At 69.8% G+C, this 115,343-nt stretch carries 99 protein-coding genes, 1 tRNA gene and 1 pseudogene (2 of these 101 only partly in view); 52 read left to right on the forward strand and 49 right to left on the reverse strand.

Annotation, left to right across the window (positions count from 1 at the left end):
• Positions 1–213, forward strand: partial view of an AbrB/MazE/SpoVT family DNA-binding domain-containing protein gene (locus tag OIE13_RS19815; RefSeq protein ID WP_326637681.1) — the 3' portion only. 39 nt of this gene lie to the left of the window's left edge; only the last 213 of its 252 coding nucleotides appear in the window; the start codon falls outside the window, past its left edge; it ends in the stop codon at positions 211–213.
• Positions 214–216: 3 nt separating this feature from the next.
• Positions 217–627, forward strand: a complete 411-nt coding sequence (locus tag OIE13_RS19820) for a type II toxin-antitoxin system VapC family toxin (protein ID WP_326828528.1) — start codon at positions 217–219, stop codon at positions 625–627.
• A gap of 242 nt (positions 628–869) precedes the next feature.
• Here OIE13_RS19820 and OIE13_RS36750 read toward each other — a convergent pair.
• Positions 870–1,334 (reverse strand): annotated as a pseudogene (locus OIE13_RS36750) (hypothetical protein); the annotation flags it as partial.
• Positions 1,335–1,637: 303 nt separating this feature from the next.
• On the opposite strand from OIE13_RS36750, the gene OIE13_RS19830 reads away from it, so the two are divergent.
• The 9 genes from OIE13_RS19830 to OIE13_RS19865 all read left to right on the forward strand — a co-directional run bounded on the left by OIE13_RS19830 (position 1,638) and on the right by OIE13_RS19865 (position 10,805).
• Positions 1,638–2,039, forward strand: a complete 402-nt coding sequence (locus tag OIE13_RS19830; protein WP_326637676.1) for a hypothetical protein — start codon at positions 1,638–1,640, stop codon at positions 2,037–2,039.
• Positions 2,040–2,203: 164 nt separating this feature from the next.
• Positions 2,204–2,953: a TetR/AcrR family transcriptional regulator gene (locus tag OIE13_RS19835; RefSeq protein WP_326828529.1), complete on the forward strand. Its 750-nt coding sequence runs from the start codon at positions 2,204–2,206 to the stop codon at positions 2,951–2,953.
• Entirely contained in the window at positions 2,950–5,067 is a 2,118-nt protein-coding gene (locus tag OIE13_RS19840; RefSeq protein WP_326828530.1) for a PEP/pyruvate-binding domain-containing protein, read from the forward strand. The genes OIE13_RS19835 and OIE13_RS19840 overlap by 4 nt, the downstream gene beginning before the upstream one ends.
• A 42-nt stretch (positions 5,068–5,109) precedes the next feature.
• The gene (locus tag OIE13_RS19845; protein ID WP_326828531.1) at positions 5,110–5,847 is read left to right on the forward strand and encodes a serine hydrolase; all 738 of its coding nucleotides are present in this window, start codon (positions 5,110–5,112) and stop codon (positions 5,845–5,847) included.
• Positions 5,848–5,998: 151 nt separating this feature from the next.
• Complete coding sequence (locus OIE13_RS36755; protein WP_442816072.1) at positions 5,999–6,349, forward strand: DUF4189 domain-containing protein; 351 nt, start codon at positions 5,999–6,001, stop codon at positions 6,347–6,349.
• A 200-nt stretch (positions 6,350–6,549) separates the two neighbouring features.
• Positions 6,550–7,062: an O-acetyl-ADP-ribose deacetylase gene (locus OIE13_RS19850; RefSeq protein WP_326647012.1), complete on the forward strand. Its 513-nt coding sequence runs from the start codon at positions 6,550–6,552 to the stop codon at positions 7,060–7,062.
• A 388-nt stretch (positions 7,063–7,450) separates the two neighbouring features.
• A complete protein-coding gene (locus OIE13_RS19855; RefSeq protein ID WP_326828532.1) occupies positions 7,451–9,427 on the forward strand; it encodes an NACHT domain-containing protein in 1,977 nt (658 codons plus the stop codon).
• A 175-nt stretch (positions 9,428–9,602) separates the two neighbouring features.
• The gene (locus OIE13_RS19860; RefSeq protein ID WP_326637668.1) at positions 9,603–9,956 is read left to right on the forward strand and encodes a helix-turn-helix transcriptional regulator; all 354 of its coding nucleotides are present in this window, start codon (positions 9,603–9,605) and stop codon (positions 9,954–9,956) included.
• Positions 9,957–10,082: 126 nt separating this feature from the next.
• Complete coding sequence (locus tag OIE13_RS19865; RefSeq protein WP_326637665.1) at positions 10,083–10,805, forward strand: neutral zinc metallopeptidase; 723 nt, start codon at positions 10,083–10,085, stop codon at positions 10,803–10,805.
• A gap of 31 nt (positions 10,806–10,836) precedes the next feature.
• On the opposite strand, the gene OIE13_RS19870 is transcribed toward OIE13_RS19865, so the two are convergent.
• Both OIE13_RS19870 and OIE13_RS19875 read right to left on the reverse strand, forming a co-directional pair.
• On the reverse strand, positions 10,837–11,883 hold the full coding sequence (locus OIE13_RS19870) for a class I SAM-dependent methyltransferase (protein ID WP_326637664.1): 1,047 nt from the start codon (positions 11,881–11,883) through the stop codon (positions 10,837–10,839).
• 220 nt (positions 11,884–12,103) lie between these two features.
• Positions 12,104–13,009 (reverse strand): phosphatase PAP2 family protein, encoded by a 906-nt coding sequence (locus OIE13_RS19875; protein WP_326828533.1) that lies wholly within the window; start codon positions 13,007–13,009, stop codon positions 12,104–12,106.
• Positions 13,010–13,368: 359 nt separating this feature from the next.
• Here OIE13_RS19875 and OIE13_RS19880 point away from each other — a divergent pair, with 359 nt between their 5' ends.
• From OIE13_RS19880 to OIE13_RS19900, 5 genes are all read left to right on the forward strand, one after another.
• Positions 13,369–13,878, forward strand: a complete 510-nt coding sequence (locus OIE13_RS19880; RefSeq protein ID WP_326828534.1) for a PadR family transcriptional regulator — start codon at positions 13,369–13,371, stop codon at positions 13,876–13,878.
• Positions 13,879–14,005: 127 nt separating this feature from the next.
• On the forward strand, positions 14,006–14,161 hold the full coding sequence (locus OIE13_RS19885; RefSeq protein WP_326830301.1) for a hypothetical protein: 156 nt from the start codon (positions 14,006–14,008) through the stop codon (positions 14,159–14,161).
• On the forward strand, positions 14,089–14,331 hold the full coding sequence (locus OIE13_RS19890; protein ID WP_326647117.1) for a hypothetical protein: 243 nt from the start codon (positions 14,089–14,091) through the stop codon (positions 14,329–14,331). The genes OIE13_RS19885 and OIE13_RS19890 overlap by 73 nt, the downstream gene beginning before the upstream one ends.
• A 232-nt stretch (positions 14,332–14,563) precedes the next feature.
• On the forward strand, positions 14,564–15,256 hold the full coding sequence (locus tag OIE13_RS19895; protein ID WP_326637659.1) for a response regulator transcription factor: 693 nt from the start codon (positions 14,564–14,566) through the stop codon (positions 15,254–15,256).
• Positions 15,250–16,494, forward strand: coding sequence for a sensor histidine kinase (locus OIE13_RS19900; RefSeq protein ID WP_326637657.1), 1,245 nt, complete (start codon positions 15,250–15,252; stop codon positions 16,492–16,494). Before OIE13_RS19895 ends, OIE13_RS19900 begins: the two co-directional genes overlap by 7 nt.
• Here OIE13_RS19900 and OIE13_RS19905 read toward each other — a convergent pair.
• The 15 genes from OIE13_RS19905 to OIE13_RS19975 all read right to left on the reverse strand — a co-directional run bounded on the left by OIE13_RS19905 (position 16,443) and on the right by OIE13_RS19975 (position 33,671).
• Complete coding sequence (locus OIE13_RS19905) at positions 16,443–17,144, reverse strand: hypothetical protein (RefSeq protein ID WP_326637656.1); 702 nt, start codon at positions 17,142–17,144, stop codon at positions 16,443–16,445. The two genes, OIE13_RS19900 and OIE13_RS19905, sit on opposite strands and share 52 nt — an antisense overlap.
• Before the next feature lie 347 nt (positions 17,145–17,491).
• Complete coding sequence (hydA, locus tag OIE13_RS19910) at positions 17,492–18,901, reverse strand: dihydropyrimidinase (protein WP_326637654.1); 1,410 nt, start codon at positions 18,899–18,901, stop codon at positions 17,492–17,494.
• Positions 18,898–19,323: an allophanate hydrolase-related protein gene (locus OIE13_RS19915; protein WP_326637652.1), complete on the reverse strand. Its 426-nt coding sequence runs from the start codon at positions 19,321–19,323 to the stop codon at positions 18,898–18,900. The genes hydA and OIE13_RS19915 overlap by 4 nt, the downstream gene beginning before the upstream one ends.
• Before the next feature lie 10 nt (positions 19,324–19,333).
• Positions 19,334–20,137: an ATP-binding cassette domain-containing protein gene (locus OIE13_RS19920; protein WP_326637650.1), complete on the reverse strand. Its 804-nt coding sequence runs from the start codon at positions 20,135–20,137 to the stop codon at positions 19,334–19,336.
• The gene (locus OIE13_RS19925) at positions 20,134–21,021 is read right to left on the reverse strand and encodes an ABC transporter ATP-binding protein (protein WP_326637649.1); all 888 of its coding nucleotides are present in this window, start codon (positions 21,019–21,021) and stop codon (positions 20,134–20,136) included. The genes OIE13_RS19920 and OIE13_RS19925 overlap by 4 nt, the downstream gene beginning before the upstream one ends.
• Positions 21,018–21,887, reverse strand: coding sequence for an ABC transporter permease (locus OIE13_RS19930; RefSeq protein WP_326637647.1), 870 nt, complete (start codon positions 21,885–21,887; stop codon positions 21,018–21,020). The genes OIE13_RS19925 and OIE13_RS19930 overlap by 4 nt, the downstream gene beginning before the upstream one ends.
• Positions 21,884–22,939: an ABC transporter permease gene (locus OIE13_RS19935; protein ID WP_326637645.1), complete on the reverse strand. Its 1,056-nt coding sequence runs from the start codon at positions 22,937–22,939 to the stop codon at positions 21,884–21,886. Before OIE13_RS19935 ends, OIE13_RS19930 begins: the two co-directional genes overlap by 4 nt.
• Positions 22,940–23,013: 74 nt before the next feature.
• Positions 23,014–24,621, reverse strand: a complete 1,608-nt coding sequence (locus tag OIE13_RS19940) for an ABC transporter substrate-binding protein (protein ID WP_326637643.1) — start codon at positions 24,619–24,621, stop codon at positions 23,014–23,016.
• Positions 24,622–24,627: 6 nt separating this feature from the next.
• Positions 24,628–26,355 (reverse strand): hydantoinase B/oxoprolinase family protein, encoded by a 1,728-nt coding sequence (locus tag OIE13_RS19945; RefSeq protein ID WP_326828535.1) that lies wholly within the window; start codon positions 26,353–26,355, stop codon positions 24,628–24,630.
• A complete protein-coding gene (locus OIE13_RS19950; RefSeq protein WP_326637641.1) occupies positions 26,352–28,418 on the reverse strand; it encodes a hydantoinase/oxoprolinase family protein in 2,067 nt (688 codons plus the stop codon). Before OIE13_RS19950 ends, OIE13_RS19945 begins: the two co-directional genes overlap by 4 nt.
• Entirely contained in the window at positions 28,415–29,713 is a 1,299-nt protein-coding gene (locus OIE13_RS19955; protein WP_326828536.1) for an amidohydrolase family protein, read from the reverse strand. Before OIE13_RS19955 ends, OIE13_RS19950 begins: the two co-directional genes overlap by 4 nt.
• Entirely contained in the window at positions 29,707–30,927 is a 1,221-nt protein-coding gene (locus OIE13_RS19960; RefSeq protein ID WP_326637637.1) for an NAD(P)/FAD-dependent oxidoreductase, read from the reverse strand. Before OIE13_RS19960 ends, OIE13_RS19955 begins: the two co-directional genes overlap by 7 nt.
• Positions 30,924–32,387, reverse strand: a complete 1,464-nt coding sequence (locus tag OIE13_RS19965; protein ID WP_326828537.1) for an FAD/NAD(P)-dependent oxidoreductase — start codon at positions 32,385–32,387, stop codon at positions 30,924–30,926. Before OIE13_RS19965 ends, OIE13_RS19960 begins: the two co-directional genes overlap by 4 nt.
• Positions 32,377–32,697 (reverse strand): (2Fe-2S)-binding protein, encoded by a 321-nt coding sequence (locus OIE13_RS19970; RefSeq protein WP_326637635.1) that lies wholly within the window; start codon positions 32,695–32,697, stop codon positions 32,377–32,379. The genes OIE13_RS19965 and OIE13_RS19970 overlap by 11 nt, the downstream gene beginning before the upstream one ends.
• Positions 32,694–33,671: a dihydrodipicolinate synthase family protein gene (locus OIE13_RS19975; RefSeq protein WP_326637633.1), complete on the reverse strand. Its 978-nt coding sequence runs from the start codon at positions 33,669–33,671 to the stop codon at positions 32,694–32,696. Before OIE13_RS19975 ends, OIE13_RS19970 begins: the two co-directional genes overlap by 4 nt.
• Before the next feature lie 189 nt (positions 33,672–33,860).
• Here OIE13_RS19975 and OIE13_RS19980 point away from each other — a divergent pair, with 189 nt between their 5' ends.
• From OIE13_RS19980 to OIE13_RS19990, 3 genes are all read left to right on the forward strand, one after another.
• Complete coding sequence (locus OIE13_RS19980) at positions 33,861–34,904, forward strand: LacI family DNA-binding transcriptional regulator (protein WP_326637632.1); 1,044 nt, start codon at positions 33,861–33,863, stop codon at positions 34,902–34,904.
• 282 nt (positions 34,905–35,186) lie between these two features.
• Positions 35,187–36,494 (forward strand): DUF6271 family protein, encoded by a 1,308-nt coding sequence (locus tag OIE13_RS19985; RefSeq protein WP_326637630.1) that lies wholly within the window; start codon positions 35,187–35,189, stop codon positions 36,492–36,494.
• A complete protein-coding gene (locus OIE13_RS19990) occupies positions 36,491–37,168 on the forward strand; it encodes a class I SAM-dependent methyltransferase (protein ID WP_326637629.1) in 678 nt (225 codons plus the stop codon). The genes OIE13_RS19985 and OIE13_RS19990 overlap by 4 nt, the downstream gene beginning before the upstream one ends.
• Here the strand turns inward: OIE13_RS19990 and OIE13_RS19995 are convergent.
• A complete protein-coding gene (locus tag OIE13_RS19995; RefSeq protein ID WP_326828538.1) occupies positions 37,157–39,484 on the reverse strand; it encodes an ATP-binding protein in 2,328 nt (775 codons plus the stop codon). The two genes, OIE13_RS19990 and OIE13_RS19995, sit on opposite strands and share 12 nt — an antisense overlap.
• Positions 39,485–39,546: 62 nt before the next feature.
• On the opposite strand from OIE13_RS19995, the gene OIE13_RS20000 reads away from it, so the two are divergent.
• Positions 39,547–39,939 carry a hypothetical protein gene (locus tag OIE13_RS20000; protein ID WP_326637626.1) on the forward strand — a complete coding sequence of 131 codons (393 nt, stop codon included), beginning with the start codon at positions 39,547–39,549 and terminating at the stop codon, positions 39,937–39,939.
• A 51-nt stretch (positions 39,940–39,990) separates the two neighbouring features.
• Here OIE13_RS20000 and OIE13_RS20005 read toward each other — a convergent pair whose 3' ends face one another.
• Genes OIE13_RS20005 through OIE13_RS20015 form a run of 3 tightly spaced genes read right to left on the reverse strand, consistent with a single transcriptional unit; the run spans position 39,991 to position 43,620 of the window.
• Positions 39,991–41,583 carry a carbamoyltransferase C-terminal domain-containing protein gene (locus OIE13_RS20005; RefSeq protein ID WP_326828539.1) on the reverse strand — a complete coding sequence of 531 codons (1,593 nt, stop codon included), beginning with the start codon at positions 41,581–41,583 and terminating at the stop codon, positions 39,991–39,993.
• Between the two features lie 13 nt (positions 41,584–41,596).
• Complete coding sequence (locus OIE13_RS20010; RefSeq protein WP_326637623.1) at positions 41,597–42,487, reverse strand: hypothetical protein; 891 nt, start codon at positions 42,485–42,487, stop codon at positions 41,597–41,599.
• A complete protein-coding gene (locus tag OIE13_RS20015; RefSeq protein ID WP_326828540.1) occupies positions 42,484–43,620 on the reverse strand; it encodes a Gfo/Idh/MocA family protein in 1,137 nt (378 codons plus the stop codon). Before OIE13_RS20015 ends, OIE13_RS20010 begins: the two co-directional genes overlap by 4 nt.
• Before the next feature lie 131 nt (positions 43,621–43,751).
• Between OIE13_RS20015 and OIE13_RS20020 the strand changes: the two genes are divergently transcribed.
• Both OIE13_RS20020 and OIE13_RS20025 read left to right on the forward strand, forming a co-directional pair.
• Positions 43,752–44,684, forward strand: coding sequence for a TIGR03621 family F420-dependent LLM class oxidoreductase (locus OIE13_RS20020; RefSeq protein WP_326828541.1), 933 nt, complete (start codon positions 43,752–43,754; stop codon positions 44,682–44,684).
• A gap of 88 nt (positions 44,685–44,772) precedes the next feature.
• Complete coding sequence (locus tag OIE13_RS20025) at positions 44,773–45,147, forward strand: hypothetical protein (RefSeq protein WP_326828542.1); 375 nt, start codon at positions 44,773–44,775, stop codon at positions 45,145–45,147.
• A gap of 355 nt (positions 45,148–45,502) precedes the next feature.
• Here the strand turns inward: OIE13_RS20025 and OIE13_RS20030 are convergent, their stop codons facing one another.
• From OIE13_RS20030 to OIE13_RS20040, 3 genes are all read right to left on the reverse strand, one after another.
• A complete protein-coding gene (locus tag OIE13_RS20030; protein ID WP_326828543.1) occupies positions 45,503–45,916 on the reverse strand; it encodes a class II glutamine amidotransferase in 414 nt (137 codons plus the stop codon).
• A 141-nt stretch (positions 45,917–46,057) separates the two neighbouring features.
• The gene (locus tag OIE13_RS20035) at positions 46,058–47,074 is read right to left on the reverse strand and encodes a phosphotransferase (RefSeq protein ID WP_326828544.1); all 1,017 of its coding nucleotides are present in this window, start codon (positions 47,072–47,074) and stop codon (positions 46,058–46,060) included.
• On the reverse strand, positions 47,071–48,441 hold the full coding sequence (locus tag OIE13_RS20040) for a helix-turn-helix domain-containing protein (RefSeq protein ID WP_326637611.1): 1,371 nt from the start codon (positions 48,439–48,441) through the stop codon (positions 47,071–47,073). The genes OIE13_RS20035 and OIE13_RS20040 overlap by 4 nt, the downstream gene beginning before the upstream one ends.
• A 178-nt stretch (positions 48,442–48,619) precedes the next feature.
• On the opposite strand from OIE13_RS20040, the gene OIE13_RS20045 reads away from it, so the two are divergent.
• The 3 genes from OIE13_RS20045 (at position 48,620) to OIE13_RS20055 (ending at position 52,489) form a co-directional block, all read left to right on the forward strand.
• Positions 48,620–49,180, forward strand: coding sequence for an ATP-binding protein (locus OIE13_RS20045; protein WP_326637610.1), 561 nt, complete (start codon positions 48,620–48,622; stop codon positions 49,178–49,180).
• Positions 49,181–49,415: 235 nt separating this feature from the next.
• Positions 49,416–50,999 (forward strand): PucR family transcriptional regulator, encoded by a 1,584-nt coding sequence (locus OIE13_RS20050; protein WP_326637608.1) that lies wholly within the window; start codon positions 49,416–49,418, stop codon positions 50,997–50,999.
• Between the two features lie 239 nt (positions 51,000–51,238).
• Entirely contained in the window at positions 51,239–52,489 is a 1,251-nt protein-coding gene (locus tag OIE13_RS20055; RefSeq protein ID WP_326637606.1) for an NAD(P)/FAD-dependent oxidoreductase, read from the forward strand.
• Here the strand turns inward: OIE13_RS20055 and OIE13_RS20060 are convergent.
• Genes OIE13_RS20060 through OIE13_RS20090 form a run of 7 tightly spaced genes read right to left on the reverse strand, consistent with a single transcriptional unit; the run spans position 52,463 to position 63,806 of the window.
• The gene (locus OIE13_RS20060) at positions 52,463–53,311 is read right to left on the reverse strand and encodes a methyltransferase domain-containing protein (RefSeq protein WP_326637604.1); all 849 of its coding nucleotides are present in this window, start codon (positions 53,309–53,311) and stop codon (positions 52,463–52,465) included. The two genes, OIE13_RS20055 and OIE13_RS20060, sit on opposite strands and share 27 nt — an antisense overlap.
• Positions 53,312–53,342: 31 nt before the next feature.
• The gene (locus OIE13_RS20065) at positions 53,343–54,593 is read right to left on the reverse strand and encodes a cytochrome P450 (RefSeq protein ID WP_326637603.1); all 1,251 of its coding nucleotides are present in this window, start codon (positions 54,591–54,593) and stop codon (positions 53,343–53,345) included.
• Positions 54,590–55,354, reverse strand: a complete 765-nt coding sequence (locus tag OIE13_RS20070) for a thioesterase II family protein (protein WP_326637601.1) — start codon at positions 55,352–55,354, stop codon at positions 54,590–54,592. Before OIE13_RS20070 ends, OIE13_RS20065 begins: the two co-directional genes overlap by 4 nt.
• On the reverse strand, positions 55,351–60,057 hold the full coding sequence (locus tag OIE13_RS20075) for a type I polyketide synthase (protein WP_326828545.1): 4,707 nt from the start codon (positions 60,055–60,057) through the stop codon (positions 55,351–55,353). Before OIE13_RS20075 ends, OIE13_RS20070 begins: the two co-directional genes overlap by 4 nt.
• The gene (locus tag OIE13_RS20080) at positions 60,054–62,090 is read right to left on the reverse strand and encodes a non-ribosomal peptide synthetase (protein ID WP_326637598.1); all 2,037 of its coding nucleotides are present in this window, start codon (positions 62,088–62,090) and stop codon (positions 60,054–60,056) included. Before OIE13_RS20080 ends, OIE13_RS20075 begins: the two co-directional genes overlap by 4 nt.
• 8 nt (positions 62,091–62,098) lie before the next feature.
• Complete coding sequence (locus OIE13_RS20085) at positions 62,099–62,983, reverse strand: NAD(P)-dependent oxidoreductase (protein ID WP_326637596.1); 885 nt, start codon at positions 62,981–62,983, stop codon at positions 62,099–62,101.
• Between the two features lies 1 nt (position 62,984).
• Positions 62,985–63,806, reverse strand: a complete 822-nt coding sequence (locus tag OIE13_RS20090; protein WP_326637594.1) for an SAM-dependent methyltransferase — start codon at positions 63,804–63,806, stop codon at positions 62,985–62,987.
• Positions 63,807–64,285: 479 nt separating this feature from the next.
• Between OIE13_RS20090 and OIE13_RS20095 the strand changes: the two genes are divergently transcribed.
• Positions 64,286–65,539 carry a cytochrome P450 gene (locus OIE13_RS20095; RefSeq protein ID WP_326637593.1) on the forward strand — a complete coding sequence of 418 codons (1,254 nt, stop codon included), beginning with the start codon at positions 64,286–64,288 and terminating at the stop codon, positions 65,537–65,539.
• Positions 65,540–65,696: 157 nt separating this feature from the next.
• Here OIE13_RS20095 and OIE13_RS20100 read toward each other — a convergent pair whose 3' ends face one another.
• Positions 65,697–66,239: an EF-hand domain-containing protein gene (locus OIE13_RS20100; protein WP_326637591.1), complete on the reverse strand. Its 543-nt coding sequence runs from the start codon at positions 66,237–66,239 to the stop codon at positions 65,697–65,699.
• Between the two features lie 490 nt (positions 66,240–66,729).
• Here OIE13_RS20100 and OIE13_RS20105 point away from each other — a divergent pair, with 490 nt between their 5' ends.
• Genes OIE13_RS20105 through OIE13_RS20125 form a run of 5 tightly spaced genes read left to right on the forward strand, consistent with a single transcriptional unit; the run spans position 66,730 to position 75,140 of the window.
• Entirely contained in the window at positions 66,730–68,280 is a 1,551-nt protein-coding gene (locus OIE13_RS20105) for a TIGR02677 family protein (protein ID WP_326828546.1), read from the forward strand.
• The gene (locus OIE13_RS20110; RefSeq protein WP_326637587.1) at positions 68,277–69,443 is read left to right on the forward strand and encodes a TIGR02678 family protein; all 1,167 of its coding nucleotides are present in this window, start codon (positions 68,277–68,279) and stop codon (positions 69,441–69,443) included. The genes OIE13_RS20105 and OIE13_RS20110 overlap by 4 nt, the downstream gene beginning before the upstream one ends.
• Positions 69,440–73,519 (forward strand): TIGR02680 family protein, encoded by a 4,080-nt coding sequence (locus tag OIE13_RS20115; RefSeq protein ID WP_326637585.1) that lies wholly within the window; start codon positions 69,440–69,442, stop codon positions 73,517–73,519. Before OIE13_RS20110 ends, OIE13_RS20115 begins: the two co-directional genes overlap by 4 nt.
• Positions 73,516–74,778, forward strand: coding sequence for a TIGR02679 family protein (locus OIE13_RS20120; protein WP_326828547.1), 1,263 nt, complete (start codon positions 73,516–73,518; stop codon positions 74,776–74,778). Before OIE13_RS20115 ends, OIE13_RS20120 begins: the two co-directional genes overlap by 4 nt.
• On the forward strand, positions 74,775–75,140 hold the full coding sequence (locus OIE13_RS20125) for a hypothetical protein (protein ID WP_326828548.1): 366 nt from the start codon (positions 74,775–74,777) through the stop codon (positions 75,138–75,140). The genes OIE13_RS20120 and OIE13_RS20125 overlap by 4 nt, the downstream gene beginning before the upstream one ends.
• A 95-nt stretch (positions 75,141–75,235) precedes the next feature.
• Here the strand turns inward: OIE13_RS20125 and OIE13_RS20130 are convergent, their stop codons facing one another.
• On the reverse strand, positions 75,236–75,607 hold the full coding sequence (locus OIE13_RS20130; RefSeq protein ID WP_326637579.1) for a hypothetical protein: 372 nt from the start codon (positions 75,605–75,607) through the stop codon (positions 75,236–75,238).
• 303 nt (positions 75,608–75,910) lie between these two features.
• On the opposite strand from OIE13_RS20130, the gene OIE13_RS20135 reads away from it, so the two are divergent.
• The gene (locus tag OIE13_RS20135) at positions 75,911–76,834 is read left to right on the forward strand and encodes a TIGR03620 family F420-dependent LLM class oxidoreductase (RefSeq protein WP_326637577.1); all 924 of its coding nucleotides are present in this window, start codon (positions 75,911–75,913) and stop codon (positions 76,832–76,834) included.
• A 72-nt stretch (positions 76,835–76,906) separates the two neighbouring features.
• Here the strand turns inward: OIE13_RS20135 and OIE13_RS20140 are convergent, their stop codons facing one another.
• Positions 76,907–77,281 carry an MmcQ/YjbR family DNA-binding protein gene (locus OIE13_RS20140; RefSeq protein ID WP_326637576.1) on the reverse strand — a complete coding sequence of 125 codons (375 nt, stop codon included), beginning with the start codon at positions 77,279–77,281 and terminating at the stop codon, positions 76,907–76,909.
• A gap of 19 nt (positions 77,282–77,300) precedes the next feature.
• Between OIE13_RS20140 and OIE13_RS20145 the strand changes: the two genes are divergently transcribed.
• From OIE13_RS20145 to OIE13_RS20155, 3 genes are all read left to right on the forward strand, one after another.
• Positions 77,301–77,804, forward strand: a complete 504-nt coding sequence (locus tag OIE13_RS20145; protein WP_326828549.1) for a DinB family protein — start codon at positions 77,301–77,303, stop codon at positions 77,802–77,804.
• 128 nt (positions 77,805–77,932) lie between these two features.
• Positions 77,933–78,772 (forward strand): DUF72 domain-containing protein, encoded by an 840-nt coding sequence (locus OIE13_RS20150; protein ID WP_326637572.1) that lies wholly within the window; start codon positions 77,933–77,935, stop codon positions 78,770–78,772.
• Positions 78,773–78,850: 78 nt separating this feature from the next.
• Positions 78,851–79,045, forward strand: a complete 195-nt coding sequence (locus tag OIE13_RS20155) for a hypothetical protein (RefSeq protein ID WP_326637570.1) — start codon at positions 78,851–78,853, stop codon at positions 79,043–79,045.
• On the opposite strand, the gene OIE13_RS36760 is transcribed toward OIE13_RS20155, so the two are convergent.
• From OIE13_RS36760 to OIE13_RS20185, 7 genes are all read right to left on the reverse strand, one after another.
• Complete coding sequence (locus tag OIE13_RS36760; protein ID WP_442811535.1) at positions 79,008–79,247, reverse strand: AAA family ATPase; 240 nt, start codon at positions 79,245–79,247, stop codon at positions 79,008–79,010. The genes OIE13_RS20155 and OIE13_RS36760 overlap by 38 nt on opposite strands.
• Positions 79,228–80,406: a hypothetical protein gene (locus OIE13_RS20160; protein ID WP_326637569.1), complete on the reverse strand. Its 1,179-nt coding sequence runs from the start codon at positions 80,404–80,406 to the stop codon at positions 79,228–79,230. Before OIE13_RS20160 ends, OIE13_RS36760 begins: the two co-directional genes overlap by 20 nt.
• 2 nt (positions 80,407–80,408) lie before the next feature.
• A complete protein-coding gene (locus OIE13_RS20165) occupies positions 80,409–80,720 on the reverse strand; it encodes a hypothetical protein (RefSeq protein WP_326637566.1) in 312 nt (103 codons plus the stop codon).
• Positions 80,721–81,061: 341 nt separating this feature from the next.
• Positions 81,062–81,853, reverse strand: coding sequence for a DISARM system phospholipase D-like protein DrmC (drmC, locus tag OIE13_RS20170; RefSeq protein WP_326828550.1), 792 nt, complete (start codon positions 81,851–81,853; stop codon positions 81,062–81,064).
• Positions 81,850–83,691 carry a DUF1998 domain-containing protein gene (locus tag OIE13_RS20175; RefSeq protein ID WP_326828551.1) on the reverse strand — a complete coding sequence of 614 codons (1,842 nt, stop codon included), beginning with the start codon at positions 83,689–83,691 and terminating at the stop codon, positions 81,850–81,852. The genes drmC and OIE13_RS20175 overlap by 4 nt, the downstream gene beginning before the upstream one ends.
• The gene (gene drmA, locus OIE13_RS20180; RefSeq protein ID WP_326828552.1) at positions 83,688–87,218 is read right to left on the reverse strand and encodes a DISARM system helicase DrmA; all 3,531 of its coding nucleotides are present in this window, start codon (positions 87,216–87,218) and stop codon (positions 83,688–83,690) included. The genes OIE13_RS20175 and drmA overlap by 4 nt, the downstream gene beginning before the upstream one ends.
• Positions 87,219–87,283: 65 nt before the next feature.
• Positions 87,284–87,595, reverse strand: a complete 312-nt coding sequence (locus OIE13_RS20185; protein WP_326828553.1) for a hypothetical protein — start codon at positions 87,593–87,595, stop codon at positions 87,284–87,286.
• A 211-nt stretch (positions 87,596–87,806) separates the two neighbouring features.
• On the opposite strand from OIE13_RS20185, the gene OIE13_RS20190 reads away from it, so the two are divergent.
• Both OIE13_RS20190 and OIE13_RS20195 read left to right on the forward strand, forming a co-directional pair.
• Positions 87,807–88,115, forward strand: a complete 309-nt coding sequence (locus OIE13_RS20190; RefSeq protein WP_326637558.1) for a hypothetical protein — start codon at positions 87,807–87,809, stop codon at positions 88,113–88,115.
• A 28-nt stretch (positions 88,116–88,143) separates the two neighbouring features.
• Positions 88,144–90,162, forward strand: a complete 2,019-nt coding sequence (locus OIE13_RS20195; protein WP_326828554.1) for a hypothetical protein — start codon at positions 88,144–88,146, stop codon at positions 90,160–90,162.
• Between the two features lie 218 nt (positions 90,163–90,380).
• Here the strand turns inward: OIE13_RS20195 and OIE13_RS20200 are convergent, their stop codons facing one another.
• Together OIE13_RS20200 and OIE13_RS20205 are read right to left on the reverse strand one after the other, a co-directional pair.
• Positions 90,381–91,787, reverse strand: coding sequence for an IS1380 family transposase (locus tag OIE13_RS20200; protein WP_326828555.1), 1,407 nt, complete (start codon positions 91,785–91,787; stop codon positions 90,381–90,383).
• Between the two features lie 134 nt (positions 91,788–91,921).
• On the reverse strand, positions 91,922–92,398 hold the full coding sequence (locus OIE13_RS20205) for a hypothetical protein (protein ID WP_326637556.1): 477 nt from the start codon (positions 92,396–92,398) through the stop codon (positions 91,922–91,924).
• Between the two features lie 530 nt (positions 92,399–92,928).
• Between OIE13_RS20205 and OIE13_RS20210 the strand changes: the two genes are divergently transcribed.
• The 5 genes from OIE13_RS20210 to OIE13_RS20230 all read left to right on the forward strand — a co-directional run bounded on the left by OIE13_RS20210 (position 92,929) and on the right by OIE13_RS20230 (position 94,754).
• Complete coding sequence (locus OIE13_RS20210) at positions 92,929–93,717, forward strand: helix-turn-helix domain-containing protein (protein ID WP_326828556.1); 789 nt, start codon at positions 92,929–92,931, stop codon at positions 93,715–93,717.
• The gene (locus tag OIE13_RS20215; RefSeq protein ID WP_326637552.1) at positions 93,708–93,908 is read left to right on the forward strand and encodes a DUF397 domain-containing protein; all 201 of its coding nucleotides are present in this window, start codon (positions 93,708–93,710) and stop codon (positions 93,906–93,908) included. Before OIE13_RS20210 ends, OIE13_RS20215 begins: the two co-directional genes overlap by 10 nt.
• Positions 93,909–94,025: 117 nt before the next feature.
• On the forward strand, positions 94,026–94,226 hold the full coding sequence (locus tag OIE13_RS20220; protein WP_326637550.1) for a DUF397 domain-containing protein: 201 nt from the start codon (positions 94,026–94,028) through the stop codon (positions 94,224–94,226).
• Positions 94,227–94,289: 63 nt separating this feature from the next.
• On the forward strand, positions 94,290–94,490 hold the full coding sequence (locus OIE13_RS20225) for a DUF397 domain-containing protein (protein ID WP_326637548.1): 201 nt from the start codon (positions 94,290–94,292) through the stop codon (positions 94,488–94,490).
• 63 nt (positions 94,491–94,553) lie between these two features.
• Positions 94,554–94,754, forward strand: a complete 201-nt coding sequence (locus OIE13_RS20230) for a DUF397 domain-containing protein (protein WP_326637546.1) — start codon at positions 94,554–94,556, stop codon at positions 94,752–94,754.
• Between the two features lie 95 nt (positions 94,755–94,849).
• On the opposite strand, the gene OIE13_RS20235 is transcribed toward OIE13_RS20230, so the two are convergent.
• The 3 genes from OIE13_RS20235 to OIE13_RS20245 all read right to left on the reverse strand — a co-directional run bounded on the left by OIE13_RS20235 (position 94,850) and on the right by OIE13_RS20245 (position 102,959).
• The gene (locus OIE13_RS20235; protein WP_326828557.1) at positions 94,850–99,154 is read right to left on the reverse strand and encodes an Eco57I restriction-modification methylase domain-containing protein; all 4,305 of its coding nucleotides are present in this window, start codon (positions 99,152–99,154) and stop codon (positions 94,850–94,852) included.
• Positions 99,154–102,336 (reverse strand): DISARM system SNF2-like helicase DrmD, encoded by a 3,183-nt coding sequence (gene drmD, locus OIE13_RS20240; RefSeq protein WP_326828558.1) that lies wholly within the window; start codon positions 102,334–102,336, stop codon positions 99,154–99,156. The genes OIE13_RS20235 and drmD overlap by 1 nt, the downstream gene beginning before the upstream one ends.
• Before the next feature lie 161 nt (positions 102,337–102,497).
• Positions 102,498–102,959 (reverse strand): hypothetical protein, encoded by a 462-nt coding sequence (locus OIE13_RS20245; protein WP_326637540.1) that lies wholly within the window; start codon positions 102,957–102,959, stop codon positions 102,498–102,500.
• Between the two features lie 485 nt (positions 102,960–103,444).
• Here OIE13_RS20245 and OIE13_RS20250 point away from each other — a divergent pair, with 485 nt between their 5' ends.
• The 6 genes from OIE13_RS20250 to OIE13_RS20275 all read left to right on the forward strand — a co-directional run bounded on the left by OIE13_RS20250 (position 103,445) and on the right by OIE13_RS20275 (position 112,674).
• Positions 103,445–104,734: a helix-turn-helix transcriptional regulator gene (locus tag OIE13_RS20250; RefSeq protein ID WP_326637538.1), complete on the forward strand. Its 1,290-nt coding sequence runs from the start codon at positions 103,445–103,447 to the stop codon at positions 104,732–104,734.
• Positions 104,735–104,748: 14 nt separating this feature from the next.
• Complete coding sequence (locus OIE13_RS20255) at positions 104,749–105,486, forward strand: toll/interleukin-1 receptor domain-containing protein (protein ID WP_326637536.1); 738 nt, start codon at positions 104,749–104,751, stop codon at positions 105,484–105,486.
• Positions 105,483–107,435 (forward strand): hypothetical protein, encoded by a 1,953-nt coding sequence (locus OIE13_RS20260; protein WP_326637534.1) that lies wholly within the window; start codon positions 105,483–105,485, stop codon positions 107,433–107,435. Before OIE13_RS20255 ends, OIE13_RS20260 begins: the two co-directional genes overlap by 4 nt.
• A 36-nt stretch (positions 107,436–107,471) precedes the next feature.
• Positions 107,472–108,551, forward strand: a complete 1,080-nt coding sequence (locus OIE13_RS20265) for a hypothetical protein (protein ID WP_326828559.1) — start codon at positions 107,472–107,474, stop codon at positions 108,549–108,551.
• A 179-nt stretch (positions 108,552–108,730) separates the two neighbouring features.
• Positions 108,731–111,784, forward strand: a complete 3,054-nt coding sequence (locus OIE13_RS20270) for an AAA domain-containing protein (RefSeq protein WP_326828560.1) — start codon at positions 108,731–108,733, stop codon at positions 111,782–111,784.
• 140 nt (positions 111,785–111,924) lie between these two features.
• Positions 111,925–112,674, forward strand: coding sequence for a hypothetical protein (locus OIE13_RS20275; RefSeq protein WP_326637528.1), 750 nt, complete (start codon positions 111,925–111,927; stop codon positions 112,672–112,674).
• An 89-nt stretch (positions 112,675–112,763) separates the two neighbouring features.
• Here OIE13_RS20275 and OIE13_RS20280 read toward each other — a convergent pair whose 3' ends face one another.
• Positions 112,764–113,267: a cellulose binding domain-containing protein gene (locus tag OIE13_RS20280; protein WP_326637526.1), complete on the reverse strand. Its 504-nt coding sequence runs from the start codon at positions 113,265–113,267 to the stop codon at positions 112,764–112,766.
• Between the two features lie 614 nt (positions 113,268–113,881).
• Between OIE13_RS20280 and OIE13_RS20285 the strand changes: the two genes are divergently transcribed.
• From OIE13_RS20285 to OIE13_RS20295, 3 genes are all read left to right on the forward strand, one after another.
• Entirely contained in the window at positions 113,882–114,160 is a 279-nt protein-coding gene (locus OIE13_RS20285; protein WP_326637524.1) for a hypothetical protein, read from the forward strand.
• 32 nt (positions 114,161–114,192) lie between these two features.
• Positions 114,193–114,435 (forward strand): GntR family transcriptional regulator, encoded by a 243-nt coding sequence (locus OIE13_RS20290; RefSeq protein ID WP_326637522.1) that lies wholly within the window; start codon positions 114,193–114,195, stop codon positions 114,433–114,435.
• Positions 114,436–114,671: 236 nt separating this feature from the next.
• Positions 114,672–114,923 (forward strand): hypothetical protein, encoded by a 252-nt coding sequence (locus OIE13_RS20295; protein WP_326830302.1) that lies wholly within the window; start codon positions 114,672–114,674, stop codon positions 114,921–114,923.
• A 46-nt stretch (positions 114,924–114,969) separates the two neighbouring features.
• Here OIE13_RS20295 and OIE13_RS20300 read toward each other — a convergent pair.
• A tRNA-Ile gene (locus tag OIE13_RS20300) sits at positions 114,970–115,043 on the reverse strand.
• Positions 115,044–115,192: 149 nt separating this feature from the next.
• Here OIE13_RS20300 and galK point away from each other — a divergent pair.
• On the forward strand, positions 115,193–115,343 hold the 5' portion of the coding sequence (gene galK, locus OIE13_RS20305) for a galactokinase (RefSeq protein ID WP_326828561.1). The gene runs 998 nt beyond the window's last position; the window shows 151 of its 1,149 coding nt (coding positions 1–151); the start codon lies at positions 115,193–115,195; its stop codon lies beyond the right edge, outside the window.

The following is a 115,343-nucleotide window of genomic DNA, read 5'->3' on the forward strand; positions in this document are numbered from 1 at the left end:
CCGGCACGTATCTCCAGCAAGAACCAGGTGACCTTGCCGGCGGCGGTCCTGCGCACGCTCGGTCTTCACCCGGGAGACCTGGTTGACATCGCCGAAGAGGGCGGCCAGATCGTCATCCGGCGACACCGCAGCCGTCTCGACCGGGTGATCGGCACCATCCCCGGCTTCACCGAGGCCGTGGACGTCGAGGCGAGCCGCGAGAGCTGGAGATGACGGGTGCCGACCGTGATGCTCGACACCAACGTCATCGCCGGCCTGCTCAATCCCGACGACGCGCTGCACAGCCATGCCTGTGACACCGTTCGCCGCCGGGAGGACAAGGCGGCCTCGTTCGCCATCTCCGTGATCACCTGGAGCGAACTGCGGGTGGGCGCGGTCCGCAAGGGTGTCGCGGCCGAGAAGATGCTTGAGGCATTCCGTGCCGCCGTCATCGACCGGATCGTCGAGGTGGACGAGACGACGGCCGAGAGCGCGGCCCTGCTCAGGGCCGCGGACCTGACAATCCGAGTACCGGACGCCCTCATCATCGCGACCGCCCGTGCGGTAGGGGCCGACGCGCTGCTCACCGCGGACCGGAAATTCCCGGGCATCGCCCCGGAACTCGTCGAACTGCTACGGCCGGGCTGATCCGATAGACCGTCCGCCATCGCCCGATGTCGGTCGTACGACCCCACTCTGGTCCTTGAGCAAGCCGGGAGAGCGGTGGCCGCCGGCATCAGCCCAGAGCCGAGGTCGGGCAGGGGCGATCCTCCGGCAAGGTCAAGCCGCACCTCATGCCTGTGCTGCTTGACGGCCTCCCGCACCGGAGACGTCTGACAAGTGAGATCGCGCAACTGTCCTGCCGACCATTGTCCGTAGTCGGCCAGGACCGCGTTCACGATCTCCGCGAACTCGGCATCGATGTCCGTCTGAGGAGCATCCACAAGATGGATGAGGCATTCCCGGTGACCGGCGAAAGGATCGGTTGTCTCTTCCACCCGGATGATGCCCGCCTCGCGAAGATCTCGCTCGATCTCGGCGAGGCGCAGACTATGCGGGCCATGGTGGCGCCATCTCCACTCGACGCCCGAGCCGGGAGGAAGTCCGCGCTCGACAGCACGTAGATCAGCAAGGTAGAGAAGTTTTGTGAGCTTGGTGCGGTTGATTCGCACACCACGAGAACGGGCCATCGCCAGAAGATAGGCAACGGCCGCGGCCGGACCACGAAGGGTCACAGTGGTCGTCACACTGCTCAGTGTAGGTGCGGTGTTGTCTATGACAAGCACTCTCACAAGCCCATCTGATCGAATACATGTCCCCTGTTGCCGGGATCGCGCAATGAGGCTAGACGACATCGCCGCAGCTCGACAGCCAGATGGCTTGATTCGATGGCTATAACGATTACTCAGATGACCTCAGATTCCTCAATATCCGGTCATTCCTTCAAGCTCGCCGCAGAGTAAATTGCCGTATCGGCCCTAAAATGTCCGCGAAACCAAGAATCATCCTTGATGAGGCTGTTCACGTCGTCGTTGGGTTCACCAGGTGATGCGGTCCGAGGGCGACGGCCGGTGGAAGGGGGGGCAGGCGGGTCGGCCGGGCGGGCGCGGAGGGACTGGAGCAGCAGGGCCACCAGCCGGCGAGCGATCCGGCGCCCAATGCCGAAGAGGGCCCGGCCGTCGGCCGTCGCGTGCGTTTCCACCGTCACCCGAGACGCGCTGCCCACCTGGACGAGGCCAGGGTTCAGCGATGACGGCTCGGGCGTGCCCCACGTGTTCAGCGAGCACGGCGACATCATCGCCGTGCTGTTCGGCTATCCGCTGGCGGCCTCCACCGATCCTGACGTCACGAACAAGATTCTCTGGGTCTCGCGGCTGCCGCAGCAGCCGATGCGGCCGCTGACCATCAAAGCGATGCTGGACGGGACGACGACGGCGGTGGTCCGCGAGATCGACGGAGGCCCGGGGCCTTCATCGGTCAACCTGCCCAGGACGGGATGCTGGCGTCTGACGTTGAACTGGTCCGGACACAGCGACGCCATCACGCTCAGGTTCACCTGACCGACGAAGGGTCGCCGCACTGCGCGTATTCCCGATCTGACCCCGGCTTCAGCCGGGCCACCCCGAGGGAAGGGCATGCTCGCCCACCCCTTCCCGGCGATGTACCATCAATTAAATGACCAGATAAGCTCATACGGTCAAATTTTTGGGAAATGGTGGGGATCGTGGAGTCACGGACCAGAAGGGTGGGGCGGCCGCCGCAGGACGCCTCGCAGCGGCTCGCCCGAGCGCACCACATCCTGGACATCGCCGGCGACCTCGTCCTGCGCTGGGGGTACGACAAGACCACCGTCGAGGACATCGCCCGGCAGGCCGGGGTCGCCAAGGGCACGATCTACCTGCACTGGAAGACCCGCGAGGAGCTGTTCACCGCGCTGCTGCGCCGCGAGCGGGTCGAGATGATCACCGAGGTGCGCAGGCGGATCGGAGAAGGCCCCGCCACTCTCCGAGAGCTGCTCAGGCTGCTCGCCTCCGAGATCCTGGGCAGGCCCCTGATTCGGGCGAGTGTCCTGGGCGACTCGGAGGTGCTGGGCAGGCTCACCCGCCAGAAGCGGGACCGTCCGGCGGGCGCCGAGCTGGGCGGCGGCTTCCCGGGCTACTTCGGCACGCTGCTGGAACACGGCGCCCTGCGGAGCGACCTGTCGCCCGCCGAGCACGTGACCACGCTCGTCTCCGTCCTGTACGGGTTCCTGAGCGTCTCGCCGATGATGCCGGCCGGATATCGGCCGGCCGACGAGCGCCTGGCGGAGCTGATCGCCGACGCCGGCGGCAGGGCGCTGGAGCCCGGCGGCCCGGTCCCGGCCGCCGACGCCCGCGCGGTGGCGCGGGCCACCCTGGAGTACGTCGACGCCGCCGTGGAGACCGCGCAGCGGAAACTGCGCGTCTCCCTTGGCACTGAGGAGAGTACGCCTTGAAGACCCTCCCCCTTGACGACGAAGCCGCCGACCTCGCCCTGGCGGGCGGCAAGGGGGCCTCGCTGGCCCGGCTGGCCCGCGCGGGCCTGCCGGTTCCCGGGAGCTTCCACGTCACCACCGACGCCTACCTCGACTTCGTCTCGCGCGACGGCCTGAACGACCAGATCATGGCGGCCGTATCGGGGATGCCCCCCGAGGAGGCGTCCCGGCACATCGCCGCGCTGTTCGCCGCCCGGCAGATGCCCGCGGAGACCGCCGCCGAGATCCGCGCGGCCCACGCGAGGCTCGGCGCGAACGTACCGGTCGCCGTGCGCTCGTCGGCCACCTCCGAGGATCTTCCCGACATGTCGTTCGCCGGTCAGCAGGACACCTACCTCAACGTCCGCGCCGACGCCCTGCCGGACGCGGTCAGTCGCTGCTGGGCCTCGCTGTGGACCGCGCGTGCCATCGCCTACCGGGCGGCGAACGGCGTACCGCACGACGGCGTGGCGCTGGCCGTGGTGGTGCAGGAGCTGGTGGAGGCCGACGCGGCGGGCGTCCTGTTCACCGCGAACCCGCTCACCGGCGCGCGCGACCAGGTCGTGATCAATGCCTCCTGGGGGCTGGGCGAGGCCCTCGTGGGCGGGCAGGTGACGCCCGACACCGTCGTCGTCGGCAAAGCGGCCGGAGCCGACGGGGAGATAGCCGAGGAGCACATCGGCGACAAGACCGTCATGACGGTCCGCACGCCCGGCGGCACGCGTGCGGAACCCGTGCCCGAGGAACTGCGCCGCCGTCGCGTGCTCGACCGCGAGCAGGCCCTGCTGCTCGCCCGGCTCGCGACGGAGATCGAGAAGCTGTACGGGACGGCCATGGACGTGGAGTGGGCCAGGCGCGACGGGGCGTTCCTCGTCCTGCAGGCCCGCCCGATCACCCGGCTCAGGCAGCGGGTCGAGGAGTGGAACGACAGCCTGACCGGTGACTACCTGTGGACCGGCACCAACCTCCGCGAGGCCATCCCTGACGTGATGACGCCGTGTACCTGGTCGCTGGTGCAGATCTTCATCGGCGAGGCGATGTCGGCGTCGAAGATGCCCGGTTTCAGCGTGGTCGGCAACATCGGCGGCCGCTTCTACATGAACCTGAGCATCGCGTTCTCGGTGGCGCGGGCCATGGGCATGCAGAGCAGGCTCGGCGCGATCGAGCAGGTCTTCGGCAAGCTGCCGCCCGGCCTGGACGTGCCGCTGCTGCCGATCTCGCGCTGGCAGATCGTCAAGGGCGTGCTGCCGCTCGCCTTCACCCTGCGCAGGCGGGTGGCGGTCAACACCGGGAGGATGCGCCCCTTCCTGGCCACGGCGCGGGAGCGCTGCACGGCCCTGCGCGAGCGGACCGCCGCCACCGCGACCACCGACGAGCTGGTCCGGCTCTGGGAGGCCGAGCTGCTGCCGTACTTCGTGGAGGCCTGCCAGGTCCTGGAGGCCGCCGGGCGCCAGGGCGGCAACGCCCTGGTCATGACCCGCGACAGGCTGCGCGAGCTCGTGGGTGAGCGTGACGCCCAGGCCATGCTCACCGGCGCCAACACCGACGGGGCACTGGCCAGTCTCGAAACGATCATCGGCCTGGAGAGGCTCGCCGCGAAGGAGATCGACCGGGAGACGTTCGCCGGGGTCTACGGGCACCGGGGCGCGCACGAGTTCGAGGTCTCGATCGCCCGTCCCGGCGAGGACCCGAGGTGGATCGACGCGCAGCTCGCGGCCATGCCCGAAACCCGGGGACACGCCGGCACGCTGCTCGACCGGCAGCGGGAGGCGCGCGAGGCGGCCTGGAGGCGCTTCGGAGAGCGCCATCCCGGCAAGGTGGCGAAGACGCGAGAGCGGGTGGCGCGGTGGAACGCGATCGTCCGCGACCGGGAGACGGCCCGCTCGGAGGTGATGCGCGCCTTCTGGGCGTTGCGCGCCTTCGTCCTGCGGGCCGGGAAGCTCACCGGCCACGGTGACGACCTGTTCTTCCTGCGGATCGAGGAGATCCCGGCCGTGGTCGGCACCGGCAACGCGACCATGCGCCTGCGCGACGGCGACCGGATCCGGGTCGACGGCGAGCGCGGCACGGTCGAACTGCTGGCGCCGCATCCGTGATCTCCGGGGTCACCGCTTTCGGGCACCGGCGCCGTCCGCTCCGTGGCCGAGCAGGTGTTCCAGCCGTACCGCGTACCGACCGCGGGTGAGGCGCCCGGCGGATCATCGCCTCACGGGTCGGCGGTCGACGCTCATCATCAGGCAGCGACCGCGGCCACTACCCGTCAGCCCCAAAAGTGGAACGCCTACCACCTGCCCGGCACCGATGGTGGCGCCCACGAAGCGGCGCTCAAACGGCTCAAGCCCGGTGCGACCGTCACGCTCGACCAGGTCGTCTCCGCCATGATCGAGGAGAGTGACAACGCCGCCGCCGACCTGCTGCGCGACCGCCTCGGCCCCGGCGCACTGCGCAAGATCGCGCAGACTGGCGTCGGTACCGTCAACGGCGAGATGCTACGCGCCTTCGGCGGCTGCGCGTTGCCCGCCGACGTCTGCCTGAAGAACTACGTCAAGGCCGGTACGCAGGTGCGGCCCACGCTCCCCGGCTTTGCCCGGCAGGCCGCCTGGGCCGAAACCGTGACCCGCGTCGAACCTGGCGTGCTGCGCGAAGTGCTCACCGGACTCAGGAAGGACAAGACGGCGAGCAAGCACCTGGAGTGGCCGATGCGCCAGCCCGGCGCCGACCCCCGCACACTCCTCATCGGCACCAAGGGGGGCGCGCTGCCCGGCGTCATCAGCGAGGCCATGTACACCGTCCGGCCAGGTGAGAAGCCGCGCGATTTAGCTCGCCAGAAGTGCGATAATCAAAGAGTTAACTATCAGTTCCAGCCGGCCGGCTGATTAACCGAGTGGCGACTCACCGTCACTATAGGAGTTCCGGGCCACGGTGGTGGGGCCAGGAGTCACCCCTGGAATCATACGAAGAGGAAACACCATGCAGTTAGGCAAGAAACTCACTGCCATCGCCGCTTGCGCCTTCATGGCGAGCGGGATGCTGGCCACGGCGTCCCCCGCAGCTACTGCGGCTACCGCGGCCACCACGGGGGAAAGTGCGGCACGTTACTATTACGGCGCCATTGCCGTGGCACGGGACGGCCGTATCGGCAGGTCCTGGGACTACAGAACAGCGGCTGCCGCCAGACAGCGGGCACTGAGGACGTGCGGCCGCTCCAGCTGCAAAGTCCTTACCACCTTCGTCAACGGTTGTGGCGCTGTCGCCTACAATTCCAAGAGAAACGTCTACTGGGGCGGCAGGGGGAGCACACCCGCCAGGGCGAAAAGGAACGCTATCGCCAATGCGGGCGGCGGCCGCTGGGTCGTCTATCAATGCACCTCGCGATAGCACTGACCTCAAGGAGTCAGCCGTGGCCATCAGTGAGTGCCTGAGCTGGGCTTTTATGGTCGGGACTGTTTGATCGGAGAACCGCCTTCTACCGTGGGTACAAGCGTGTGAGGCGGTGGTGACAGTGGGTTCGTTGCTGGAGGAGTACGCCGAGAAGTTCCTCGATGCAAAGGCCAACTATCGCGAAAGGTCACAACCTCATGCAGGTCACGCTGGTCCAGGGGGACATCACCGCGCAGCAGGTCGACGCCGTCGTCAACGCCGCCAACTCCTCGCTGCTGGGAGGCGGCGGGGTCGACGGAGCCATCCACCGGCGCGGCGGCCCCGCGATCCTGGCCGCCTGCCGCGACCTGCGCGCCTCGCACTACGGCAAGGGGCTCCCGACCGGCCAGGCCGTGGCCACCACCGCGGGCGACCTACCGGCCCGCTGGGTCATCCACACCGTCGGCCCCGTCTTCTCCGCCACCGAGGACCGCTCGCACCTGCTGGCCTCCTGCTACCGGGAGTCGCTCCGGGTCGCCGACGAGCTGGGCGCGACCAGTGTCGCGTTCCCCGCGATATCCACCGGGGTCTACAGCTGGCCCGTCGGCGACGCCGCCCGCATCGCGCTCGGCACCGTACGCACCGCACCGACACAGGTCACGGACCTGCGGTTCGTGCTGTTCACTCCGGACGCCTACCGCGTCTTCGAACGGGCACTCGGCGCCGCGTGAGGGCCGATCACACTCGCGATCTTGTCCGCCCTGTCCAGGCCAACGGAGAGGAAGTAAACGCCAAGTCCCACGAGAACGGCGAATGCCACGATCGCGCCACACCAGACCTGCGCCTTTTCCGACATACCGCTATCTTCATTCAGATCCGGAATTTCCGGAAGCCGGACGGCACAGAGCGTACCCTCAACCCATGAGCGGTTCCGGGTCCGAAGGCGTGCACAACAAGATCGGCAGCGCCGCGCACAGCAACGTTGTCCAGGCTCGCGATGTTTATGGAAACATCATTTTTTACGCTGGCGACGAGGCGCGGACAGCCCGGGCCCGGGAGTTCGAAGCTCAATTCCGCCGTGGTGTCCTCCACCTCCTGGACCGCATTGAACTCTGGGGCGTGGACGAGCTGCCCTGGGAACTGCGCAATTACCGGCTGAGCTCCGCCTATATGAATCTTTCGCTCCAGAAAACGAGAGAGGGCCCCGCCCTCAACGGGAGCGGTCTACGCGTTGAGGACGTCGTCACCGGCAGGCGCCGCCTGCTGCTGGAGGGCCACGCCGGCTCCGGGAAAACCACCGCGCTGCGCCATCTGGCCATTCGCGGCCTTCATGGAGAACTACTCCGGGAAGGGGACGAATCCCCGGCGCTGGTGCCATTCTTGATCAAGATGCGCGGCTGCCACGACGGGGAAAAACGCCTGCGCCTTCCCCAGGTGGAGGAGTTCGTGGCGGCCGTCGCCGACACCATCGCCGGCAGCAAGCCTGACCGTTGGGTAGCCGACCTCCTGGAGCACGGCCGGGGAATGGTCTTTCTGGATGGTATCGACGAGATATCCGACAAGGATCGTCCAGCGGTCCTTGAATGGCTGAAACAACTCCTCGCCTATTACCCCACGGCGTCCTATGTCCTGACCTCGAGGCCCGCCGCCATCAACGAAGCCTGGCGCGAGCAGTTACGAGCCAACGACTTCGTGACTGCGAGACTGGAGCCGATGACGCCTACTCAGGTGGACGGCTTCATCGATCGCTGGCACCTTGCCGTGGCCGAAGGGGCCCATACCTACTCCCCCGGCCAGGTGTGGGAGTCAGGACAACGCCTGAAGGGCGAGCTGGCGGCGCGCCGTGATCTCGCACGGCTGGCCAGGTCACCGCTGATGTGCGCGATCCTCAGCGCGCAGCATCTCAGGGGGAACGAGCTGTGCGACTCGCGTTCAAAGATCTTCCGCAGGAGCGCTCTCGTCGACTTCCTGGTCGAGCGCCGGGACGTAGGGCGGTCCATCCGCAAAAGGTCGGACTGGCACCGGCTGCTCGCGCCGCTTGCCCACTGGCTGGTCGTAGAGGGCGAGGACACGCTCCCGCGACGGACAGCGGTCAGACTGATCGACCGGGTGACGCATGAGGGGGCTCTCTCCGCAGGGCACACGCTCCAGCTCATGATGGAGCAGACCGGCCTGTTGGAACTCGTCGACGGAGAACGTGTTGGATTCCGGTTCCCCGGGTTCCAGGATTATCTGGCCGCCCAGGAGTTCCTGGACCAGATGCACCACGGGCACCTCGTCAGCCACGCTCACCTGCCCGCCTACCAGGAAGTAGTGATCATGGCGGTCGAGCAGGAGGCGGAGCGCGATTCCTGGCGGGTGCTGTCGAGGCTGGTCGACCGGGCCAGGAGAAGTCGCAGTAACCATCGTCGGCTGTGGCTGCTGGCGGCCGCGTGCATCGCGGACCTTCCCCCCGATGGGTGCCCGGAACTCGCCGACCAGATCCGTTCCACGGTCCGGGAGTTCCTGCCACCTCGCGACCTCGGCGAAGCCGACGAACTCGCCGAGGCCGGGGACTTCGTTCTCGACCTTCTCACGGACGTGGCGTGGTCGGGCTCCGTCACGAACGCCATGGCACCGGCCGTCATCCGCACCGCGGCACTGATCGATGCCGACCAGGCGGTCCCTCTCCTCAGCCGGTTCCGTTACGTCGACGACCCCGGGATCCAGCGGGAACTGGCCGCGGGCTGGTGCCGGGTCCGTGGCTACGAACGCTACGCCCGCGAGGTGCTGGGTGACGCGGCCCTCGACACGACCTGGCTCGACCTTCCCCACGTCTCCGCGCTGCCCACACTCCGCCTGATCACCGGCCTTCGGAACCTGCGGCTGCCCCGCGAAGCCGACTCCGACACGCTGAAGGCGCTGGTAGAACTCGACGGCCTCCCGGACCGGCTCGAAGCGATCAGCCTTGCCGACACCGCCGTCACCGACCTGACCCCGTTGGCCAGGCTGCCGCGCCTGCGCTGGCTCGACCTCTCCAACACACCGGTCGCCGACCTGAGCCCGCTGACGAAGCTTCCCGGCGTGAAAGTTCGTCCGGCCAGGCTCGCCCCGTAGCAGGCCGTCGTTCCCCGGCACGATCTCGTCGATCCGTCCCGCGTATGTCACAGGCGGTGGCGAGACCGTCATCACCCGGCTCGCCGACATCCTCGTCATCCAGGCGATCCGTTCCTGGCTCGACTCGGCGCCCGAGGCGAACCAGGGCTGGCTGGCCGCCCTGCGCGACGAGCAGGTGGGGCGGGCGCTCGCGTTGATCCACCGCGCGCCCGAACGGCAGTGGAGCGTCGCCTCGCTCGCGCAGGAGGTCGGCATGTCGCGCTCGGCCTTCTCAGCGCGCTTCACCGACCTGGTCGGCGAGTCCGCCATGCGCTATCTCGCCCACTGGCGCATGCAACTGGCCCGTACGCACCTTCGGCGGACAGCGGAGCCGCTCTCGGCGGTCGCCCGCCGCTTCGGCTACCAGTCCGAGGCGGCGTTCTGCCGGGCGTTCAAACGGACCTTCGGCGTGCCGCCGGGGAACGTCCGCCAGGCTGCGGACGAGGTGAGTTTGACGGCGCGAGGGTGGGACAGCGCCTCAACGCGCTGATCGCTGCTCTCGCGAGCCGCGTGCACAGCGAAGGCACCGGGAGTTCTAAGCTGTCCGATCATGCGCTTCGTCCCCCCAAGCACCGCTTCCCGGCGATCTCTCCGGCGGTGGGCTCTCCTGGCCGCCGTGTGTCTTGCCATCCTGCCCGCCGGAATCGCGCAGGCCTCCGCGCCCAAGCCCTCGTTGCTGAAGTCCGGCAGGCTGGCGGTCACCTCGTGCCCGGAGCCGCCGCTCATCGACCGAGGTATTCCACAGCCGGGCGAGTATCTCCTCGCGGTCATGAGATGTCTGAACACCTCGTGGTCCGCCCACTTCGCTCGGGCCGGGCTGCGGTTCCGCACGCCCACGGTCCGCCTCTACTCCGAACCCGCGCGACGTGTCTGCGGAATACCCTGGCCCCAAGGCGCGGACGCCTTCTACTGCACGGAACGGGCCACGCTGGTGTTCCCACTCACCGATGCCTGGATCGAGGACCGCACCGACCTGTACCCCTTCAAGGTGGCGGCCCACGAGTACGGCCACCACCTGCAGAACCTCACCGGCGTCAGGGACCACTTCGAGAGGCGCGCCCGCGCCGACCTCCCCCACCAGTTCGAACTCCGCCGCCGCTACGAGCTCCAGGCCGACTGCCTGTCGGGGGTGTTCCTGGGCAGCGTACGGGACTCCCTGCCGCGTACCGAGCAGGACTGGAAGGCACTGTCCGAGAAGCTCCGCGCCAGCGGTGACGAGGGTGAGCGCCGCACCCACGGCAGCGGCGCCAACCGGGTCCGCTGGTTCGAACGCGGCTACCGCGCGCTCTCCCCCGCCGCCTGCGACACCTGGACCGCCGGACCGTCCCGGGTGTCCTGACCCACGGGGGCCGGCGAAGACCGGACAGCCGCTACGGCTTCAGTTCCAGTACCAGGTTGAACGGGGTGGCGGTGGCCTGGCAGGTCCGGGTGAAACCCGCCTGCCGGGCCACCTCGAAGAGCCGGTCCCGCCCGGCCTGCGCGCCCAGGGCCTCGGTGCCGCCCTGGGCAAGCGCGTTGGGTACGCAGATGGTGGCCGAGGCGTTGAAGAAGAGCCGGCCCACCGGGTTGAGGTCGTCCGGCAGCCGCCCGTGCGCGAACGGCTCGACCAGCAGCACGGTGCCGTCGGGTGCCAGGGTGAAGTGCACGTGCCGTAGCGCGGCAACGGGGTCGCCCATGTCGTGCAGGCAGTCGAACAGGCAGACCAGGTCGTAGCCGGCCCCTGAGTAGTCGGCGGCGTAGGCCGCCTCGAAACTCACCCGGTCCGTGACCCCGGCCTGCAGTGCCAGCTCGCGGGCCCGCACGATCGAGGGCACGTGCGCGTCGAAGCCGGTGAAACGCGAGTTCGGGTACGCCTCCGCCAGCACGATGGTCGAGGCGCCGTGCCCGCAGCCGACGTCGGCCACCAGGGCCCCGGCGGTCAGCTTCTCCTCGACGCCCGAGAGTGCGGGAATCCAGCTGTCTCGCAGGTGGGCGGCGTATCCGGGGCGGAAGAACCGCTCGGTGCCGTTGAACAGCGCCCGGTCGTGGTCGGACCAGGCCAGGTCCCTGGCACCTCGGTAGGCCTCCGCGATCCCGGCCTCGTCGCGGTAGACGGAGGAGATCAGTTCGGCGAGCCCGGTCATGAACACCGGGCTGGTCTCGTCGGCGAACACCGTCGCCTGCTCGTCGGTCAGCGTGTAGGCGCCGTCCCGGTAGCGAACGTATCCGGCGCATGCCTGGGCCGCGAGCCATTCGGCGACGAGCCGCTCGTTGGTGCCGGTGCGCCAGGCCAGGTCACCGGGGCTGAGCGGGCCCGCCCCCACCATCGCCTTCCACAGGCCCAGCCGGTCTCCGAGCACGACCGTCGCCGCTCCGAACGCGGCCCCCATGTCGAGCACGACCTGGTCCACGAGCCTCTGCAGCCCGGCCTCGTCCATCGGAGCCTTCCCCGTCGGTCCGTGTGATCGCCCGCAGTGCTCAGGGCGAACTCCGTACGGGCTCTTCGAGTCCGCCCACCGCGCGGAAGAGCGCGGAAGAGGTCGGCGAATCCCCGTGCGGCCACCGTTCTCATCGTAGTGCCGGCCTTTCGCGCCTCCCGGAAACGGATGTTCAACGTCGTGCAACGGCTCCTTCGGCCCCGGACCAAAAGGTCCGGGATCAAAAGCGTCCGCTGTGGTGGCCGTTGTCCGACGCCTGCGGGAGGTCGGCCCGGAAAGGACGGAAGTGATCCGGCCCAGCAGGCGGAGCCCCCGTCGGCCGCCCGTACTGGAGGGAACGGCCGAAGTCCGGGCCGGCTCGGTGCCTGCCCGCGTGGGCGGCCGGACGGCGCCCGTACCGGCCCTCGGGGGCGGAATCGTTCCGGCCCAGGCGTTCGATCAGCGGCGACACCAGCCGCACCGCCGGTGGCGTGAGCGCGAGCAGCACCGCCGCCACCACGCCTGCGGCGAGGATCACACCGGCGAGCACGTCGTGCGGGTAGTGAACTCCCACCATCACCCGCAGCAGCGCCGCCACCGCGGCCAGCGGCAGGGTCACCGCGGCGAGGCGGGGACGGAACAGGGCCAGCCCGACCGCGAGTCCGGCGGCCAGGGTGGCGTGGTTGCTCGGAAACGACCAGTCCCCCACCTCGGGGCACTCCGCGATCGCCGCCGCGGCTCCCCGTACCACCCGGCAGGGGCGTTCCTCGATCACCGTCAGCTTCACCGTCTCGCTGATCGCATAGGCGGCGACGGTGCCCACGCCGATCATGACGGTTCCGGCGACACCGCGCGCGTCCCCGCGGCGCAGAGCGGTCCACCACACCAGGACGAGCAGCAGCCCGAGGAGCACGAGGGTGCCGTCGGTGGCTATCTCCATCGCGGTACTCGCCCACGAGGGCGCGTTCGCCACCGCCTTGGTCACCAACCTGTACCCGGAGGCCGAAACGCCTTCCACGACCTTCGCCGGACCGGCCCCGCCCGTGCCCTCCGGCGAAAGCCAGGCAACGGCTCCGGCCCCCACGCCCAGCGACACGGTCGCGCCAAGCAGCCGGCTGCGGAGATTGTTCCCAGCGTCAGTCTTCATAGCGGTCGATCATAAGAAGGACCGTGGCATAACGCCTAAATGAACAGTAATCAAACCTGAGATGAATCTCAGTTCGACCGGTACCGCCGCTGTCACCTCACCGGATCGGCGATCGCCGTGAGCAGCGGCACCGGCTCCTCGGCCCCGGCCGGGCTCGGCGACTCACCGAGCGGCGGACACCCTGGGCGGTGTCGGCAACCGACTGCGGGTTCACTCCGCCCGGCAGTGAAGATCATATTTCGGGCGCTTGATCGAAACGCGAGTGCGACGGCGGTTGGTGACGTGAAACGCCGCGGCTTGTGCAGAAATGCGGCAGATCCCCTTGAGAAGCGCATACTGCGTATGCATACTTAGTATCCATGTCGATCAGGCACGGGCTGCTCGCCCTGCTCAGCAGGGGGCCCCGGCATGGCTACCAATTGCGGGTGGAATTCGAGGCGTCGACCGGGGCGACCTGGCCGCTCAACATCGGCCAGGTCTACACGACGCTGTCCCGCATGGAGCGCGACGGTCTGGTCAAGCCAGGGGAGTCGGACGAGCAGGGCCGGGTCGTCTACACGATCACCGCGGCCGGCCGGGCGGAAATGATGCGATGGTTCAGCACCCCCGTCGTCCAGTCCGACCGGCCGCGGGACGAGCTGGTCATCAAGCTGGCCATGGCCGTCGCCGCCAAGGAGGTGAACGTCGCCGAGGTCGTCCGCAAGCAGCGTACTGCGACCATGCGCGCCCTCCAGCAGCTGACCAGGGCCAAGCCATCCGCCACGGAAGGCACGGCCCAGCGGCTCGTGCTCGATTCCATGATCTTCCAGACCGAGGCCGAGCAACGGTGGCTGGATCACTGCGAGGCCGTTCTCAAGGAGGAAAGATGACGGTCGTACAGCTGGTTGAGGTGGCCAGAGTCCACGGCGAAGGGGAGACGGCCGTACACGCCGTCAACTTGACCCGGCCCTGAAGGGCGTGAGCCTCGCGGTCGACGCGGGGGAGCTGGTCGCGGTCATGGGCCCGTCCGGGTCCGGCAAGCCGACCCTGCTCAACCTCGCGGGCGGGCTCGACCGGCCCACGTCGGGGGGACGTTGCGCGTGGTCGTGGCCGGCCAGGCCCTCTACATCTCCGGGCTCGGCGCGCTGGTGGGGCTGGCCGCGGGGATGGTGACGGGCGTGGCCCTGAGCCGGCCGATGACGACGCACGCCGCCGGAGATCCCGCCACGATCGCCATACCGTGGCCATTCGTGATCGCCGTGGTGGTGGGGCTGCCCGTTCTGGCATCTGTGGGGGCGCTGATCACTCGGACCAGGCTGCCCCTCGCCCGCCGACTCCTGTGACGCGGATCCTGGACTGCTCTCGTCCGCCGCGGTGGTCGGCGAAACCCCTCTCCGACGCGGCAGCCGCACACCACAGCCGGCGCGACACGTCCGGTGAATCTCGAACACCCACCCCGCGCTCCGTCCGCCACACGGCGGAGCCCGGGTCCGCCACACGGCGGAGCCCGGGTCGGCCCGCGTCTCTTCCGGGGAGGGTCGCCGCTAGGCGATCGACCTCTGTAGTCTGCTGCGCATGCCTGGTAGGACAAACGGTCTCGCGAGGATCAAACTGGTCATCGCGGACGACCAGGCCATGATCCGCACCGGACTGCGGTTCGTCGCGGAGACCGCCGCGGACATCGAGGTCGTCGGGGAGGCCACCGACGGGCTGGAGGCCCTCTCCGTGACCCGGCGACTGCGACCGGACGTGCTGCTGATGGACATCGCGATGCCCCGGCTGGACGGCCTGGGCGCCGCCCGGCGGCTGCTCGCGGACCCGCATCCACCCAGGATCGTCATACTGACCACCTTCGACACCGACGAGAATTTGCACGCCTCGCTCCGTATCGGAGTGAACGGTTTCCTGCTCAAGACCTCGCCCCCCGAGCAGCTCATCGAGGCGGTACGGGTGGTGGCGGCCGGCGACGCGCTCATCGACCCGGCGGCCACCACGCGGGTGATCGCCTCGTTCACCGCGCACCACGAGCCGGTCGCGCCGCCCGAGCTGGCCACGCTCACCCCGCGTGAGCTGGAGGTGCTGCGCCTGCTCGCCAGAGGGCTCTCCAACCTCGAAATCGCGCGCGAGTTCCAGGTGGGCGACGCGACCATCAGGACCCACGTCGCCCGGCTGCTGCACAAGCTCGGCCTGCGCGACCGGACCCAGGCCGTCGTGTTCGCCTACGAGGCCGGGGTCGTGCGGCCCGGGCAGCGGAACCTGCCGTGCTGAGAAGACTGCTCGGCGACTGGCGGCCGACCTGGCTGGATCTCCTTCTCTCCCTCGCCGTGGGGATCACCGGCCTCGTCGAGTCCTTCGGCCGCCAGGGTTCCCAGCCCGGCCAGATCAGCGATCCGGTGCCGCTGGCGGTGGGGGCGGTCGTCGCCGGGACGCTGCTGCTGCTCCGGCGCAGGTTCCCCACGGCCCTGCTCCTCGCGCTGATCTCGAACGGCCTGGCCGTGCGGGTGGTGGCGGGCGACGAATACTACGCCGCCTGGCACTTCTACTCGACGCTCATCCTCGTCCACACCGTGGCCAGCGCCGCGGAGCTGCGGAGCCGCCGCGGGATCGCGGGGCTGGCGTGCGTGCTGGCGACGTACGCCGGCCTGCAGATGCAGACGTTCCAGAGCAACGACATCGCCGAAGTCATGATCACAGCCGTCTTCATCGGCGTGGCGTACGGAAGCGGCATCCTGCTGCGTCGCCAGATAGACCGGACGTTGCGGCTGGCGGAACACGCCATCCGCCTTGAGATGGAACGCGAGGAGCGAGCCCGGCTGGCGGTGGCTGAGGAACGGACCCGGATCGCCAGGGAGCTCCACGACATCGTCTCGCACAATGTGAGCGTGATGACCCTGCACACCGGCGGGGTGCGGATGCGGCTCGGTGAGGAGCACAAGCGGGAGCGCGACATGCTGCTCGGGGTCGAGCGGGCCGGCCGCGAGGCGGTCGAGGAGCTCCAGCTCATGCTGGGAGTGCTCCGCGGGACCGGCGATCCGGACCCCGGCGCCTCCCAGCCGGGCCTGGAGCGGCTGGACGAGCTGGTCGCGCAGGTCAGGGAGGCCGGGTTGGACGTCCGTCTCCAGATCATCGGCGAGCCGCGCCCCCTGCCGCCGGGACTCGCGCTCTCCGCCTACCGGGTGATCCAGGAGGCTCTGACGAACGTGCTGAAGCACTCCCCCGCCACCGGTGCCGACGTCGTCATCGCCCACGGCCCGACCGGACTGGATGTGGAGATCACCGACGACGGCACGGGCGTCGGCCCTCCCCCGGCCGGCGGGCACGGCCCAGACGGATACCGCTTGGACGGGCAGCGCTTGGACGGGCAGCCCTCGGGTGGACATGGCCTGGTCGGGATGCGCGAGCGGACCGAGATGCACGGTGGCGAGCTGTCCACCGGTCCCGTCCCGGGCGGCGGTTACCGGGTGGCCGCCCGGTTCCCGCTGGACATCTCGGCGGCGACCGGCTGAGCCGCCTCCCGCCCGGCCCACTCCGCGTCGCTCATCCGCAGCATCCGCAGCCCGATCACCCCGGAACCGGCCAGGTAGAGCAGGCCGCCCACGGCCGTGCCGATCGGGAAGATCAGGGTGCCGAAGACGCCCGCGATGATCGCGAAGGGTGCCCACCACGGCCCGTGGCCGGCGTAGGCCAGGGCCAGCCCGAGCAGGAACAGGCCGAGCAGCCCGAGGAAGCCCGGGATCTGGAACCCGAAGGTGGCGCCGGGATCGGAGAGCGCCTGCTCGGCGAGCATCTCGCCCTGCCGCCCGCCCAGGGCGCGTTCGAGCCGGGAGTAGAAGAAGTCCACCAGCATCAGCCCGGAGAAGTTCACCACGCCGAGCAGCGCGAGACCGCCGGCGAGGTGGCCGAAGACGACTCCCCGGTGCCGGATGAGGTGGATCATCCCGATGATTCCCGGGATCATCAGCACCCAGCTCCAGTGCAGCAGCGAGGCGCTGACCGAGACCTGCTCCGGATACCTGCCGTAGACGCCGGTGGTGTCACCGCCCTGCCGCAGGGCCGGGTCGACGATGGCGCCCGCGATGTAGAGGAGCGGCGCGACGATGAGGCACACCCCTGCGGCCCATCTGCGGAAACCGAGTGGATTGGAGAGCGATGGCATGAGATCTTCCCTTGCGTTCCGGCCCGCACCTGGGCGGGCGGGGCGAGGACGGGAACGTTAGGCGACGACGCGGCGCGCGTCGTCCTCCTCATGGCTATCGTCGCTCCGCTGTCCGGCGGACCGCCTACCCCGCCAATCGCGACACGAGCCCGGCGCCCTACGCGCTGGGCTCACCGCGCTGGGCGCGACGCGCGGATCCGGACCGTGAACGCGCCCGGAAGGCGGGGGCATATATCGCCCCGGCCGGCAGGTGCCGACCGGGGCGCCGTCGTCACGGAGCCGTGCGCCCCAGTGCCGGGGTGAGCGTCGTCACGGAGCCGTGCGCCCCAGTGCCGGAGTGAGCGTCGTCACGGAGCCGTGCGCCCCAGTGCCGGGGTGAGCGAGATCGGTCCGGCGGACAGGTGCCGGCCGCGGGGGACGGGGTCGACCAGGATGCCGTCGTGGACCACGACCCGGCCGCCGACCAGGACGGTCCGCGGCCTGCCGGTCAGGGTCATGCCCTCGTACGGCGTGTAGTCCGTCGCCATGTGCAGGTCGCCGGCGCTCACCCGCCACCGGGCGGCCGGATCCCAGATCGCGATGTCGGCGTCCGAGCCCGGCATCAGCGTGCCCTTGCGCGGGTACAGGCCGTTGGTCCTGGCCGGGTTGGCGGCGGTCAGCTCGACGAACCGGGTGGCGGGCAGCCCTGCCCCGGCGACGTACTCGGAGAAGATCACCGGTAGCCGGGTCTCCACCCCGGGCAGGCCGTTGGGCATGGCCCGCACGTCGGTGCGCCGCGACTCCTTCTGCGCCAGGTCGTAGCAGCAGTGGTCGCTGCCGATCGTGGTGATCTCCCCGGTGAACAGGTGGCGTCCCAGCGCGTCGACGGCCTGGCGGGAGCGGAGCGGCGGGCAGCAGACGAACCGCTCCGGGGCGGGGCCGTCATAGTTGCCGTCGTCCAGCACCAGGTGGTGGGCGACCGACTCGGTGAACGCCGGCACGCCGCGCCGCCTGGCCGCCGCCACCAGCTCGACCGCCTCGGCGGTGGACTGGTGCACGAAGTAGACCGGTGCCCGCAGCGACTCGGCGATGGCCAGCACCTCGGCCACCGAGGCGGTCTCGGCCAGTTCGGGGCGGGTCGCGGCCATGTGCCCGGCGCCGATCCTGCCGCTCGCCGCGCACCGCTCCTGGGTGTCCTCGATGATGTGGTTGGCCTCGCAGTGGATCACCACCATGCCGCCCAGGTCGCGCAGCGTCCTCATGGTCCGCAGGATGGTGTCCTCGCCCGCCATGGTCTCGCCGCGGTATGTGGTGAACATCTTCACCGTGGGCATGCCGTCCGCGACCAGCGCGCCGAGCTGGTCGGGCACGGTCTCGTCCCACTCCACGACGCAGGCGTGCAGGGCACTGTCGCACAGCCCCTGGGCGGCCTTGGCCCGCTGGGCGTACGCCGCGTCGGCAGGTGCCTGGCCGGGCCGCGGGATGGCGAAGTCCACGATCGTGGTGGTGCCGCCGAACACCGCGGCCGTCGTGCACCTGGTGTAGTCGTCGAGCGAGGTGAAGTCGCCGGAGGTGAAGCCGACGTGGCAGTGCGGGTCCACCCCGCCCGGCATGACCAGCCGCCCGGTCGCGTCGACCTCGGCCGCGCTGCCCGGCGCGGGCGTGCCCGGCTCGGCCAGGGCGACGACGACACCACCGGCCACGAACACGTCGGCGGGGGCGGACCAGCCCGCCTCGACCACCGTGCCGCCCCGCACCACCAGCTCGGCGTCTCTCATCCGACCGCGCCCTGCGTCCGGCCGATCTCGCCCTGCGTCCGGCCGGACGCGAGGTAGGCGCGCCAGCCGCCGGCCGTGCTGATGTCGGTGACCCCCGGCAGGGTCAGCGACTCGTCGCGCATCCGCATGGACAGCGATCCGCTGCCGTCGGCGAGCTCGATCACGCTCAGCTCCAGCTCCTCGGGCTCGTTCGGCAGCAGGTGCTCGCGCAGGATCTGGTAGCTCACCTCGTACAGCTCGCCGGGCACGGCGTACCCGTCGGAGGTCACCGGGTACAGGCCGGGGAACTCGTCGCGCACCGAGTAGAACCGGTAGCGGGGGGCGGTCTCGACGGGTCCGACAAACCGGGCGCCGCTCAGCGCGGTGTTCAGGCTGCCGCCCGACATCGCCTGGCCGTTGACGAACATCCGCAGATTCTCCACGGGTCCTCCTTCAGTACTGAGGTTCGGCCGCGCGGCGGGCACGCTCGGCGGCGGGGTCGGGGATCGGGACGGCCGCCAGCAGCGACCGGGTGTAGGGGTGCTCCGGCGCCCCGTACACCTGCTCCCGGGTGCCGATCTCAGCGAGCCGTCCCTGCTCCATGACCGCGATCCGGTCGCAGAGGTAGTAGACGACCGCCAGATCGTGCGCGATGAACAGGATCGACAGGTTCAGCCGCAGCCGCAGGTCCCGGAGCAGGTTGAGCACCTGGGCCTGGACCGAGACGTCCAGGGAGGAGATCGGCTCGTCGCAGATGAGCAGCCGGGGCTCGACCGCCAGGGCCCTGGCGATGGCGATGCGCTGGCGCTGCCCGCCGGAGAACGACCTGGGGTAGCGGTCCAGGTGCTCGGCGGACATGCTCACCGTCTCCAGCAGGGCCGCCGCGCGCTCCCTGCGCCGGCGCCGGTCCGGCTCAAGACCGTGCACGACGAGCGGCTCCTCAAGCAGCTCGGCCACGGTCATCCGGGGGTTCAGCGACGAGTACGGGTCCTGGAACACCATCTGCATCTCGCGACGGAGGGAGCGCAGCTCCCCGCGGCCGGCCGCCAGCACGTCGCGCCCGCCGAGTTCCACCCGGCCGGAGTCCGGTTCGGTCAGCCGCGCCACGCACCGCGCGGTGGTGGACTTGCCGGAGCCCGACTCCCCGACCAGGCCGAGCACCTCGCCCGGCATCATGTCGAAGGAGACGTCGTCCAGCACGCGCCTGCCCTCGAACGTCTTGACCAGGTTCCGCACCCGCAGCAGGGGCTCGCTCATGCCCGGCTCACCGTTCCTTCCTGTGCCGCTTCCCCGGCCGCTTCCCCGGCCACTTCCCCGGTCGCGGAGCCGATGGTGGCCAGCGGCCGGGACAGGTCGCCCCCGATCCGGGGCACGGCCGCGAGCAGCGCCCTGGTGTAGGGGTGGCGGGGCCGGGCGTAGACCTCATCGACCGGGCCGCTCTCCACCGCCAGGCCGTGGCGCATCACCACCAGCCGCTCGGCGAACCCGGCCACGATGCCCAGGTCGTGGGTGATCAGCAGGACCGCCATGTCCCGCTCGTCGGCCAGTTCGTGCAGCAGCCGCAGCACCTGCGCCTGGACCCGCACGTCGAGTGCGGTGGTCGGCTCGTCGGCGATGAGCAGCGCGGGTTCCGCGATGATCGCGATGGCGATCACCACCCGCTGCCGCATCCCGCCGGAGAACTGGTGGGGGTAGTCGTCGAAGCGCTGCTCGGCGTCGCGCACGCCCAGCCGGGAGAGCAGCTCGACGCCGCGCCGCCTGGCGACCTTCTTGGACACCCCTCGGATGACCAGCGGCTGCATGATCTGCCAGCCGATCGTCATCACCGGGTTGAGCGAGGCGAGCGGGTCCTGGAAGACCAGGCCGACCCCCGAACCGCGGATCTCGCGCATCCGGCGCGGCGGCAGCGTCAGCAGGTCGGTGCCGTCCAGCGCGATCCGCCCGGTCAGCGTGGCGCCGGCGTCCAGCCGCAGTACGGCTCGCGCGGTGACCGACTTGCCGGATCCGGACTCGCCGACCAGCGCGACCTTCTCGCCGCGTGCCAGCTCCAGGTCGACGCCGTGCACGACCTCGACCGGCCCCTCGGGCCCGGGGAAGCTCGCCCGCAGATCTCGTACGGCGAGCAGTGGTGTGTCCGTCATCGGCCGGCCCCCTCGCGGATCGTCGGGTCGTTGCGCACCCGCAGCCAGTCGCCCAGCAGGTTGAAGGAGATCGCGGTCAGCATGATGGCCAGGCCGGGGAAGGCCACCGCCCACCAGCCGTTGGTGAGGTTGTTGGCCGCCGCGGCGATCATCGCCCCCCATTCGGCGGACGGCACCTGCGCGCCGACGCCGACGAAGGACAGGCCGGAGATGACCAGCATCACCGCGGCGACGTCCAGCGTGGTCTGCACGTACAGGGTGTTCAGCGCGTTGGGCAGGATGTGCCGGAAGACGAGACGGGTCCTGGAGACGCCGAGCATCCTGGCCGCGTCGACGTACTCGGCGTCCTTGACGTCGCGGACCAGCGTGCGCACCAGCCGCGCGTAGCCGGGCCACCAGGTGAGGGAGAGGGCGATCACCGCGGACTGCAGGCCGGAGCCGAGTGCGGCGGCCAGGCCGAGGGCCAGGATGATCGACGGAAGCGAGAGGCCGATGTCGGTGATCCGCATCAGCACCTCGTCGACGACCTTCCCGCCGAGGGCCGCGACCGTGCCGACCACGGTCCCGATCAGCGCCGCGGCGACGATCACTATCATCGTGGCGGGCAGGGTGACCCGCGCGCCGGACAGGACCCGGCTGAGCACGTCACGGCCGCTGGCGTCGGTGCCGAACCAGTGGTCGCCCGAGGGGGACAGCAGGGCCTTGGACAGGTCGACCGCGTAGGGGTCGTGCGGCGCGATCAGCGGCCCGATGACGGCGAGGAGCACCATCGCCACGGCCACCGTCACCGCGGCGCGCTCGACGATCGGGACGCGGGGCAGGATACGGCGGCGCGCGCCGGTGACCGCCGTGGCGCCGGCGCTCACGCGTTCACCTCCGCGAGAGCGGGTACGGCCGGCTCGCCCGTGCGGCGCTTCGTCCTGCGCAGTCGCGGGTTGAGCCAGAGCTGGATCAGGTCCACGGCGATGTTCGCCACCACGAAGACCACTCCGATCACGAGAACCGTGCCGATCACGGTGTAGAGGTCGCTCTGCAGGACGGCGGCGACCGCGTGGGCGCCGATTCCCGTCCTGCCGAAGATGGATTCCACCAGGACCGTGGAGCCGAGCATCCAGCCGAGTTGCATGCCGAGAATCGTGCTGGCCGGGACCATGGCGTTGCGCAGGCCGTGCCGTACCACCACGCGGAACTCCGAGGCGCCGGTCGCCCGGGCCAGCGTGATGTAGTCGGAGTCCAGCGCGGTGATCATTGAGGAGCGCACCGTGCGGGCCACCACCGCGACGAACGAGGCGGCCAGCGTGAGGGCGGGAAGTATCAGGTGTCGCAGGGCGTCGCCGAAGGCGGGCAGGTTCCCGCCGAGCAGCGCGTCCAGTGAGGTCATTCCGGTGATCCTCGGCACGTCCTGGCCGAAGGCGAGCTGGCCGGTCAGCGGCAGCAGCCTGAGTTCCGCGGCGAAGACGAGTTGGAGCATGAGGCCCAGCCAGAAGACCGGGACCGCCGCGCCCAGCAGGGCGATGAGCCGGGCCGCGATGTCGGCCGGCCGGCCTCGCCGGTAGGCGGCGTACACGCCCAGCGGTACCGCCACCACGATATTGATCGCCATCGCGGCGAGCACGAGTTCCACCGAGGAGGGCAGCATGGCCGCGATGTCGTCGAGCACCGGCCGCTGGGTGAACACCGAGACGCCCAGGTCGCCGTGGAGCAGCCGGTCCAGATACCCTGTGAACTGCTGCCACAGAGGCCGGTCAAGGCCGAGCTGGATCCGTACCTGTGCCACCTGTTCGGCGGTCGCGTTACGCCCCGCGGCGGTCCTGGCCGGGTCGCCGGGCAGTACCTGGGTCATCAGAAAGGTGACGACGGCCAGGCCTGCCAGCACGATGACGCTGGTCACGAGCCGCCGTAGCAGAAAACGAGCCATGGGGTACCTCCCCTCAGTGGTGATCTCCGATGATGGGCGGGCTCGGCGCGGAGGGCCGCGCCGAGCCCGGCGGGTCAGCCGACCTGCACCTGGTAGACGTCCACGGTCTGGTGGTGCGCGGGGTCATAGGCGTAGCCGGTGAGCCCCTTGCGGTGAACCGTCACGTACTGCGGGTTGGACATGTTGATCGAGGGGTGGTCGGCCGCGATGGTCTGCTGGGCCTCCTTGTAGAGGGCGCAGCGGGCCTCCTCATCCGTCAGCTTCTGAGCGTCCTCGACCAGCTTGTCGACCTTCGGGTTGTGGTAGCCGCCGCTGTTCTGCCCGTTGTTGATGAACTTCGAGTTGAACTGCAGGTGCAGCACGGAGTCCGGGTCCGGGTAGGGCGGAAAGCCGTAGATCATGCCGAGGTCGGGCGTGGTCTCGTTGCTCTTGAGCATCTCGACGTACTGCGGGTAGGTGACCGCCGACAGTTCGACCTTCACCCCGATCTTGGCGAGGTCGGACTGGAGCAGCGTGGCCGCCTGCTCCATCTCGGCGGTGGCCTTGAGGTAGCTCATCGTCAGCGTGACGTTCTTCAGCCCGGCGGCGTCCAGGATGCTCTTGGCCTTGTCCAGGTCGTAGCCCGCCTGCGCGACCGTGGGGTCGGCGCAGGCCATCGTGCTCGCCAGCACTCCGGCGGCCTTCTTGCCCGCACCCTTGAGGATGGCCGACTGGTGCTGGTCGTAGTCGTAGGCGTAGGTGATGGCCTCGCGCAGCGCCTTGTCGGCCGCCGGCGAGTCCTTCATCTTGAAGAAGACGTAGAGCTGCACGTTGGTGTCGGCCTTGTCCACCACATGGCCGCCGCTTTCGAGACCGGCCCAGTCGTTGGGGTCGATGTCCATCGCGATGTCCACGTCACCGTTGCTCAGCGCGGTCTTCTGGGTCGCCGCCTGCGGCAGGTAGCGGATCACCACGTCCTTGGCCTGCTTGGTGAAACCGCCCCAGTAACCGTCGTGCCGGGTGAACTTGGCCTCCTGGTTGGGGGTGTACCCGGTCAGCTTGTACGGCCCGGACCCCGCGCCGTTGGCCGCCAGCCACTGACGGCCGTCGTCGGAGCCGGCGTTGGCCTGGACGAGCTTGGAGTTGAGCAGGTAGACCCGCGACAGCGCACCCAGGAACGGCGCGTAGGGCTGCTTCAGACTGATCTTCAGATGGGTGTCGTCGACGGCCTCGGCGGAGTCGTAGGCGGTCATCAGCGACGCGACGCCCATCTGCAGCCTGCCGATCCGGTCCAGCGTGTACTTCACGTCGGTGGCCGTCAGCCTGGTGCCGTCGTGGAAGGTCACGTCGTCGCGGAGCGTCAGGTCGAGGGTCTTGCCGTCCTTGGAGAACGTCCACTCGGTGGCCACCGCGGGGGCGATCACGCCGCCCTTGGCGTACTTGACCAGGGTGTCGTAGGCGGGGATGGACACCTCGTCAACGGTCGAGTTGTCGGCCTGGACCGGGTCGAAGGTGGCCGGCGGCTCGTTCTCCGCGATGATCAGCGTCTGCTTGCGGACGTCGGAGCCGCCGGAGCCGCCGGGGGCGCCCGAGGTGCTCTGGCCGCAGGCCGCGAGGGCCAGCGCGCCGACGAGCACGACGGAGGTCAGGCCCAGCGTGCTCCTGCGGCCACGTGCCACCGGGGTGGCGGGGGGTCGGTGCACTGTCGTCTACCCTTCACTCTTGATTCGGGCGGCCCTGGCCGGCGTGGGCCGCCAGCCGTCGCCGTCCACGATCACGCCATAGGACTGCTCCGCGGCCTCGGCGCTGACGTAGCCGTCGAGCACATCGGCCACCACCGCGGCCGGGTCGCGGTCGAGGGGGTCGCCGTAGCCGCCGCCTCCGGCGGTCCGGTTCACGAACCGGTCGCCGGCCTTCATCGCGGCCCGGTACATGCCGACCCGCTTGGCCTGGTCGGTTTCCGGCCACAGCACCATCTCGCTGGGCTCGGGCTCCTGGCCGCCGTCCAGCGCCCAGGGCCGGGTCTTGCTCTTCTTCTTCATCGAGAGCACCTCGCCGTCGGCGAGGTAGCGGACCTGCCTGAGCACGCCGACGCCGCCACGGAACCGGCCGGCGCCGCCGGAGTCGGGAATCAGCTCCAGCCGCTCGTGGAACACGGTGGACTTGTGCTCCAGCACCTCGACCGGGGTGTTGCGGACGACGCTCTGGGAGGGGTGCTGCTGGGCGTTCGCGCCGTCACGGTCCTTGCGCGCGCCCCAGCCGATGCCCTCGTTGTTGCTGATCACGAAGTCCGCGCCGGTGCGCGGGTCGTGGCCGAGCGCCATGAAGCCCGGCTCGTCACCGCCGGAGGAGGCCGGGATCGAGTCCATCACCTGGGCCAGCGCCTTGTGGATCAGCTCGAACGCGACGATGGCGCTCCACTGGGTGAAGGTCGCGGCCGGGTAGACGGCGTGGAAGAAGTTGCCGGGATCGGCCTTGACCTCCAGCGCCCGGTAGTGCCCGGCGTTGGAGGGCTCCCTGGGCGTGGTCAGTTCCTTGAAGATGGCCTTGCCCAGGCTCTCGGTGGAGCCGATCGGCAGGTTGACCGGGCCCACCACCGCGCCGTCGGAGCCGTTGAAGTCGACCTCCATCCGGTCGCCGTCGATGGTGACCTTGACCTCCATCCGGATCAGGTCCTCGGTGATGCCGTCGTCGTCGCAGTAGTCGAAGGCAGTCCAGGTGCCGTTGGGCAGCGCGGCCAGGGCCTTTCTGGCGACCCGCTCGCCGTGCTCGATGACCTGCCTGATGGCCTGGTCGACGGTCGCACCGCCGAACTTCTCCCAGACCTGCGCCAGCCGGTTCTCGCCGGTACGCAGGGCGGCGAGCTGGGCGTGGAAGTCGCCGATGGTCAGGTCGGGCAGCCGGGAGTTGAACCGGATGAGCTCGACGATGTCGCGGACCACCTCGCCACGACTCACGATCTTGGTGCCGGGGAAGATGAGACCTTCCTGGTGCATGTCCGTGGAGTCCAGGACGTAGCCGGGGGACTTGGCGCCGAGGTCCATCCAGTGCGCGCGCACCGCGAGGTAGGCCGCGGGACCCTCGTGCCCGTCACGGAAGACCGGCGCGAAGAGCATCGCGTCGTAGGAGTGCGCGCCGCTCCAGTACGGGTAGTTCAGCAGGTAGACGTCGCCCGGTGCGAAGTTCTCCCGGCCGACGTACTCCACGCCCTTGACGATGGCGTGGTCGTTGGCACCGAGGAACGAGGTGATCCCCGCGGCCTCGGCGGTCAGCTCCAGGTCGGCGTTGTAGATCGAGATACCGAAGTCGAGCACCTCGTAGATCACCGGGTTGAAGGCCGCCCGCACCAGGGTGCGGCGCATCTGCTCGCCCACCGAGACCAGGTAGTTGCGGATCACCTCGACGGTCGCGCCGTCCAGACGCTCAGGGCTGTTCACAGGGTTCCTCCGGTACCGGTCACCAGCAGCTGTCCATAGGTGTCGACGGTGAGCCGCTGATCACCGAAGATCACCGTCGTCGAGGTGCCCTCCTCGACGATCGCCGGGCCGCTCACCTCGTGACCGGGCGCCAGGGTGGTCCGGTCGTAGACCGGGAACACGGCGATCTCGCCGTCCGCGACGTCGAAGGCGGGCCGTTCGCCGACCGCCGCGGGGGCGCCGGGCCCGGCGGGCGCCGGCTCGCGCAGCGCCGGCTTGGCCAGCCGTCCCACCGCCCGCACCCGCAGGGTGAGGATCTGCCCGGTGTCGGCCATCGCGTGGCCGTAGCGCGCCTCGTGCTGGGCGTTGAAACGGGCCAGCACGGTGGCTGCGGTGTCGCCGGGCTGCAGGTCGATGCCGAGGCTGTGCTCCTGGCCGTGGTAGCGGATGTCCAGCCTGCGGATCAGGGTGCGGTCCTCCGGCTTGATGCCCTGCGCGGACAGCACCTCGTCGCCCTGCGCCTCCAGGTCGGCGAACTCGCTCTCCAGGGCGGCCAGGCTGTCGTCGCCGAGGGAGCGCAGCACGGTGGCGGCGAACTCGTACTCCAGGTCGGACATCAGCATGCCGAAGGCGGAGAACGCGGCGGGCACCTGCGGGACGATCGTGGTGGCGATGCCCATCTCCCTGGCGAGCATCGGGCCGAGCAGCGGTCCGGCGCCGCCGATGGCCAGCAGCGCGAACTCGCGCGGATCCAGCGCCCGCTCCACGGTGATCTCACGCAGCGCGCCGACCATGCGGGCCAGCAGCACCCGGAGGACGCTCGCGGCGGCCTGGTTCACGCTCACCCCGAGGGGAACGGCCAGCTTGGCCTCGATCGCGGCGCGGGCCGCGTCCGCGTCGATGGACATGTCGCCGCCGAGGAACGCGGCGGGGTCCAGGTAGCCGAGCACCAGCGCGGCGTCGGTGACGGTCGGCTCGGTGCCGCCCGCGCCGTACGCCACCGGCCCCGGCACGGCACCGGCGCTGTGCGGACCGACCTTGAGCAGCCCCTCGTCGATCCAGGCGATCGAGCCGCCGCCCGCGCCCACGGTACGGATGTCGAAGATCGGGATGAGCAGCGGGAAGCCGTCGATGCCCGCCTCGTGCACCTCGCCGGGCTCGCCGTCCTCGATGACGCAGCAGTCCACGCTGGTGCCGCCGACGTCGAAGGAGATCAACTTGGGCAGCCGCTGCTCGCGGGCCAGGAAGGAGGCGCCCACCACTCCCCCGGCGGGGCCGGACAGCACGGTCATCAGCGGGGCGCGGCGGGCCAGTTCCGCGGTCATCGCGCCGCCGCCCGAGCGCATGATGTGCAGCGGGTGGGTGAGCCCCGCCTCGGTCAGCCTGGCCTCCAGGGTGCCGATGTAGTCGCTCAGCACCGGCCTGATGTAGGCGTCCAGGGTGACGGTGCTGGTCCGCTCGTACTCGCGGTACTCGCGGGTGATGTCGGTGGAGACCGAGATCGACACGTCCGGGTAGAGCTCGCGCAGGATGCGCGCGGCCCGCCGCTCGTGCTCGGGGTTGGCGTAGGAGTGCAGGAAGCAGATGGCCAGTGAGGCCAGTCCCTGCTCCTCGACCAGGATCCGGCCGGCCTCGCGCACGGCGTCCTCGTCCAGGTCCTGCAGCACGTCGCCCTGCGCGTCGATCCGGCAGGGTACGCCGATCCGCCGGCGGCGCGGCACCAACGGCGGCGGCGGGGCGTAGGAGAAGTCGTACATGTGCTGGCCGGGGACGTTGGCGCGGGCGATCTCCAGCAGGTCCCTGAAGCCCTCGTTGGTGATGATGCCGAGGTTCGCGCCGCGGCGCTGCAGGATCGCGTTCAGGCCGAGCGTGGTGCCGTGCACGAACGCCTCCACCCCGTCCAGCCGGGTGGCGAGACCGCCCACCGCGTCCAGGACGCCCTGCTCGGGGGCACCGGGGGTGGTCGAGGCCTTGTGCAGCCGGATCTGCCCGGTCTCCTCGTCGTAGGCGATCGCGTCGACGAACGTGCCGCCGATGTCCACGGCGAACCGGGTACGTCCGGCCGGAGTGTCGGGGGAATTCACAGGGCACCTCCAGGGACCTGCTGCGGGGCGGGGACGACCGGCAGGTCGTCGCGGACGATCCGGCCGGCCTGCATGACGAAGGGGATCCGGCGCAGCGCGGAGACGTCGCTCAGCGGGTCGCGCTCGGTGACGATCAGGTCGGCGAGGTAGCCCTCCTCGACGGCACCGGCCTGGCCGGCCAGCCCGACCAGGCGCGCGGCCTCGGAGGTGCCGGCCCGTACCGCCTGGATGGGGCTGAGGCCCGCGTCGGTGAGGAACTCCATCTCGCGGACCGCCACGACGGTGTCCTCGATGGGCTCGCCCGGCGGGTAGTCGGTGCCGGCGAGCATGGTGATGCCCGGCGCGCCGGGGTCGTCCGGGTCGGCGATGCCGGCCGCGACCGCCCGCCGGATGCTGGCCAGGTGGCCGGGGCCGACCTCCACCGCCCGCTCGATCTGCCAGGGCGTGAAGCTGTGCTCGGCCATCCAGTCGGGGCAGCGGGTGACGCACAGGGTCGGGGTGAGGAACACCCTCCGGTCCGCCATCTGCCTGGCCGTGTCGTCGTCCAGGTCGTAGGCGTGCTCGTAGCCGCGGACTCCGGCGGCGAGCGCCTCGCGGATCGCCGAGCCGGCGCCGGCGTGCGCGGTCACGTAACTGCCGTGCTCCTCGGCGGCGCGGACCACGGCCCGCATCTCCTCTGCGGTCATCTGCGCGCCGGTGAACGACTCTCCCTGGTGGGCGATGCCGCCGGTGATGAAGATCTTGAGCAGGTCGGCGCCCGCGTCCAGCTCCTGCCTGGCCGCGCGCAGGAAGCCGTCGTGCCCGTCGGCGTAGGAGCAGTCGGCGCCCTTGCCGTGGCCGCCGGTGGTGGAGATGGCCCGGCCCGCTCCGACGATCCGTGGCGCGGCCACCCAGCCCTGGTCCGCGGCGGTGCGCACCAGCAGGTCGGCGCGGTTCTGCTCGTGCACGCAGCGGATCGTGGTGACCCCCGCGACCAGGGCGTCCTGCGCCCGGGACAGCGCGCGCAGCGCGGTCAGCCCGGGGTTCTCCGACTCGTCGGTGGCGGAGAAGGGGTAGAGCACCGACAGGTGGGTGTGCACCGAGATCAGGCCGGGCATCAGGTACCTGCCGCCCAGCTCGACGATCCGAGCTCCCGGGGGCGGGGCGTCCGCCGTGATCTTCTCGATCCGGCCGGCCGCGACGAGCACGTTGACGTTCCTGCGGATCCGTCCTGATCGGACGTCCACGACGTGCCCACCGGTCAGCCAGAGGGTCTCGGGCTCCGACGTGGGCCGCAGCCGAGGTGATGTCAGCACCGCTTGCTCCTTCTGTCCTGGTGGTTTTCCTGTTCGGGGCCGTTGTCTTCCTGGCTCCACTGCTCCATCAGCCGGCCGGGGCCGAGGTCGGAGACGTCGACCGGCGGCGGCTTCCCCTCGATCAGGCAGCGCAGCGTCTCCCCCCACAGCGGGGCGAAGGTGAAGGCGTAGGTGCCTCCGGCCACGTAGAACCCGGGGGCGCCGGGCACCTCGCCGATCACCGGCATCTCGTCGGGCGTGGCCGCGAGCGGCCCGGCCCACATCCGCAGCAGCCGCAGGTCCCGGATGAACGGCAGCACCCGGACCGCCAGCGCGACGTTGCCCACCAGGCTGTCCAGGCTGGCGTCGCTCCGGCCGGCCAGGTCCATGCTCAGGGCCGGCCAGCCGCCGCCGATCAGCAGGTTGCCCGCGGTGACCTGCTTCACCGACAGTCCCTCGCCGATGTGCTGGACCAGGTGGGACATGGTGGCCGACGAGCGCACGGTGGCGTGCATCTGGATCGCCACCGGTGTCATCCGCAGCGTGATCCCGGCCATGGCCGCGATCTCCCCCAGCCAGGGCCCCGCGACGTCGACCACCACGGGGGTGTCCACCACCCGCTCGGCGGCGCCGCGCCCGGCGACCACCCGCCAGCCGTCGCCGTTGCGGGTGATCCGCCGGACCGGCGCGAACGCCACGGTCCGGCCGCCGTGCCTGGTCGCCGAGTCCAGGTAGGCGGGGGTGACCTTCAGCGGGTTGGCGTAGCCGTCCAGGTCACACCAGGTGGCGGCGGCCACCGTCGGTCCGAGCAGGGGCAGCGCGGCCCGCGCGGCGTCCCCGTCGAGGATCTCGGTGTGGATCCCGGCGGCGGCCTCCCAGCCGTGCTTGTCGCGCAGCTCCTGGTACTGCTCCTCGGTCTCGGCGATGGTGAAGCCACCGGTGCGGCGGACCTCCACCGAGGTTTCCAGCTCCTCCTCCAGCGTCTCCCACCGGTCGCTCGCGGCGCGCTGCAGCGGCAGGAACCGCGCGCTGTCCAGCGGCACCGCCTGACCGGGGCGCTTGGTGTGCACGGCCTGCATGTGCAGGTTGCCGGCGGTGGTGCCGGAGCCCTCCCTGCCGGGGGCGCCGCGTTCGAGTACGAGCACCCGATGGCCGCTGCGGGCCAGGTGGCTGGCCACCGAGGCGCCGAGCACCCCGGCTCCCACGATCACCGCGTCCGCGGTCCGCGTGCTCATGCGTCGCCTTTCTGCGATTCCGGTCCGGCCAGCTCCAGCAGCGTGGCGAGGGGGACGGGGCGCACCGGCAGCCGGGAGGGGAAGATCTCCACCCGGGACTCGCCGTCGCCCACGCCCCGGCCGGGCATGACGGACCGGACCAGTCCGGCGACCGCGAACCCGCACTCCCGGCCCTGGCAGGGGCCCATTCCCGCGCGGGTCCAGGCTTTGGTCGCGTTGAGGTCGCAGTCGGCGCTTCCCGCGGCGGTGGTGCGGATCTCCTCCGCGCGGACCGCCTCACACCGGCAGACCACGGTGTCGGCGGGCAGCGCGGGCGCCAGCGTGGCGAGCAGCGCCGCCGGGCCGGGGTAGAGGGAGTCGGTCAGTGCGGTGAAACGTGCCAAACGGCGTCTGGCCGACATCATCCGCCGGGCCTCGGACACCGGTACGGCCGAGCGGCCCTCACGGGTCAGGATGTCGTGCGCGGCGGCGAGCCCTCTGGCCTTCGCCGCGTGCACCCCGCCGATTCCCGCCGCCTCGCCCACCACGTACACATCGGCCCGGGAGGCGCGTCCCGCCGCGCCGGTCACCGGCACCGCGTCCCCGCTCGCCACGTCGACCCGTACCTGGCAGCCCAGCATGCGGGCCAGGTCGGTCTGGGGACGGAAGCCGTACCCGACGCAGAGCGCGTCCACCTCGACGGTACGGACCGGACGCGCGGGCCTGGCCGCGGCGGCGAGGGTCACCGAGGAGACCCGGTCGCGGCCGTCGGCGCGGAGCACGACGGTCTCCTGCCAGATCGGCACCCGGGCGCGGGCCAGCCGCGCGGCGTAGGAGGCCAGCTCGCGCAGTCGCGCGGGGTGGCCGAGCGTGCCCAGCGCCCGCAGGCTCGGCCGGTACGGCCTGCCCGCCTCGGCGATTCCCGCCACGCTCACGCCGAGTTCGATCAGCGAGCAGGCGACCGGCAGCAGGAACGGCCCTGAACCGGCCAGGACCACCCGGTCTCCGACGGTGGTGTGGTCGCTCGCGGCCAGGTGCTGGGCGAAGCCCGGGGTGGTCACTCCGGGAAGCTGCCAGCCGGGGAAGGGAAACACCCGCTCGAAGGCGCCGGTCGCCAGCACGAGGTAGCGGGCGCGCAACCGCACCGGATGCTCGGCGTCGTCGGAGGCGAGCAGCGTGCGCCCGTCGTCCTCCACGCCCCAGACCAGATGGCCGGTGCGGCACTCGGCGCCGGCCGCGCGCACCTGGGCGATCAGCCGGCCGCCCTCGGGCCGGTGGTCGCCCCACTGCCTCGCCACCGCAGGCGCGGGCCGCCGGTAGTACTGCCCGCCCAGTTCCGGCTGCTCGTCGAGGATCGTCACGGCCAGACCGGCGGAGGCAAGCCGGGCCGCGGCGCTGAGCCCCGCGGGACCGCCGCCGACGATCACGACATCCCGTTCGACGACCTCGCCGTACGTGGCCGCGCTGTGCTCAGCGGTCATGCGGAGCCTCCCCCTCTGTGGCCGTCTCGACCCGCATGCCGGCATAGATCTTGGTGATGCAGGCGCGGACCCCCGGACGACCGTCCACGGTCACCTCGCACTCGAAGCACACGCCCATCCCGCAGAACGGGCCGCGAAGGTCGCCGCCCACCGGATTGCGCCGCAGGCTCCACCGCCGCTCGCCGACGAGAACCGCGGCGAGGCTGATGCCGTCGACGGCCTGCACGGAGTCGCCGTCGACGACGATCTCCGTTTGCGGAGCCCGGCCCGGCCCGGCACGCCGGCCGGTGCGGCCCTGCGCCGTTGTCATCGCCCGGCCCGCCCCGAGACGGTGTCCGCGTTGTCCCCGGAAAGGGCTTCGACCAGGCCGGACTCCTTCAGCACGGCGCCGATCGCGTCAAGCCTCTCCGGGTCCGTGATCGGCAGGAGCGGCGGGCGGACGTGCCCGCCCGGCTGGCCGAGCATCGCCATGGCTGCCTTGAGCTGGGCGATGGGCGTGCCGTACACGCCGCTGTAGTCGGGGTTGATCAGCCGGGAGGAGAGCCCCGCGTACCGGTCGACCCAGCCGCGCGCCGCCTGGCGATCTTTTGCCGCGACCGCCTCGTAGTAGGGGACGGCGAACGGGGCACCCATGCCGCCACCGTCGATGTTCCCGTCCCCGCCCAGTTCCAGCAGGACGGCGAGGCCCCGCCGGTGCAGGAAGCTGCCGAACACCCGGACCCGGTCGCCGACCTCCTCAACCGTGCCGAGCATCCGCAGCCAGTCACCGGTGCTGTCCTTGATGGCCACCACGTTGTCCAGGTCTGCCAGTCTCGACATCAGCCCGGGGTGGGCGGAGATGTCGACGGCCACCCCGCGCGGCCAGTTGTAGACCATGAACGGCAGCTCCGTCGCGGAGCTGACCTGCCGGTAGAAGGCGAGGATGTCCCGAGGCCCCGGGTGCGCGTACGGCGGGGGCGTGGCGAGCACGCCGTCCGCGCCCGCCTCGGCGGCGTGCCGCGCGAACTCGATCGCCTCTGCGGCGGTGTAGGCCGTGACGCCGACGACCACCGGGACCCTGCCGGAGAGCTCGGACACCGCGATCTCGGCGACCCGGCGGCGCTCGGCCGCGCTCTGGCTGAACCACTCACCGGTGCTCCCGTTGACCAGGACTCCGTGCACGCCCTGGGCGGCGTAGAGCCGGAGCAGCGCACGCCACGCGTCCTCGTCCAGCCCGCCTTCGCTGGTGAAAGGGGTGGGCGCGGCCGGCCAGTAGCCGTGCCAGGTGACGTCGTCGCGGTCCATGGAACCCCCGGGGATCAATGTTGTAGTCATTTTTTGGGATCGCTTGCATTAGGTTGCAGTACTCAGGAGATTCAGGTCAAGGCCGAAATGTGTTTTTAACCTGGCTAAATTTCCCAGCACCGCACCAAGTGTTCGCGATCTTGTGGCAAAATTTCCCCCCGGATGGGATCGATCCCAGGAAGAAGGACAATGGCGATCACGCTGAAGGACGTCGCCGCCGCAGCCGGGGTGTCACGCAGCACGGCCTCCCGCGCACTGAGCGGCTCACCGCTGATCGCCCCGGAGACCCGGGTGGCGGTGAAGGAGGTCGCGGACCGGATGGGCTACCGCCCCAACCGCGCGGCCAGCGCACTGCGTTCCAAGCAGTCCCATGTCGTGGGACTGGTGCTGAACAACCTCATCAACGCGTCCTTCCACACCATCGCCGAGGTCGTGCAGCGTCGCGCCGCGGCCGAGGGATACCAGGTGATGCTCTGCATCACCGACGCGGACCCGCGGCGGGAGGAGTCCTTCCTCAGGACCCTCGCCGCGCACGGGGTGGACGGGCTGATCATGATAGGCACGGGCAGGAACACGGCCATGGCCAACGCGCTGCTCGCCGAGGGCATCGGGGTCGTCAACGTCATCCGCGCCGCCACCGAGAGCGCCGCGCCGTCGGTGCTCGCCTCCGACCGCGAGGGCGCCCACGCGGCCACCTCACACCTGCTCGACCTGGGTCACGAGCGGATCGGCTTCATCGGCGGCCTGCTGAGCGCCAACTCCGGACTGGAGCGGTTCGCCGGCTACGAGCAGGCACTGAGGGAACGCGGCCGTCAGGTCGACGAGTCACTCGTCGAACGCGGACCGTTCGACTCCGCCTTCGGCGCCGAGGCGACGGAGCGGCTGCTGCGCCGCAACCCGGAGATGACGGCGCTGTTCGCCGCGAACCACGAGGCCGTGTTCGGCATGCTGCCCACACTCGTCGGTGCGGGCATCGTCATTCCCGAGCAGCTCTCGCTGATCTGCTACGAGGACATCCCCTGGCTGCGCTGGTGGCAGCCTCCCATCACCGTCGTCGACAACGGGGCCCACGAGCTCGGGGATCTCGCCATGAACCTCCTGCTCCAGCAGATCGAACGGACCGACCGGTCGACGGCCCCGGCCCAGAGGGGCCGGGCAGGCCGGGCCTACCGGGTGGGCGCCCAGCTCGTCCTGCGCTCCTCCTGCGCGAAGCCTGCCACGACCACGCGGTGAACGTCCTGCGTCCGGTGGGTGGCGTCCGGTGGGTAGCGTCCGGTGGGTGGCGTCCGGTGGGTGGCGTCCGGTGGGTGGCGCTCACGCCGGACAGGCGACAGGGCCGTCACCGTCAGGACCCGCGCCCGGTGCCACGAGCCCTCCGGGAGGTGCTCAGCAGGAGTACGGCGCGGATTGAGCGCGGCCCTCGCCGGCACCGAGGTGGACGGCGTGGACAGGAGGGCCGGGTCGTTTTACAGTTCGGGGGTGCGCTGATCGCGGGTTTCCCAGTGAGGCTGTGGCATGCCAAAACGGTTGCTCTACGTTCCCACGCACCGGCGCTGTCCCGAGGCCATCGTCTCGTATCTGGACGAGAGCCTGTTCCTCGCCCGCGAGTACGGGGAGGAGATCCCCTTCCTGCTCGTCGAGTCGTTTCCGGCCGACTGGATCCCCGAACATGCCGAGTTGCTCGGGCGGCTCAGCGTCGAGCGGTCCGCGCGGGCCTTCCATCTGATACCGGAGGGGCGGCGAGCCTACGTACGGGCGCTGGTGGAAGCGGCGGCCGATGAACCGGCGGATCGGGATCGGCTGGAAAGGCTCCTGATCCCGGAGGGGGTCTCGTACGGGGCGGGGCCGAACATCGCGGCGTTGGTCGCGGTGGCACTCGACGCCCAGGTACTGCTGCGCCGGGACTCCGACACGCGCCCGATGCCGCGCGGGGAGGTCCTCGCGTTTCCCGGAGAGCTGGAACTGCGCGCGCTGGCCGGACAGGGGGTGTATTTCGTCGCCAGCACCTACGTGGGAGATCCGCCGCTGGACCGGCGCGACCTGCTGTCGGCCGGACCGGAGTTCATGCGCCGTATCGAGCGCCAGGTCAAACCCGGCCTGAGCGATCGGGAGATCGACGAGCTGCTCCGCGAGTACCTGGTCGACGAGCCGGCCCGCGGCTACGACTCCGATTTCGTCACCCCCGACCGGCCTGGAAGCGTGGAGATGGGCGTCTCCTGCGTCAAGGAGATCTTCCGTACGGTGCCGGAGATGCCGCTCACCGAGATGCTCGGATCGGACTTCATCCAGCGGAACCTGCTGCTGGCCGTCGGATATCCGGTGCTGTTCCACTCCCGGAAGGTCTACCACCGCTACGACGAGACCCGGCGCGGGCGCTCCGACTTCTCGGCCGCGGTCCGCTACGCGGTACGGGACCTGCGTTACCTGCTGTTCTGGCGGATCTGGAGCGAGCTGGCCGCTCGGGTGGCCGCGCGTCCCGAGGACTTCTGGCGCCCGCCGGGAGAGGTCGACGCGAAACGGTTCGGCGCCACGACGCGGCAGGCGGTCGCCAGACAGGCTCCTTCGCTCCCCGGCCTCGCGGCGGAGTTCGGCGCGACGCACCTGGCCGCGGCGGCGGAGACCCGCGGCGACGTCGCGGCGCGGCTGAACGCGATCGGCACGGCCGCGCTCGACGGTGCCGACCGTCATGTCGCGGAGATCGTGGACGGGTTCGCCGACTACTGTTTCCTGCTGGAGCACTGGCCCGGCCTGGTCACCGCCGCGTCCCGGTCGGCCGGTCTGGTCCGGGCCCTGGCCCTGGTGGGAGAGGACCGGCTCGGATGACCGACGGCAGGCCGCGCAACAGCGGTCAGGAGGTGCCGCACTCGGCCGCCTTCCGGCGGCAGGTCGCCAACGCGGTCAGGGCTGCCGAGTTCGAGGCTCGGGAGTTCGCCGGAGTACCGGTCTTCCACGACCAGCCCAACCTGCTGGAGGCCAGCATCCGTGCCGTCGACCCGGCGCTGGGGTGCTGGGTGGAGCTCGGATTCGGCAGCGCGGAGAGCGCCCTGCAGATCAGGGCCATCGCCGCACGGGCCGGACTCGCCATGACGCTGCACGGATTCGACTCGTTCGAGGGGTTGCCCGAGGACTGGGGAGGTGAGGCGAAGAAGCACGACTACCGGTTCGCCAGGCCCCACCTGGACCTGCCGGACATCCGGGTGCACGAGGGCTGGTTCCACGAGTCGATCCCGAGGGCACTGCCGGAGCTGGCCGGACGGATCGGCTTCGTCCACGTCGACTGCGACCTGTACTCCTCGACGCGCACCGCGTTCGAACTGCTCGGCGAACGTCTCGGGCCCGGGACGGTCATCCAGTTCGACGAGTACTGGAATTACCTTGAGGCCGAGGACGGAGAGCTGAGGGCGTTCCGCGAGTTCCTCACCAAACGGGACCTGGGCTTCCGCTATCTCGGCTACAACGCGAACTACATGCAGGCGAGCGTGCTGTTAGAGACCTGAGATCAGCTCCCTGAGCTCCGCCTCGCGGGGTGAGCCCACCTGGTGGAACCGGTCGGCGGCCAGCCGCCACTGCCCGGCGGCGGCCCCGGTGTCGCCCGCCGCCGCCCGGGTGTCGCCAAGCAGGGTGAGAATCCGGGCCTGCGCCAGCGCGTCGTCGGCTTCGGCCGCGATCCGCAGCGCCTGGTCGAGCCGGGTGACCGCCTCGGTGAGGCGGCCCGCGTCGGCCGCCACGGCGCCGAGCCCCGCGGTGGCCTCCGCCTCGCCGCGCCGCTGCCCGTACTCGACGAACGGCGGCAGCGCCCGCGCGAACGCCGCCTCGGCCTCGTCGATCTCACCCCGGTCGCGGTGCGCCCAGCCAAGCCTGACCAGCGCGTCGGATTCGGTCAGCTTCGCTCCCTGCTCGCGTGCGATCTCCAGCACCTGCCGGTAGAACCCGGCGGCCAGGTCAGCGTGTCCGCGTACCCGCTGGACGTCCCCGATCGCGGTCAGCGCGTAGCTCTCCCCACTGCGGTCGTGGAACTCACGCTGCATGACCAGTGACCGCTCCGCCTGGGCCATGGCCTCGTCGAGCCGCCCCAGCTGGAGGTAGCTCATCGCGAGATGGGTGTGGGTGTACGCCACGCCGGTCAGGTCGTCGATCCCGGCCCAGGCCGGCAGTGCCCGTTCGAAATAGGCGGTCGCCTCGACCATCCGGCCTCGATCCAGGCAGACCTCACCCATCCCGTTGAGCATGAAGGCGCTCAGCAGCGTGCTGTCCAGGTCCGTCGCGATGGCCAGGCCCGCCTCGTAGCAGGCGATGGCCTGGGCCGGGCGGCCCTGGTCCCGGTAGACGTTCCCGAGGTTGCGCAGGATGCACGCCTCGCCCCGCCGGTTGCCCGCCAGCCTCGCCGCCTCCAGCGCCAGCTCGTGGGTCGCCGCCCATTCGGCCCAGCGGGCGAGCACCCGGAAATGGTAGTGCAGCGGATCGGCGAGTTCCCAGGTCAGGTCCCACAGCCGGTGCTCGTAGGCCTGCCCGACGGCGGCGACGATGCCCGCCTCCTCGGTGACGAACCAGTCCATCGGCCGGTGGCCGACCAGGACGTCGGCGTCGAGGTCGCGAGGCAGCCAGAGCCTCGCCCGGGGAGCCAGGGCGTCTCGTTTACTGTTCGGCGACATCAGGTAGAGGGCGCGTTTGGACAGCGCCAGATACCCGCCCAGAACACGTTCCATGGCCTCGTCCGCAGGGCCGTGGTCACGCAGCCGTTCCTGGGCGAACGAGCGCAGCAGGTCGTGGAAGCGGAAGCGGAGCTGCCCCACCGCGTCCTCGCCGACCGCCTCCAGGAGCTGGACATCGGCCAGTCGCTCGATGAGCTCCTCCGCGGCCGCCAGGTCGGAGTCGAGCGCCGCCGCGAGCACCCAGGGGGCGAAGTCGGGTGCTCTGACCAGGCCGAGCAGCCGGAACGCCGACTGCTCCTCCGCACTCAGGGCCGCATAGCTCAGGGAGAACGAGGCGCGCACGCTGAGATCACCAACTTTCAGCTCTTCGAGGCGGCGGTGCTCGTCCTCCAGCCGGGTGAGCATCCGGGCCAGCCGCCAGTGCGGCCGGACCGCCAGTCTGGCCCCGGTGATCCGGACCGCGAGCGGGAGGTGGCCGCAGAGCCGTACCAGCCGCTCGGCGGCCTCCGCCTCGGCATCGACCCGAGCCGGACCGACGATCTTCCTCAGCAGTTCGAGCGCCGCCTCGTGCGTCAGCACGTCCAGGTCGAAGCCTCGGGCGCCCTCCAGCGTGGGAAGGCGCTCGCGGCTCGTGATCAGTGCCGCGCAGCCGGGCATGCCGGGCAGCAGCGGCCGGAGCTGGGCGGCGGACGCGGCGTTGTCGAGAACGACGAGCACCCGCCTGCCGTCCAGCAGCCCCCGGTAGAAGGCGGCGCGTTCGGCCACCTCCGGCGGGATCGCCGGGCCCTGCACACCGAACGCGCGCAGGAACCCGGCGAGGACGTCCGAGGGGTCGAGGGATTCGGCTTCCGCGCCTCTGAGGTTCACGTACAACTGGCCGTCGGGGAAAAGGTCCCGGAGCCGGTGCGCCAGCCGTACCGCGAGGGCGGTCTTACCGACCCCGCCCATGCCCGAGATCGCACTCAGTATCACCGTGTCCTCGGCTCCGGCGAGCCAGGAGCGCAGGGTCTCCAACGCCTCTTCGCGTCCGGTGAAGTCCGCGAGGTCGGCGGGGAGCTGGTAGAGCCCCGCGGTGACGGTGAACGGCTGGTCCAGATGCTGATGGATGATCAGGTCTCGTCCGGCGACGTAGAGGTCGCGTCCTGCGTGCATCTCGGGCATCGCACCTGCCGCATCGGGAAGAAGTCCAGAGTGACACCAGGATTATCCCCGAGGGGAGCCCGATGACGAAGGCGATTGTCACCAATGTTTCCCGCCACGACGGAGCGCACGTCCTCGAAGCGCGTTACGGCGACTGGAGGATCACCGTTCACCTGCGTCCGGACACCGGGCCGGTGACGGCTTCCGAGCTCGCGGAGCCGCTCGGGGCCGTGGCCGCGGCCCTGGCGGCGGCACCGGCGGCGGCACCGGCGGCGGACCCGCCCTGGAGCGACGCCGAGGACGCGGCGCTGGTACGCGCCTTCGACGCCTCCTACGACCTCGACGCGGTGGCCGCGCGCCTGGGACGGCCTGCCCGGAGCGTACGGCAACGGCTGACGCTCTTCGGCAGGCTGCCCGCGATGGATCCGGTGACCGGCCGGACGATCGAACCGGCGGATGACCGTACCGACCTCTGACACCGCCGACGCCGCCAACGCCGCCGACGCCACTGCCGCCGACGTCCGCGGTCAGTGCGGCCGGCGTTCGATCAGGGTCCCGTTCACCACCATGGCGTCGAGGTCGGCCTCCTGGAACACCGCCATCGCCTCGGCCGGGGTCTCGACGATCGGCTCACCGCGGATGTTGAGCGAGGTGTTCAGAAGCACCGGGGGCGCGCCGAGGCCGGCGAACTCCGCCAGCAGCCGGCCGAGCGACGGGTTGTCTTCCGGGGCCAGAGTCTGGACCCGGGCCGTGCCGTCCACATGGCATACGCCGGCGAGCGTCTTTCTGTGCTCCGGCCGGATGGGCCAGGCGAACTGCATCCAGGGTGAGGCGCAGTCGGCGTCGAAGTAGTCCCCGGCCGCCGCCGCGAGGACCACCGGGGCGAGCGGCCGGAACCACTCGCGGTGTTTGATATGGCTGTTGATCCGCCGTGCGACGTCGGCGCGCCGGGGGTCGGCGAGGATGCTGCGGTGGCCGAGCGCACGCGGTCCGAACTCCGAGCGCCCTTCGAACCAGCCGACCACCCCGCCCCGGTCGAGCAACTCGGCCGTGCGGCGCAGGACCCGGTCGTCGATCTCCTCCGTACCGTAGCTTCGCCCCCGGTATGGACCGACGGGGAAGCGCGTGGTCAAGGCCGGCGGGTCGAGTTCGAGCGCGGCGAGGATCGCCGCACCGAGCGCCGTTCCGTCATCGCCGGGGGCGTAGACCACGTGGACCCGTTCGAACGGGGTGTTCTTTATGATCTTTCCGTTGAACGCGCAGTTCAGCGCGACCCCCCCGGCCAGGCACAGGTTGGGACAGCCGGTCACCCGCCAGGCGTGGGCCAGCACGTGCAGCAGGATCCGCTCCAGGACCCACTGACCGGCGAAGGCGATGCTCGCGTCGGTCTCGAACCCGCCGGACACCCGATCCGCGCGGATCCGGCGGATCCGCGCGACCACGCCGTACGGTCCCTCCAGCGCGATGGTGAAGCGTCCGTCCGGCAACAGGTCGACGGCCTCCATGAGCTCGCCGGTGAACCGGTCGTCACCGTAGGGCGCGAGGGCCATCGCCTTGCCGGCCTGCATGAAGGCGAAGCCGATCCCCTCGGTGACCGCCCGGTAGAGGTCACCGAGCGAGTTGGACATCAGCGCCGTCAGGTCGTTGGACGACGCGGCGCCCCGCTTGGCCCCCACCACCTGGCCGAGCGGGGTGAGCTCGTTGCCCCGGCCCAGCATCCAGGTGGTCGTCTCCCGCTCGTGCCGGTCTGCGGCTCCCGGTCCGACGACGCTTCCGGCTCCGTCCACGACCAGCACCACGGCCTCCTCGAAAGGGCTGGTGAAGAAGGTGCTCGCGGCGTGCGACCGGTGGTGGTTGACCCAGCGGATCGAGATCTCGGGTTCCCAGCCGCGCAGCGGGGTGAGCATGTCGTTCGCGGCGAAGGCACGGATGTCCTCGGCCCTCAGGCCCGCCGCGTCCAGGCAGTAGGCGAGGGAGGCCCGGCAGGGGTCGGGGTCCAGCAGCGCGTAGCGGACCCGGCTGAGCCTCTCGTCCTCGATCGCGATGCTGCCGCCGTCCTCGGTGATCAGCCAGGTGGCGAAGTCGTGAATGGACCCGCCGAACCCTACGACACCCGTCATTCTTTCTCCTTCGTTAGGTCTCGGCGCTGCCGGCCCACGGGTTGCACAGATGGACGATGAGGATCGCGATCGCCCAGCGGTCGGGCATCACCGAGGCGGCGCCCAGCGCCACCGGCGGGGCCGCCCACTGGTACAGCCGTGCCGTGTCCGTGGCGACGAGGAGCTGGGCGTAGGCGAGGATCACGGTGACGACGAGCATGGGCACGACGCGCGCGTCGGTGACGAGCAGCGCGAGCAGCCCGGCCCCCCAGGGCGTCAGCATCGTCAGCGGGTCGAACCACCTTCCGGCGTGGTAGAGGCTGCCCGCCCGCCAGGGATCTCGCATCAGCTCGGACTGCCCGAAGTGGTCCTCGCCGACGGTGCCGGTCAGCCGGCGGATCAACGGGGCGGCGAGGCCGACCAGGGGCAGCCAGTGCCAGGCGAAACAGGCGGCGAACAGCGGAGCCGACTCCTTGACGCACCCGGCGACGAGGGCCGCGAGCAGGGCTGGGAACCAGAGCTCGCGCTGGAGGAGGATCGCCGAGCCGAGAGCCCAGGCGAGGGCCGTCCCGTCGACGAGCACCGGCCAGCGGAGCTGGATCCGCCAGATTCCCGGCATGCCGCATATCAACAGGCCGCCGACCACCCGCAGGCGCGCGTCGGGGATCCAGGGCTCCATCCATACGGTGACCAGCGGCGGCAGCGCCACCAGGTGCGCGGTCGTGCACCAGCGCCATCGGCGTGCGGAGTCCCCGCACAGCGCGGGCAGCAGCCAGCGCAGCATGAACGGCAGCGCGACCGGCTGCCCGGCTCCGGCCCGCAGGTAGCGGCGGCCATCGGGACAGACGGCCCGCACCGGCCGGTTGATCAGGCTCAGCCCGAGCAGTACCAGGGAGAGACCGAGCGACCACAGCGCCGCGCTCACGGATCACCGCACCGCTCGCACCACCAGCAACCGGTGGCGTACGGGGTGGGTCCCAGCGGCGCGGGACGGTCGCACCGGGATCTCAGCCGCACCGGGGAGGTCTCCGGGGTCTCGATGGCCAGCATGGTCTCCATGACGTGTCCGACGAACCCGCCGGTCAGCCGCTGTTCGGTCAGGCCTCGCAGGGCGTGCGCCATGTCGACGACTCCGATCCCGCGTCCCCCCGGCGCGTCCGCCGGATAGGGCACGGTCGTCCATCTCGATGATCGGGCCGTCTTCAGCCGGACCTTGCCGGTGTAGAAGTTCGGGTCGGGGATCGCGAGGGTCCCCTCCGTCCCGAAGATCTCCAGATGCGGGATCCGGGTTCCCCACACCTCGAAACTCGTCGTCAGGGTGGCGACGGCCCCGGTTTCGAACTCCAGGAGGGCCGCCAGGTGGGTCGGCACATCCGCGAGGAAGGTCTCCCCGGCGCGCGGTCCGGTGTCGATCGACCGCCTCGGTGCGGGCCGGCGGTGCGCGCCGACGACGTCGCGCACCGGGCCGAGCAGTCCGACCAGCATGCTCAGGTAGTAGACGCCCATGTCCAGCAGCGGTCCCGCGCCGGGCTGGTAGAAGACCTCGGGCGTGGGACAGCTCCGTTCGTGTCCGGGGGTCAGGAGTGCCGCCGCCGCGCCCAGCGGATGTCCGATCAGACCCTGGTCGATCGCGCGGCGGGCGGCCTGGGCGGCGGCCCCGAGTACGGTGTCGGGCGCGCCGCCCAGCATCGCGCCACCCGGCATCGCGCCACCCGCCGGGGCCGTGGCCAGCAGTTCGTCCAGCTCCGCGGCCGAGGCGGCGAGCGGTTTCTCGGTGTAGACGGACTTACCGGCCTCCAGCGCCTGACGGGTGATCCCGGCGTGCCACCGCGGCGGGGTCAGGTTGATCACCAGCTCGATCGAGGCGTCCCGCAGCGTCTCGGGCAGGGAGGCCGGTACGGCCCGCGCGCAGGACGCGGCCAGCTGCCGGGCTCGCTCGGGGATCGAGTCGCAGCAGGCGACGATGTCGATGATCGGCGCCCTGGTCAGGGTCCTCAGATATTTGGCGGAGACGTTCCCGCAGCCGACGACGGCGCACCTGACAGGGGGAACCGGCATGTCTGCCTCGCGTGAGTGGGTCGGTACCGTCATGGCGAATCGCTGAAGGCTCTGCTCTTATTAGAGGAGAAGGCTGGAGAATGACAAGGAAAAATCCGGTTCTGTGACCAGATGACATTTACGGAGATACCGTGGCGGAAATTCGGCCATTCCGTTTCGGAGTGGAGGCGGCGGGTGCCTCGAACGCGGGCCGCTGGCGGGACACCGCCCGCGCGGTCGAGGATCTCGGCTACCGGACACTGCTCGTCATCGATCATCTCGGCGACCAGCTCGCACCGGTTCCGGCGATGCTGGCGGCTGCCGACGCCACGACGACGCTGAGGGTCGGCTCGCACATGCTCGCCAACGAGTTCCGCCATCCGGCGTTGCTGGCGAAGGAGGCGGCCACCGTCGACCTGCTGTCGGAGGGACGGTTGGAGCTCGGCCTCGGGGCGGGGTGGAACCGCGCCGAGCACGACCGGATCGGGGTGGGGCTGCCCGCCCCGCCCACCCGGGTGGACCGGCTGGCCGAGGCGATCGCCGTCGTCAAGGGTCTGCTGGAGCACGAGTCGTTCAGCTTCTCCGGCCGCCATTACATCCTCGACGAGGTGGCCGGACTGCCCCGGCCGGTGCAGCGGCCGAGGCCGCCGCTGATGGTGGGCGGCGGTGGGCGGGCGATCCTGTCGCTGGCCGCGCGCGAGGCCGACATCGTCGGCCTGAACGCCAACCTGGCGTCGAGCCGTTCGGACGCCTCCAGCGCGGCGACCATGACCGGGGCGGCCACCGCCGCCAAGGTGGAGTGGATCCGGGCCGCGGCCGGATCCCGGTTCGACGCGCTGGAACTCAGCGTCCGGGTCTACTACACGGCGGTGACCTCGGACGCGGAAGCGGCGGCCGCGGAGCTCGGCCCGCTCACCGGGTTGCCGGTCGCCGAAGCGCTGCGCTCGCCCCACCTGCTGCTGGGCGACACCGAGCGGCTGGTGGACTCCCTCCAGGAATATCGCGAAATATACGGTATTTCCTATTTTGTAATTACGGCCGATGCCTATGAGGCGTTCGCCGGGGTCGTCTCCAGGCTGGGATAACCGAGGCGGATGTACATTTCGAGGATTCTGTTCCGGCCGCCTTCGCCCTACTCTGGTCCCAGAGTCATCGGCGTAGGGACGGTTTCAGATGGACATAGCTGCGGTGTCGTCCGCGGTGGCCCTCATGGTCGCCGGCGGCGCGGCCACGACCATGGGCGAGCAGGTGGCCCTGGACCTGGTCGAGCGGATCCGTGAGAGGATACGCGCGATCTTCGGCTCCGACGAGCGCTCGGCGGAGACGCTGGACCAGGCGATCGAGGAGCCCGGCGACGAGAACCGGATCAGGTCGCTGGCCGAGGCACTGTCCTGGTACGCGCGGCGGGACGAGGAGTTCGCCGGCGAGCTGGAAGGGTGGGCACGCGACCATCCGGCCTCGACGTCCCTCGTGCAGAATGTCCACGCGGGCCGGGATGCCTACGCGGCCGGCCGGGACATGACGGTCAACCAGCGACCCGACCCCTGAGCTCGTCGGCTCCGGGCTGACCGTCGGCTCGATGCCCCGGCGCACCCGGCAGTCGGCCTCGCCCCCCAGGTGCAGCTCGATGTCGCGGCCGGTGAACCCGCTCTCAGGTCGCCTGCTGTGAGGCGGCGGCCTCCGGGCGCAGGTCGGCGAGGCTCAGCCGGTGCGCCGGCTCCGCCGGCGGCACGCCGGAGTACGTACAGCTCGTGGGTGTCGGGGTAGCGCAGCGCCCACAGGTCCCGCGGCGTGGTGAGGACCAGGTTGAGGGCGTAGACGGGCAGGTTCCTGGCGACCCAGCGTGCGGCGCTCTCGATGCCGGCGGCGACGTCGCCGCCGTGCGCCCTGGTCTCACGGGTGATCAGCGCGAAGAAGCGCTCCGAGTCGGTGTCCCCCTGACCTGCTCCCGGTCCTTCCCCAGTTCCGCCTCGAGGTCGTCCAGTCCCTCGATCACCCCGTTGTGCGCGAAGAGCCGCCCGTCCTGCAGGAAGGGGTGCGTGTTGCGTACCTCCAGATCGCCGGTGGAGGCGAAACGGACGTGCGCCAGAAAGGTGGTGGACTCCACCTCCTTGGCCTCCTCGGCGAAACACCGGTCCTCGTAGGCGGCGATGGGAGCCTTGTGCATGTGCGGGGTGCCGTCGTCGTCGAAGTAGCCCAGGCCGGTCCCGTCGGGTTCGCGGTGGCTCTGGTAACTCAGGCTGTCCGGGGCGTCCAGCAGCCAGAAGGTGGCACGCGTACGTTCAGGGGTGCTGCTCAGGCCGAACAGACGGCACATCTCAGGGTCTCCTTCTCCGTCACTTCTGCTCCGGCCGCACCGGCCCGTACCCGACCGAGCCGGCCAGCGCCCTCACCTGGGCTTTTCCCCCTAGGCTGGTTACCCCCGCCACCGCCGTACGACACCACCCACCGGTGATCCTCACCGGTACGGCTGCCACCTGACCGTCTGGTCACGGGCTTTGAAACTGCGCATCCGGTGTTCCCACTGCGACCGGATGCCCGGGTTGCTGCGCAGGACGGGCAGGACACTGGTGACCAGCTTCAGCTCGCGAAGGCGGCGCAGCACCGGAAATCCGCGCCAGCGGGTGACGTCGAAGCCGTAGCCCTCGGCGAACGACGTGTGCTCGTCGGCGGGGTAGTCCATCCGCAGGCGGCCGACCGCCACCGGGGCCAGGTCCCACTCGCGCGGGCCGATCCCGGTGCTGTCGAAGTCGCACAGCACCGGCCCCTTGGGCCCGGCGATGACGTTGCCCATGAACACGTCGCCGTGGATGACCCCGGCGGGGAGCGCGTAGTCGAGTGCGGCGAGCCGCTCCTCGACCTCGTCGCACTCGTCCAGCAGGAAGGCATGGTCGCCCTCGGAGAGGTCCTCCGGTTCGTCGAGCCGCTGGCGGACCTCGGTCATCGGGGCCCACTCCGGCAGGTCCACCGGCGGGTCCGGCAGCCTGTGCAGGCGCCTGAGCAGGACGGCCAGGTCGCCGCCGCCGGGACGCGGGCCCACCTCGGGGGTGTGCTCCCACAGGGTGACCAGGTGGCCCTCCACCTGGAGCGGCTGCTCGCAGCCCGGCAGGAGCCGCACCGCGGGAAAGTCGTGGTCGGCCAGCCAGCGGGCGACCCGCACCACGGTCGGCACGCGCGAGCGGGCGGCCGAGGATCCGGCGATGCGCACCACGACGGGCGCCCGGCGCAGGCGGAAGACCGCGTTGTTCGTGAACTTGATCAGCTCGGCGTCGCCGGGCGCGAGTCCGGCCCGGTCACAGGCCGATGCCAGCAACGACTGAAGCCGGTCGCGGGTGAGGCCGCCGGCGTGGTCGGCGGCATGGTCGCCAGCCTGGTCGGTGGCCTGGTCGGTGGCCTGGTCGGTGGCCTGGTCGGTGGCCTGGTCGGTGGCCTGGTCGGTGGCCTGGTCGGTGGCCTGGTCGGCGGTCATCGTCATGCCGCGCGCACCGCCGAGATGCGCCGGGCGAGGTCCTGGGCGTCGCCCGCGTGCGCCCGCATCATGGCGACCGCCTGCAGCGGCGCGAGGCGGTCGATGATCCTCATCGAGCGGATCTCGGTCGCCAGGGTGACGGCCTCGTTGCCGTTGGCGATCCCGGCGGTCATGTCACCGGCTCTGAGCTGCACCGTCGCCAGGGCGGTCAGCTCGAAGGCCCTGCTCCTGGCCATACTCGGGTCACGCTGCCCGAGCGCGTCGGTGAGGAAACGCTCGGCGACGTCGAGGTGACTGTCGAGGTGGGTCTCGGCGAGGTCGGCGTGGACCATGCCGCTCGTGGCGTCGAGGTCGGCGGCGCCGAAGAAGCTCACCCAGGCCGGGGACCCCCGGTCGCGGGCACGGGCCAGCTCGTCGGCCGCCCTGTTGATCGACTTAAGGGCGAGATCGCTGTCGCCCAGCAGGGCGTAGGCCCACGCCTCGTTGGCGAAGAGCATCGCCACGGTCCGCTCGCAGCTGGCGTCCTGCGCGCAGATCTGTCCGAGCTGGAAGAACCGCAGCGCGTCCAGGACGCGGTCGCAGTGGAGGTGGACACGGCCCATCCGGTACAGGACGTTGGCCGCCAGCGAGGAGTTCCTCGCGTGTTTGGCCTGTTCGAGCGCGCGGGCCAGGTGGCTTCTGGCCGAGCCGTACAGGCCGACGTCGAAGGAGGTCCAGCCCGCGAGGTTGTGCTGGTCGGCCAGTGCCTGGTGCAGGCGCAAGGTGACCGACTCCGGGCAGGCGGCCCGCAGCAGCCGCTGTGACCAGGCCAGCTGTGCCACCACCGCGTCGCGGCAGACCCCTCCCCCATGCCGGTAGTCCAGGGCGCGCAGCGTGCGGGTCACCGTCTCGATCTGCTCGACGTCGGCCATGCCGATACGGTGCGGGACGGGGGTCTCCGTGGACGTCACCGGCTCGGTCCACTCTTCCGCGTCCCCGGATGCCGCGCCGATGGTCACCTGCGCGGCGTGCGCGAGCAGGCGGCGTACCTGCTCGTCCTCATTGGAGTCGTCGCGCTGGTCGGCCGCCGCCGCCGGGGCCGGTGCCGTGCAGGAGGCGTCGTAGGCCAGGCCCATGTAGCCACGTGGGATTCCCAGGCCGTCGGCGATCCGGCCCAGCACGTCGTACGCCATCACCTGGCGGCCCTTGAGGATCTCGGAGATCTCCGACTGGGACTGTGCGGTGAGGGCGGCGATGTGACGCTGGGAGACGCCGATCCGCTGCAGTAACCGGTACACGGTGGCCATGTCGCGGGCGGCCAGAGCCTGTCGCATCTGCGGGCGTTCCCAGAGTGCGGGGTCGACTTCCCGCGCGTTCGCGTTGCTGACGTTCATCCCGATCTTCCCGCCGCCGAGTTCCCTTGCCGCCAAGGTAACCGGCGATGCGACGCCGCCGGAGCCGTATCGGTACCACCGATCATCCAAGCTGATCGGCTCGGCCTATCACCCGACCGATCTGCGGACAGTATTGGTCCAGCGACTCTCCGTATATCGACCTTGTCCCGCAGGATGGGTGATTCAGACCAGCGAGCGCGATCCCGCGGCCCTGGTGTCCTACTCGATAGGAGCAACGATGCTCACCGAGCACGCTCCAGCTCTGGATGTCGGCGTGCGCGGCAAGCACCGCGGGCGCTTTCGGGTGACCGCCTGGTGCCTCCCCCCGGGCAACGCCGCCCGCCGCGCCCGCAAGCTCCTTCGCGACCTGCTGTCCCGGCCGCCCTTCGTCCCCTGCGAGGTCGCCGAGCTGGAGGTCGTGGTGACCGAGCTCGCCACCAACGCCGGCAGCTACGCGCCGGGCCCCTATGAGCTGCGTGTCCTGCACGACCGCGACCTGCCGATCAGGGCCGAGGTGGCCGACGCCGGCGGCGGGGTCCCGCTGATAGAACGTCTCCTGCACCGCTCGTTCACGATCCCGGACCAGGTGGAGGAACTGGAACTCGGCGGACGGGGCCTGCGGATCGTCGACGAGTTCACCGCCGGGCGCTGCGGGGCGCGCTGGACCCGGCTGTGCGGCACCGGGCAGATCGGAACCGGCGTCTGGTTCGATCTTCCGGCGCACCGCCCCCGGACGTGACGCCCCCGGCGGGACGTGGGGCCGGTCGGCCCGGGGCCCGGCGGAGACCTGTCGTGGACGACCTCCCGCGGCCGAACGCGTGGATCCGCCGGCCGGCTGCGGGCAGTGTTACCCGGATCCGGCAGCCGCACCGCCACCCCGGCGGATCACCGTACCGCTGATCTGCTAAAACGGTGTTCATGCCACAAGCTCGCCGACAGGCGGGCGCGGCAGAGGGCACGCAGAAGGCACGCGGATGTTGAAGCTGGACCGGTTGGTGAACGTTCTCGGTGGCTACGGGGCGCGGCTGTGCTGTGCCCCGGCGTCGCGGGATGTCGAACTGCGCAGCGTGGTGGTTCATGATCCGACCGACACCCGCCGCACGGCCGGCGACGTGTTCCTGGCGGTGGGCGTGGAGTCGGCCTCCGACGCCGTGCGCCTGGCACGGGCGGCACGGGCCGTCACGGTGCTGGTGCACGGGAACCCTCCCCTCGACGAGAGCGCGCTGGAACAGGCCCGTGACGGCGGGATCGCCGTGCTGCTCGTCGAACCGGCGGTGTCCTGGAGCCAGCTCCTCGGCGTGGTGTACGGCCTGGTGCTCGAAGGCAGCCAGACCGGGCGGGGGCCGAACGATCTGCTGGCCTTCGCGGACACGCTCGCGACCGAACTCGGCTACGCGGTGACGATCGAGGACCAGATGTCGCGGGTCCTGGCCTACTCCGGCTCGCAGCAGACCGCCGATCCGGCACGGCTGGAGACGATCCTGGGCAGGCGGGTGCCGGATGCCATGCGCCGGCTGTTCGAGCGGGAGGGCGTCTTCGCCCATCTGGCGACCTCCGACGAACCGCTGTTCGTCGACCCCTCACCGGCACACGGCCTCAGAGGCCGCATGGTGGTCGCGGTGCGGGCAGGACGCGAACTACTGGGATCGATCTGGGTCGAATGCGAGAGCCCGCTCTCCGACGCGCGCCGGATCATCCTGGCTGACGGGGCACGGGCGGTCGCGCTGCACCTGCTGCGCTCCCGGGTCAGTGCGGACCTGGAGCGTCGGGTGGAATCCGATCTCGTCATCCAGCTGCTGGAGGGGACCGCCGACGCGCCCGCGGTGATCAGCAGGCTTGGCCTGCCCCGGGAGTGGTTCCGGGTGATCGCGCTCCAGGCGCACATCGCCGAGGAACGGCATGCCGCGATCCTGCTGGCCTTCGAACGCGCGACCACCGGTTTCGGCTGGTCACGGCCGGGACGGAGCGCGCTGTTCGGCAACACCCTGTACACGGTGCTGCCCTGCGACAACGATGCCAGGCCCGCCCTCGACTGGCTCGCCGCGATCGCGAACGTCCTGCCGCGGCGGGTCACCGTGCTCGCCGGCGTCGGCGGCCCCGCGGGGCCCGCCCAGCTGGCCGCGAGCAGGCAGGAGGCCGACGAGAGCCTCGCCCTCCGGGCGGTACGGCCCGCCGGCGCCCCGGCGGTCGTCTACGACGAGGCGTGGGACGAGATCCTGCTGCAACGCCTCCGGGCCGCCGCCGCCGCGGGGCGCACCCCCGCCCGCGGGCCGGTCGCCGAGCTGACCCGGCATGACTCCGAGCAGGGCACCCGGTACATCGAGACGTTGCGCGCGTGGCTGGAGGCACAGGGGGATCTGGCCGTCGCCGCCGGCCGCCTCAGTGTCCACCCGAACACCGTCCGCTACCGGCTGCGGAAGATGGCCGAGATCACGAACCTCCAGCTCGAACTGCCGGAGAAGCGGCTGGCCATGATCATCGCATTGGCCGTCGGCCGGTCCCAGGCCCCGCCTGGCGGATCCCTCCGTGACGAGGACCGGTCGGACGGTGCCTCGTAAGGCGAGGAGGGAGCCTCGGCGAGGCGCCGTCCAGCCGGTCGCGGTGGGCAGCAGGCCCAACGGACAGGACCCAGCCGGTCGCGGTGGGCAGCAGGCCCAACGGACGGGACCCAGCCTCCCGGCGCTTGTCACCGCCCGACAAAACACACCATTGTGCTTGTCCAAAACGCACACCCCGTTCTCCGGCCGCGCCAGCGATGCTCAGGGCAGGCAACGAATGTCAGAGCGGAGAAATGGTCATGGGCATCGACGGTGGGCCGCGTACGGCCGTGGTGATCGGCGCCGGCGTGGTGGGGTTGTCCACCGCGTGGTTCCTGCAGGAACGTGGCGTGGAGGTCACGGTCGTCGACCGGGACGACGTGGCCGCGGGCGCGTCGTGGGGCAACGCGGGCTGGCTCTCCCCTGGGCTGGCCATCCCGCTGAACGAGCCCGGGATCCTCCGCTACGGCCTGCGCTCCCTGCTCGACCCGAGCGCCCCGCTGCACATACCGGCCACCCCCGACCCGGCGCTGCTGTCGTTCCTCACCCGGTTCGCCGTGAACTGCAACTGGAAGTCCTGGGGCCGTGCCGTGCGGGCCAACCTCCCGTTCAACGAGGAGTGCCTGGAGGCGTTCGACGTGCTCACCGCGAACGGCGTCGAGGCCCCCACGGTCGAGGCCCCGATCATGGCCGCCTTCGAGACCCCTCGGCAGGCGGTGGCGCTCCTGCACGAGCTCCGGCGCATCAACGAGTCCGGCCTGGAGATCAAGTACAGCGCGTTCGAGGGTGACGATCTCGGCAGGCAGGTGCCGCAGCTCTCCTCGCGCACGCGGGCCGGGATCCGGCTGGACGGGCAGCGCTACGTCGACCCCGGAGAGTTCACCCGGTCACTGGCCCGCTCCGTCGTCGCCCGGGGCGCCACGGTCCGGTCCGGCTTCCGGGTGATCGACGTCTACTCCCACTCCGGCGGGATCGCCGTCCGGTCGAGTGACGGGGACTCCGTCAGCGCCGACGCCGTCGTGCTGGCCACCGGTGCCTGGCTCAACCAGCTCGGCGCCTCCTGGGGCGTCCGGGTGCCGGTACGCGCCGGACGCGGTTACTCGTTCACCGTGCCGACGGACGAGCCGGTGCCCGGGCCGATCTACCTGCCCGCCGTGCGGGTGGCCTGCACGCCGTACCAGGGCAAACTGCGCGTCGCCGGCACGATGGAGTTCCGGGACGCCGACGCGCCCCTGTACCAGAGGCGCGTCGACGCGATCATCGCGTCCGCCCGGCCGCTGCTCACCGGCGTCTCCTGGGAGGAGCGCACCGACACCTGGGTCGGCCCGCGCCCCGTCACCCCCGACGGCAGGCCGCTGATCGGCGCCACCCGCGCCCCCGGCAGGTACGTCGCCGGCGGCCACGGGATGTGGGGATTCACCCACGGGCCGGTCACCGGACGCATGCTGGCCGAGCAGATCACCACCGGAAAGCAGCCCGCGGCCCTACGGGACTTCGACCCCGTCCGCTGAGACGGGACGGTTCGGCCTGCGGGCGGTGATCAGAACGCTGCCCGAGGGGATCGTGGCCCAGTCGGCGATGCCGTCGCGGATCCAGGCCACGGTCCCGGCGCCGTACTCGGCCGCCAGCTCCGCGCGATGGGCGTCGAGCCGCTCCAGGATCCGCCCGTAGAACGGCTCGGTGTGCTCGGTGAGATCCTCGACGGCGTCGACGTCCAGACCGGCGGCGCGCAGGATCTCCACGTACGCCCCGGCCTGCTCGATCGAGACGACCTGGAACATCTCGAAGTACGTCGCCAGCCGTGGCCGCATGTCGTCGGTGACGGGAACGCGCAGGCACGGGGCCTCCACCACCAACCGGCCACCGGGCCGCAGCACCCGGACGAGCTCGGCGAACAGGGGCTCCGGCGCGAAGTGCGGCGTCGACTCGAAGACCAGCACCGCGTCGAACGCGCCGTCGGGGTAGGGCATGGCCAGCGCGTCGCACCGCTCGAAGGACACCAACGGCTCCACACCCCGCTCGCGCGCCCACGCCCGCCCTCGTTCCAGCGCGTGCTCGTTGACGTCGATCGCCGTCACCCGCGCCCCGGTGCGCTCCGCCAGCATCACCGCGGGACGCCCGTTCCCGCACCCCACGTCCAGCACCGGCTCGCCGGCCCGCGCGTCCAGGCGGCCGACCACGACCCCGGTCAGCCGGTCGGTGGCCTCCTCGACCGGCGTGCTGTCGCCGGGTCCGGACCAGTAGCCGTAGTGCAGGTCGAGCCCGCCGACCTTCTCCGTCAGCGAGGCCAGGTAGTCGTGGGAACCGGTCACGGGATACGGCGTGCTGGGCATCTTTCCTCCGTACGCTGATCTGACTCACCGGCTACCACGACACCGGCAGTGATTCGAGGCTGTAGGCCGCGTTCATCGGGGTGAAACGGAGTTCCTCGAACGGGACGTCCAGCCGTAGACCGGGGAAGCGGTTCAGCAGGCGGGGAACGCAGATTCGCAACTCCAGCCTGGCCAGTTCGGCGCCCAGGCAGTAGCGGGCGCCGTGCCCGAAGGCGAGATGGGGCAGCGGCTCACGGGTGATGTCGAACCGGTCGGCGTCGGGCCCCAGGCCGGCGTCGTGGTTGGCCGACGGCAGGGAGCACAGCACGTACTCTCCCGCCCGGATCTCCTGGCCGCCGACCGTGACGTCCTCCTCGGCGGTGAAGACCTTGCCGAAGGAGACCACCGACAGGTGGCGGAGCACCTCCTCGACCGCGCGGCCAACGTCGGCGGTGCCCTCGCGCAGCGCCGCCGCCTGGTCGGGGTGGCGCAGCAGGAGCAGGGCGCCCAGTCCGATCGCACCGGCGGTCGTCGCGTATCCCGCGAGCAGCAGCTGGGCGGCGATCCCGGCGATCTCGGTGTCGGAGAGGTCCGCACCGTACGACGAGATCAGCCTGCCGACAAGACCGTCACCGTCGCCGGGATCGCGGCGGCAGCGGGAGACGAACGCGCTCATGTACGTGTCCAGCTCGGCGAAGGCGACCGCCTGCTCCCGCGGTCTCGGTGTGAAATCGAGGAGGATGTCGACGTCGCGCCGCAGCCTCTCCCTGTCGGGCTCGGGGATCCCGAGGAGCTCGAAGAAGATCCGCGCCGGAACCGGGAGTGCGAAGTCCGCGATCAGGTCGGCGCGGGGCCAGGAACGGCGTACCGCCTCCACCTGCTCGTCGGCGACGGCCTCGATGCGCGGGCGCAGTGCCCGCAGCCGGCGGGCACCGAACTCCGCGTTGAGCATCCCCCGGACACGCGCGTGCTCGCGGGGAGCGTACGTCGAGAAGAAACCGGGGCGCGGCGGCGGGAACCCTCCCGGAGGCTCCGGCGGCGGGATGGGGCCGTCGACCGCCGCCCTGGAACTGAACCGCCACTGGTCCGCGACCACGCGGCGGGCGTCGGCGTAGCGGGTGACCATCCACGCGCTCGCCCCTGTCGAGAGGGTGACCCGGACCACCGGCTCCTCGGCCCGCAACCGGGTGAACTCCTCGGCCGGGTCGAGGGGGCAGGCGCTGGAGCGGCGGACGAAGAGCGGGACCGGCGGGCTGTCGTCGATCACGATGGCCGCGCCCGCCTCACGCGTGCCGGGAGTCATCGCGACGCGCCGACGTCGCCGAGGCGCGTCACGATGTCGGTGACGAGTTCCGCCTCCGCGCCCACCGGATAGAAGTGGTCCCCGGGGAAGGTCCGCAGCTCGAACCCCTCGGCCGCGACACGGCTCCAGGCGCGCATCTCGTCGTGGCTCACGCGCCGGTCGTCCGTCCCCAGGTAGCCGACGATCGGAGCGGCGACCTGCGGGGTGAACGCGGGCCGGTAGGCGTGCAGGAGGTCGTGATCCGCGCGCAACGCGATCATCGCCAGGTCCATCAGCTCAGGGAAGCGCAGCAGCGCCGGATCCGCGGCCGCGGCCTGCTCGGCGAGCTGCTCGTCACCGATGGGAATCCTCCGCGCGTCGCTCGCGCACAGGTGCGGCGCCGCGTGCGCGGACACCAGCAGCGCCGCCGGGGAGATCCCGTGCTCTCCGGCGAGCCTGACCGCGACCTCGTACGCGACCACGGCGCCCATGCTGTGCCCGAACAGGGCGAGCGGCCGGTCCGCCAGGGTGAGGAGTACCTGGCAGACATGGTCGACGAGGGATTCCATCCGGTCGATCGGCCGCTCGTTGATCCGGTTCTGCCTACCCGGGTAGCACACGGCGGACAGCTCGACGTCCGCGGGCAGCCGGTCCTGCCATCCCCGGTAGACACTCGGGGAACCCCCTGCGTGGGGGAAGCAGACGAGGCGCAGCCGGGGCGCAGCGAGCACACGCTGCCGGCGCAGCCACACGCACTGGTCCGCCGAGATCGTCTCGGTCATGGGAAATCGCTCCTTTCGAGAACCGGGCGCGGACCACCCGCCCCGGTCTCTCCCCCGCCATCGGCCCGGGAGACTTCCTCTCCGTCCGCCCGCGTCGCGGCGAGTGCCTTCGCCAGGCCCTCGATCGTCGGAGCGACGAACAGTGCCTTGACGGAGAGCTGAACCCCGAATCGTTCCTTGCAGCGCTGGACCACCTGCAGCGCGCTCAGCGAATGCCCGCCCAGGAGGAAGAAGTCATCGCGCCTCCCGATCGTGTCGACGCCGAGCACGTCCTGCCAGACGGCCAGGAGCTCCAGCTCGCGAGGGCTCCACTCCTCGGTGCCGTCGGCGGGTGGCACGGCGGGGCGACGCGGCTGAGAAGGTCGTGGCCGGGCGGCGGGTACGGCGACCCGCCGCGGCGCCTTCCCCGCGCTCCCCGGCGGCTGGGAGGAGACGACCACCTGCCCCAGCGGAAGGGCCGCCAGGCACCTCTCGAAGGCCGCGACCCCCTCCTTGGGGCTCAACCCGCCGCTCAGACCCTCGCCGGTGAGCTCACGGTGGCGCCGTTCCATGTCACGGGCCATTCCCACCCCGTTCCAGCGGTCCCAGTTGATCGACAGCACCGGCATGCCGTCGCGCCGCGCGCAGAGGGCGAACGTGTCGAGGAAGGCGTTGGCCGCCCCGTAGCAGGTGAGGCCGGGAACCCCGGAGAACGAGGCCAGCGAGGAGAACAGCGCGACGAAATCGGGAAGCGCGCCGACCTCCCGCAGGACGGAGACCAGGGTGGCGGTCCCCTCGGTCTTGGCACGCAGCGCGGCGGCGATGTCCTCCTCGGTCAGGAACTCCGCCATGCCGCCCCCCGGCACACCGGCGGCGTGGATCACTCCGTGGATCTCGCCGAACCGCGACCGTGCCTCGTCGAGAACCTCCTTCAGGCGCCGGGCGTCGGCGACGTCCGCGCCGCGCACCAGGATCTCGTCTCCCCGGCCCGCGAGGAGAGCCGTCATCGCCTCGCCGTCCTGACCTCCGAAACCGTACGACGGAAACTCCCCGGACGCTCCGGAACCGTGCGACGGGAACTCCCCGGATACTCCGCGCCCGATCAGGACGAGTCGTGCCGAGTACGTGCCCGCGAGATGCTCGGCCAGCCGCAGCCCGATCCCGCTCGTCCCCCCGGTGATCATGTAGGTCCCGCCCCGGCGTATCCGGGTGCCCGTTTCCCGCGTCACCCGCAGCGGCTCGAACCGGCGCAGCCAGCGGTGTCCTGCCCGCAGGCCGGTCGGGTCCTCGCCCGAAGGGCGGCAGAGCTCGGCGAGGAGCTCCGCGGCTCGGGCTCCGTGGTCCTTTCCGTCACCGGGGTCCAGGTCCACGAGCCGGATGCGCGCGTCAGCCAGCTCGTGGCGGAGCGGTCCCGCGGCTCCGATCGTGAGGGCCTCGCGCGGGTCGAGCCGCTCGCCTCCGGTGATCTCCAGGGCACCCCTGGTGACAAGGGAGAGATCGGCCTGCGGCCGGCCGCTCAGGGCACGGGCCAGGCCGACGACGTGGCCCAGCGGCGGGCAGATCCGCGAGGGCAGCGACGCTCCCCAGAGGCAGACGATTCGCAGCGGTTCGGTCGCGTCGGCCTCCGCGGTCTTCAGGAGCCTTTCGTAGTCCTCCCCGCACCCGGGGTCGATCGTGATCCGGTCCGGGGCCGCACGCTGGAACGCGCGTCCCGGGGTGACGACGACCGTCGTGGCCCCGTGCTCCTCCAGCTTCACGATGATCGCCTCGGCGAGGGACGACGAGTCGGAGAGCAGGATCCAGCGGTGCTCCCGTACCGCGGGTCCCGGATCCGCCACAGGCACCTCCACCGCCCGTTTCCAGGTGATTCCGTACAGGCCGTCGGATGAGCGTTCCGGGTTGGAGGCCGCGGAGTCCACGGCGCGCACCGGGTCCGGCGGGCGCGCGACGGTGGGTGCGAAGGGGTAGGGCACCGCGGGCAGCCGGAGCCGCCGCTCCGGCCAGAGTGAGGGCAGGTCGACCTCGACGCCCGCCTCCCACAACCGGGCCAGCGCGCGGAGCAGGACCTCCCTGTCGGCCCGCTCCTCCATCGGGTGACGGGTGACGTTGACGACCACCGAGTCCGTGCCCGCCCGTGCCCGGACCGGCGCGCTCAGCGTCGTGCCGGGACCCACCTCGACGAGGATCTTCGGCCCTTCGGCCAGGACATGGTCGAGCGCGGCGTCGAACCTGACCGTCGCCCTCAGATGGGTGACCCAGTACTCCGGATCGGCGAAGTCGGCGTCACCGGTCCCCGTCACGCCTGAGATCAGGCGCGCCGAGGGAGCGCGCAGCGTGATCCTGGCGAGGAAGTCGCGAAACTCCCCGAGTACGGGGTCGACCAGGGCCGAATGCGCGGCGGTGCTGAGCGGCAGCAGGCGGCCGGTGATCCCGCGCCGGTCCAGCAGCTCCCTGACCTCGGCGATGTACGCGGCGGGCCCGGCGAGCACGCAGGACTCCGGGCCGTTGACCACCGACAGGCACACCCCTTCTCCGAGAAAGGGCTCCACCTCCCGCTCGGAGGCGGGAACCGCCAGCATCGCCCCGTCGTGCAGCGAGGCCAGGAGCTCGCCACGTTTGCACACGATGGCGAGGGCGTCGCGCAGCGACATGACACCCGCGACGCAGGCCGCCGCGTACTCACCGAGGCTGTGCCCCATCAGCAGGGAGGGAGTCACTCCCCGCGCCACCAGGAGCCGGGCGAGTGCGATCTCCATGACGAACACGGCGGGCAGCGCCAGGGAGGGATCGCTCTCCCCCGCCGCGCCCGCTTCGACCACCTCGTTCACCTCTCCCGCTTCGACCACCTCGTCCGCCTCGACCGCATCGCCCGCCTCGACCGCCTCGTCCGGAACGGCGATCGGCACCGTACCGGGCTCGTCCGTCCACAGGGCACGCAACCGCACGGCGGCCGAACGGTCGGGCAGCAGGTCCAGGCACTCGTCCACGGCCGCGCGGAAGACCGGTTCCTCGCGGTAGAGCTCGCGCCCCATCCCGGGATACCGCGTTCCTCCGCCCGGGAACATGAACACCACGTCGCGGTTGCCCGTACGGACGGCGGAGGCGGGAGCGGACCCGCCGGTCGCGTGCCCGCGCAGCTCCGCCACGGCGTGGGAACGGTCGCGGAAGACTCCGGCGTGGCGGAAGGGGAGATGGCGACGGCCGACCGCGAGGGTACGGGCGAGATCGGCGAACTCGGGATCGGAGACGTCATGAAGGGCGTCCGCGCAGGATCCGGCCATCTCGGCGAGGGCGGTCTCGTCACGCGCGGACAGCGCGACGAGCTGCCACCCGGGAGCCGGGGCGGCGGGCGGGCGCGGCGGCGGCTCCTCAAGGATCACGTGGGCGTTGGTGCCGCCGATGCCGAAGGAGCTGACGGCCGCGCGGCGGGGGACATCCGTGAGCGGCCAGTCCTCCGCCGCCGCCGCGAGGCGGAACGGGCTCGTCTCGAAGTCGATCTCGGGGTTGGGGTGCGGCGAGACGACGGGGCTGGGCGGGATCCGGCCGTGGTGGACCATCAGCGCGGCCTTGATGAAACCGGCCACTCCGGCTGCCGCGTCGGTGTGCCCGATGTTCGATTTCACCGAGCCCAGCCGGCAGTACCCACTCCCGGTCGCCCCTGCCGCCCGGTAGGCCCGGGTCAGCGCGGTGACCTCCACCGCGTCTCCGAGCGCCGTGGCCGTTCCGTGCGCCTCGACGTAGGCGACGGTGTCCGGGTCGACGCCGGACACCGCGAGCGCGGCCTCCACCGCGGCCTGCTGGCCGCGGACGCCCGGTGCCGCGTAGCTGAGCTTGTCCGAGCCGTCGTTGGTGACCGCGCTTCCGGCGACCACCGCGTAGACGCGGTCGCCGTCGGCCAGGGCGTCCCCGAGCCTGCGCAGTGCCACGATCCCGAGGCCGTCGGCGGGGACGAACCCCGACGCGTCGCGGTCGAAGGACCGGACGTGGCCGTCGGCGGACCAGACACCGCCCTCCTGGTGGAGGTAGCCCTGCCGGCGCAGCGGCGTCCAGGAGACCCCGCCGGCCAGGGCCATGTCACAGTCGTGGGTGATGAGCGCCCGGCAGGCGAGGTGGATCGCGACGAGCGAGGTGGAGCAGGCGGCCTGCACGGTGATGCTCGGCCCGGTCAGGCCGAGCTTGTAGGAGGCCCGGGTGGAGAGGAAGTCCTTGTCGTCGGCGGCCGCCAGGAGGTCGGCGGAGGTGCCGAGGAAGGCCCCGCGATCCCTGTCGCGGTGCGTGCCGAGGGTCTGCCCCGCGTAGACGCCGATGGTGCCGGGGAAGTGACCGGGCGCGTGACCGGTGTCGTCCAGGGCGTGCCAGGCGGCTTCGAGGAACATCCGCTGCTGCGGGTCCATGAGGGCCGCCTCGCGCGCCGAGTAGCCGAAGAAGGCGGCGTCGAACCGGTCGGCGTCCCAGAGGATGCCGCCGGCGGGAACCAGCGCGGGATCGGCGAGGCGCGCCTCGCTCGCCCCGCCTTCCCGCAGCTCGTCCAAAGTGAGCTCGGAGATGCCCCGGCGGCCCTCGGCGATGAGGCGCCAGTATTCGGCGGCGCCGCGTGCGCCGGGAAAGCGGCAGGCGATGCCGACGACCGCGATGTCGGCACCCGAGACGCCGGCACCCGCGATGTCGGCACCCGAGACGCCGGCACCCGCGATGTCGGCGCCGTCCGCGTTCGTCGGTTTCAACTCTGTCGTCCTTTCCAGCGGCGTTCCTCCAGTGACCGGCTTCCGGCGAGCAGGTTCCTCCTGCTCGCCGCGGCCGTCGCAAGGTCTCGCTCGGACCGGTCACGGTCCCTGACGCGCATGAGGTCCCGCTCGGACCGGTCACCATCCCTGACGCGCGTGTCGAGAAGTGCCGCGAGCGACCGCACGTCGGGGGCCGCGATGAGATCGGCGACGGGGAGCAGGACCCCCCGGCGTTCGTGGATGTCGGCCTGGAGCGTGATGAGGTCGACCGAGGTCCCGCCGAGCTCGAAGAAGTTCTCCTCCGCGCCGACCTCGTCGAGTCCCAGGAGCAGCCCCACCATCTCGGCCACCTCTCGCTCTCCCGGGCACGAGGGCACCGCTTGTCCGTACCGCGGCCGACTGCCCGCCGCGTTCGGCAGCGCCGCGCGGTCGACCTTGCCGTGGGAGGTCAGCGGGAGCCGGTCCAGCGTCACGAAGATCGACGGGATCATGTACGCGGGGAGCTGACCGGCGAGCAGGTCGCGCAGCTCGCCGGCGGGCACCCTCGGCCCCCGCGAGAGCTGCGCGTACGCGGTGAGCCTGGCGGTTCCGGTCTCCCCGCCGGTGGTGGTCACCGCCGCGCCCGTGACGCGCGGGTGGCGCATCAGGGCCGCTTCGACCTCGCCGGGTTCGATCCGGTATCCCCGGACGTTGAGCTGCTCGTCGATCCGCCCCACAAAGTCGATCTCTCCTCCGGGCAGCCGCCGGGCGAGGTCGCCGGTACGGTACAGGCGCGCGCCGGGGCGCCCCGCGAACCTGTCGGGGACGAACCTCTCGCGTGTCAGGTCGGGCCGCTTCAGGTATCCCCGCGCCACACCACGCCCTCCGACGCACAGTTCGCCGGTCTCCCCCTCGGCGACCGGGTCACCCGCCGCGTCGAGGATGTGGACCTCGACCCCGGCCAGCGGGCGTCCGACGGACGGCCTGCCGGTCCCCTGCCGGCAGCGCCCGGCCGTCGCGGACACGGTGACCTCCGTCGGGCCGTAGGCGTTGAACAGGCGCACCCTGGGCGCCCACCGCTCCACCAGGAACTCGGGCAGCGCCTCGCCCCCCGAGGTGAGGGTGGTCACCGGTACCGGGACGTCCTCGGGCAGGGTGGCCAGCAGCGACGGCGCGCCCGACAGGTGGGTGATGTCCAGCTCGCACAGGATGCGGCTCAGCTCGCGGCCGTACAGCGGCACCCCGGCCTCGGGGACGCACAGGGTCGCGCCGTTGAGCAGGCTCATCGCGAACTCCCAGACCCAGGCGTCGAATGTGAACGGCGCGAACTGCAGGACGCGGGCCCCTTCGAGGTCGCCGAAGAGCGACCGCAGCCCCTCCGCCAGGTTGGTCACGCCGCCGTGGTCCACCAGCACGCCCTTGGGGGCACCGGTCGATCCCGAGGTGTAGAGCACGTAGGCGAGGCTGTCGGCCCGTGTCGCCGACGCGGCGCTTCCCCGCGTCGCTCCCATGGCGGGATCCGACGTCGCTCCCAAGATGGGCCGAGGCCGGTGCCGGCCGTTGGCGGGATCCGGTCTTCCGAGGCCTGGCCGTACGGAGCGCAGGCCGTGTCCGGGCAGCAGTTCCTCCGGGTCCCGGTCGGCGACGACGATCCGGGCGCCCGTGTCGGACAGCACCAGCTCGTTGCGCCCCACCGGATGCGACGGCGGCAGGGGCACGTAGGCGCCGCCGGCCTTCCAGATGGCCAGGACCGCCGCGGGCAGCAGGAAGGAGCGCTCCATCAGCACCCCCACCGTGTCGCCCGCCCGCACCCCGGCCGCCACGAGCTCACCGGCCAGGGCCGTGGCGTGCTCCCGCAACTCCGCGTACGTCATCCGCCCGCCCGGGTGGACGAGAGCGTCACGCCCGGGCGCGGCCTCGGCCCATGCCTCGAAGAGACGGTCGGCACCGACCTCGGCCCATCTCTCGAAGAGACGGTCGACACCGACCTCGGCCCATCTCTCGAAGAGACGGTCGACACCGGCCTCGCCGCCAACCGGTTCAAACCCGTGCATGCTTCCCCTCAGCGGTTATGGACGGCCGCTCGGCGGCTGCGGAACTGTTCGGTGAGCACCGCCACGTGCTCGCGCCGGTAGCCCTGCTCCATCGCCCTCAGCACGCGCTCACGCATCACGCCCAGGTAGGACTGGTCGATCCCGGCCCGCTCCGCGATGCCGGTCAGGTTGTTGAGGACGTCCAGGTGCGAGGTCAGCGGAGCCTGCTCGAAGGTGTAGTCACGGCGCGCGATGAGACCGAGGCCGATGCCGATCGTGTTCTGGAAACCGGGGTCGTAGAGCGGCACGGATTCGGCGAAGTCGTTGAGGGGGACGCCCATGCTCTCCGCGATGGCCGAGCATTCGAGGAAACCGTTGACGAACGCGTAGTAGAAGGCGCTGGACACGACGTGGTAGGCCTTCGCGTAACCGGGATCGGCGCCCAGGCGCACCTGCTTGCCGGACAGTGCCTCGGTCACCCCCGCCATCTCCTTGAAATCCTCGGCCGCCCCGCCGTAAACGGTGAAGCAGTCCTCGGTGCCGATGGCGTCCGGGTAGTTGAGGATCGCGGCCTCCAGGTATCTGCCTCCCGCGGCCTCGACCCGCGCCCGCAGCGGGAGGACGTCGTCGGGGACGCCGCTGGCGTTCTGCACGACGAGCCTGCCCGAGAGGTCGGCCCCGGCCTCGTCGAGGACCTGGTGGGTGATCTCGTAGTTGAGCAGGCAGAGCAGCACGATCGGGGAGGCCTCGATCGCGCCGGCCGCCTTCGCGTGGGCGTGGACGTTCCTTCCCGCGAGCCTCTCCGACCGTTCGGGTGTGCGGTTCCAGACCGAGACCTCCAGACCGGAGTCGGCGCAGGCCCGTACCACCGCGGAACCGATCACGCCGGTTCCGATGACCGTCACGTCCGTCATGTCATTGCTCCATCCTGGTGAAGGTCATGACCACTCCGCCGACCTCGGTGGCGTCCGCCCACGCGGCGAAGGTGTCGATCAGCCGCGCGGTGTCGGACGTCCCGCCCCCGGTTTCAAGCCGCTCCCGGAGCCCCCCTACGAGACGGGGGAAGGAACCGCGCACGTTCTCCGTGATGTCGACGAGCTCGGTGACGACCATCCCCGCCTCCCGCGCCGCCGACAGGTGCTCCTCGGGCGCGTCGAGCGAAACGGCGTTCAGCATGGTCAGGTAGGGGCCGATGCGCTCGCGGATCTCCTCCGTCATCGGAACCCGTAGGTAGGGCGTCTCGACCACCAGGCGACCCTGCGGGCGCAGGACCCTGGCGATGCCCCGGTAGAGGTCGGCGACGTCGAAGTGCGGGGTGACCTCGAAGGCCAGCACCGCGTCGAACGAGGCGGCGGCGAACGGCAGGTCCAGCGCGTCGACGCGCCGGAACCGCACCCTCTCCGCCATCCCGTGCGCCGCGGCGTGCTCGGCCCCGTTGCGCAGCGCCTGCCGGTCGATGTCGATCGCGACGACCCGCGCCCCCAGGGTCCTGGCCAGGCGCACCGCCGGGCGGCCGTTGCCGCAGCCCACGTCCAGCACCTGTGAGCCGGGGCCGACGTCCAGCCGGGCCAGCACGAAGTCGGTCATCCGCTCCGTGGCCTCGGAGATCGAGGCGTCGTCGTCGGGGCCCGTCCAGAAGCCGTAGTGCCGGTCGGGTCCCGCCGTCTCGCCCACCAGCGCGGCGAGCTCGTTGTAGGTCGACTCGATCTCCGAGGGAGCCGTTCTGACATTTCCCATGTCCACCCGGAGTTCGGAGTCTCCATCACCCAGATCAGAAATGAGAAACCTCCCGAACCGGCACCAATAAGCATAAATTGCGGGTCGAATTAATTCCCCGGCCAAGCGAAACAGTAGCAGCGGGGGCCGACCCAGTCGACGACCTCGAATATCGGTTTCCGGCCCGCTTGAGTCAACATTCCCACGAACATCGGTGCCGACACGCCACCCTTTCGCCATAAAACCATTTATCGACAAAGGGCAATGAAAATCGGATCTGTCTTTCTTGGTTTTGCCTTTCCCGCTCCACGGGTAATCCCGGTACGGAAGCCGGACCGCCTCCGCGGATGGCGAACCAAACGACTAATCGGCGCCGTTGCCCACAAAACGGATAACCGACTCAGGTTGATGGGCGTCAACGGTGACGCCGAGGTCCAGCGCGGTGGCCGATTCCGGCCGTGAACCCAAGCCAGCGAACCGAGTCATTCACCGGAGAGACCGTGGACATCATTCCCGAGCCCGTCGACTACCCTTTCGGTAAACCCATTCGTCTCGACGTCGACTCCGAATACGCGCGGTGCCGCGAGCGGCCCGGGCTGACCAGGGTCCGCCCGCCCTACGGTGACGACGCCTGGCTGGTGACCCGCTACCACGACATGCGTTCGGTGCTGCGCGACCGCCGCTTCGTCCGGACGCCTCCTCCCGGCGGCGACGAGGCGCGCCTCACCGTCCTGCCGCTCCAGGACAGCATCCTCAACACCGACCCCCCACAGCAGACCCGGTTGCGCCGGGTGCTGGCGAGCGGGCTCAGATTCAACACCGAGCGGATCCACCTGCTCCGATCGATCGCCGAGCAGCACTCCCGTGCGCTGATGGCCGGGTTCGCGGACGCGCCTCCCCCGTACGATCTGGTCGGCGACTACATCAAGCCGCTGGTCGTGGAGGTGCTGTGCCCCCTGATCGGTATCCCCAAGCAGGACCTTGCGATCTTCCTGAACTGGTTCGAGGGGTTCGCGAGCACCGCGCTGGCCGCCGACGTCGTGGAGGCCAGGGTCGAGGAGATCTCCCGCTACACCGACCGGCTCATCGCCGCCCGGCGCGCGGAGCCGAGGGACGACCTCGTCAGCGTCCTCGCATGCGCCCTCGACTCCGACGGCGGGAACACCGTCCACGCCCTTGACTCCGACGGCGCGGACGGTGTTCCCGCCGCGGACGGCGGGCTCGCCGAGGCGGAGATCAAGGAACTGGTCAACGACATCCTCCTGGCGGTCGACAACGTCTCGACACAGCTGACGAACGCCTTCTACCTGCTGGTCACCTCACCCGGAAAGCTGGAGGAGCTGCGCGCGGATCCCGAGCTCATCCCACAGGCCGTCGACGAACTCATACGCTACGCGCCGTTCCCCTCGCACGTCACCTTCGCCCGCTACGCCATCGAGGACGTGGAGGTGGGCGGCACGCTGGTGCACGCGGGAGAGCAGGTGCTACCCGCCCTTCCCTCGGGCAACCATGATCCGTCGGTGTTCGCCAACCCCGGCGAGCTCGACTTCCACCGTGGCGCCAACCCGCACCTCTCCTTCGGGTACGGAACGCACCACTGCATGGGGGCGCCCCTGGTGCGCATGCTGATAGGAGTCGCGATCTCCTCGCTGTCGGAGTGCCCGCCCATGCGCCTCGCCGTCCCGGACGACGAGCTGCCGTGGCGCTCTGACCTGCTGATCCGCCGCGTGGAGACACTGCCCGTCACCCGGTGACGCCGCGCCCGGTGCCCGGATCGCCGAAAAGGGACCGCATGGAAGGTACCTGAACCACCGAAAAGGGACCCCATGGAAGGTACCTGGATCGCCGAAAAGGGACCCATGGAAAAGGGTGGCGGTCGCCAACAACGCGACCGCCACCCCACCACCCTGGCTATTTCACCTGACCGAAGACCTGTCCGGCACGCGCGGTGAGCTCGCCGACGAAGAAGTCGCGGCAGGCCCTGTAGTATTCCTCGCTGCTGATCCGGCCGTCGCGGTTGGTGTCGATATTGCCCGCACCCTTCTCCGCCTCGCTGCTGGACAGCCCCCAGGACTGCAGCAGCTTCGCGTACTCGGACGGGGACAGGAGCCCGTCGTCGTCGATGTCGGCCGCCGCGAACTCGGCATCGGTGATCGGGCGAAGGAGCTTCTCGGCGCTCTCCTTCTTGGCGTTCTGCTCCATGTAGGAGCGGAACTCCTCCTTGGAGATCTCCTCGTTTCTGTCGGCGTCCATGGCCTCGGCCATGGACGCCCAGGCCCGGTCGTACGCCTCTACGAGGCGGCGCCCCTTTGCGGATCCCTTGTCGTAGCCGAAGTGCTTGAGGGTCCTGTCTGCCAGGGCCTGAAGGTCGCTGTGCTGGATCCTTCCGTCGCCGTTGACGTCGACCAGCTTGAACCAGTGGTCCGACTTACGGGCAATAGTGTCGATGGCCATTATTTGCTCCATTCATATGGCGGCCGGCTTCCGTGGCTGGAATACCCGTCACAGGGCAATAAAAAACCAAAGAAAGGGAAAATCCGGTAGCCCAAAAAAACGCGCCGTCGGATTATTCATGAAAAATCACAGCTATTCATGCTTGATTGACTTGCGACCCTTCTCGCGCCGGAAGCATTTCCCGAGCGAATCCACGAGGCCGGGGTGGGGCGTCAATGCGGCGTCAGCGCCTCCGCCTTCCCGTCTGGACCCCGTATAGATCGCATCGAAAGCCGACCACCAGGAGGTAGCGCCCCTTTCGCACTAGTTCTCCCAGGAGGAAGTTATGTCGGAAATTCCACTATATGTCCCGGCCGGTGAAGGCGCCTTCAGCATGACGGTCGACCGAGTACCGGGCGCGAGTCGCTGCTCGGCGCCCCCGATAGCCGCCTCACCACCGCCGACGCGGATGGCCGCGCATCAGACCTCACCCGTCAGGCAAAATGGCACGGTGATTGACCTGCCCCAATCGAACCATCGAGATCCCCAGCCCTTCGCCCACCTGAGCGCGCCGAACGCACCGCTCTACCGCCAGGTACTGCGCGCGTTCGCGCGGGCGAAGGAGCGCTTCATCGTGCATCTGCGGCCCGAGGACGTCGCGGTCGAACTGGGTGCGGGCGATGACGACCAGCTCACCCAGGCGCTGGAGAAACTGACCGAATGGGGAAATCTGCGCGCGGACCCCGACACCGGCAGGGTCACCTCCGTCGAGGACTTCCACCGCAAACGGTTCCTCTTCCAGCTCACCGCGGCCGGCCAGGCGGCCGAGCAGGCCATCGCCTTCTACGAGGAGGCGATCGGCCGCCGGGGCGCGCTGCAGTCGGTGGCCCTCGGTGACATCGCCGAACAGCTCCGCTCCCTGTCGGCGCTCGCGCAGCAGTCCGATCCCGATCCCGCCAAGACGCACCTGCTGCTACTCTCCCTGGCCGAGCGCTTCGCCTCACTCGCCGACAACGCCCAGGCGTTCATGGCGTCACTGCGCCGCGCGATCGACTTCTCCGACGGCGACGTGGAGGGTTTCATCGCCTACAAGGAGCGGCTGATCGACTACATCAACCGCTTCATCTCCGATCTCGCCAACTCCGGCGCCCGCGTCGCCATGCTCCTGACCGAGTTGGAGGCGGGCGACCACGAGAGGCTGCTGCGGCTGGCCGCGCGGCGGGAGGCCACCGACGCCGTACCGGAGGGAACGGATGCGACCGATGCGTACGACAGGGCCGAAGCGGCGGCGCTCAACTCGTGGCGGAACCGCTGGCGCGGGCTGAATGACTGGTTCGTCTCTCAGGGCACCGGCCGCCCCTCACAGGCCCGGCTGCTGAGGCAGGCGGCGGTCACCGCGATCAAGCAGCTCGTCGACGCGGTCGGTCTGATCAACGAGCGCCGCTCGGGCCGCTCCGACCGCTCGGCCGACTTCCGTACCCTGGCCCGCTGGTTCGCCGAGGCGCCGGACGAGGCGGCAACGCACCGGCTGTGGCGCGCGGCCTTCGGCCTGTCGTCCGCGCGGCACCTCACCGTCACCGCCGAGACCGAGAGTTCCTGGCGGCAGGAGGACCTGGCCCCGAACACGCCGTGGCGTGCCGCCCCACCGGTCCGGATCTCCCCGCAGCTACGCAGGACCGGCTCCTACGAACGGCGGGGAAAGCCGAACCGGGTACAGGACCGCTCGCGGGCCCGCGCCTTCCTGCTGGAGCGGGTGGAGCGCGAGGCAGCGGAGACCGCCGAGGCCCGCGCCGTGCTCTGCGGCAGAGGACCGGCTCTCCTGTCCGAGCTTGGCGTCCTCGATCCGCGGGCGTTCCAGCTCTTCCTCGCGCTGCTCGGCGACGCCCTGGCCGCCCGCCCGCCAGGCGAGACCGAGGTCAAGACCATGACCGGCGACGGTTCGATGGAGGTACGGCTCTCGCTCGTCCCCGGCGGCGACCAGGTCGAGATCCACACCAAGGACGGGACGCTCACCGGCCCCGAGCACCTCATCGAGATCATCGATCTGATGGTGGCGTCGTGATCCGCGACGAGGAGCGGGCGCAACGGCGGGCCGCGCTCCGCGCGCTGCTGGTCAAGCCACTGCTCACCGCCGAGAACGACGCGGACAAGCTCGTGCTCGTCCGCCGCCACCTGACCGAGCTGCGTGACTGGCTGAACCGGGAGACCGGCTGGCGACTACTGGCCGACGCGGAGACGGCCCGGCTGTTCAAGACCGCCCCGGTTCTCTCCGACGCCACCCATCCGGCTCGCGGCCGGGCCAAGGAGCCCTTCGGCCGCCGCCGCTATGTCGTACTCTGCCTGGCACTCGCCGTACTGGAGAGGGCGGACTCCCAGACCACGCTCGGCCGGCTCGCGGAGGAGGTACTCAACGCGGCGGCCGAACCGGGGCTCGACTTCGCGTTTACCATGGAGAGCCGGGCCGAGCGGGCCGACCTGGTGGCCGTCGTGCGCACGCTGCTCGACTGGGGCGCGCTGCGCAGGGTGGCCGGCGACGAGGACGCCTACCTGTCGGCCACCGGCGACGTCCTGTACGACGTACGCAGACCCGTGCTCGCCACGCTCCTCACCGGGGCGCGTGGCCCCTCCACGATCGACGCCACCACCTTCGAGGAACGGCTGGCCGAGCTGACCGCCGAACCCGTCGCCGACACCGACGATCTGCGCAACCAGGCGATGCGCCGCAGGCTCACCCGCCGGCTCCTGGAAGATCCCGTCGTCTACTACGACGACCTCGACGAGGCCGAACGCGCCTACCTCGTCTCCCAGCGCCAGGCGATCACCCGCAGGATCGAGGAGGCGACCGGGCTGCTGCCCGAGATCCGCGCCGAGGGCATCGCGATGGTCGACCCCGACGACGAACTGACCGACGTGCGCATGCCCGAACAGCGCACCGACGGGCACGTGACGCTGCTGGTGGCCGAGCACCTGGCCGTCCACGGTGAGGCGAGCACCGCGGAGCTGCACGCCTTCGTACGGCGGGCCGCCGACGCCCACGCCTCCTTCTGGCGCAAGGGAGTGACCGAGCCCGGCGCCGAGGAGGAGCTCCTGGCCGTGGCGCTGGACAAGCTGGTGGCACTCCAGCTGGTCGAGGTCCGCGCGGATCGGGTGCGCGGCCTCCCGGCGATCGTCCGCTACGCCCTCGAAGAACCGACCATCCGCGAACCAGGAAAGGCCCGGCGGTGACGCACCCGATTCCGACCTCGGAACGCTGGAAACCCCTCAGAGCCGGGCTCGTCGACATGTTCCACTACGACGTCGAGGAGTTCCGCTTCCACGACGGCCGGCTGCTGTTGCGCGGCAACAACGGAACGGGAAAATCGAAGGTTCTCGCCCTGACCCTGCCGTTCCTGCTCGACGGCGAGCTCGCGCCGCACCGCGTGGAGCCGGACGGCGACCGCCAGAAGCGCATGGAGTGGAACCTGCTGCTGGGCGGCAGGCACCCGCATCCCGAGCGGCTCGGCTACACCTGGATGGAGTTCGGCCGACGCGCGGCCGACGGCACCGTGGAGTTCCGGACGATCGGCTGCGGCATGAAGGCGGTGAAGGACCGCGGCATCGTCAGGCACTGGTTCTTCGTCACCCCCCAGCGGGTCGGCGCCGGGCTGGACCTCCTCTCCCCCACCGGCGTCTCGCTCACCAGGGAGAAGCTGCGCGATGCCGTCGACGGGCACGGCATGGTCTACGACCGGGCCTTTGACTATCGCAGGGCCGTGGACGAGGCCCTGTTCGGCCTCGGCGAGCACCGCTACGAGGCGCTGGTCAACCTCCTCATCCAGCTCCGTCAGCCGCAGCTGTCCAAGAAACCGGACGAGAGGCTGCTCTCCCGCGCCCTCACCGAGGCGCTGCCCCCGCTGAGCCCCTCCCTGATCAGCACGGTCGCCGAGGCGTTCCGCGGCCTCGACGAGGAGCACGACGCCCTGCGAGCACTGGAGGAGGCCCGCGGTGCCGCGACCGACTTCCTCTCCCACTACCGCAGGTACGCGCGGATCGCCGCCAAACGCAAGGCCGCGGTGCCCCGCACGGCCCAGAGCCGCTACGAACATCTCAGCCGCGACCTCAACGAGGCCGAGGGCCGCCGCGCCTCGGCCCAGGGCGCCCTGGAGGCGGCGCGAGAGTCACTGACCGGGCTGGCCGCGACGCGGACACGGCTGGAGGCCAGGAAGGAAACCCTGGAGAAAAGCCCCCGGATGCGCGACGCCGAACGGCTTACGCAGGTCAGCGAGGAGGCCGAGCGGCAGGCCGGACACTCACGTGTCCAGGAGAACGCCAGGGAGGACCTGGCCACCGAGATGCGCCGCCGCCAGGCCCGGGCGGAGGCCGCGGAGGCCAGAGCCGCCCAGGCCGCCCGCGAGCTTTCCGCCGCGCGGGAGTCGTCCGCGTCAGCCGCCCGTCAGGCCCTGTGCGAACGGGACCACCTCGACATCGTGGCCCGGTGGGAGGAGGATCCCGCCGGGGCCCGCCGCGCCGCCGAGACCCTGGCCGACCGGCGATCGCAGGCGGTGGCCGAGCTTGACCGCCTGTTCGAGGCCGTCACCCGGGCCGGTGCCCGGCTCGATGCCGCCCGCGCCGAGACGGACCGGCTGACCCACGAGCTCCAGGCCGCCGCCGAACGCATCTTCACAGCCGAGCGGATCACGGAGGAGCAGACCGCCGAACTGGCCGGCTCCTATCTCGGCTACCTGGCGGGGGTGGTCGAGCTGCGGATCGACGACCCTGACGCGGTGCTCGCCACGCTGGAGTCCTGGGCGGTCACCGCCGAGGGCCCCAACCCCGCGGCGACCGCCGTCGACGACGCCGTCCGGACGGCCACCGCCGAGCTGGGCCGCGGGCAGGCGGAGCTGGACACCGAGTCACGCGCCCGGCGGCAGGCCGCCGCGGACCTGGCAGAGGAGATCACCCGGCTGGAGGCGGGCGGCCACGACGCGCCACCCGTCCCGTACACCAGAGCACCCGGCGCGCGTGCGGACCGCCCGGGCGCGCCGCTGTGGAAAGTGGTCGACTTCACCGAGACGATTCCCGTCGACCAGCGGGCCGGGCTGGAGGCCGCGCTGGAGGCGGCGGGCGTCCTCGACGCCTGGGTGACCCCGTCGGGCACGCTCGCGGCCGAAGACGACACGGTCCTTCTCGCGGGTACGGCTGTCGCCGGGCCCTCCTGCTCCGCTGTGCTCCGTCCCGCCGTCGACCGCGCCGACCCGTGGGCGTCCGCGCTGCCGGACGCCGCCGTTCACGCGGTGCTCGCCGCCATCGGGCTCGGTCCCGGCGCGGCCACCTGGGTCGCGGCGGACGGCCGCTGGGCCAACGGCGTGCTCACCGGTTCCTGGCACAAGGAGACCGCCGAACACATCGGCGAAGGCGCGCGGGAGGCGGCCAGGCGGGCGCGTCTCGCCCGGCTGCGGGATGAGTTGGGCCAGGAGCGCGAGCGACTGGAGGAGCTGCGGCGGGAGCTGGACGCCGTCGCCGCACGACAGCGCGCGCTCGCTGAGGAGCACCGTGCGCTGCCGTCGGACACGCGGTTGCGCGAGGCGCACGTCAAGCTGGCGGGCGAGCACGAGCGGCGACGCGAGCTGGGCGGCGCGCACCGCGCGGCGCTCGGCGTGGTGAGCGCGCGGCAGGCGGAGGTGGAGAGTGCCCGGACACTGGCAGGCGAGTTCGCCGGGGATGTCGGCCTGCCCACCGAGGCCGCGGAACTCGCGGCGGCCAGAACCGGGGTGGCCGGCTACCGTCTCACCCTGGCCGGGCTCTGGCCCGCGGCCGAGGCGATGCTTGGCTCGCGCGAGGCCGCGACGGAGACGGCCGAGGAGCTCTCCCTCACTCGCGAACGACACTCCGAGGCCGTTGAGCGGGCGGCGCGGGCCCAGGAGGGCGCGGAGGCCGCGGCGGAGGCGTACCGGGTGCTGGTGAAGACCGCGGGAGCCGCTGTCGAGGAGCTCTACCGCCACCTCGACGAGGTGCGGCAGGCCATGCGGGAGCGGGACGCCGCCGAACGCGCCGCGCGGCGAGAGGAGCAGACCGCCCTGGTCGAGCAGGGCAAGGCCGAGGGCACACTCGACGCCCTGCGCGGCGAGATCGAGCAGGCGGGGCTGGTACGCGACGCGGCGATCGCCGAGTTCCGCGCGTTCGCCGCCACCGGCCTGCTGCGCGTCGCCGTACCCTCGCTGGAGGTTCCCGACCCCGGCACCGAGTGGGCCGCGACCCCCGCGGTTCTCCTGGCCCGCGCCGTCAACACCGAACTGGACGGCGTCGACGACGCCGACAACCCCTGGGACAGGGTCCAGAAGCGGGTCACCGAGGAGCACAAATCGCTCTCCGACGCCATGGCCAGGCACGGGCACTCGGTCGGCCTGACCCTGCGCGACGGGGTCATGGTCGTCGACGTGCTGTTCCAGGGGCACACCAGGGACATCCCCGGTCTGGCGGAGGCGCTTTCCGAGGAGACCGAGCACCGCGCCCAGCTGCTGTCGGCCAAGGAGCGGGAGCTGCTGGAGAACCACCTCCTCAACGAGGTGGCCGGAACCCTCCACGAGATGATCGCCGCGGCCGAGACCGAGGTACGGGAGATGAACGCCGAACTGGAGTCCCGCCCGACCTCCACCGGCATGCGACTGCGCCTGCTCTGGAAGATCGCCAGGAACGCCCCCGACGGCCTCGACCGGATACGCGAGAAGCTCCGCCAGACCGTGGACGCCTGGTCTGTCGAGGACCGCGCCCTGGTGGGTGCCTTCCTGCAGGAGCAGATCGCCGGGGAGTACGCCGACAACCCGGCCGCCGGACGGACCGAGCAGCTGACCAGGGCACTGGACTACCGGACCTGGCACGAGTTCGCGATCCAGCGTCTGCAGGACGGCCAGTGGCGCACCGCCACCGGACCGGCATCCGGCGGCGAACGGGTGCTCGCCGCATCCATGCCGCTGTTCGCCGCGGCATCGGCCCACTACAAGTCGGCGGGCAACCCCCATGCGCCGCGGCTGGTGGCACTCGACGAGGCGTTCGCGGGGGTGGACGACGACTCGCGCGCCAAGTGCCTGGGGCTGCTGGCGACGTTCGACATGGACGTGGTGATGACCAGCGAGCGGGAATGGGGCTGCTACCCGCAGGTGCCGGGGCTGGCGATCTGCCAGCTGTCCAGACACGACGGCGTCGACGCCGTGCTGGTCACCACGTGGCGGTGGGACGGCCGCGAGCGCCGCAGAATGGAACGGCCCGATCCGCGCCCCGCCACGGTCGTCCCTGAGCAGGAACCCGAAGGGCTGTTCACTTGAGCGACCGGCTGGAACGACTGCTCGGCACCCGGGAGACCGTGTGGCTCGTCGAACGGGTCCGCCGCCGCCTCGAACAGGGCAGGCCGCCGACCGGGACGGTCACCCTCGGTGCGGCCTCGCCGGAGCAGCGCCGCGCGATCGAGCTGCTTCTCGGCCGTCGCGCGGGCACCGGGACCTCACTGTCGGTCTCCCTCGACGAGGTCGACCGCGTCCTGCGCTCCAGCGGTGCCTGCCCCGACGGCTTGGCCGCCGCCGTCGTCCTGCTCCGCGGCCCCGTCCGCGACCTCCCGCGCGAGAACACCGAACGGGAGACGGCCTGGCGCGGGGCCCTCTCGGAGCTCGACGCGGTCGTGGCCGACCGCCCGGAGCTGCACGGCTGGCGTTCGTGGCTGGACGCCACCGGCCAGGTGCGGCGGAGCGCCCCCGGCCCGGACGAGGCCCGCGTCCTGCTGGACAGGCTGGCCGAGGTGCTGCGCCGCCTGCCGCATCCGGGCATCCCGATCGGCCGCCTGGCGGCGGAGAGCTGCGGCGACGCGCATGCCCTCGACGAGGGCCGGCCACTGGCCACGCTGGCGATGTCGGCCGCCCGCTCCCTGGCCGGCCTGCCCTATGCCGGTGAAGGCACGGCCGACGCCCGCAGGAGGGCATGGGCCGGCGTCGGAGTTCACCTCGACGACCTCTCCTCGACCGTCGTCTGCCTGGGGCTGCCCGGAGACGACCGCACCCCCACCGGGCGCATGCTGGCAGCCGCCCGCGAGGCGGGCGAGCCGTGCGTGCTCACCCTGCGCCAGCTACGTCGCCACGAGACACCCATCGCCGCGGGGCTGGTACGGATCTGTGAGAATCCGGTCGTGGTCGCCGCGGCCGCGGACGAGCTCGGACCGCTCTGCCCTGGCCTGGTCTGCGTCAGCGGCAGGCCGTCGGCGGCCGTCTGGCGCCTGCTCGACCTGCTCGCCGCCGGAGAGACCGCCTTCGCCTACCACGGCGACTTCGACTGGGGCGGCGTCGGTATCGCCGCGGCCGTCCACGAACGGGTCGGCTGGCGGCCGTGGCGCTACGACACCGCCTCCTACCAGGCGGTGTCCTCCCGAAACCCCCTCACCGGCAGCCCCCGGCCGACCCCCTGGGATCCGGGACTCTCCGCGGCGATGGCGCGGCGGGCCGTGCGGGTGGAGGAGGAACTGGTGCTGAGCGACCTACTCGCCGACCTGGCCGCCGCCGCGTCCAGCAGCTCGGCCACACTACGCCGGGGAAGATGACCACTGTCCGCCTTGGGTTCACCGCGGAAGCGACGCAGCAGTTCCATCCGGACCTGAGCACCCTGGTCCCGGACGACCCGCAGCAGCAGCCCGCTCTTCTCAGCCTCGGTCAGGTTCGCGATCCACGCGGCCAGCTCACGCTGGTTGTCCCGTACGACGGTCAGCTCGGGGCTCGCCTCGGCCGCGACCTCAAGCAGGTCGGCGTCAAGACGGAGGAAGTCGGCCAAGGCCTGCTGCCCCGCGCTCAGCGATCCCGGTCCCGCCGGAATCGGCGGCTCCAGCTCGTCCTCGGCCTGCTCGTGGGCGTCCAGTGGCCTCCTCGACCAGCGCGTCCAACTCCACCTCACTCAGTTCTGCCATGACTGGCCGGCGTAGCCAGAACGGCACGACGTCATGGTCGTGATCTCGACTTCCAAGGCTGTTTCCATCTCACCGTGAGACGGTCGACATGCCGCCGTCACCGGTAGCGGAAGCCATCGAGAAAACGGCGGAAGACGCCGCCCACCCGGGGCAGCGGCTCGGCCGGGGGCGGGGCCACCGCGCGCTGCCTGGCGATGGGCTGGTCGTAGTCGGTCCGCGCTATGGCGTCGACGACCTGGGCCTCGTCGAAGTCCTCGGAGCCCTCGATCACCGGTACGAAACCGACCAGCATCCCGTTCCGCATCACCAGCGCTTCGAGGCCCGCCGTACCATCGGTGTCCCAATCCGCCTCACGCCCACCGGGCAGCAGGACCCGGACCCCGAACTGGTAGCCGCCTCTCGCCAGTTGAGCGTTTATGCCACGGTCACGCAACGCGTCGACCACCCGCCGGGCCCGATTCTCATCCACCCCTCCCACCGTAACCGGACCCGGCCACCCGCGAGCACCCGCGCGAAACGGGGAGGCAATTCAGCCGGCCGAGCGGCAGTGTCGGCGCGGGGACAAGGTTGTCGAGAGGGTAGTTTTCCCTGCTCATGGTGGATCGGGAGCCTATTCCCTGCCCCGAGGCCGGGTACAGAACCTCCTGTGCCCCGGTGACGGACACCGGGCCCGCTGAACCAGGCAGCCCGGAGCTTCCGGCTCTGCGGCGCTCGGCGAACCTGGGAATCCTCCGCCGATCTCGGCAGGGGCTTGGGAAGAAGGAACTCGAAGATGGCCGAACATACGGTGCCGCCCCCGGTGGATCTGCCCGCGCTCAAGCGGCGCCTTGGCAGCATCGGTGTGTGGCTGGGGTCGATCTCAGCGGTGCCCGCGGCCGAGGCGCGGCGCGCGGCCACGACGATCGAGCGACTCGGCTACTCCACGCTGTGGTTCGGTGAGACCCCGACCAGCAAGGAAGCCCTGGCCAACGCCGCGGTTCTGCTGTGCGCCACCGAGCGGCTGATCCTGGCCACCGGCATCGCCAACATCTACGGACGAGACGCGACCGCCGCCGCCAACGGAGCCAGAACCCTGGTCGACGCGTGGCCGGAGCGCTTCGTCCTGGGCCTGGGTGTGAGCCATGCTCCGCTGGTCACGAGTCGCGGGCACGACTACAGCAGGCCGGTGTCCACCATGCGCGCCTACCTGGACACCATGGACGCCACCGCCTTCAGTGCGCCTCTGGTGGAGGAGGCACCGAGGTTGCTGGCCGCGCTGCGCCCGAAGATGCTGGAGTTGGCCGCGACCCGCGCCCAGGGAGCGCACCCCTACTTCGTCACGCCCGAACACACCGCCCAGGCCAGAAGGATCCTCGGATCCGCCCCCGTCCTCGCTCCCGAGCAGGCCGTGGTGGTCGACACCGACTCCGAACGGGCCCGTGCCACCGCGCGCCGCTACATGGCCCTGTACCTGGCCCTGCCCAACTATCTGAACAACCTACGTGACCTGGGCTTCTCCGACGCGGACTTCCAGGAAGGCGGCAGTGACGCGCTCGTCGACGCGATCGTGCCCACGGGTGACGCGGACACCGTCGCCGAACGTGTCCGCGCTCATCACACGGCCGGCGCCGACCACGTCGCCGTGCAACCCCTTGCCCAGACACTCGATCGGCAACTGGACCAGTTGCGGTTGCTGGCTCCCCTCCTCACCGGCTGACCGCTACACCGTCAGTCGTTCCTCGTCGTACCTTCCCTTCAGCCCCTTCCCCCTTACGCCCTTCCGCCCCACTCACTCCAGACGGGCGACCAGATGCCTGGGCGCGACGGCCCGGTAGGCGTCGGCGACGATCTCGGCGAGCTCGGCCCAGTCCTGGGGAACGTCGAGGTAGACGCCCAGCCAGCCGCGGTGTCCAACGTACGGCGGCCGGAAGAAGCGCTGCGGGGCTTCGGCCTGCAGGGCCTCCTGAACGCCGGGCGGGGCTGCGCACCAGAAGGCGAGCCGGTCGTCGTGGTGATGATCGGCGTACATCACGAACATCTTCTTGCCTCGGACGAACCAGGCCGGCTCGCCGTGGCTGAGCCGTTCGGTGCTCTCGGGGAGCGCGAGACAGAGCCGGCGCAGCGACTCCAGCAGATCATCGGCCACAACCAGACGGTACTTCACGGTGGGAGGATCGTGGGCTGTGACCGACAACCGATTGTCCCCTCCCTTCCTCGGCGACGAGCGCGCCATGCTGAACAACTGGCTCGACTGGCACCGCGAGACCCTGGCCGTCAAGTGCGCGGGGCTCTCCGAGGAGCAGCTGCGCGAGCGCTCCGCACCGCCGTCGCCCCTGTCGCTGCTCGGCCTCGTCCGCCACATGGCACACGTGGAGCGCGTCTGGTTCCGCCACGTGCTGAACAATGAAGATGTCCCCCGCCTTTACAAGACAGACGATTCCGACGCCGAATTCAACGACGTGGACACCGCCTCCGCCCAGGAGGCTTTCGCCACCTGGCGGGCCGAGATCGAGCACGCCCGCAAGGTGTCGGCCGAGGTGCCGCTGGACGCCATCGGAAAGCGGCAGCGCCACGGGCAGGACTGCTCTCACCGCTGGATCCTCGTCCACATGATCGAGGAATACGCCCGGCACAACGGCCACGCCGACCTGCTGCGCGAGCGGATCGACGGCGTCACCGGCGAATAGTCCCCCTTTCCCTACCCGGACCGGCACCGGTGTGGCGCCCCGGCCGGTTCCCTACCCGGACCGCACCGGTGTGGCGCCCCGGCCGGTTGGGCAGGACCTGCTCATGTAGGGAGATGGGCTGAATTCTCATGATGCTGGTAGGGACGTCCGGCTGGCAGTACGCCGACTGGCGCGGAGTGCTGTATCCATCCGGCACGCCCCAGCGGCTGTGGCTTGAGCGGTACGGCGAGTGCTTCGGAACGGTCGAGAACAACAACACCTTCTACCGGCTGCCGACGCACCAGACCTTCGAGGACTGGAAGGAGCGCACCCCGGACACGTTCGTCATGGCGATCAAGGCGAGCCGGTTCCTCACCCACGTCAGACGGCTGAAGGATCCGCGGGAGCCGGTTGGGCGTCTGCTGGCGGCGGCCGACGGCCTGGGGACCAAGCTCGGGCCGGTCCTCCTGCAGCTCCCGCCGACGTTGAGGGCGGATCCGGAACTGCTCGGCGCGTGCCTGGGGTGTTTCCCCGCCCGGGTGCGTGTCGCCGTCGAACCGCGGCACGCCTCCTGGTGGAGCGATCCCGTCCGCGAGGTGCTGTCGACGTACGGCGCGGCCCTGTGCTGGGCCGATCGGCTCGGCCGCCCGCAGACACCCCTGTGGCGGACCACCGGCTGGGGCTACCTGCGGTTTCACGAGGGCCTGGCCCGCCCGTGGCCCGCCTACGGCGACGGCGCGCTCCGCTCCTGGCTGCGCCGCCTGGGCGAGGCGTGGGACGACCGCTGCGATGTTCACGTGTACTTCAACAACGATCCGGGCGGCGCGGCGGTGCGGAATGCCGCCCGATTCGCGGAACTCGCACACGCCGAGGGGTGGCCGGTGAGCCGTACACCTGCCGGGAGCCTGGATCATGTTCCGGAGGAGATCGCCTCTCAGCCGGGTAGGCGATCAGCGGATTCGCCCGGATGGGCGGGCCGGCCGATGTGACATCGCCGACGAGCGCGGTGCCCATCTCTTTCATCGACGCGCTGGCCGGACGGTGGCCGTACGTGGCACGGTGTACCGGTGTCCGATCTCACCAGGCTTCCACGCTCGGTCGCCGATGCCGTCGCCGCCGAGCGGAACGGCGAACGGTTGCGTTACCTGTTCTTCTGGGGCCATCGGCCGGCGCGCGGCGGCGGGGTCGGCGCCGGATGCCTCAGCCAGTGGTGGGAGGTCACCTTCACGGCGGAGGGGCACGTCTTCCGGTCTGCGTGGTGATCACGACCTGGGCACGCTCGCTCGCCTCGGTCAGCGCGTCGAACAACGCCCCGGCGGCGGCAGGGTGGAGCGCGGTCTCCGGTTCCTCGATCACTACCAGTTTTGTCTGCCCATCCAGTACAACCAGTCGGCGTTCGGCGGTCGCCTGCCTCCCGTACGCCCCAGGCCGCCGGAAGGTCCCGTCAGCCGGGAAGCGGATCATCAAGCCGGGCGCGGTCGAACCGCTCGATGAGGCTGGTCTTGCGCAGGTGCTCCTGACGCAGGCTCGCGAAGCGCCGCGTGAAGTCGCCAAGACGGTCGGCACGCTCGGCCACCGCCCGCAGATCCTTCAGAAGCTCGACGGCCGCGTCGTACTCACTCGCCTTCTTCGCGGTGATCATCGTGTCGACACGCCGCCAGGCTCCGTTCTCGTCCTCGGCCAGCGTTTCCAGCCGCTTCTCCCTGGCCAGAGCCCGCTCTCGGGCACGACGGGCTTCCTCCTGGGCGCGCCTGGCCACGGCAAGGAGTTCGCGTTCCTGGCGCCGCTCCGCCGCCGCGTCCAGCAGCTCGGCCACACTACGCCGGGGAAGATCACCGCTGTCCGCCTTGGGTTCGCCGCGGAAGCGACGCAGCAGTTCCATCCGGACCTGAGCACCCTGGTCCCGGACGACCCGCAGCAGCAGCCCGCTCTTCTCAGCCTCGGTCAGGTTCGCGATCCACGCGGCCAGCTCACGCTGGTTGTCCCGTACGACGGTCAGCTCGGGGCTCGCCTCGGCCGCGACCTCAAGCAGGTCGGCGTCAAGACGGAGGAAGTCGGCCAAGGCCTGCTGCCCCGCGCTCAGCGATCCCAGTCCCGCCGGAATCGGCGGCTCCAGCTCGTCCTCGGCCGTGTAGTCAAAGGCGTCCTCGTCCCGCTCCCACCTGCCGAAGGCCGACAGCCAGGCGAGGTAGAGGGGCCGCAGATCACCCGCGGCGAGCTCGGCCCGGACACCGACGATGGCCGACAGGGAGTCCTCGGCGCCCTCGTCCCATTCGCCCGATTCGTCATCGCTGGTCAGGTCAAGAATGAGATGCTCACCCGAAACCCACATCGTCACCTGGTCCCCGGCACAGTACTGCTCCGCCACATTCCGATCGAGCAGCGTTCTCGGCAGCCGGAGCATGATCTGGTGGGTGCCCCAGTTGGTCAGATACAGGTGGGCGTCATAGAAGCGCTCCATCATCCGGCGCGGATCGCCGCGGAAGTTGCCCCAGTGATACTCGTTGGTAAAGCTGGTGGCGGTGACCCGGGCCCGGGTCGACAGCGCGCGGACCTCGGCCTGCTGGCGGGCGTCCAGGGGACGGTCCACCGCCAGAAACTCGTAGTACTGGTATTCGCTCATCGTCAGGGCACCCAGTGCCGATATGCCTCGATCCACTCCGAACCTCGGGGCGGCGGATCCGGCAGCGGAAGATCGAGAATGCCGATCGCCTGCCGGTATGACCCTCGGACGCAGACCGCGACGATCCCGCTCCCCGCGTACAGGTCGATCTTCTTGACCGTGACCTCGACCCCCAAGACCATCGTCTGGAACGGCGTCGCCAGGTGCTCGTCGAGCATGACGTGAAACCCGGACAGCTGCTCATCATCGTCGTAGGCGTCGACGGTGGCCTCCTCGACCAACGCGTCCAGCTCCGCCTCACTCAGTTCTGCCATGGCAGCCAATCCTAGAGATCTCTCATACGACCTCGCCAAGGAAACAGCCCAGGCGTGAATATTCACGTCTCCTCTCCCTGCACCGCATGAGCATGGTCCCGTACGTGGGATGACCTTCGGGTGACCGTGACCGTGACCGTGACCGCGGGCGAGCGGCCGTCGTATGGCGAGCTCGCGGCCTTGGTCGTGACCCTGACGGCCCGGCTGGATGTGCTGAAGGCCCGGGTAGCCGATCTGGAAGCAAGTGTTCGAGGAGAGGGGCAGCGGCAGGTCAGGCACCGTCCCGACCACCAGCGCCGAGGCGGGGAGCCATCACCACAACAGCAGGGCACGCCCCACTGTCAATGTCGGGCGGTGGTAGGGCGCAGCGGACCGTTCTTGGGGTGCATGAGCGCGTGGAAGTGCCTGACGAGCCTGCCTACCACGTCGGGATCGCGGAGGACCACACCGACTTCGAGGTTGTGGGCGAGCGCCCGATCCGTGAGGTTCGCACTGCCGAGCAGCGCGACCTCCTCGTCCGCGGCGACGACCTTCGCGTGCAGCGCGGGAACCGAGCCACCGGTCCTCGGCCTGTCCGCCCAGACCCAGAACGTGGCCAGCGGGCGGAGCACCTCAAAGGGCGGGGTGGATGCGCCGCGCAGCGCGCCGCCGTCCTCGACGGTGCCCTCCAGGACCAGATCGATCTGGACCCCCCGCCTGGCCGCCCTGACCAGTTCCCGCGTCACCTCGGCGACGCCGAACGCGGCGAAGCTCACCACGAGCAGCGACGTGCGGCTGGCGCGGATCACCTCGATGATGACCGAGCTGGTCAGCCGGACGGGGACCTCGTCACTGTGCGGCCCGCTGACCACGATGTCGGTCCTGCGGCGGTGGGTCTCGCCGTGCATCCGGGACGCGGTCTCCAGCGCCAGTGCCAGCGCCGAACCCGGCGGCGGCGGGTCCGCCGCCGACCAGGCGGCGATGAGCCTGGCCGCCCGGGCTCCCATGACGGCCCCGGTCCTGGCCTGGGTCAGCAGCCCTCGGATCGCGGGATGCGGTGCGGGGTGCCCGCGCAGGATCTGTGCCCATGCCCGTACGTGGACTTCGGGAAGCTCTCGCGCGAGCGCGGCGATCACGGCGGGCAGATCGCTCACCGGGCGGCCAGGAATCCGATGCCCAGATCGCTGACGGTGTCGACGAGCAACGCCCGGTCCAGGTAGTGATTGCCCCGCTCGCACGAGGTCTCTGACGCGAACAGGCAGGCGTGACACGCCGAGCCGTACAGGTGACCGTGTTCGCGCGGATCGCGTTCGGAGCAGAGCGGATCGGAGCTGCACAGCCGTGCGGCGTCCAGTGCCTGCTCGATGAGCGTGCCGAGGCGGTCTCGCCGGCCCAGGGTCACCAGTCCGCCCAGCGTGCCCTCACTGTCCGGGGCGGCGGTGTACAGCAGAACTCCGGCCATGGGCCGCGTGCCGGTCCCGGAGTAGATCTGTTCGCCGATCCCCGCGGCGCTGTAGCCGCTCTCCAGGGCGAACTCCCGGATGAGCGCGTGCGCGAAGGTGTGCAGGAGCAGGTAGCGGATGCCCGGCCAGTGGCCTGGTTCGAGCCGGCGCTGGGCCCGCCACCTGTCATGCCCCTCACGGAGCTGCCTGCGACGTCCGCGAACGTCGGAGCGTTGTTCCCAGGCGGCCAGCTCCTCCTCCCGGAAACGCAGGAAGATGCCCTCGCCCCGCGTCTCCGCGCACGGCACCCAGGTGGGCAGGGCGACGGAGATCGGCGCGAAGCCGGTGTCGTCCCCGTCCTCTCCCCATTCGGGGGCGTCGATCCGGGTGAAGCCGTACAGGGCCGACACCTGACGTAACCGGGTGACCAGCACGACCTCCTCCAGCCACCGTTTGCCCTCGGCCGGGGGCCTTTCCTTCTCGGTTGTGAAGTCGGGCAGCCTGACCGGCAGCGCGCGGGTGAAGGCGTTCCATTCGGGAGTCCTCAAATCCAGGTCGTCCCCCTGGTCGTCGTCGCCGGACCTCTCGGCACGCCGCCGGATCGCCTTCCAGACCTCGTCGACCCCGTACTGCTCCAACTCCGGCCAGCAGCGCAGGTCGGGCAGCAACCCCTTGGCGTCGGCCTCCGGGAAACGGGCCACCCGCTCCAGCATCGTCCACAGCTCGGCGACCCGCTGTTCCACCTCCAGGTCGGCCTGCGGCAGGGTGAACGCCTTGAACTGCATCCCGAACCAGCTGTTGGTGGCGCCCAGACCGATCGTCCGGGTCTCCTCGCCGCAGCCGGTGAACTGGGCGGAGCGCAGGTGCGGGTGACGGCCCCGGCAGCGCGGCAGGTTCGGCACCATCTTCTCGCCGATCGCCTGCGCCATCGACCGAGGCTGGACACCGCACGAGCACCGGACCCACAGGCTCGCCGCGTCACCCGTGGTGCTCCGTTCCTCAAGGGTGAGGGTGTGCCCGCCGAACTCGGGGACGACCCCCTGGTGGGCGAAGAACAACCAGGGGAAGTCGTCAAGGTGCCCGTTGCCGCAGGCGAGGACGAACCGGGCCGGCACCGCGGTGGGCCGGCCGCCTCCGTTGCCCCGGCAGCCGTGCACGTAGCGGATCCGATCCGGGGAGAACGCGTGCGGGAGAAGCTCGAACAGGCCGGTCTCCACCGGAGCCAGCAGCCCGCATTTGGGATTGGTGCAGCGCAGCCAGCGCGGGAACAGGGTCACGGGCACACCCACCCGGGTCCACTCACCGAAGGGGTCGGCCGACTCGGGGACGTAGGGAGGGGTACGCAGCGCCTCCACCGGTGCCCGCAGCTTCGCCCGCACCGCCGCGAGCAGCCGCTCCTCCGGGACGACCCGGGTCTTGGCCGGATCCCACTCGTCCAGCCCGCACACCATCACCGACAGGTTGGGCATGTCGGCGACCGCCCCCACACCGTAGGTGTGCAGGAGCTGGTTGGGGCGCAGCTCGCCGACCCGCAGACTCGACTCGGTCATGACGCGCTCCCTCCGGCGATGAACGGCGGTTCCTGGGTGATGGCGAGATTGTCGTCCTCGGGCAGCAGGAGCAGGCGCACCCCCGGCTCGACGTCGCGTAGCGAGGTCGGGCAGGTCATCGGCCGCCAGCTGCCGTCCTCCGGGCGGCGCAGCAGCCCCGAGGCGTCACCCGGCGTTCCGGGCGCCCGTTTGTTGTAGGCCAGCCGTCGTCCCGGCACTCGCCGTTCGTTGTGCCACTGGTCGAGCCGGGCGTCCAGGTGGCGTTCGACCTCGACGCCCACCCGGTTGTCTGCGGTGACCTCCCGGGCCCGGCGCTTGAGGAACCGCACCACATGGTCGGCCAGCTCACCGGCCCGGTCGAACTGTCCGGCGCGCAGGTTGCCGTTGTAGGTGAACCCCAGGTTCCGCACCAGGGACACCAGCACCCCGGTCAGCCCTCGGTCGACCGCGCGATCGGCGAACGGGGTCACCGACAGCGCCTCCACATGCCGGTAGATGGTGGCGTGGAAATGCTCGAACGTCTCGTAGTGCGACAGATCGCGTGGCCGAGCCCAGTTGTAGACCGTGAACACCAGGCCCGGCGCGGCACGCCCGACCCGGCTGGTGGCCTGGATGTACTCGGCGGCGGACTTCGGCTGGTTGGAGACGACCATCACGCCGAGACGGGACACGTCGACACCGACAGCGATCATGTTGGTGGCGAGCAGGATGTCGATCGGGCGGCGCCTGCGCTCCTCGCGGTCGTCGGTGAACGCCTGCTCCAGGTGGTCGAGCACGACCGGGATGTCCGAGGAGGACAACCGGGAGGTCAGCTCCTTGACGACCGGATCCCAGCGTCGGGAGAACCCGCGGTCCTCCGCCCGGGACAGGCGGGTGGAGACGTCGTCCTCCACCATCCGGCGCATCGCGCCCAGGTCGCGCAGGCTGTTGAAGTAGCCGACCAGGGTCATGTAGGGATCGGTGACCCGGTTGCGCCCGTACCTGTCGTGCAGGGTCTGGGCCGCGCCGAGCACCGCGACGTACACCCGGATCAGCACCGACTTGTTGCGGACGCCGTGTGCGCAGATGCCGACGTAGCGGCGGCCGGGCCGGTGACCGGGTTCCGCCGGATCCACCGGGCGCTGCCGGGAGAAGAAGTTGTCACCGATGTCCAACCCCGGGGGCGGGAAGACCTCGGTCCGCCGGTCGAAGAGCGCCCCGATCTGCTGCTGTGCCCGCCGTACGGTCGCGGTCGAGGCGATGACCTTGGGCCGGACCCGCCTGCCGCCGGGCAGCTCCCAGGTGGCGAGCCGATCGACCGCTGTCTCGTACAGACCGGCCAGGGACCCCAGCGGGCCGGAGATCAGGTGCAGCTCGTCCTGGATGATCAGGTCCGGCGGCCGGAGCCGCGACACGTCGACGATCCGCGCGGACGGCAGCGCTCCCTTGGCTGGATGCCGGGCGGACGCCGATGACAACTCCCAGTCGTTGGACCTGGTGTCCTCCGTCACGTATCCGTGCCGCTCGCACCGCTGCCCGACTCCGCCGAACAACGCCTGGGTCTCACCGCGCCACGGGAGCTGGGCGAACTTGTCCACCGTCGCGATGATGAGGCTGGGCAGCAGCCGGTAGATCTCCTCGTCCACCAGGACGATCGGGATGCCCTCGGGGTCGACGAGGTTGCTGAACTCGCAGTAGAGGTTGGGGCAGAAGACCTGGGTCCGGCGCCGGGCCGGGTCGACCACGATGTTGACGCCCGCCTCCAGGACCTCACCGCACCACGGGCAGCCGGTGAGCTGGTGCGGCGAACCGGTGGCCCGTACGAACCCCCGCCTTCCCGCCTTACGGAGTTGCTTCAGCCAGTCGCCCGCGTCGTCGGTCCTGTTGGGCGTCACCCGCGCGCCGACCCAGAGGCCGATCCGGAACGGCGTCGTGCCCCACGTCGTCTCGTCGCCGCGGCGCAGGTGCTCGCACGCGCAGATCAGCGCGGTGGCGCGCTGGAACTGCTGGATGGTGAGCAGCCGCAGCGTGTAGCGCATCAGCACCGCCACGCCCGCCGACGGGTCATAGCCACCGAGTGCCGGGCTGAGCCTGCGGATCGCCAGCGTGAACGCGGTCAGGCCGAGATATGCCTCGGTCTTGCCGCCACCGGTGGGGAACCAGAGCAGGTCCGCCACGGCGTCGCCGTCCCTGTCGTCGGCACCGCGCTCGGCATGCCCCGGGTCGGCCAGCGCGGGCAGGTTCAGCAGGATGAACGCCAGCTGGAACGGGCGCCAGCGGTGGTTCTTCGGAGTGCTGACCTCCTCCAGCGCCTCGTCGAGTGTCCGGTCGGGGGTCTTCCGCCGTACGGCCGCCGCCAGCGTGTGCACCCGCTGCAGGTACATCGCCTCGTTGGCGAAGCGGAATGCCCTCAGCGCGTTCTCGTCGCGTACGTTCTCGTCACCGGTGAGCAGGTCGATCCCGGCCTCGATCCGGTCGGCCGCCCTGCGTGCCGTGGCCAGCACCTCGCTCGGCGCATTCCCGTACCGCACGAGCCCCTCGGCGGAATCGGAGAGGCGCCTCTCCTGCCGGGCGATCCAGGCCCGATATCCGGTGACCAGCGGCGACAACCCGCTGCGCAGCGCGTCCACCGGCAGGCTTCGGAGCACCTCCATGTCCAGCACCAGGTCGGCCGACTCCGGCAGGTCCGGATCGCCGTCCGGGTCGGGCACGTCGGTGTACGGGATCTCATAGGTCGGCACGGCCCGCGTCTCGACCCGGACCGCCCGCGTCGAGTCGTCCGGTGCCTGCCGCGCCGTCACCCCCACCCCGTGGCCGACGGCGAACTCCGGATGGAACCGGTAGGCCATAGCCAGCCGCCGTTGCTCGACCCGGTCGATCTCGTCACCGCCGCCGAACGTGTCCGGCCGGGCCCGGAAGATCGGCCCGCCGTCCACGGCGGTGACGCCGATGCGCGCCTGGAACAGCCAGGCCGCCCCCTCCAGCCGCTGCGGCCGGGGCGTGGTGTTGACCAGGAAGACCGAGACCAGCCAGCCGCCGTCATGACGGCGCGCCCGGCCACGGACCACCACGTGCTCGTCGGAGGACATGCGCTCCGGATCGAGCCGCCCCTCCCGGAGTGCCAGCCGCACGCTCCCCGAATCGGGCACCCGGCACCACACCCGATCACCCCTGACGCTGTCGAGGCCCTCGACCCGCTTGTAACGTGCCCAGTGACCGGTCACCTTCAGCTCGGTCACGTCGCCGTCCACGAAAACGGTGCAGCCCAGGGCGGAGGGCATCAGGCTGGCGGTGGTCAGCACGGACGGCTCGGCCTCGTCCTCACCCACGTCGGCACCGCCGGTGTCGGCGGCGTCGTCCATCAGATCCGGCTCGATCAGCTCACCGTCCGGGGCGAGCCTGCCCAGGATGTAACGATCCATCGGGCGCTCTGCGAACTCCTCCTCCTCGTCGTCGAAGGGGCCGTGGAGATCGCGGACGACCAGCCTCTCCAGTTCATCCCGGATCCGGGCCTCGTCGGGACGTGCGAGCACCGTCTCACCGCTCATGCCGATCACTGTAGGGGCAGACCATGACATTCCACAGGCGCTCCCCGGAAGGCGAGCGGCAGGACTCACGGGCCGCCGCCACGGTCCTCCGGCTGCTGGAGGCGCCGGATCTGGAGGCGCAGCTCTCGTTCACGGTGCGCGTGCTGCTGCTCACGCCGTAGTTCCAGTTCTTCGGCGGTCGCATCGTCCCAGCGCGTCCGGGTCGCCTGGATGTGATGCAGGGTGACGCGGGACAGCCACATGACGCCGATCGCGATGGCCATGAGCACGGTCACGTGACCGGCGAGGAGCAGCGTGAAACCGGCGACGAAACACATCCAGTACGCGGTCTTGACGGCGATTTCTATCGCGTCGATGTGCTTTTCGAACAGCGTCATCCGTTACTCCGATGGTGTTGGGGGGAGTAGTCGCTCAAACACGAGAGGGAATGACCGAAATATCGGTTTCGCCCGCTCGGGTGGTCACGGCTCCACCGGCGGAAGCGCGATGCCGGCCGGGTACCGGACTTGCCGATTTAGACGATCAATACCTACTCTGGTATGCGACTTTTTTCCTTCATCACGGGGTCATGAAAAGGACGGGGGTGGCGTGGCCGAGCGGATGGTGCCCAGTCCCCGGCACGAACGGCTGAGGCAATTGCTCGTCGAAGCCGAAGACAGGGCTCATGAGGTGCGGCAGGCATACCAGCGCGCCTCCTCGGCGATGCGGTCGGGACAGGTGTGGACGGGGCCGACGGCCACCACCTGGACCACCGAGCTGGAAGACCGGCATCAACGGCTCGGACGGCTCGCCCAGCGCGTGGTGGATGCGGTCGAGGAGGAGCTGCGCCGCTCTCCCCCGCTGGTGACCGAGGCAGAGGCGAACGCCATGCGCCGGGAGATGGCCGGACGCACGTGACCGTCATGACCATGAGGGGGAACGTTCCATGGCACCGACCGCCGAGTTCTGCGGCATCGACCCCGAACAGATGGGTCAGCTCGCCACCTCCCTGCGCGGCGCCGCCGACCGGCTGACCGCGTTCAGCAGGGAGTTCGAGGAAAAGCTCGGCCGACACGGGATCAGCACCCCCGTGCTCCGGGAGATCACCGACATCGCCGACTGGGGTGGGAGGCAGGTCTCCATGCTGCACGGCCGGATCGACCTGATCAAAACCCTGGGCAACGGCGCCCCGGAGCTGGGCGGAGCGGGGGGAACTGGCGGCGCGGGCGGGGCGGGGGGCGCGGCCTCGATGGCGGCGGGCGGACAGGGGCTCATCCGGCTCCCCGACGAGCTGAAGGACTTTGATATCGCCCAGGGCCTGGCCAGGATGTACGGCGAGGACATCTTGGTGAACTTCAACGGCGAACTCCAGGCCAAGCTCATCCACGAGCACGCCGACGAGGTCGCCAAGCTCGCCGAGAACCCCCAGGCCGCCGCCGCCTTCTTCGCCCTGCTCTCCCCGAAGGTCCGGGACAGCCTGCCCAATCTCATCGCGGTCACCGGCAGCAAAACCGCCAAGCAGGACCTGGCCGCCTTCAGCAAGGCCCTCGGCGCGGCCCTGAACGCCCCCACCCTCGTCCCGGCCTTCGCCAAGGTCAGAGCCGACCTGGTGAAACCGGCTGGCAGCAAGGTCGCCGCCTGGAACCGGCTTGCGCTGCTCAGCGGTGCCAAGGCCCCCTCGTCCGTCCGCAGCGCGGCAGCCCGCGCGCTGGTCCTGGACGAGTTCGCGAAGAAGCCCCGGCAAGACTGGCGCGCCGGCGGGCCTGCCGAGACGAAGGCGTATGGCCTTCCCGAAGACCTGGTCGCCATGGGGCTGGAGGTGCTCGCCGGAGATGGCACGGCGGTACGGGATGTGTTCGCCAAGATGGGCGGGGCCGACGTCAAGCTCAGCCAGGTCGACAAGATGAAGCTGTTCCTCGACCGTGCCAGGAGCACGGGCACCGGGGACGAGGTGGCCGATGCCTTCGGCCGGGCGATGGAGGCGGGCAGCGAGGCCACGACCGAGAAGGCCGGACAACACAGCCCGGAGGCCGCAGCCTTCGCCCTGGACGCGATAAGGGCCGCGGGCTCCTTGGGCAGCGACCTGCCCAAGGCCGGCTGGGACTCCATGAGCGTGATCGCGAAGTCGTACATCCACGAAATGGCCTCGGGCGCCCGCTTCGACAAGGCCGTCTACCGCGATTCCGGAATGGGAGTCCCGGAGAACTGGGTTCACCTTCCTCCCGTGACCCCCGCGTTCTACCTCAGTCCGGGCGACACCTTTCGCTTCCTGAAGACCTTCGTCGGAGACAAACAGCTCACCGGCGACTTCGACGCGACGGCAGCACAGTTCCGTCATGACATGTTGACGGCAGCAGCCAACTTGGACGCACACGACGGGACCCGACATTTCGAGAGAACAGCTAGGGCATTCGGCGACCTTGGTGGCATGGAGTTCAAGGCGACGCTAGACGTGCGCGGGGAGCAGGACGCCATCAACGAAATAGTCGTTAACATCGTCAAAAACACCGTCTCCTTCGGGATCGACGGGATTTCCCCCATGGGTAGGGGGGTCATAGCGGGGTGGGAGTTACTCAAGGCCCATGGTGTCAGCAACTTCCTCGATGGTGTGGCTGACGACATCGAGACACGGGTAGAGCAGGCCACCGGAGCTCGGGCAGACTTCGTTCTGCGCTTGAAATACGATATGGCTCGTCTCCTTCACGAGGCCGAATACCCGGCGAGTAACCCACCCACCGAAGCCATGAACACGAACACCGGAAAACTCAAAACCTATGACGAACTCGTGGCTGAAGCAAAGAAAGAAGCCGGCGCCAACAAGGAATGGGAACAGGTGTTGAAGGAGAAGCTGACACCCTACGAGCGCTGGATGGACAGCAATAGAAAATTCGACGATAAGGCCGAGGATGCCTCAACTTTCCAGGCCAACGAGCGATCCAGGGAAGAGATAAAAATCTGGGACTAAGCCTGGATCCACGGCGTGAATTCTGGTGATCATTCTTCGGTTCGATTCCTTCACCAGGACCGTTTTGCCTGACGGGGGTCTGATTTGGGGTGTGGAGAACCCGCCGTGCGCGGGTCACGGATTGTCCAGGCGTTCACGGGCTCGGGGGCGGGGTTCGTGCGCGAGGGCGCGGGTGACCGTGGAGGTCGAGGGAAGAGTCGTGGCAGGGCGGGGACGGGTCAAGCCGCGCGGATCGGTGGCAGCCGGTGGACGGCTTGGAAGAGGTTCATCCATGCGTGCCGCCAGTGCCAATACCGGGGAAGATGCAGGGTGAGGTGGCCCCGGCCGTGCCGGGCGATGCGGGCGGGCACGCCGATGAGATGGCGGCGCAGGGTGGCGCCGCGCGCCTTGGCGTGAAAGGTTCCGGCCAGGCAGCCGGCCGCGCGCAGCAGGTTGTGGCAGATCGCCGCCAAGGTCAGCCAGGCGGCGTTGGCGGTGAACACGCCCGAGGGCAGGTGCGCTAATGGCCCGTCGATCAAGTCCGCGTTGACCTGCTCGATGACCGCGTGATCACGGTGTTGTTCCTCGGCCTGCCCGAGGGCGTACGGACTGTCGGTGAAGATCGCGTGATAGCGGTAGAGCGGGAACGGTTCCTCTGGCCGGAGCCCGGTCTGCGAGTTGAGCCGTTTGACCCGGCGCACGATCAGCCGGGCGGTGATGGCCTGGCCCTTCTTCGCGGCGAACGCCGTGTAGGCGACCTCCGCGATCTCGGCGTCGGAGATCCAGCCCCCTGCTTGTTCGTCGAAGATGGCGTTGGGGTATTTGATCGCTGTCCAGGCGGTTTCGTCGATCGCCGCGATCGCGGCTTTGATCTTGGGGTCCATTTTGGCGGTGACGGAGAAGCGCACGTCGTTCGTGTGGCAGGCGTTGATCACGCCTGCGGTGTAGAACGCCGAGTCCCCGCGCATCATCAGGGTGGCGCTCGCGCCCGCTGATCGTGCCGCGCCGATCGACTCACGCACGAACCAGGCCGCGCCGCGGGCGGAGTTCGCGCTTCCGCCGCGCAGCCGGGTGCCGGTCACCACCGGGGCGGCCAGCGGTGTGGACAGTGTGGAGGCCAGCACGTTCAGTCCGCGCACCAGCACGCCCTTGCCGCCGATCTTGGTGTGGCCGAACCCCGATCCTTGCTTCTTGTAGCCGTAGGTACGTCGCTGCATCGAGTCCACATCGAGGAAGGCGAGCACGTCCGCGCCGGGCAGCAACGGCGTATGGGCGGCCAGCCGGGCCGGCAGCAGGCGGGCCACTTTCTCGATCTGCCGGACGTTGCCCCAGGCCAGGCACCGCAGGAACGATCCCAGCGTGGACGGTGCGCGGATACCGGTAAACAACGTGTCCATGCCGCCGTGGCGCAGTGCGTCCAGATCATCGATGCTGTCGGCCCCGCAGGCCATCCCGGCTACGATCGAGCCGATCTTCGCCGCCGGGTTCACGCCGTCCCGGCCGGTGGGAGTGACGTGCTCGCCCGCCAGGTCGCTCAGGCCGCACCGCTCGGCCAACCGCATCACCGGCCCCAGCCCGCCGTACGCGACTACACGCTCCTCATCGAAGATCGCATGGGTCTTGGCAGAGTCGTGGAACAATTGCACTTGAGAGGTGTCCTCTCGATCAAGGTGGCGGAAGCCTGAAGAACTCCCATCATCCCAGGTCGGAGGGCACCTCCTCTCATTTCAGGATCTTCAGTTCAGAATCGGCTCGGTGGATCCAGGCTAAGCTGGCTTCGTCACCGCGGTAGACAAGCTGTCATCGCATGCAGCCGCCAGGTGGGGGCCTCGGGAGCTACATATACGGTCACCTTTACATCTGGGTCTATCTTCGTACCGTAGATGAACCGCCCCTCCTTGGTCTCCGTCTGACTGAAGTCGAACTCCAGTTTATAACCGAGAACCTGGGCAATGGTGTTTTCCATTAGCGTTTGAGCTTGATCCAGGTGAACATCCAATGATTCGTCGACACGTTCGTAATCGGCCGTGGCTCGCAGCGCTCGTTTGAACTTGTCCTTGCCACAGCGGATGTCCTTGTCCGGGCGCTGTAGGATGCGCAGCTTCTTGAGCGGATTCTTGAAGATGCTGTTGGTCTCTAGCTGCTGGGTGTCCTTTTGTAGCTCCGCCGCCGCTTCTCCCAGGGAGGGCTCGGAAGTGCATCCCGAGGTCAGCATCACCAGCGCCAAGCTGACGGCCAGCAACCGGGCGACGCGCATTCAGTACCTCCGGAGGGGTTGACGCCGGGACCTATCAATCCTTACCCACCCGGCCCGCTTTCGCTACACCCCTCCCATACTCGTTTGTCAGCCAAGGGGAGTTGCCAGGTCACGCCGACCGCTGTCATCAGCCAGGGCAGGGGCATGTCCTCGCGGTTCAGAGCCGTGATCCGTTCGGCCAGCGGCTCGCTCATCGTCATAGTCTCACCTTTCGAATACTTTCCGGTGCTCGCGATGGGAGACCGAAAGAGGACTATCTAATTCATGTCCGACCCGATTCGTCTCCGGCCAAGAAAGTGGTTTACCGCTTTCTTGACAACACTTTCGCGAGCAGGATTTCTGTGCCTAGACTGCCTTACCGGTAGTTGACCTGCTACCGGATCGGCAATCCAGGCTAGAGCGGATGATGACAGCCGTTGGTCTGCCCGGGCTGGATTCGATATCACCGGCTGGACATTAAGTCCGTTTTTTCCAATTCGAGAGGAAATACGATGGACAGTGCGCCGTCTCTCGACCCTGGATCCCCCCGCGTGCGGTTCGGCGCCGAGATGCGCCGCCTGCGGCTGGCCGCCCAGCTCTCACAGACCGCAGTGGCCAGACGCCTCGGCTGCACCCAGACCCAGATCAGCCGCCTGGAGAGCGCCAGCCGGACGCCATCCAAGTCCGATGCCGAGAGACTGGATCTGCTCTATGGGACCGCCAACGGCATCTCCTTCACGGGAATTCGCGAGCACATCGTCGCCCAGCCCGGCGGCCCGACCTGGTTCTGGAACTGGGCCGAGGAGATCGAACCCAGAGCCACCGTCATCCGCTCCTGGGATCCCCTCCTGGTGCCCGGCCTGCTCCAGACGGAGGCATATGCCCGGCAAATCTTCAATCTGGAGCCCCAAACCACTCCCGAGGAGGTCGAGGAGCGGGTCGAGGCGCGGGTGCGGCGGCAGAGGATCCTCGATAGAGAGAATCCTCCACGTGTCGTCGTGCTCTTCGATGCAGGGGTGCTACGCCGTAAGGTCGGTGGAGCCGAGGTGATGCGCGAACAATTCGATCACCTACTGGAGGCCGCCAGGCGCCCTTCTGTCTCTATCCAGATCGTCGACCCGGAATGCCTTCCCGGCCTGGCGGGCGCTTTCATGATCGCTGAACTCCCCGACGGGCAACCCGCCACCATTCACACGGACTCGCCGGCCAAGGGATACGTTACGAACGACCACGAACTTATGACTTCCATTCAAGAAAGATATGAGGCGATACGGCTATGGGCTTATCCTGAGCGTGTATCCCTCAAGATGATCGAGGAAGCGAGACGCGAATGGACCTGAGCGCTGCCATCTGGCGGAAATCATCGCGATCTTCAGGAAATGGTGGCCAGTGTGTCGAAGTAGCCGCCAACCTGCCCGGAGTCGTCGCGGTCCGTGACAGCAAGGACCCCAACGGCCCCAAACTACTCTTCACCCCCACCGAGTGGAGAACGTTCGTCGGCGGCATCAAAACCGGTAAGTTCGACCACTAAACCGGTTCCGGTCAGGAGAAAACACCCCTTCAGACTGTGAAAGCGCCGTGAGGCAACACGACTCTGGCCCTATCCTGAGCCGTGTTGCCTCAAAAAGATCAAGAAAGGAAAGCAGCAATGGACCTGAGAGCTGCCATCTGGCGGAAATCATCGCGTTCCTCAGACAACGGTGGCCAGTGCGTCGAAGTAGCCGCCAACCTGCCCGGAGTCGTCGCGGTCCGTGACAGCAAGGACCCCAACGGCCCCAAACTACTCTTCACCCCCACCGAGTGGGGCACCTTCGTCCACGGCATCAAGACTGGAGACTTCGACCGCTGATCCTGTCTCGGTCGGGGACCCCCAGCACGCATCCCTCAAGAAGATCGAGGAAGCGAGACGCGAATGAACCTGAGCACTGCCATCTGGCGAAAATCATCACGTTCCGGATCGAACGGCGGCCAGTGCGTCGAGGTCGCTGCGAACCTGCCCGGGATTGTCGCGGTCCGGGACAGCAAAGACCCGAACGGCCCCAAACTGCTCTTCACGCCCACCGAGTGGGGCACCTTCGTCCGCAGTATCAAGACTGAAGACTTCGACCGCTGATCCTGTCTCGGTCGGGGACCATCAGCACGCATCCCTCAGGAAGATCGAGGAAGTGAAGCAGGAATGGACCTGAGCGCCGCCATCTGGCGGAAATCATCACGCTCCGGTGGAAACGGTGGCCAGTGTGTCGAGGTGGCCGCCAATCTGCCCGGGGTTGTCGCGGTCCGGGACAGCAAGGACCCGGACGGCCCCAAACTGCTCTTCACCCACGCCGGGTGGGGAGCGTTCGTCGGCGGTGTCAAAACCGGCGAGTTCGATCGTTGACCTGGTCTTGGTCCGGAGAAACCGTCCTTTCAGACCGGGATGGTGGTCCGGACCGAGACCAGGGCAGAATCGCTCTCTTCGCCGATATCGGCCGATCAGAAGAGAGTCCCGTCCGGTGGGAACAGGCCGTCCTCGAAGGGGTCGGCCTGTTGCGGCACCGGATCTGAGCCTTGCGTACGGCCTACTGCTGGTGCGCTGGGAGTCGCCCCGTGGGTGGCGCGTGCCTTCTTGGCCTGGCTGCTCTTTCTGAGCTTGCGGACGCCCGTCTCCGGCTCCTGCCGGTGGCGGTAGTGGTTGAGCGCCAGCAACTTGTCGAGGATGTCGAGGCGGGCCTGCGGGCCGACCGTCCAGCGAGTCCCCTGGCCGTGGTCATGGAACCCGTGGTCCAGGACCACATCGGACCACGCGGGCAGAGGGGCCTTCGCCTTCCGGGCCTCATAGTCACGGATGGCCGGTTCCCGCTCCTCGTCCAGCGCGTACGCCTCAAGAACCGCCTCATCGACCTCGGCGTGTAGCTCCCTGATCCGCTGGATCTTCGGATCGAACTCGGCCGGGTCGTTCACCAGGTTGTAGAGCTTGGTCAGCCCGAGATCGCACTCCAGCATGAGCTTGCTTCGGAGGCTGTGCAGTTCTTCTGCTATCTCTTCCATCCGCTTTGTGAATGTTGGTTGAGCGAGCGTCTCGCAACAGTCTGAAGGAGCGAACACCGGGTCGGCCTTCATCGTGGAGCTTCGGGTCACCGTCCAGAAGTACTGAAATGCGCTTGTTCGCAAGGCCATCGCTGCAGCCGACGATGCTGGGAACACCACGAGCTTCTGATCGAAGACCTGCCCGCTAGGAACTAGAACAGGTATCTGAGTCCGACTTGTTTGTGCAATGACAAGCACCCGGTCAAGGTCCGCGATGGCCTCGTACAGGCCCGGTGCCCGCTCTGCGTACTGCCACCACCGTTCCCGACGAGCCTGCCGTTTGTTCCGTTCTCGAAAAGGCTTGACCTCGCGTTCAACAATGGCGAACGGCTCGGGATATTCCTGAGCCCGCTCGATCGGCCAGTCCCGAAAGTTGATCACCCAGCGGCGGCCCGAGCCGTCCGGCCGGGAGTTGAGGTCCTCCCCGTTGAGGTAAGGGAACAGCACCTCCCGATTGCGCGGGTCAGCCTTGATCAGGGCGGCTGCTTCCTCCGGAGACATGGTGAAGCCAAGACCGAGGACATTCGACCCCTGAAACGATTGGCCGGCATTGGCCGCCAGGCGGTAGGGCAGTCCCTCCATCCGGCCTTCCGGGTCGAGAGAAGAGGTGATCGAAGGCACCTCCCGGCCGTCACGAAGCCGCCGTTCTCCGGCCCCCGGGTGCCCGGCCCAGACGAGCGACACCTCCAGTGACGCCGTCCCCGGCCACGGCTGGGACTTGACGGTCCGGTAGACCCGCCAGTCCCGCTCGTACGCCTGGTCGAGACCCACCTCCCGGGTGCCGCCCTGGGCGATCGTGTTGGTGGCGATGATCCCCACCCGCCCGGCCGGGGCCACCGCCAGGTCGCGGAGCAGGAAGTACGAGCACAGGTCCGCGCTACCGCGCCTGCCCCCGGCGACGTACGTGACGAGGAACTCCCGGACGTCGTCGCCGATGGCCCCGGTGAGCCGCTGCCCGCCGATGAACGGCGGGTTGCCGACCACCGCGCTGAACCCGCCGTGCCGCATGACCTCGGGGAACTCCAGCGGCCAGTGGAACGGCCTGATCGGCTCCGGTCTGCGTCCGCCGCCGGTGAGCATGGGCGTGATCAACCGGCGGACCCGGTCTTCGGCACCCACGGCCGCGAGGACGGCCCGATACAGCTCGCCGTCCTCCACCACGTCGAGACTTTCCACCAGCCCGGCGAGACGGGAGCCGTACCCCTCCTCGCCGGGGTCGCCCGCCAACGTGATGGTCATGACGAGCGGGGCGAGGACCTTCTCAACGTCCTCGGCGAGTTCGGCCAGAAGTTCGCCGTACTCGTCCTCGTCCGTCTGCTCCTCCCAGTGCGGACGGCGGTTCTGCTTCTTGCCGTCGGCGGCGGCGAGCGCGGCGGCGACAACGGCGTCCGCGGCGAAACGGAGCCGCCCGGTGAGCGCCTCGGCGGTGGCGAGCCTGGCCTCCAGCTCACGACCGTGGGCGGTGTCACGAACCGGCTCCCGCTCGATCTCGACGCGGAGCCGCTCGGCCTCATCGAGGATCGACGTGACCGTCTCCGCCAAGGTGTTACTGAGCCGGGAGTTCCGAAAATTCCCCGCCTTCGCGTCGAGGTCGAAGGCGACGAGCTGCCGGTCGTCGACAACGCCGATCAGGGAGTCGCCGCAGCGCAGCGCGTGGTCGAGGAAGGAGAACGGCCTGTTCTTGGCCAGCGTGACCAGCCAGAGCGACAGCTTCGCCAGCTCAACGGCCTGGTCGTCACGGTCCACCCCGTAGACGCAGCTCGCGGCCACCCGGCGGCGGGCCTCCAGCAGCAGGCCGTCGCGGTCGTAGTCGGGTCCGACCGCGTCCAGGATCTCCCCCGGCACGCCGTTCCGATCCCAGTCGTCGACGATCCGGTCCGCGATGTACCGGCAGGCGGAGACGAGGAACGCGCCCGAGCCCATCGCCGGGTCGAGCACCTTCAGCGCCAGCAGCTCGTCCCAGCGCTTGGCCTGCCACACGTGCGGCTCGGCGCCCTCGGCGGGGCCGGGAGAGAAGCAGAGCGGGGCCAAGGTGTGCTCGACGACCTCCTCGGCGAGCGGGCGCGGCGTGTAGTGGGTGCCGGTGGAACGCCGGTCGCCGACCTGGGTGATGATCAGTGATCCGGTGGGGAAGACCGTGGGCCAGCCCCGCAGGTCGCGGCGGAGCAGGCCGAGGAACGGGGCCGCCCGGTCGGCCAGTACGTCGTCGTTGTCACAGGCCGTACGGAGCCGTTCCAGGTCGTCCGGCTTCGCTGCGGCGGTCAGCGCCTTGGCGGCCCGGTTCACCGTCGTGTCGCAGGTCCGGACCGCCCAGGCGGCGAGGTCCGCCTCCTCGCGGCGGGCACGTTCCAGCTCGGCCAGCGGGAGCTCGGGCTCAAGTCTGCCGAACAGCCCGGCGTACGGCTCGGTCACCCGGACGCAGGAGAACTCCAGCAGGCCCTCGTAGACATGGCCGATCTGCTCGACGTTGAGGCCCTTGTAGCTGAGCCGTTCCGGGGCGCCGCTCTCGCCGACCAGGATCAGCAGCGCCCGCAGGATCTCGTGGACGACCCGATCGGTGACCTTCATGTCGGCCAGCCAGCCGAAGCGCTCCGGGTCGAAGAGCGCGCCACCGTACGGCGGGATGCGCATGTCGTCGTGCTCGCACCCGCCGTACACGGCGCCGAAGAGGGCGAGCAGCCGGGGCCAGGCGGCCCTCCGCCGGTCGCCCACCGCTTCACCGTGCCTGCTCCGCGCCTCCTCCAGCTCGTCGAAGAGGCCGCCGACCGAGTAGGAGTGGGCATAAAGCTCGGAGTCGACGGGCAGCAGGCGCTGGTCCTCGGCGTAGAGCAGGAAGACCAGGCGCATCATCACGCTCAGCGTGCCCTGGTAGACCCGGCGTTCGGGCACGTGCGCGAGGAGCCGGCCATCGGCCTCCCGGTCGAGCCGGGCGAGCTCGCCGACCAGCAGCTCGACGGCGCGCAGCACCTGCCTGCCAAGGGTGGTCGTGACCTCGGCCTGCGCGTCGGCGCTGCGGGAGAACAGCCCGGCCAGGCTGTCGGTGGGGTCACCCGCCGCGTCGAGGGCGGGTTTGAGCACACGGGTCGCACCGAGCAGCGTGACGAAGGCGCGGAGCAGGTCGCGCTCCTCCAGCCACAGGTCCGCGTCGAAGGTCGCGACGGTGGAGGGTTCCTGAACCCGGGCGTGCACCAGGATCCACAGCCGCCCGTTGGTGAGCAGTGCCAGCGGCACGCCCCGCCGGCGGCAGAGGTCGGCGGCCTCCTCGACCGCGGAGCGGCGGTCCCTGGTCGCCCTGGTGAGGGGTTCGGCCCAGCCGCGCCGGTAGATGTGCAGCCGTTCGGCCCGGCCACCGGCGCCGTCCGGGCCGAAGGCGACCCCGTCCGGCCGTACCCGCGTGTCGGCTGGGCCGTACCCGCGCACCTCCTCGGGCAGCTGCGCGCCTTCGGCGATCAGCGGGCCGGTCAGTCCGAGCAGCTCGCGGAGGATGAAGTCCTGCCAGGCGGGGTTCAGCTCGTCGGGAGCGGCCTGGACCTCGTCCCACGCCTGGATGAGACGTTCCAGTTTCCGCTCGGGAAGCGCCTCCAGCCCCTGGGGCAGTGCTCCGGCGAGCACGCCGACCGAGACGAACGGGCCGTCCGGCCGGAGCAGGCTGATCCAGTCGGCGTGCTGGCGGGCGATCGACGGGGTCGCGATTCTGCGGCGCGGTGGCATCAGGCCCCCCGGTGCGCGATCGAGGCGGGCACCAGGAAGGTGACCGCGGCCGGGAACCAGCGGACCGTCGGATTGGCGTAGCGGCGGGTGATCGCCTCGATCTCGTCGGCGAGCTGCCGGGGAATCGACTCGCGCCGCTCGACGAGGGCCTCGCGGTCCCTGGCGAGCTGCGTCCGTTCCTCGTCGGCCTCGAAGAGGCTGGGCTGCCAGTAGCCGTCGTCGTCGAGGGCGGCGGTGATGGTACGGCGCAGCTCGTCGAGGACGGCGGTCATGGCGGCGATGTCCTTCTCACAGCGGGCCTGAAGGTCGGTGGCGTGCCGGTTGGTGCGCCGCCTGGCCCGGTCGGCGAGAATGCCCGCGACCTTCGGCTCCAGCTCCAGCCGCTCCCAGACCTCGGTGAGCCGGTCGAGCACCTGCCGGGGCGGCGGCTCGTCGGTGGCCGCGGCGAGCCAGCTCTCCAGACTTTCGGCGTTCACCCGGGTCAGGCGGCCCTCGTCGAGGGTGCCGCCGCCGAGGACGACCTCCTCGTGCAGCCGGGTGCCCTCGTCCCCGGTGACGACGATGCGCATGTGCGCCACCACGGCGGGAGAGGCGATCAGGTCCGCGGGCACGACCCGGGCGGTGACCCGTGCCAGCTTCGCACCCCCGCCGACCCCGGATGCCCACAGCTCGGCGCGGAGCAGGTGCAGGCACATCTGGACCAGGCGGCTGCCGAGGTGGAGCAGGACCACGTCGGTCCGGTCGGCCGCCGCGTCCTGGTCGAAGGTGACCACCCGCTCCGCGTGCGTGACCGGGTGCAGCAGCCCGTCGTTGCGGGCCTCCGCCCACGCGCCGGACAGCGGGGGCAGCCGGAAGCAGCGCGCTTTCAGCCCCTTGGGAGGGTCGGCGTCGAGCAGGTCCCTGTTGTGGGCCAGCCGGAGCGCGGTGCGGACCACCCGCTCCACCGTCTCCGGGGTGAGGTTCAGCTTCGTCCGGCTGCCGCGTAGCGTCTCGGTGAGCTTCTCCAGGTCGGCGGCGAGATCACGGCGGATCTTCAGCTTGGCCGTACCGCTCCGCTTGGTGATCTCGGTCTCGGCGGCCTGCCAGTCGGCGGGCCGCCCGAGCATCTTCCGCTCGACGTTGGCGGCGATCACGTCTCCCGCGCTGCCGAGGTCCTCCCGGATCTGGTCGACCTTCCTGACCGCCACGGTGAGGAACTGGAGTTCGTCCTCAAGCGAGCCTTCCCGAGCGTCCCGCCAGTCCGACGGGACGAAATGGAAGATGTCCACCTGCGGTGCCGGCTGGCCGTGCCGGTCGATCCGGCCGTTGCGCTGCTCCAGCCGGTTGGGGTTCCACGGGATCTCCCAGTGCAGCAGCCGGTGGCAGTGGTCCTGCAGGTTGATGCCCTCGCTGGCCGCATCGGTGGCGAGCAGGATCCGCATCGGGTCGAGATCCGGGGAGTCGCGGAAGACCTTGCGGATCCTGTCCCGCTCGGCGTCGTCCATTCCGCCGTAGAGGCAGGCGATCAGCCTGGCCGGGTAGCCCGCGTGGATGAGCTGATCCCGCAGCCAGTTCTGGGTGTCGCGGTACTCGGTGAAGATGATGACCCGCTCGCCGTTGTCGTCGTTCCACTCCCCGTCCGGGCGGACGATCGGGTCGAGCCAGGCGCGCATCGCGTCGAACTTCGCGTCCGGCTGCTTCTTCGCCTCCCCCGCCCAGTCGCGCAGCTCGCCAAGGAGCTTCTTCTCCCCGGCGGTCAGTGGCGGCAGCAGCCGGCGTGCGGCGGTCAGCGCGCTCGTCTCCGCCTCGCCGTACGCGGCGTCGTCCTCGGCGGTCTCCTCCAGCCGGTCCACGAGCGGTCTGAGCACGCGCGCCTGTGCCTTGGCGGGCAGGGGCCGCTCGCCGTCCTCGCGCCGGACCATGGTCTCCAGGTGCTTGTCGACGGTGCTGAAGAACGCCTGCGGAGAGGAGAACAGCCGCTTCTTCAGCAGCATCGTGACGAAGTCGGCGGCGCTCCGCTGGGCGTTGCCGCCGGAGGTCCGTCTCCGCGACTCGGCGTACTCGGCCAGTCTCAGGTGCGCCCGACGTTCGAGCTCCGAGTAGCGGACGTCCACATCGTGGATCTTCCGGGTCGCGAACCGCGACGAGCCATCCCACTTCGGCGGCAGCTCGCTCTTGAGCCGGCGGATCATCACCTGGGCGAGCTGCTCGTCGCTGGGCGGGACACCCCGCGCGAATCGCTGGTCGTCCAGCAGCTCCAGCAGGGCGGTCCACGAGTTCTGGTAGCCGTTGTGCGGGGTGGCGGACAGGAACAGCCGGTGCTCGCAGTGCGGTGCGAGCTCACGGATGACCTCGGTCCGCTGCGAGTCGACCGCGTACTTCCCCCGGGTCGCCGGCGCGCAGGTGTGCACCTCGTCCACGACCAGCAGGTCGAAGGCGCGCGGGTAACGCGGAACCGGGGGGAGCACGTCGCGCAGCAACCGCCGGGGACGGTCGCGCTTGAGCCAGTCGACGCTCACGATCAGCCGCGGGAAGTGCGTCCACGGGTTCGCGTAGAGTCCGCGGGTCCGGCGGAGCTCCTTCAGCAGCCCGCTGTCCACGATCCGGAAGTCCAGCCCGAACTTGTCGCGCATCTCGTCTCGCCACTGCAGGGTCAGGCCCGCCGGGCAGACGATCAGCATGGTGCGGGCCCGGTGCCTGAGCATGAGCTCCTGCATGACCAGCCCGGCCTCGATCGTCTTGCCCAGGCCGACGTCGTCGGCGATCAGGAGGTTGGTGCGCGGCATCGACAGCGCCCGCACGACCGGGTCGAGCTGGTACTCCTCGATCTGGATGCCCGAACGGAACGGCGCCTGCAGCACCGTCGTGTCCGCCGAGGCGATCGCCCCCCACCGGACCGCGTCAAGGAACGCGTCCAGATGGCCGGGTGGGTCGAACCCCCGCGCGGGGCTGGGCAGCGCGTGCTGCTCGTACGCGGCGGCGCCCGGCTCCAGCTCCCAGACCACCCGGAGCCGCTCGTCACGGGCGTCGTCCTCGATGCTCACCAGGCTCACCACGTGGGGAGCTCTGGACGTGAGTGCCCTGTCATCGGAGCCGGCCACACTGCCCTGGCGGACGTCGGCGACGACCCACGGCCGGTTCCGGACGGTCACCACCTGGCCGATGGCGGGCAGCGCCGAGGTCTCAACCGCCACCTGCGTCATCGCCGCTCCCCACCCGAGTCATCATTTTCAACTGTCTTGCCTCATGGCATAGATCGGCGACTACGTCCTACCACGATCCACCAATGTTCCAGAGCGTATCGATAAGGATTCGCCCCGGCGAAAAGCAGCGGCAGGGGCCACGGCGTCGCCGCGTTTGGGGCTCACGGCGCGGCCACCTCACCGTGATCCTCATCCGGCAGCGCGCGGGTGAGCCGCGCGGTCAGCTCGGGATCGGCCAGGATGCGAGCGGTGGCGCGCCACTCGACGATGACCCGGTGCAGCGTGGAGTGGACGTCCAGATCAACCGAGTCCCGGGTGGCGTCGACGAGTTCCCGGACGAACTCCCGCGTCTCCTCCACGGAGAGATGCCGGACCCATGGAAAGACCTGGGGCAGCGCGTGCAGGACGGCGCGGGTGCCTTCATCGTTGGCCGGCAGCGCGGCGATCATGCGGGCCGCGACGTCCGCGGTCTCTTCTCGCTGATGGTCATGCCGGGCTATTGAGATGAACAGGTCCTCTCCGTCGCGGCGTGTGACGCGCACGCGATGGAAGCAGTCGATGATCTCGGCGACCCGTTTGGAGTGCTTCGACAGGTCGGAGAACAGCACGGTCGGCATTGCCATACCCAACCGTACTTCGGAACACGTTCCGAAGTGACCGCCGCCGTTTCTCCAACCAGACCAGCAACTTCACCAGGCTCCGCCTCCCGGTCGAGGACACCCTGGTGACCGAGGTACTTCCTGGCCTGCAGAGCGCCCTTGAGGTCACGCACCGCGCCGGGGCCGACTGCCCGGCACAACACCATGGAGTGATAAATCCGCATAAATGCCGACCAAATCTTCTTCTGATAAGTGCCGTTTACAGTTTTTCCGGTGACCAATACCAGACCGGCTACCGACAGCGGATCCCGCAGGGTGACCGGTGTTCGCGAGCAGGAAGAACTCCTATAGAGGCCCCGAAGCCATCTGGACAATACCGACCGTTTCCTATTGCCTTCAGAGTTGGAAACGGGAAACACCGGAACAGGTCTTGTCTGTCCGACATCGGCTAACACAGTCTTGCAAACGATGATTCACGGCTGCTCGGACAGGCGGTGACGGAGGTTCATGTGGTCCAGCAGCCAATCACCTTCGGAAGGGAACTTCGGAGGCGGCGTCTCGCCGCCGATCTCACCCTTACCGATTTATCCAGGCTGGTTCATTACAGCAAAGGCCAGCTCAGCAAGGTCGAGCGAGGTATCAAAGCGCCGAGCCGCGAGTTGGGCCGCCTCTGCGACGTCGCACTCGACGCCGGAGGCGAGCTCGCAGCTCTGGTCCGCGAACGGCCTCCCAAAGAAGGACTCACGCAGGAGAGCGGTGACGAGGATGAGGTGTGGCTGATGCGGTTGTCCTCAGACGGGCAGAACCGGTTCCAACCCATGAGCCGGAGACAGGCGCTGGCCACGGGGGCGGCTTCGATCGCGGGAATGAGCATCGGCGGCCCGGCAACCCCGTCCGGCGCCGAGGACACGACGCTCCTGGGAGTGTCCCGATCGCTGTTCGACCAGTATCGGCAGCTCGGTCAGACGGTCAGTCCCGGGCTCCTGCTCCCCGTACTCATCGCGCAGACCCATACGCTCCGGGAGCTATCCGCCAATGCCGGTTCCCAGACCCGTCAGGGGTTGCTGAGGCTCGGTTCCCGGTACGCCGAGTATGTCGGCTGGCTGGTGCAGGAGACGGGAAACGAACAGGCGGCGCTGTGGTGGACGCAACGCGCCGTTGACCTGGCGGCTGTCGGCGGTGATCATGACCTTGCCGCCTACGGACTGGTCCGCCGGGCACTGGTCACCCTCTATCGCGAGGATGCGCCCCAGACCGTTGAGCTGGCCCGGCAAGCGCAGAACGGCAAGGTCCCGCCGCGGATCCGCGGCCTGGCAGCGCAACGGGAGGCACAGGGCCACGCGCTCGCAGGTGACTACGACGCCTGCATGCGCAGCCTGGACCGGGCGCGTGCGCTGCTCGTCGGCCACGCATCCGACTCTGACGCGCCCGTCATCGGTACCACCAACCTGTCCGACCCGGTCGCGATGATCACCGGCTGGTGCCTTTACGACCTGGGACGGCCGGCCGAAGCCGCCGAAATCATGGAAACACAGCTGGCGCAGGTGCCGCCCCGGGCACTGCGCACGCAGGTCCGTTACGGAGTGCGCTGCGCACTCGCCCACGCCGCTGCCGGGGAGATCGACCACGCGTGCGATGTGATCAGCCGACTGCTGGGCAGCGCTGTCACGGTGAGTTCGGCCACCATCGCCGCGGACCTGCGCAACCTCGCCCGTGCCCTGGCTCGTCACCGACGGAACCGGTCGGTGCGCGATCTCAATCCTGAACTCAGCGCGACCCTGCAGATCATCGTTTCGTAGAGAGGGAACCCGCTATGCCCGACGTGTTCATCAACTACCGCACTGGAGACGGCGAGAAGACCGCTCTTCTCCTCGAAAAGGAACTATCCGCAATTCTCGGGGGAGAGGAACGGATCTTCCGTGCCACCAGGTCCATCAAACCTGGCCAGCGCTTCCCCGAGGAACTGCTCGGCAACGTGCGGCGCAGTACCGTCCTCCTCGCCGTCATCGGCCCCAACTGGATCCAGCCCCCCAGACTTCGTGACGAGGACGACTGGGTCCGCCGGGAGCTCCTTGAGGCGTTCACCCTCGGCATACCGGTCGTGCCGGTTCTTGAAGGGCACAGGACAAAACGGCTGGACCGGGCGGAGTTGCCGGTGGAGCTGGCCTGGCTCACCGAGACCCAGTCGGTGCACGTGGATCTGGAGGATCTCCAGGCGGACCTCACGCGTCTCGTCGCCAGGCTCGCCGATTGGGTGCCGTCGTTCAGAACGACGAAACGCCCGGCCCCTCAGCCTCCGCCCCCTGGCTCCATCACCAACTCGGCGGGCGACGTTCATGGCACGGCCATCCAGGGCCGCGACATCACCACCGGCGATGTCGGCACCGTCATCAAAGGCGACCACGGAACTATTCACGCTGGTAAGGGCGATATCTACCGCGACTCCCAGCACTTCTCCGGCGATGGGGCGGCATACGTCGCCGGAGACAACCACGGAGGGATCAATCACCGGTTCGGCGGCTCCCGCAAGGACAAGAAGGGCGACCGTTGAGCGACCAGATAAGGTCCTCCGTCTCCGTCGGCCACGGAGCGGCGGTGCACGCGGGCAGCGGCGACCAGATCGTCTTCTCGCTGCTGGCCGAAGCCGCGGGCAAAGATCCCCGGCGCATTGCCGATGACCAGCTGTCGTGGCTCCGGCGGCGCTTCCTTTCCCCCGGAGGCTTCGCCAAGGCGGCTGCGGCCCTGGAATCCCACGGCACCGTATTCCTGGATGGAACGCCGGGCACCGGAAGAAGGACCGCCGCCTGGATGCTCCTGGGTGAGCTGCACTCCGGGAGCGAGACGTTCCACGAGCTCCTACTGAAGGACAAATCCCCCTACCTGAACACCAGCCAGGTCGGCGAAGGCGCTTTGGTGCTGGTGGATCTGTCCGCGATCCCCAATGAGCAGGTCTGGGCCGAGGTCCAAGGCGAGCTTCCCGACCTCCGCAAGGTCGTGCACGAGCACAGCGCTCATCTGGTGGTGATACTCCCCACCGGGAGAGTCGAGCGGCTCGGAGCGGATCTTGGTGCCTACCGCGTCAAAATCGTCCGTCCAGCAGGACAAGTGGTACTCCAGCGTTATCTTCGCATGGAGCGAATCCCGGTAGCCGAGACTGATTCGGCGCCTCAGGCCGCCTCAGACTTCCTGGCCAAGAACCCCTCGATGCAGGAGATCGCCGACTTCGCCGCCCTCGTCGTCGAGGCACGGGCAACGGCGGAATCAGCAGGTGGATTCGCCGGCTGGTGTGAGAGCGCCCTGGCCGCATTGGACAACCACCAGGGCAAGCTCGTCACCGACGATCTCGTCGAACTGCGCAAGGGGCCACAGCGAGCACTGCTGCTGGCCACGGCCATGCTGCACGGAACCCATATCGACGTCATCCACCGGTCCGCTGTCGCACTGCTGGAAGGGGTGCGACATCCCCACGACGAACGTCCTCTCCTAGAGCAGGCGGACCTCGCCGTGCGCTTCCAGGAGATCAAGGCGACACCCGACGCCTCCGGCCGGGTGCGGTTCGACAAACTCGGATACGACTCGGCGGTCCGGGCCCACCTATGGACTCACCGCCCGGAACTACGGGAGCCCATCCAGCGATGGGTCGGTGACACCGTGGGCCTGACGGACTTGGAGACGGACGACCGCGACAAGCTGATCAAGCGGTTCGCCGAGCAGTGCCTGCACGACAGGTACCGAGACCTCCTGCTGACTCTCGTGTCTCAGTGCGCGAAGGACACTGGGAACGGCTTCCGGATGGGCGCGGCCATTCAGGCACTGCGGCACGGGCTCCAGCACGAAGAGCACGGCCGGTTCTTCCGACAGAAGATCTACGACTGGTCGCGTGAGACGAACCTGCCCAGGGGCCTCACCCAGGTGATCGTCGTGGCGTGCTGGAAGGTGATGGCCGTGCGCCACCCGGACCAGGCCATGATCCGGCTCCATCACCTGGCGCGCAGGGAACGCGGAACCACACATGCCCGCGACGCGCTCGTGCAGTTGGTGGGCGCCGACGCCCAACTCCGGGTCCGGATGCTGGAGCGGTTGGTTCAGCGGCTCCAGCTGGAAGAATGGCCGATCGATGCCGACCTGTTCGTGGAGTTCGCCGATCCGGCAGCGCTCACGGCCACCGGACCACACACGCGCGCGCCTCTGTCCGACCCCGACCTGAGAGAGCAGCTAATCATCGGCTGGAGCATCGCCTTCCACCGGCGTCCGTACGAGGTCTGGCGCACACAGGTGGAACGCTGGATCCAGACAGCCTTCGCCGATGAAGCACATCGTGAGCATCTCCTCGACACGCTCGTCGCCGGTGGCGGGCAACATGCGGACCTCCTGGCCCGCCTGCACGTCATCACCCGAGACCTGGCCCGCCCTGGGACGGACGGACAGGAACACCACGCCTTTCTCGTCGATCGCGTCCTACGGAAGATCAACTTTTCCATGGGTATCTGGGCCGTGTGAGCCGCCATCGTGACAACAGATCAGGGAGACAACACCATGGGTTCTGGCCACAGGACGGTGACGGTCTACTTTGTCGCCTTCGCGGGATTGATTCTCGCCGGTCTTATCCTGTTCGCTCCACTACCGCCCTGGGCATGGGTGGTGGTCGCCGTGGTAGCCGGGATCGTCGTGGTCCTGGCCATGAGAGTACCCAGCCGCGGAACGGATTCCGCGCCACCGGTGGAGACGACGTACCTTCCACCGCCACCCATAGAGCCTCGGGAGCAGCGGGTCGTCGAAGTCGCGCTGCCGAGCATGGAGGATGACTACGACTTCCTGTTCTCGGCGACAGTGCGATGGTCTCCGGATGGCAGGACAGTGGATGAACCGGTCGCCAACCTCGGCGGTCTGGCGGTCGACACGATTCTGGAACGTGCCATGGATGTCACGAAGAACCGGCTCCCCGGCAGGGCCTCGCTCGTTCAGCACGAGTTGAACGGTGCACTGAGCAGGATGCAGTCGGACGCCAGCGGATGCGTGCGGGCGATGGCCGAGTCGGTCACGCTCACTCTCTCCGATCACGATCGGCAACGCCTGAAAAAGCTCGCCGAGGTGCGTAAGGACAAGGCGGTCTGGGAGCACGAGAGGAAGTACGAACAGAGCAAGCGGGAGTACCTCGGAGAGGACGTACTGAAAGACCCGGGCAGCACCGTGGTCTGGTGGCTCGCCAAGAACGACGACCGCGTGGAGAAGGTGGTGCAGGACCTGGGCATCCTCGCCCAGCTCTCCTCCGCCGCGAACAACGAGGACATACCCGAATGCTTCCGGTACCTGGTGCCGGGGCCGTCCCCCTCACAGCCAGCAGACGACGAGCCGTCCACACCTGATCCGGGACACGGATCATCCGCCGTCGACCACTTCGAGGCGTTCCTGGGGGCGACGGACTTCCCGGACGGTGACCCGCAACGTGCCCTGTTCACTCGGCAGGTGGCCGACTACCTCGTCAAGCACGGCAGGCAGGACGCGGCTGACGACCTGGAACGCCGGTTCGACGCGCCCAGTGCCTTCGTCCCTGAGGATACGATTCCTCCCTCCGACCAGCTCGACGAAGAGCCGTACACCGACGATCCCGGATGAGCGAGTCGTGATGTTCACCATGGTGATCCCGAATACCTTTCTTGAAGGCAGATCGAGGACATGGCGGGTCTTTCTGTCCACTACCGGACTGACGCCGGCACTCCTCAGCTCCTGCTCAGCAAGGGTACGTTTCTGATCTGTACCGGCACGCTGATCTCCTTACCCCCAGAGGGAGCGCGATGACAGGCACGCAGCAGAGACCCTTTCCCGTCGACGATCTCTTACGGGCCGTACGCCTGGAGATCACCGCCGAACTCCGCAGCGACGGCGACGGGGAGAAGGTCTCACTGACCACCGGACGCAGGGTCGGAGGCGACGGGGAGATCCAGGAGTACCTGTTCTCCTGCAGGAGCTGGAAGGACTCGTTCTCCGGGGAGAAACTGCTCGTCAGGCTCTCACGTTCCCGCGCCTCGTGGGTGAGCGCCGAGGCGGTGCGGATGCCCGACGGCAAGGTCACGGTCCGCACTGCGGCCGATCTGAGCAGCCGGCCCGACAACGCTCAGCTGCGCAAGGACGAGTCGGCGGGCATGGAGGCCCTCGCCGAGCGGCTGGAATCCGCCGGCGGGAGCGATGGTCTGGTCAATCTCACCACGGCGGGCTGGATGCTCGGCCAGGGAAGTCCGCGTGTCAACCGCTGTGCCACCCCGGAACGTTTCATCCGGGGGTATCGCGAACGCGAACTCAATCCCCGGCAGCGGCAGGCGATCGAGCAGGCTCTCGACAGCGAGCTCACCTTCATCTGGGGACCACCGGGAACCGGCAAGACCGACGTCGTCGCCTCCATCGTCGAGGGCTGTTACCGGCAGGGGATGCGGGTGCTCTTCGTCGCTCCGACCAAGGTCGCCGTGGACCAGGCGCTGGAGCGGATCTGTGACCTGCTCTCCGGTGAGGAGGGTTTCGACACGGGGCTCGTGCAGCGCGCCGGAGACATCGAACTCGCCTCCCTGGCCACCAGGTTCGGCGACCAGATCAACGCCGGACGGATAGCCGGACGACTTTTCGCCGCCGTGACCGCGAGGATCACCGAAACGCGCGAACTGTTGGACGCGGCGCGTCAGGACCTCGCACTCCACGCCGAGGCCGAGCGCGTCTCAGGCGAACTGCGGGACCTGAGCGCGCGACGCGACGAGGCCGGGCGGCACGCCGCCGCCCTGCGCCGGCAGATCCAGGCCGGGCAGGCCGCCCTCGCCAGGACCGAGCAGCAGATTCACAAGATCGGCACCCCTTCCGGGCTCTTCGCCAAGAAGAAACAGGCCAAGCTCGACGACCTCGGCCGCGTGCACCGGACGCATCGGAACGCCGTCGCCGCGCTCGACCAGCAGCTGCACACCGCGCTGACCGTACAGCGAAACCGTGCCACCGAGGTCGCCAAACGTGAGCCGGAGCTGGCCGTGCTGCACGGTCGGCTGCGGAGAGTTCCCCCGCCCGGTCCTCTTCGAGACGCCGTTGAGAGGCTTCAACAACAACTCAGCGCGTTGGAGCAGGAACAGCAGAAGATCACCGAAGCGGTCCGGAGCAACTGCCGCGTCATGGGCGCCACCGTCGCCAAGGCGGTACAGTCCCGCACGTTGCTCGACTCGATCGACGTGGTGGTCATCGACGAGGCCGGGATGGTGAACACCCCTTCGGCCTGGTGCGCCGCCGGACTCGCCGCCCGGCGGGTCGTCGTCGCCGGTGACTTCCGGCAGCTACCCGCCGTGACCAAGTCCTCCGGCGACCGGGAGGCCTCCCCCGAGGACAGGCAGCACGCTGTGCTCTGGATGGACCGCGATGTCTTCGCCACGGCCGGGCTGGTGGACCCGGTGGGCTCGGCCCGTCAGGACCGGCGGATGGTCTGCCTGGACACGCAGTACCGTATGCGCCCGTCGATCTGCGAGGTGGTCAATGTCGTCGCCTACCCCGACGCGCCCTTGCGCACCGGACGCGGTGACCGCAGCCGTCTCCCGCACTCGCCGCTGATCGACGGCCCGCTGATCCTTGTCGACACCACCCCGCGCCGCCTGCCCAACCCGAAAGGCCGCCGCAACGGGCACAAGACCAACCCGGTGCACGAAGCGGTCATTCATGAGCTTGTCCGAGGCCTGCAGTACGACGAGGTCCTGCCCGCTCGCAAGTGGACGAACCTGGCCGCCGGAGAGCGGCCGGCCGACCGGCTGGCCGTGATCGCTCCGTTCAGAGACCAGGTGAAGGCGCTGCGGAACAGCCTGACCTATCGGTTCGGCGAGAGCTACGAGGGGCTGGTGGACACCGTCCACCGATTCCAGGGCAGCCAGCGCCCTCTTGTGGTGATCGATACCGTGGCCGGGGCGGGCGACAGGCTCGGCTACTTCTACGAGGGCTCGGGCCTGTCATCCTCCACCTGCCGATTACTCAACGTGGCCCTCAGCCGGGCGCAGGACCATCTCGTCGTCGTCGCCGACACCCTGTTCCTGCACGACAACCTCAGTCCGGGCAGTGAGGCCGCACAGATGCTCGCCCACCTGGAGCGCCATGCGCGGTTGCTCTCGGTGGACGAGCTCGTGCCGTTCCGTTGCGCGGCCGACCTGGCCGGGCTGGACAAGGACGAGCTGGCCCGGCCTGCGTTCTTCCCCGCCGACGAGGTGTCCCGCGCCATCGCGTGGGACATCGAACAAGCTCAGCGCAGCATCGAGATCTACTGCGCCTTCCTGGACCCGGTCCCCGTCGGCAGATGGCTGCGGCATCTCACCCCGCGCATCGAAAACGGAGTGCAGGTGACCGTCCACACCCGGGACCAGGCCGACGATCCGCGCAGGCGCGCTCTGGTACGAGACCTTGAGGCCGCCGGTTGCCTGGTCGCGGTACGCGAGCGCATGCATGAGAAGGTCATGATCGTCGACGACACCGTGCTGTGGCACGGCTCGCTCAACCTCCTCGCCAACACCGGCGCCACCGACCTGATGATGCGAATCACCGACCCGTCCTCCTGTCGGCAGGTTCGTCACATCGTCGACCGCGCACGGATGGAACGTCCTGCCCGTACCTGGAAACAGACGTCGCCGGAGCCGGATTCGGCTCCCGATGTCAGAACCGGCGACGTGCTGGACGGACGCCTTTACATACAGGTCCCCTTCGACAAGAAGGACGAGTTCAAACACGCGCTACAGGCCGCCGGGATACGCCCCCAGTGGCACGGGGCGAGGAAGCTGTGGCATGTCGATGCCACCGTCCCACGGCACCTGGTCCAGCGTTGGCTTCCTCCGGCCCGGAACTGACAGTGCCGGCGCACTTGAGCAGCTCGCTGGTGTAGCCATCCAGGTCTCCGCCGTTCCCCCACTTGTCCCCCGAACGAACCCACTGGAAGTCAAACAATGAGACACTCCTCAGCTGCTGCCTGCCCTTACGATCATGTTTCATGATGATTCGCACATTGGCGACCACCGCTGGGGTATTCGTCCTGTTGTTCGCCGGTACGGCCACCGCATCGGCCGGTCCCATCGTCGGGGCTCCCGAGCTGACCCACAACCCGCTCTACAAGCAGGGCAGCCTTCCCACGGTCTCCTGCAAGGTGACCAAGGGCACCACCAAGGCCTCCACCACGAAGTACTTGACCAAGGTCGTCGGCTGCCTGAACTCAGCCTGGCGCAAGACCATCAAGGACTTCGTCCCGGCCGGGGTGAGCATCAAGGCCAAGGTCGAGAACGGTCTCTGCCTCACCGGCCTGCAGGTGTCCGGCTCCTTCGCCGCCTCCTGTTACGGCTCCATTCAGGTGCAACTCGGTTCCGACTGGATCAACGCCAAGTCCGACCAGGCCATGCTCGTCGAGGTCACCCGGGCGTACGCCGGATTCATCCAGGCGCAGACAGGCATCAGCGAGGCCTGGTGGGCGTTGCCGGCCAGCCGGGAGGAGGTAGGTGACGGCGACGAGCAAATGCACCGCTACTACCTGCAGGCCGACTGCCTGGGTGGAATCTCCATGAAGAGCCTGGGACGTTCGGCCAAGAACTGGAAGCCCCTCCTCACCGCCGAGACGCCAAAGGAGTACGCCAGGTTCAACTGGTACGGCAAGCCCGCCAACCGTCTCCACTGGTTCAAGCAGGGCTACGCGTCGAAGAAGCCGGGCGCGTGCAACACCTGGAAGGCCCCCTCCTCAAAGGTCGCCTGATCCGTGCCGGCACGTCTCAGAGGATGAGCACGGCCCCGCCCGGCGGGCGAGTACAGCGGTTGCCGTCGACCTGTGCGTGGGCCGCGGGTTCATGCCCAGGGAGACGGCGTACGAGTGGGCGTCACCGCCATGCCTTCCCTGACATGGTCAATCCGTACCCGAGGTGCTACCGGACGGGGGGCACAGGTCACGACCGGGACAGGGACGGCGGAAGCCCCTCGTTGGATGAAGGTCTGCCGGACCGTGGCGTTCGGCTTCACGGGATTCCACGACCCGTTGCTGTCCACGGTCACATCGGCCCCCGACTGGTCCATCCGGCCGGCCAGATAGATGGTGACCTTCTGGTCGCCCGGCCACGTCCAGGTCAACTGCCACTCGTTGATGGTCGAGGTGCCGGTGTTCCTGATCAATATCTTGACCATGTTGTCGGTCACCCGGGCCCCGTTCTCCCAGTAGGACCAGGAGTTGATCTCCTTGTACGTCGCCGCGCACGTGGGGGCCCCGGCCGTCTCGGCGGTCGCGGCCCCTGGGATCGCGACGACCGTCGGCACCAGAACCACCGCGGCCAGGGCGCCGACCAGTCGACTTCGCATGTTCGAGCTCCTCCATCCGGGTTTACGGAGCTTTCTACTGAATCCTTATAGTTTTGGTCAATAGGTGCGTTGACCAGGTCATACAATCCTTGATTTCTTTACCGAGAGTTGACTCTGGGACCGATCACCTGTTCCCCCCGGTCGCGAGATCAACGACCGTACCGAGCCGTCCACGGTTTGCCCTACGTGCATCGGGCCCCGGGTCCGGCCTGGTGCCCCTTGCGAGGGAATCGATGATCTTCGTCGAGCTTGGGCACACATTCGGCACGGTCAGCCGCAAACGATCAGCGACAGCCGGACACGACGAAAGCGCCCCCGACCACGAACCTTCCGTTCTAGTGGTCGTCGCAACACCCCAGCTCGGGGAGTGCGATGGACTTCGAGATCCGCAAGATCCGGTCATCAGTCTCGGACCGTTCGTCAACGCCGTCATCACAAACGGCGACCTCCCCGACTTCCTCAACCGAGTCCGGGCCGCCGCCGAACGCCGCGCCGCCTACGCCCCCGCCAGGCCCAGCCGCCGCCCGTCGTCCCTGAGCAGGCTCCGGCCTCCGACGAGCCCTCGGTGACCCCCGAGGAGCGCGAGGCCGCCATCGCCCGCCGTCCGGGAAGCCTTGGGCAGCTTCCGCGTCCGCAGAGGCGAGAAAGGCCCCGCCCGTGTCCTCCGTCCCCGAGGCGCGGCCCTGGAGGCCCCGCCCGCCGCACAGACCGCCCGCGACTACCTCAACCGCCGAGGCGACTTCGCCGAGTGGATGACCATCGCCCGCGAGAAGCTCGGCGGGGACGCTGTTCGGGATGAGGTGGTCGTCCTAGCGGCCGAACTGGCTCGCGCCTGCGACGGCAAGGGACACTTCGTGCGCTGGGGCGCCCGGTTCCTCGGCCACAAGGACTGACCGGGTTGCCCGCGACGTCCTATCCTGAGTCCATGCCGTACATCGAGGAGCGCGTCTCCACCGTCGAGACCGACATCGCCGAGATCTTGAAAGCGCGCATTGCGGACGGCACCTACCCTGCAGACACCCAACTCCCGTCGCAGCATGAGCTGGTCCGCGAGTTCGAGATCGCCCCGAACACCGCCCAGAAGATCCTCACTCGGCTCCGCGAGGAAGGCATCGCCTACTCAGTGCGTGGACTCGGGACGTTCGTGGCTCCACCGGCCGACCAGTAGTCCAGACGCATGAGAGCCCCGGCGCCGGGGCTCTCATGCGTCTGGACTACTTGGAGCAGGATGTTCACCGGCGACCCGGCAGCAGCGCACAGAGTGCGTACGTAGCCGAGAGGGGGTCAACCAGGTCCACCACTACGTTCAAGATCATGGCCGTTGATCACTTCGACCCGGAACCAAAGTACCGCCAGATCGCCCGGATCACCCGCGAGCAGATCCGCACCGGAGAGCTGGAGCCGATGACGCCGATCCCGAGCGAGGCTCGGATGGTTCAGGTGCACGGTGTCGCCCGGGAGACCGTCCGCCAGGCCGTCCGCTTCTGCGTGAGGAGGGGTGGGTCTTCACGATTCAGGCGCGGGGCACCTTCGCGTCGCCTGCGGATCGGTGGCCTGAGACCCCATGATCAACACGCATGGTCCGGCAATGGTCCACCTGGAGATCATCTCAGAGCCGGACCGGCGATGGTCCGGCAGACCGGCAAGGTCATCTAAGATAGAAACCGCAGGTCAGAAGCCTGATCAGGGCTTTCTACGAGGGTAGGGCGGGCGGGACTCGAACCCGCGACCCAGGGATTATGAGTCCCCTGCTCTAACCAGCTGAGCTACCGCCCCTCGTGCACACCGTACTGCGGCATTCAACCAAACGTGGGCGCTGTTCGCACACTTGCCAGGCGGGACGGTTCAAGATGTGACCTTTGGCGAAACCCGGCTCCAGGGGACTCGCTACCCTGACGGTGGACCTTGTTGAGGAGTGTTGGATCATGCGCGTTATTGACGCTTTCCGGGAGTCGTACGGAACGGAGCCCGCCGGGGTGTGGCACGCGCCGGGGCGGGTCAACCTGATCGGGGAGCATACCGACTACAACGACGGGTTCGTGCTGCCGTTCGCGGTGCCGTGGGGGGTGACCGCGG

This window comes from Streptosporangium sp. NBC_01810 (genome assembly GCF_035917355.1).
GTDB lineage: Bacteria > Actinomycetota > Actinomycetes > Streptosporangiales > Streptosporangiaceae > Streptosporangium.

What these genes read in the sequence shown, in the direction of transcription:
- OIE13_RS19885 (WP_326830301.1), top strand. Translation starts at nt 14,006, where the DNA reads ATGGGCCCGTCCGGGTCCGGCAAGCCGACCCTGCTCAACCTCGCGGGC.
- OIE13_RS20175 (WP_326828551.1), bottom strand. Translation starts at nt 83,691, where the DNA reads ATGACCGAGTCGAGTCTGCGGGTCGGCGAGCTGCGCCCCAACCAGCTC.
- OIE13_RS20025 (WP_326828542.1), top strand. Translation starts at nt 44,773, where the DNA reads ATGGACATAGCTGCGGTGTCGTCCGCGGTGGCCCTCATGGTCGCCGGC.
- OIE13_RS20065 (WP_326637603.1), bottom strand. Translation starts at nt 54,593, where the DNA reads ATGACTCCCGGCACGCGTGAGGCGGGCGCGGCCATCGTGATCGACGAC.
- OIE13_RS19960 (WP_326637637.1), bottom strand. Translation starts at nt 30,927, where the DNA reads ATGAGCACGCGGACCGCGGACGCGGTGATCGTGGGAGCCGGGGTGCTC.
- OIE13_RS20220 (WP_326637550.1), top strand. Translation starts at nt 94,026, where the DNA reads ATGGACCTGAGAGCTGCCATCTGGCGGAAATCATCGCGTTCCTCAGAC.
- OIE13_RS19985 (WP_326637630.1), top strand. Translation starts at nt 35,187, where the DNA reads ATGCCAAAACGGTTGCTCTACGTTCCCACGCACCGGCGCTGTCCCGAG.
- OIE13_RS20280 (WP_326637526.1), bottom strand. Translation starts at nt 113,267, where the DNA reads ATGCGAAGTCGACTGGTCGGCGCCCTGGCCGCGGTGGTTCTGGTGCCG.
- OIE13_RS20015 (WP_326828540.1), bottom strand. Translation starts at nt 43,620, where the DNA reads ATGCCGGTTCCCCCTGTCAGGTGCGCCGTCGTCGGCTGCGGGAACGTC.
- OIE13_RS19935 (WP_326637645.1), bottom strand. Translation starts at nt 22,939, where the DNA reads ATGGCTCGTTTTCTGCTACGGCGGCTCGTGACCAGCGTCATCGTGCTG.
- OIE13_RS20000 (WP_326637626.1), top strand. Translation starts at nt 39,547, where the DNA reads ATGACGAAGGCGATTGTCACCAATGTTTCCCGCCACGACGGAGCGCAC.
- OIE13_RS20275 (WP_326637528.1), top strand. Translation starts at nt 111,925, where the DNA reads ATGATGATTCGCACATTGGCGACCACCGCTGGGGTATTCGTCCTGTTG.
- OIE13_RS20085 (WP_326637596.1), bottom strand. Translation starts at nt 62,983, where the DNA reads ATGACGGACGTGACGGTCATCGGAACCGGCGTGATCGGTTCCGCGGTG.
- OIE13_RS20125 (WP_326828548.1), top strand. Translation starts at nt 74,775, where the DNA reads ATGACCACTGTCCGCCTTGGGTTCACCGCGGAAGCGACGCAGCAGTTC.
- OIE13_RS20080 (WP_326637598.1), bottom strand. Translation starts at nt 62,090, where the DNA reads ATGCACGGGTTTGAACCGGTTGGCGGCGAGGCCGGTGTCGACCGTCTC.
- OIE13_RS20270 (WP_326828560.1), top strand. Translation starts at nt 108,731, where the DNA reads ATGACAGGCACGCAGCAGAGACCCTTTCCCGTCGACGATCTCTTACGG.
- OIE13_RS19920 (WP_326637650.1), bottom strand. Translation starts at nt 20,137, where the DNA reads ATGAGCGAGCCCCTGCTGCGGGTGCGGAACCTGGTCAAGACGTTCGAG.
- OIE13_RS20005 (WP_326828539.1), bottom strand. Translation starts at nt 41,583, where the DNA reads ATGACGGGTGTCGTAGGGTTCGGCGGGTCCATTCACGACTTCGCCACC.
- OIE13_RS20255 (WP_326637536.1), top strand. Translation starts at nt 104,749, where the DNA reads ATGCCCGACGTGTTCATCAACTACCGCACTGGAGACGGCGAGAAGACC.
- OIE13_RS20050 (WP_326637608.1), top strand. Translation starts at nt 49,416, where the DNA reads ATGTTGAAGCTGGACCGGTTGGTGAACGTTCTCGGTGGCTACGGGGCG.
- OIE13_RS20160 (WP_326637569.1), bottom strand. Translation starts at nt 80,406, where the DNA reads ATGAGCGAATACCAGTACTACGAGTTTCTGGCGGTGGACCGTCCCCTG.
- OIE13_RS20090 (WP_326637594.1), bottom strand. Translation starts at nt 63,806, where the DNA reads ATGGGAAATGTCAGAACGGCTCCCTCGGAGATCGAGTCGACCTACAAC.
- OIE13_RS20265 (WP_326828559.1), top strand. Translation starts at nt 107,472, where the DNA reads ATGGGTTCTGGCCACAGGACGGTGACGGTCTACTTTGTCGCCTTCGCG.
- OIE13_RS20070 (WP_326637601.1), bottom strand. Translation starts at nt 55,354, where the DNA reads ATGACCGAGACGATCTCGGCGGACCAGTGCGTGTGGCTGCGCCGGCAG.
- OIE13_RS19975 (WP_326637633.1), bottom strand. Translation starts at nt 33,671, where the DNA reads ATGGACCGCGACGACGTCACCTGGCACGGCTACTGGCCGGCCGCGCCC.
- OIE13_RS19895 (WP_326637659.1), top strand. Translation starts at nt 14,564, where the DNA reads ATGCCTGGTAGGACAAACGGTCTCGCGAGGATCAAACTGGTCATCGCG.
- OIE13_RS19990 (WP_326637629.1), top strand. Translation starts at nt 36,491, where the DNA reads ATGACCGACGGCAGGCCGCGCAACAGCGGTCAGGAGGTGCCGCACTCG.
- OIE13_RS20215 (WP_326637552.1), top strand. Translation starts at nt 93,708, where the DNA reads ATGGACCTGAGCGCTGCCATCTGGCGGAAATCATCGCGATCTTCAGGA.
- OIE13_RS19970 (WP_326637635.1), bottom strand. Translation starts at nt 32,697, where the DNA reads ATGACAACGGCGCAGGGCCGCACCGGCCGGCGTGCCGGGCCGGGCCGG.
- drmA (WP_326828552.1), bottom strand. Translation starts at nt 87,218, where the DNA reads ATGAGCGGTGAGACGGTGCTCGCACGTCCCGACGAGGCCCGGATCCGG.
- drmD (WP_326828558.1), bottom strand. Translation starts at nt 102,336, where the DNA reads ATGACGCAGGTGGCGGTTGAGACCTCGGCGCTGCCCGCCATCGGCCAG.
- OIE13_RS20230 (WP_326637546.1), top strand. Translation starts at nt 94,554, where the DNA reads ATGGACCTGAGCGCCGCCATCTGGCGGAAATCATCACGCTCCGGTGGA.
- OIE13_RS20295 (WP_326830302.1), top strand. Translation starts at nt 114,672, where the DNA reads ATGACGCCGATCCCGAGCGAGGCTCGGATGGTTCAGGTGCACGGTGTC.
- OIE13_RS19980 (WP_326637632.1), top strand. Translation starts at nt 33,861, where the DNA reads ATGGCGATCACGCTGAAGGACGTCGCCGCCGCAGCCGGGGTGTCACGC.
- OIE13_RS20165 (WP_326637566.1), bottom strand. Translation starts at nt 80,720, where the DNA reads ATGGCAGAACTGAGTGAGGCGGAGCTGGACGCGTTGGTCGAGGAGGCC.
- OIE13_RS20225 (WP_326637548.1), top strand. Translation starts at nt 94,290, where the DNA reads ATGAACCTGAGCACTGCCATCTGGCGAAAATCATCACGTTCCGGATCG.
- OIE13_RS19875 (WP_326828533.1), bottom strand. Translation starts at nt 13,009, where the DNA reads ATGAAGACTGACGCTGGGAACAATCTCCGCAGCCGGCTGCTTGGCGCG.
- OIE13_RS20060 (WP_326637604.1), bottom strand. Translation starts at nt 53,311, where the DNA reads ATGCCCAGCACGCCGTATCCCGTGACCGGTTCCCACGACTACCTGGCC.
- OIE13_RS36760 (WP_442811535.1), bottom strand. Translation starts at nt 79,247, where the DNA reads ATGATCCGCTTCCCGGCTGACGGGACCTTCCGGCGGCCTGGGGCGTAC.
- hydA (WP_326637654.1), bottom strand. Translation starts at nt 18,901, where the DNA reads ATGAGAGACGCCGAGCTGGTGGTGCGGGGCGGCACGGTGGTCGAGGCG.
- OIE13_RS20055 (WP_326637606.1), top strand. Translation starts at nt 51,239, where the DNA reads ATGGGCATCGACGGTGGGCCGCGTACGGCCGTGGTGATCGGCGCCGGC.
- OIE13_RS20040 (WP_326637611.1), bottom strand. Translation starts at nt 48,441, where the DNA reads ATGAACGTCAGCAACGCGAACGCGCGGGAAGTCGACCCCGCACTCTGG.
- OIE13_RS20205 (WP_326637556.1), bottom strand. Translation starts at nt 92,398, where the DNA reads ATGCGCGTCGCCCGGTTGCTGGCCGTCAGCTTGGCGCTGGTGATGCTG.
- OIE13_RS20235 (WP_326828557.1), bottom strand. Translation starts at nt 99,154, where the DNA reads ATGCCACCGCGCCGCAGAATCGCGACCCCGTCGATCGCCCGCCAGCAC.
- OIE13_RS19830 (WP_326637676.1), top strand. Translation starts at nt 1,638, where the DNA reads ATGCCGAAGAGGGCCCGGCCGTCGGCCGTCGCGTGCGTTTCCACCGTC.
- OIE13_RS20135 (WP_326637577.1), top strand. Translation starts at nt 75,911, where the DNA reads ATGGCCGAACATACGGTGCCGCCCCCGGTGGATCTGCCCGCGCTCAAG.
- OIE13_RS20185 (WP_326828553.1), bottom strand. Translation starts at nt 87,595, where the DNA reads ATGACGCTGTTCGAAAAGCACATCGACGCGATAGAAATCGCCGTCAAG.
- OIE13_RS20035 (WP_326828544.1), bottom strand. Translation starts at nt 47,074, where the DNA reads ATGACGATGACCGCCGACCAGGCCACCGACCAGGCCACCGACCAGGCC.
- OIE13_RS19850 (WP_326647012.1), top strand. Translation starts at nt 6,550, where the DNA reads ATGCAGGTCACGCTGGTCCAGGGGGACATCACCGCGCAGCAGGTCGAC.
- OIE13_RS19870 (WP_326637664.1), bottom strand. Translation starts at nt 11,883, where the DNA reads ATGGACGAGGCCGGGCTGCAGAGGCTCGTGGACCAGGTCGTGCTCGAC.
- OIE13_RS20195 (WP_326828554.1), top strand. Translation starts at nt 88,144, where the DNA reads ATGGCACCGACCGCCGAGTTCTGCGGCATCGACCCCGAACAGATGGGT.
- OIE13_RS20100 (WP_326637591.1), bottom strand. Translation starts at nt 66,239, where the DNA reads ATGGCCATCGACACTATTGCCCGTAAGTCGGACCACTGGTTCAAGCTG.
- OIE13_RS20290 (WP_326637522.1), top strand. Translation starts at nt 114,193, where the DNA reads ATGCCGTACATCGAGGAGCGCGTCTCCACCGTCGAGACCGACATCGCC.
- OIE13_RS36755 (WP_442816072.1), top strand. Translation starts at nt 5,999, where the DNA reads ATGCTGGCCACGGCGTCCCCCGCAGCTACTGCGGCTACCGCGGCCACC.
- OIE13_RS19965 (WP_326828537.1), bottom strand. Translation starts at nt 32,387, where the DNA reads ATGACCGCTGAGCACAGCGCGGCCACGTACGGCGAGGTCGTCGAACGG.
- OIE13_RS19925 (WP_326637649.1), bottom strand. Translation starts at nt 21,021, where the DNA reads ATGACGGACACACCACTGCTCGCCGTACGAGATCTGCGGGCGAGCTTC.
- OIE13_RS19995 (WP_326828538.1), bottom strand. Translation starts at nt 39,484, where the DNA reads ATGCCCGAGATGCACGCAGGACGCGACCTCTACGTCGCCGGACGAGAC.
- OIE13_RS20150 (WP_326637572.1), top strand. Translation starts at nt 77,933, where the DNA reads ATGATGCTGGTAGGGACGTCCGGCTGGCAGTACGCCGACTGGCGCGGA.
- OIE13_RS20245 (WP_326637540.1), bottom strand. Translation starts at nt 102,959, where the DNA reads ATGGCAATGCCGACCGTGCTGTTCTCCGACCTGTCGAAGCACTCCAAA.
- OIE13_RS19905 (WP_326637656.1), bottom strand. Translation starts at nt 17,144, where the DNA reads ATGCCATCGCTCTCCAATCCACTCGGTTTCCGCAGATGGGCCGCAGGG.
- OIE13_RS19880 (WP_326828534.1), top strand. Translation starts at nt 13,369, where the DNA reads ATGTCGATCAGGCACGGGCTGCTCGCCCTGCTCAGCAGGGGGCCCCGG.
- OIE13_RS20030 (WP_326828543.1), bottom strand. Translation starts at nt 45,916, where the DNA reads ATGTGCCGTCTGTTCGGCCTGAGCAGCACCCCTGAACGTACGCGTGCC.